The organism is Saccharopolyspora hirsuta, assembly GCF_008630535.1.
In the GTDB taxonomy this organism is placed as follows: domain Bacteria; phylum Actinomycetota; class Actinomycetes; order Mycobacteriales; family Pseudonocardiaceae; genus Saccharopolyspora; species Saccharopolyspora hirsuta.
Map to the genome: position 1 here is coordinate 287,365 of NZ_VWPH01000004.1, position 115,343 is coordinate 402,707.

Annotated in this window: 84 protein-coding genes and 2 pseudogenes (2 of these 86 only partly in view); 31 read left to right on the forward strand and 55 right to left on the reverse strand. The window is 72.1% G+C overall.

Features of this window, described 5'->3' with window-relative positions; genetic code table 11:
- Positions 1–12,960, reverse strand: partial view of a type I polyketide synthase gene (locus tag F1721_RS34970; protein WP_150066295.1) — the 5' portion only. It extends 516 nt beyond the left edge of the window; the window shows 12,960 of its 13,476 coding nt (coding positions 1–12,960); the start codon lies at positions 12,958–12,960; its stop codon lies off the left edge, out of view.
- A gap of 386 nt (positions 12,961–13,346) precedes the next feature.
- Here F1721_RS34970 and F1721_RS09895 point away from each other — a divergent pair, with 386 nt between their 5' ends.
- A complete protein-coding gene (locus F1721_RS09895; RefSeq protein WP_150066296.1) occupies positions 13,347–14,138 on the forward strand; it encodes a hypothetical protein in 792 nt (263 codons plus the stop codon).
- Entirely contained in the window at positions 14,135–15,169 is a 1,035-nt protein-coding gene (locus F1721_RS09900; protein ID WP_150066297.1) for a 3-dehydroquinate synthase family protein, read from the forward strand. Before F1721_RS09895 ends, F1721_RS09900 begins: the two co-directional genes overlap by 4 nt.
- Positions 15,170–15,228: 59 nt before the next feature.
- Here the strand turns inward: F1721_RS09900 and F1721_RS09905 are convergent, their stop codons facing one another.
- Genes F1721_RS09905 through F1721_RS09915 form a run of 3 tightly spaced genes read right to left on the reverse strand, consistent with a single transcriptional unit; the run spans position 15,229 to position 18,214 of the window.
- Positions 15,229–15,915 (reverse strand): HAD-IA family hydrolase, encoded by a 687-nt coding sequence (locus tag F1721_RS09905; protein WP_211840401.1) that lies wholly within the window; start codon positions 15,913–15,915, stop codon positions 15,229–15,231.
- Positions 15,916–15,947: 32 nt separating this feature from the next.
- Positions 15,948–17,054, reverse strand: coding sequence for a Gfo/Idh/MocA family protein (locus F1721_RS09910; protein WP_246154601.1), 1,107 nt, complete (start codon positions 17,052–17,054; stop codon positions 15,948–15,950).
- Positions 17,051–18,214, reverse strand: a complete 1,164-nt coding sequence (locus F1721_RS09915) for a DegT/DnrJ/EryC1/StrS family aminotransferase (protein ID WP_150066298.1) — start codon at positions 18,212–18,214, stop codon at positions 17,051–17,053. The genes F1721_RS09910 and F1721_RS09915 overlap by 4 nt, the downstream gene beginning before the upstream one ends.
- 329 nt (positions 18,215–18,543) lie before the next feature.
- Between F1721_RS09915 and F1721_RS09920 the strand changes: the two genes are divergently transcribed.
- The gene (locus tag F1721_RS09920) at positions 18,544–18,978 is read left to right on the forward strand and encodes a type II 3-dehydroquinate dehydratase (protein ID WP_150066299.1); all 435 of its coding nucleotides are present in this window, start codon (positions 18,544–18,546) and stop codon (positions 18,976–18,978) included.
- Positions 18,979–19,044: 66 nt separating this feature from the next.
- Here F1721_RS09920 and F1721_RS09925 read toward each other — a convergent pair whose 3' ends face one another.
- Positions 19,045–19,926, reverse strand: coding sequence for an ROK family protein (locus F1721_RS09925; RefSeq protein ID WP_150066300.1), 882 nt, complete (start codon positions 19,924–19,926; stop codon positions 19,045–19,047).
- Between the two features lie 9 nt (positions 19,927–19,935).
- Positions 19,936–20,313 carry a DoxX family protein gene (locus F1721_RS09930; protein WP_150066301.1) on the reverse strand — a complete coding sequence of 126 codons (378 nt, stop codon included), beginning with the start codon at positions 20,311–20,313 and terminating at the stop codon, positions 19,936–19,938.
- A 292-nt stretch (positions 20,314–20,605) separates the two neighbouring features.
- Between F1721_RS09930 and F1721_RS09935 the strand changes: the two genes are divergently transcribed.
- Positions 20,606–23,368, forward strand: a complete 2,763-nt coding sequence (locus F1721_RS09935; RefSeq protein ID WP_150066302.1) for a helix-turn-helix transcriptional regulator — start codon at positions 20,606–20,608, stop codon at positions 23,366–23,368.
- Between the two features lie 199 nt (positions 23,369–23,567).
- Positions 23,568–25,013 carry an MFS transporter gene (locus F1721_RS09940; protein ID WP_150066303.1) on the forward strand — a complete coding sequence of 482 codons (1,446 nt, stop codon included), beginning with the start codon at positions 23,568–23,570 and terminating at the stop codon, positions 25,011–25,013.
- 56 nt (positions 25,014–25,069) lie between these two features.
- Here the strand turns inward: F1721_RS09940 and F1721_RS09945 are convergent, their stop codons facing one another.
- The 6 genes from F1721_RS09945 to F1721_RS09970 are packed head-to-tail and all read right to left on the reverse strand — an operon-like array spanning position 25,070 to position 32,293.
- Entirely contained in the window at positions 25,070–26,077 is a 1,008-nt protein-coding gene (locus F1721_RS09945; protein WP_150066304.1) for an LLM class flavin-dependent oxidoreductase, read from the reverse strand.
- Positions 26,070–27,281: an acyl-CoA dehydrogenase family protein gene (locus F1721_RS09950; RefSeq protein WP_150066305.1), complete on the reverse strand. Its 1,212-nt coding sequence runs from the start codon at positions 27,279–27,281 to the stop codon at positions 26,070–26,072. The genes F1721_RS09945 and F1721_RS09950 overlap by 8 nt, the downstream gene beginning before the upstream one ends.
- Before the next feature lie 32 nt (positions 27,282–27,313).
- On the reverse strand, positions 27,314–28,894 hold the full coding sequence (locus F1721_RS09955; RefSeq protein WP_150066306.1) for a dipeptide ABC transporter ATP-binding protein: 1,581 nt from the start codon (positions 28,892–28,894) through the stop codon (positions 27,314–27,316).
- Positions 28,891–29,718: an ABC transporter permease gene (locus F1721_RS09960; RefSeq protein ID WP_150066307.1), complete on the reverse strand. Its 828-nt coding sequence runs from the start codon at positions 29,716–29,718 to the stop codon at positions 28,891–28,893. The genes F1721_RS09955 and F1721_RS09960 overlap by 4 nt, the downstream gene beginning before the upstream one ends.
- Entirely contained in the window at positions 29,715–30,656 is a 942-nt protein-coding gene (locus F1721_RS09965; protein WP_170301433.1) for an ABC transporter permease, read from the reverse strand. The genes F1721_RS09960 and F1721_RS09965 overlap by 4 nt, the downstream gene beginning before the upstream one ends.
- Entirely contained in the window at positions 30,656–32,293 is a 1,638-nt protein-coding gene (locus F1721_RS09970) for an ABC transporter substrate-binding protein (protein WP_150066308.1), read from the reverse strand. Before F1721_RS09970 ends, F1721_RS09965 begins: the two co-directional genes overlap by 1 nt.
- A 613-nt stretch (positions 32,294–32,906) precedes the next feature.
- On the opposite strand from F1721_RS09970, the gene F1721_RS09975 reads away from it, so the two are divergent.
- Complete coding sequence (locus tag F1721_RS09975) at positions 32,907–35,627, forward strand: ATP-binding protein (protein ID WP_170301434.1); 2,721 nt, start codon at positions 32,907–32,909, stop codon at positions 35,625–35,627.
- A gap of 18 nt (positions 35,628–35,645) precedes the next feature.
- Here the strand turns inward: F1721_RS09975 and F1721_RS09980 are convergent, their stop codons facing one another.
- The 5 genes from F1721_RS09980 to F1721_RS10000 all read right to left on the reverse strand — a co-directional run bounded on the left by F1721_RS09980 (position 35,646) and on the right by F1721_RS10000 (position 39,124).
- Entirely contained in the window at positions 35,646–36,047 is a 402-nt protein-coding gene (locus F1721_RS09980; RefSeq protein WP_150066310.1) for a winged helix-turn-helix transcriptional regulator, read from the reverse strand.
- A gap of 163 nt (positions 36,048–36,210) precedes the next feature.
- Positions 36,211–36,855, reverse strand: coding sequence for an alpha/beta fold hydrolase (locus tag F1721_RS09985; protein ID WP_150066311.1), 645 nt, complete (start codon positions 36,853–36,855; stop codon positions 36,211–36,213).
- 2 nt (positions 36,856–36,857) lie between these two features.
- Positions 36,858–37,181, reverse strand: a complete 324-nt coding sequence (locus F1721_RS09990; protein ID WP_150066312.1) for a biotin/lipoyl-containing protein — start codon at positions 37,179–37,181, stop codon at positions 36,858–36,860.
- Positions 37,174–38,160, reverse strand: coding sequence for an alpha-ketoacid dehydrogenase subunit beta (locus F1721_RS09995; RefSeq protein ID WP_150066313.1), 987 nt, complete (start codon positions 38,158–38,160; stop codon positions 37,174–37,176). Before F1721_RS09995 ends, F1721_RS09990 begins: the two co-directional genes overlap by 8 nt.
- Positions 38,153–39,124 carry a thiamine pyrophosphate-dependent enzyme gene (locus F1721_RS10000; RefSeq protein ID WP_150066314.1) on the reverse strand — a complete coding sequence of 324 codons (972 nt, stop codon included), beginning with the start codon at positions 39,122–39,124 and terminating at the stop codon, positions 38,153–38,155. The genes F1721_RS09995 and F1721_RS10000 overlap by 8 nt, the downstream gene beginning before the upstream one ends.
- Positions 39,125–39,519: 395 nt before the next feature.
- Between F1721_RS10000 and F1721_RS10005 the strand changes: the two genes are divergently transcribed.
- From F1721_RS10005 to F1721_RS10015, 3 genes are all read left to right on the forward strand, one after another.
- Positions 39,520–40,887: an MFS transporter gene (locus F1721_RS10005; protein ID WP_150066315.1), complete on the forward strand. Its 1,368-nt coding sequence runs from the start codon at positions 39,520–39,522 to the stop codon at positions 40,885–40,887.
- 90 nt (positions 40,888–40,977) lie between these two features.
- A complete protein-coding gene (locus F1721_RS10010; protein ID WP_150066316.1) occupies positions 40,978–41,655 on the forward strand; it encodes a GntR family transcriptional regulator in 678 nt (225 codons plus the stop codon).
- Between the two features lie 91 nt (positions 41,656–41,746).
- Positions 41,747–42,451 carry an IclR family transcriptional regulator gene (locus tag F1721_RS10015; protein WP_150066317.1) on the forward strand — a complete coding sequence of 235 codons (705 nt, stop codon included), beginning with the start codon at positions 41,747–41,749 and terminating at the stop codon, positions 42,449–42,451.
- A gap of 7 nt (positions 42,452–42,458) precedes the next feature.
- On the opposite strand, the gene F1721_RS10020 is transcribed toward F1721_RS10015, so the two are convergent.
- The 5 genes from F1721_RS10020 to F1721_RS10040 form a co-directional block, all read right to left on the reverse strand.
- The gene (locus tag F1721_RS10020; RefSeq protein ID WP_150066318.1) at positions 42,459–44,366 is read right to left on the reverse strand and encodes an FAD-binding monooxygenase; all 1,908 of its coding nucleotides are present in this window, start codon (positions 44,364–44,366) and stop codon (positions 42,459–42,461) included.
- 394 nt (positions 44,367–44,760) lie between these two features.
- Positions 44,761–45,822 carry a 3,4-dihydroxyphenylacetate 2,3-dioxygenase gene (gene hpaD, locus F1721_RS10025; RefSeq protein ID WP_150066319.1) on the reverse strand — a complete coding sequence of 354 codons (1,062 nt, stop codon included), beginning with the start codon at positions 45,820–45,822 and terminating at the stop codon, positions 44,761–44,763.
- Between the two features lie 31 nt (positions 45,823–45,853).
- A complete protein-coding gene (gene hpaE, locus F1721_RS10030) occupies positions 45,854–47,347 on the reverse strand; it encodes a 5-carboxymethyl-2-hydroxymuconate semialdehyde dehydrogenase (RefSeq protein ID WP_150066320.1) in 1,494 nt (497 codons plus the stop codon).
- Between the two features lie 2 nt (positions 47,348–47,349).
- The gene (dapA, locus tag F1721_RS10035; protein WP_150066321.1) at positions 47,350–48,333 is read right to left on the reverse strand and encodes a 4-hydroxy-tetrahydrodipicolinate synthase; all 984 of its coding nucleotides are present in this window, start codon (positions 48,331–48,333) and stop codon (positions 47,350–47,352) included.
- Positions 48,334–48,350: 17 nt separating this feature from the next.
- On the reverse strand, positions 48,351–49,853 hold the full coding sequence (locus F1721_RS10040; protein ID WP_150066322.1) for a fumarylacetoacetate hydrolase family protein: 1,503 nt from the start codon (positions 49,851–49,853) through the stop codon (positions 48,351–48,353).
- 110 nt (positions 49,854–49,963) lie between these two features.
- Between F1721_RS10040 and F1721_RS10045 the strand changes: the two genes are divergently transcribed.
- On the forward strand, positions 49,964–50,641 hold the full coding sequence (locus tag F1721_RS10045; RefSeq protein WP_150066323.1) for a GntR family transcriptional regulator: 678 nt from the start codon (positions 49,964–49,966) through the stop codon (positions 50,639–50,641).
- A 36-nt stretch (positions 50,642–50,677) separates the two neighbouring features.
- On the opposite strand, the gene F1721_RS10050 is transcribed toward F1721_RS10045, so the two are convergent.
- The 4 genes from F1721_RS10050 to F1721_RS10065 all read right to left on the reverse strand — a co-directional run bounded on the left by F1721_RS10050 (position 50,678) and on the right by F1721_RS10065 (position 54,664).
- The gene (locus F1721_RS10050; protein WP_246154603.1) at positions 50,678–52,009 is read right to left on the reverse strand and encodes an MFS transporter; all 1,332 of its coding nucleotides are present in this window, start codon (positions 52,007–52,009) and stop codon (positions 50,678–50,680) included.
- Positions 52,006–53,064, reverse strand: a complete 1,059-nt coding sequence (locus tag F1721_RS10055; protein WP_150066324.1) for an MBL fold metallo-hydrolase — start codon at positions 53,062–53,064, stop codon at positions 52,006–52,008. The genes F1721_RS10050 and F1721_RS10055 overlap by 4 nt, the downstream gene beginning before the upstream one ends.
- A gap of 69 nt (positions 53,065–53,133) precedes the next feature.
- Complete coding sequence (locus F1721_RS10060) at positions 53,134–54,003, reverse strand: LysR family transcriptional regulator (RefSeq protein WP_170301435.1); 870 nt, start codon at positions 54,001–54,003, stop codon at positions 53,134–53,136.
- A gap of 46 nt (positions 54,004–54,049) precedes the next feature.
- Complete coding sequence (locus F1721_RS10065; RefSeq protein ID WP_150066326.1) at positions 54,050–54,664, reverse strand: hypothetical protein; 615 nt, start codon at positions 54,662–54,664, stop codon at positions 54,050–54,052.
- Between the two features lie 419 nt (positions 54,665–55,083).
- On the opposite strand from F1721_RS10065, the gene F1721_RS10070 reads away from it, so the two are divergent.
- A complete protein-coding gene (locus F1721_RS10070) occupies positions 55,084–56,055 on the forward strand; it encodes an aldo/keto reductase (protein WP_150066327.1) in 972 nt (323 codons plus the stop codon).
- Positions 56,056–56,094: 39 nt separating this feature from the next.
- Here the strand turns inward: F1721_RS10070 and F1721_RS10075 are convergent, their stop codons facing one another.
- Genes F1721_RS10075 through F1721_RS10090 form a run of 4 tightly spaced genes read right to left on the reverse strand, consistent with a single transcriptional unit; the run spans position 56,095 to position 60,163 of the window.
- Entirely contained in the window at positions 56,095–57,396 is a 1,302-nt protein-coding gene (locus F1721_RS10075; protein WP_150066328.1) for an MFS transporter, read from the reverse strand.
- Positions 57,397–57,401: 5 nt separating this feature from the next.
- Positions 57,402–58,550, reverse strand: coding sequence for a galactonate dehydratase (gene dgoD, locus F1721_RS10080; protein ID WP_150066329.1), 1,149 nt, complete (start codon positions 58,548–58,550; stop codon positions 57,402–57,404).
- A 15-nt stretch (positions 58,551–58,565) separates the two neighbouring features.
- The gene (locus tag F1721_RS10085; RefSeq protein WP_150066330.1) at positions 58,566–59,186 is read right to left on the reverse strand and encodes a 2-dehydro-3-deoxy-6-phosphogalactonate aldolase; all 621 of its coding nucleotides are present in this window, start codon (positions 59,184–59,186) and stop codon (positions 58,566–58,568) included.
- Entirely contained in the window at positions 59,177–60,163 is a 987-nt protein-coding gene (locus F1721_RS10090; RefSeq protein WP_150066331.1) for a 2-dehydro-3-deoxygalactonokinase, read from the reverse strand. Before F1721_RS10090 ends, F1721_RS10085 begins: the two co-directional genes overlap by 10 nt.
- A gap of 66 nt (positions 60,164–60,229) precedes the next feature.
- Between F1721_RS10090 and F1721_RS10095 the strand changes: the two genes are divergently transcribed.
- Positions 60,230–60,997 carry an IclR family transcriptional regulator gene (locus F1721_RS10095; protein ID WP_150066332.1) on the forward strand — a complete coding sequence of 256 codons (768 nt, stop codon included), beginning with the start codon at positions 60,230–60,232 and terminating at the stop codon, positions 60,995–60,997.
- A gap of 372 nt (positions 60,998–61,369) precedes the next feature.
- A complete protein-coding gene (locus tag F1721_RS10100) occupies positions 61,370–62,008 on the forward strand; it encodes a hydrolase (protein ID WP_150066333.1) in 639 nt (212 codons plus the stop codon).
- 221 nt (positions 62,009–62,229) lie between these two features.
- Here the strand turns inward: F1721_RS10100 and F1721_RS10105 are convergent, their stop codons facing one another.
- Genes F1721_RS10105 through benA form a run of 4 tightly spaced genes read right to left on the reverse strand, consistent with a single transcriptional unit; the run spans position 62,230 to position 69,622 of the window.
- On the reverse strand, positions 62,230–64,983 hold the full coding sequence (locus F1721_RS10105) for a helix-turn-helix transcriptional regulator (RefSeq protein WP_211840402.1): 2,754 nt from the start codon (positions 64,981–64,983) through the stop codon (positions 62,230–62,232).
- Positions 64,984–65,031: 48 nt separating this feature from the next.
- A complete protein-coding gene (gene benC, locus F1721_RS10110) occupies positions 65,032–67,695 on the reverse strand; it encodes a benzoate 1,2-dioxygenase electron transfer component BenC (RefSeq protein WP_150066334.1) in 2,664 nt (887 codons plus the stop codon).
- A gap of 18 nt (positions 67,696–67,713) precedes the next feature.
- On the reverse strand, positions 67,714–68,229 hold the full coding sequence (benB, locus tag F1721_RS10115) for a benzoate 1,2-dioxygenase small subunit (RefSeq protein WP_150066335.1): 516 nt from the start codon (positions 68,227–68,229) through the stop codon (positions 67,714–67,716).
- Between the two features lies 1 nt (position 68,230).
- On the reverse strand, positions 68,231–69,622 hold the full coding sequence (benA, locus tag F1721_RS10120) for a benzoate 1,2-dioxygenase large subunit (RefSeq protein WP_150066336.1): 1,392 nt from the start codon (positions 69,620–69,622) through the stop codon (positions 68,231–68,233).
- Positions 69,623–69,810: 188 nt separating this feature from the next.
- Here benA and F1721_RS10125 point away from each other — a divergent pair, with 188 nt between their 5' ends.
- Genes F1721_RS10125 through catC form a run of 4 tightly spaced genes read left to right on the forward strand, consistent with a single transcriptional unit; the run spans position 69,811 to position 73,051 of the window.
- Positions 69,811–70,764 carry a LysR family transcriptional regulator gene (locus F1721_RS10125; RefSeq protein WP_246154642.1) on the forward strand — a complete coding sequence of 318 codons (954 nt, stop codon included), beginning with the start codon at positions 69,811–69,813 and terminating at the stop codon, positions 70,762–70,764.
- 8 nt (positions 70,765–70,772) lie between these two features.
- Positions 70,773–71,876: a mandelate racemase/muconate lactonizing enzyme family protein gene (locus F1721_RS10130; protein ID WP_150066337.1), complete on the forward strand. Its 1,104-nt coding sequence runs from the start codon at positions 70,773–70,775 to the stop codon at positions 71,874–71,876.
- 28 nt (positions 71,877–71,904) lie between these two features.
- The gene (gene catA / locus F1721_RS10135) at positions 71,905–72,765 is read left to right on the forward strand and encodes a catechol 1,2-dioxygenase (protein WP_150066338.1); all 861 of its coding nucleotides are present in this window, start codon (positions 71,905–71,907) and stop codon (positions 72,763–72,765) included.
- Positions 72,766–72,775: 10 nt separating this feature from the next.
- Entirely contained in the window at positions 72,776–73,051 is a 276-nt protein-coding gene (catC, locus tag F1721_RS10140) for a muconolactone Delta-isomerase (protein ID WP_150066339.1), read from the forward strand.
- 51 nt (positions 73,052–73,102) lie between these two features.
- On the opposite strand, the gene F1721_RS10145 is transcribed toward catC, so the two are convergent.
- Positions 73,103–73,702, reverse strand: coding sequence for a short chain dehydrogenase (locus F1721_RS10145; RefSeq protein WP_150066340.1), 600 nt, complete (start codon positions 73,700–73,702; stop codon positions 73,103–73,105).
- A 71-nt stretch (positions 73,703–73,773) separates the two neighbouring features.
- Here F1721_RS10145 and F1721_RS10150 point away from each other — a divergent pair, with 71 nt between their 5' ends.
- The 7 genes from F1721_RS10150 to F1721_RS10180 all read left to right on the forward strand — a co-directional run bounded on the left by F1721_RS10150 (position 73,774) and on the right by F1721_RS10180 (position 80,022).
- Positions 73,774–74,691: a LysR family transcriptional regulator gene (locus F1721_RS10150; protein WP_150066341.1), complete on the forward strand. Its 918-nt coding sequence runs from the start codon at positions 73,774–73,776 to the stop codon at positions 74,689–74,691.
- A 466-nt stretch (positions 74,692–75,157) separates the two neighbouring features.
- Positions 75,158–75,523 carry a Vgb family protein gene (locus F1721_RS10155; RefSeq protein WP_150066342.1) on the forward strand — a complete coding sequence of 122 codons (366 nt, stop codon included), beginning with the start codon at positions 75,158–75,160 and terminating at the stop codon, positions 75,521–75,523.
- Between the two features lie 11 nt (positions 75,524–75,534).
- Positions 75,535–75,912 carry a VOC family protein gene (locus F1721_RS10160; RefSeq protein WP_150066343.1) on the forward strand — a complete coding sequence of 126 codons (378 nt, stop codon included), beginning with the start codon at positions 75,535–75,537 and terminating at the stop codon, positions 75,910–75,912.
- Between the two features lie 207 nt (positions 75,913–76,119).
- Positions 76,120–76,407 carry a hypothetical protein gene (locus F1721_RS10165; RefSeq protein WP_150066344.1) on the forward strand — a complete coding sequence of 96 codons (288 nt, stop codon included), beginning with the start codon at positions 76,120–76,122 and terminating at the stop codon, positions 76,405–76,407.
- A gap of 152 nt (positions 76,408–76,559) precedes the next feature.
- The gene (locus F1721_RS10170; protein ID WP_150066345.1) at positions 76,560–77,930 is read left to right on the forward strand and encodes a spinster family MFS transporter; all 1,371 of its coding nucleotides are present in this window, start codon (positions 76,560–76,562) and stop codon (positions 77,928–77,930) included.
- A gap of 29 nt (positions 77,931–77,959) precedes the next feature.
- Positions 77,960–79,057, forward strand: coding sequence for an NAD/NADP-dependent octopine/nopaline dehydrogenase family protein (locus F1721_RS10175; RefSeq protein WP_150066346.1), 1,098 nt, complete (start codon positions 77,960–77,962; stop codon positions 79,055–79,057).
- Positions 79,054–80,022: a 3-hydroxyacyl-CoA dehydrogenase NAD-binding domain-containing protein gene (locus F1721_RS10180; RefSeq protein WP_150066347.1), complete on the forward strand. Its 969-nt coding sequence runs from the start codon at positions 79,054–79,056 to the stop codon at positions 80,020–80,022. Before F1721_RS10175 ends, F1721_RS10180 begins: the two co-directional genes overlap by 4 nt.
- Before the next feature lie 3 nt (positions 80,023–80,025).
- On the opposite strand, the gene F1721_RS10185 is transcribed toward F1721_RS10180, so the two are convergent.
- From F1721_RS10185 to F1721_RS10210, 6 genes are all read right to left on the reverse strand, one after another.
- Positions 80,026–81,168, reverse strand: a complete 1,143-nt coding sequence (locus F1721_RS10185; RefSeq protein WP_150066348.1) for a M20 family metallopeptidase — start codon at positions 81,166–81,168, stop codon at positions 80,026–80,028.
- A gap of 8 nt (positions 81,169–81,176) precedes the next feature.
- Positions 81,177–81,842: a DUF1028 domain-containing protein gene (locus F1721_RS10190; RefSeq protein WP_150066349.1), complete on the reverse strand. Its 666-nt coding sequence runs from the start codon at positions 81,840–81,842 to the stop codon at positions 81,177–81,179.
- Positions 81,839–82,261 carry a RidA family protein gene (locus tag F1721_RS10195; RefSeq protein ID WP_150066350.1) on the reverse strand — a complete coding sequence of 141 codons (423 nt, stop codon included), beginning with the start codon at positions 82,259–82,261 and terminating at the stop codon, positions 81,839–81,841. The genes F1721_RS10190 and F1721_RS10195 overlap by 4 nt, the downstream gene beginning before the upstream one ends.
- Positions 82,261–83,535, reverse strand: coding sequence for a flavin-containing monooxygenase (locus tag F1721_RS10200; RefSeq protein ID WP_150066351.1), 1,275 nt, complete (start codon positions 83,533–83,535; stop codon positions 82,261–82,263). Before F1721_RS10200 ends, F1721_RS10195 begins: the two co-directional genes overlap by 1 nt.
- Positions 83,536–83,555: 20 nt before the next feature.
- On the reverse strand, positions 83,556–84,941 hold the full coding sequence (locus F1721_RS10205; RefSeq protein WP_150066352.1) for an MFS transporter: 1,386 nt from the start codon (positions 84,939–84,941) through the stop codon (positions 83,556–83,558).
- Positions 84,942–85,157: 216 nt separating this feature from the next.
- Entirely contained in the window at positions 85,158–86,114 is a 957-nt protein-coding gene (locus tag F1721_RS10210; RefSeq protein ID WP_150066353.1) for a LysR family transcriptional regulator, read from the reverse strand.
- A 210-nt stretch (positions 86,115–86,324) separates the two neighbouring features.
- Here F1721_RS10210 and F1721_RS35610 point away from each other — a divergent pair.
- Both F1721_RS35610 and F1721_RS10215 read left to right on the forward strand, forming a co-directional pair.
- Positions 86,325–86,429: pseudogene (locus F1721_RS35610) on the forward strand (hypothetical protein); the annotation flags it as partial.
- A gap of 19 nt (positions 86,430–86,448) precedes the next feature.
- Positions 86,449–86,922: pseudogene (locus tag F1721_RS10215) on the forward strand (MFS transporter); the annotation flags it as partial.
- 272 nt (positions 86,923–87,194) lie between these two features.
- On the opposite strand, the gene F1721_RS10220 reads toward F1721_RS10215, so the two are convergent.
- From F1721_RS10220 to F1721_RS10265, 9 genes are all read right to left on the reverse strand, one after another.
- On the reverse strand, positions 87,195–88,079 hold the full coding sequence (locus tag F1721_RS10220) for an MBL fold metallo-hydrolase (RefSeq protein WP_246154645.1): 885 nt from the start codon (positions 88,077–88,079) through the stop codon (positions 87,195–87,197).
- 434 nt (positions 88,080–88,513) lie between these two features.
- Positions 88,514–88,894 carry a hypothetical protein gene (locus tag F1721_RS10225; RefSeq protein ID WP_150066355.1) on the reverse strand — a complete coding sequence of 127 codons (381 nt, stop codon included), beginning with the start codon at positions 88,892–88,894 and terminating at the stop codon, positions 88,514–88,516.
- A 114-nt stretch (positions 88,895–89,008) separates the two neighbouring features.
- Positions 89,009–89,680, reverse strand: a complete 672-nt coding sequence (locus F1721_RS10230; RefSeq protein ID WP_246154604.1) for an IclR family transcriptional regulator — start codon at positions 89,678–89,680, stop codon at positions 89,009–89,011.
- Positions 89,681–89,753: 73 nt separating this feature from the next.
- Complete coding sequence (locus tag F1721_RS10235; RefSeq protein WP_150066356.1) at positions 89,754–91,133, reverse strand: 2-hydroxycarboxylate transporter family protein; 1,380 nt, start codon at positions 91,131–91,133, stop codon at positions 89,754–89,756.
- A 98-nt stretch (positions 91,134–91,231) separates the two neighbouring features.
- On the reverse strand, positions 91,232–92,089 hold the full coding sequence (locus F1721_RS10240; protein ID WP_150066357.1) for a hydroxymethylglutaryl-CoA lyase: 858 nt from the start codon (positions 92,087–92,089) through the stop codon (positions 91,232–91,234).
- Entirely contained in the window at positions 92,089–93,324 is a 1,236-nt protein-coding gene (locus F1721_RS10245) for a CaiB/BaiF CoA transferase family protein (protein ID WP_150066358.1), read from the reverse strand. Before F1721_RS10245 ends, F1721_RS10240 begins: the two co-directional genes overlap by 1 nt.
- A 421-nt stretch (positions 93,325–93,745) precedes the next feature.
- A complete protein-coding gene (locus tag F1721_RS10255; RefSeq protein ID WP_211840404.1) occupies positions 93,746–94,462 on the reverse strand; it encodes a thioesterase II family protein in 717 nt (238 codons plus the stop codon).
- A 37-nt stretch (positions 94,463–94,499) separates the two neighbouring features.
- Positions 94,500–95,483: an ABC transporter permease gene (locus F1721_RS10260; RefSeq protein ID WP_246154612.1), complete on the reverse strand. Its 984-nt coding sequence runs from the start codon at positions 95,481–95,483 to the stop codon at positions 94,500–94,502.
- A complete protein-coding gene (locus F1721_RS10265; RefSeq protein WP_150066359.1) occupies positions 95,483–96,460 on the reverse strand; it encodes an ATP-binding cassette domain-containing protein in 978 nt (325 codons plus the stop codon). The genes F1721_RS10260 and F1721_RS10265 overlap by 1 nt, the downstream gene beginning before the upstream one ends.
- A gap of 244 nt (positions 96,461–96,704) precedes the next feature.
- Between F1721_RS10265 and F1721_RS10270 the strand changes: the two genes are divergently transcribed.
- The 5 genes from F1721_RS10270 to sbnA all read left to right on the forward strand — a co-directional run bounded on the left by F1721_RS10270 (position 96,705) and on the right by sbnA (position 104,138).
- Positions 96,705–97,688: a clavaminate synthase family protein gene (locus F1721_RS10270; protein WP_150066360.1), complete on the forward strand. Its 984-nt coding sequence runs from the start codon at positions 96,705–96,707 to the stop codon at positions 97,686–97,688.
- An 86-nt stretch (positions 97,689–97,774) separates the two neighbouring features.
- Positions 97,775–100,942 (forward strand): non-ribosomal peptide synthetase, encoded by a 3,168-nt coding sequence (locus F1721_RS10275; RefSeq protein ID WP_150066361.1) that lies wholly within the window; start codon positions 97,775–97,777, stop codon positions 100,940–100,942.
- Between the two features lie 29 nt (positions 100,943–100,971).
- On the forward strand, positions 100,972–101,952 hold the full coding sequence (locus F1721_RS10280) for a TauD/TfdA family dioxygenase (RefSeq protein WP_150066362.1): 981 nt from the start codon (positions 100,972–100,974) through the stop codon (positions 101,950–101,952).
- Between the two features lie 26 nt (positions 101,953–101,978).
- Entirely contained in the window at positions 101,979–103,013 is a 1,035-nt protein-coding gene (gene sbnB / locus F1721_RS10285; RefSeq protein WP_150066363.1) for a 2,3-diaminopropionate biosynthesis protein SbnB, read from the forward strand.
- 150 nt (positions 103,014–103,163) lie between these two features.
- Complete coding sequence (gene sbnA / locus F1721_RS10290) at positions 103,164–104,138, forward strand: 2,3-diaminopropionate biosynthesis protein SbnA (RefSeq protein ID WP_150066364.1); 975 nt, start codon at positions 103,164–103,166, stop codon at positions 104,136–104,138.
- 509 nt (positions 104,139–104,647) lie between these two features.
- On the opposite strand, the gene F1721_RS10295 is transcribed toward sbnA, so the two are convergent.
- From F1721_RS10295 to F1721_RS10315, 5 genes are all read right to left on the reverse strand, one after another.
- A complete protein-coding gene (locus F1721_RS10295; RefSeq protein WP_150066365.1) occupies positions 104,648–105,889 on the reverse strand; it encodes an integrase core domain-containing protein in 1,242 nt (413 codons plus the stop codon).
- Positions 105,890–106,211: 322 nt separating this feature from the next.
- The gene (locus F1721_RS10300) at positions 106,212–106,421 is read right to left on the reverse strand and encodes an MbtH family protein (protein WP_150066366.1); all 210 of its coding nucleotides are present in this window, start codon (positions 106,419–106,421) and stop codon (positions 106,212–106,214) included.
- Between the two features lie 32 nt (positions 106,422–106,453).
- Complete coding sequence (locus F1721_RS10305) at positions 106,454–110,215, reverse strand: SDR family NAD(P)-dependent oxidoreductase (RefSeq protein ID WP_150066367.1); 3,762 nt, start codon at positions 110,213–110,215, stop codon at positions 106,454–106,456.
- 14 nt (positions 110,216–110,229) lie between these two features.
- Positions 110,230–110,991, reverse strand: coding sequence for a thioesterase II family protein (locus F1721_RS10310; RefSeq protein WP_150066368.1), 762 nt, complete (start codon positions 110,989–110,991; stop codon positions 110,230–110,232).
- A gap of 109 nt (positions 110,992–111,100) precedes the next feature.
- Positions 111,101–115,343: the final stretch of an amino acid adenylation domain-containing protein gene (locus tag F1721_RS10315; protein ID WP_150066369.1), read on the reverse strand. The gene runs 5,777 nt beyond the window's last position; the window shows 4,243 of its 10,020 coding nt (coding positions 5,778–10,020); its start codon lies beyond the right edge, outside the window — the gene reads right to left on this strand; its stop codon occupies positions 111,101–111,103.

The window sequence follows — 115,343 nt, forward strand, 5'->3', positions numbered from 1 at the left end:
CGTGCCCGCCGCCTGCTTCCTGGTGTGGCGCACCAACCCGCGGAGCATCGGCGGGAGGTCCCCGGCGGCAGCGCTGCTGCGCAGGCCCGCGTGGTTGAGCTTCACCGCCGCCAGCACGGGTTCGCCGACCTCGATGCCCCGGTCGAACAGCTCCAGCCCCTCAGCCGCCGACAGGCCCAGGACCCCGCCGTCGGCCATCCGGTCGTGCTCGGCCGCGTCGAGGTGCCCGGTCATGGCGCTGGCCTGGCTCCACAGCCCCCAGGCCAGCGACACGGCGGGCAGGCCGAGCTGCTGCCGGTGCGCGGCGAGACCGTCCAAGTACCCGTTGGCCGCCGCGTAGTTGCCCTGGCCCTTGCCGCCGAACGCCGCCGACGCGGAGGAGAACAGCACGAACGCGCCCAGGTCGGTGTCCCTGGTGAGCTCGTGGAGGTGCCACGCCGCGTCCACCTTCGGCCGGAAGACCGCGTCCAGCCGCTCCGCCGTCAGCGCGGACACCACGCCGTCGTCGAGGACACCGGCGGTGTGCACGACCGCGGTCAGCGGGCGGTCCTGCGGAATGGTGTCCAGGACCGCGGCGAGCGCCTGCCGGTCGGCGGCGTCGCAAGCGACCACGCGCACCTCCGCGCCTGCCTTCCGCAGGTCGGCTTCCAGCTCCCCGGCGCCGGGCGCGTCCGGACCGCTCCGGCTCAGCAGCACCAGGTTCCGCACGCCGTGCGCCTCCACCAGGTGCCGGGCCACGAACCCGCCGAGAACCCCGGTACCGCCGGTGATCAGCGCAGTGCCGCGCGGGTCCAGCGCTGCGGGGACCCGGTCCTGCGCACCGGCCTTGGCCAGGCGCGGCGCGGCGGCCGTGCCCGCTCGGATCACCAGCTGCGGTTCCCCGCTGGCCACCGCCCGGGCCAGCAGTCCGCGATCCGACCGCGCGTCGCCGAGGCCGACCAGCACCACGCTGCCCGGGTTCTCCGCCTGCGCGGAGCGCAGCAGTCCCCACACCGCAGCCGCCGCCGGGTCGCCCGCGGGGTCCGAGGTGAGCACCACCAGCGGGGATTCCTCCGCCGCGCCAAGCCATTCCTGCACGCGGGCCAGTGCCGCGGCGGTCAGCTCGCGGGCCGCCTCCGGCTGCGGACCGGCTCGGTGGGCGGTCAGGTCGAGGATCGTCTCCTCGCGCACGGTCTCCGCCGCAGCGGGCAGCTCCACCTGCACCCAGTCGACGCGCAGCAAACCATCGCCCGCCGTCGCCGACGACACGTCCAGCTGAGCGACCGGGATCGGCCGCAGCACGAGCGATCCCAGCGATCCGACCGGGGCACCGGCCGGATCGGTCAGCTCGACCGAGACCTCGTCGTCCTGGGTCCACACGGCGTGCACGCGCAGCGCGGTCGCCCCGGACGCGGTGAGCGCGAACTTGTTCCACGCGAACGGCAGCAGCACGTGCCCCGGTTCGGCGCTGGGAGCCGCACCGAGGTTCGCCGCCTGCATGGCGGCGTCGAACAGCGCCGGGTGCAGGCCGAACTCCGCCGCACCGGAGCGCTGCTCCTCGGGCAGCGACACCTCGGCGAAGACCTCGCGGCCCCGCGTCCACGCCGCGACGACGCCGCGGAACGCCGGGCCGTACTCGTAGCCGGACTCCGCCATCCGCTCGTAGAACCCGTCGACCGGCGCCTGCTCGGCCCCAGCTGGCGGCCACTGCACCGCAGCCCGGTTCGGGGGCGCTGCGGCGGCCGTCAACGTGCCGCTCGCGTGGCGCACCCAGCTCGCGCCCTCGCCCTGCCGCGAGTGCACGCGGACCGCGCGGCGCCCGGTCTCGTCCGCGTCGGCCACTCCGACCTGGACCTGCACCGAACCGTGCTCGGGCAGCACCAGCGGCGCTTCGATCACCAGCTCGTCCACGACCGGTGTCCCGACCTCGTCACCGGCTCGGACCGCCAGCTCCAGCAGCGCCGTCCCCGGTGCCAGCACGGTGCCGTGCACCGCGTGGTCGGCGAGCCAGGGGTGCGTGCGCAGGGACAGCTGGCCGGTGAACACGACCTCACCGGATTCCGGGAGGCTCAACGTCGCGGCCAGCAGGGGGTGCTCGGCGACGGACAACCCGGTTCCGCCGACGTCACCGACGCGCAGTTGCGGCTCCAGCCAGTAGCGCTGGTGCTGGAAGGCGTAGGTGGGCAGGTCCACCCAGCGGGGGTTCAGGCCCTCGAAGAACCGCGTCCAGTCGACCTCGACACCGCGCACGAACAGCTCGGCCAGCGACGCGGCGAACCGGACCAGGCCACCCTCGTCCCGACGCAGCGTGCCCGTCACGACGGCGTCGGCGTCGTGCTGCTCCAGCGTCTCCTGAACCGCCACCGCCAGCACCGGATGCGCACTGACCTCGACGAACACTCGATAACCCGACTCCACCAACACAGCGGTGGCCTCGGCGAAGCGGACCTGCTGACGCAGGTTCCGGTACCAGTAGTCCCCGGAAAGCGAGTCCAGCCATTCGCAGTCCACAGTGGAGAAGAACGGGATATCGGGAGAATTGGGCACCACGTCCGCGACGACGGCGCGGAGCTCGTCCTCGATGCGTTCGACGTGGCTGGAGTGCGAGGCGTAGTCCACCGGAACCCGACGCGCCCGAATCTCTCGGCTTTCAGCCTCAGCGATCAGCTCATCGCACTCCACCGGATCACCCGCCACCACGACAGCCCCAGGTCCGTTGACCACCGCGACCTCAAGCCCCGGCCACCGCTCGATCAGCTCGACCGCCTCCGACTCCGGAAGCGAAACCGACACCATCCCACCGCGACCGGCCAGCTCGGCCGCGATCAACTGGCTCCGCAGCGCCACGATCCGCGCCGCATCACGCAGACTCAACGCGCCCGCAACATGCGCGGCAGCGATCTCGCCTTGGGAGTGCCCCACCACCGCATCAGGGCGAACACCGTAGGACTGCCACAGCTTCGCCAACGACACCATCACCGCGAACGACGCAGGCTGCACCACGTCAACACGATCCAACGAGCCACGCCCGCGAATCACCTCGACCAGCGACCAGTCCACGAACTCCGACAACGCCTCATCGCACTCGGCCATCGCCTCCGCGAACACCCGGGACGCGCCCAGCAACCCCGCACCCATCCCGACCCACTGCGCCCCCTGACCCGGGAAGACGAACACCCGACGACCGCCCGCACCAGCCACGCCGGTCACCAGGTCGGCAGCGGGCTCGCCCGCGGCGGCCGAGGCGAGACCGGACAGCGCCCCGTCCCGGCCGGTGGTCAGGAGCACCGCGCGGTGGGTGAGCTTCGCGCGGGACAGCAACGATCGCGCCACGTCGCCGCGATCCAGGTCCGGCCGCTCGGCGAGGTGGGCGCGCACCCGCTCGGCCTGCGCCTGGAGGGCCGCCCGCGTGTGCCCGGTGACCACCCAGGGAAGCACGAGCCCGTCGGGCGTTGCGCCCTCCGGGGCGGGGGTCGGGTCGTCCGGCGCCTGCTCGACGATCACGTGGGCGTTCGTCCCGCTCACCCCGAACGAGGACACCCCCGCGCGGCGCGCGCGACCGGTTTCCGGCCACACCCGCTGCTCGGCGAGCACCTCGACGGCACCCGAGTCCCAGTCCACGTGCGAGGACGGGCTGCCCACGTGCAGCGAGGCGGGCAGCACGCCGTGCTGGAGCGCCTGCACCACCTTGATCACACCGGCCGCCCCGGCGGCGGCCTGGGTGTGCCCGATGTTGGACTTCACCGAGCCGATCCAGAGCGGGTCGCCGGAGCGGCGCTGACCGTAGGTCGCCAGCAGCGCTTCCGCCTCGATCGGGTCACCCAGCGCGGTACCCGTGCCGTGCGCCTCGACGAGGTCCACATCGGACTCGGTGAGACCGGCGCTGGCCAGCGCGGACCGGATCACCCGCTCCTGGGACGGGCCGTTCGGCGCGGTCAGGCCGTTCGACGCGCCGTCCTGGTTGATCGCCGAACCGGCCAGCACGCCCAGCACCCGCCGACCCGCGCGCCGCGCATCCGACAGCCGCTCCAGCAGGATCAGTCCGATGCCCTCGGACATGCCGAACCCGTCGGCGTCGTCGGAGAACGCCTTGCACCGGCCGTCGGCGGCGAGCCCCCGCTGCCTGCTGAACCCGACCACACCGTCCAACGTGGACATGATGGAGACCCCGCCCGCCACCGCGAGCGAGCACTCCCCGGTCCGCAGCGCTTGGGCCGCCAGGTGCAGGGCGACCAGCGACGACGAGCACGCCGTGTCCACCGTCACCGCCGGTCCCTCCAGCCCCAGCGTGTAGGACACCCGGCCGGACAGGACGCTGGCGGCGGTGCCGATGACCAGGTATCCCTCGTCGGCCCCGCCCCCTCCTGCTCCGTAGTCCTGGCCGTGCGTCCCGACGAAGACGCCGGTGGGGGTGCCGCGCAGCGCCGACGGGTCCAGGCCCGCCCGTTCGAACGTCTCCCAGGTGACCTCCAGCAGCAACCGCTGCTGCGGGTCCATCGCCAGCGCCTCGCGCGGGTTGATCCCGAAGAACTCGGCGTCGAAATCGGCCACGCCGTCGAGGAACCCGCCGCGCCGCACGTAGGTCTTGCCCGTCGCGTCCGGGTCGGCGTCGAAGATCCCGTCCAGGTCCCACCCGCGGTCGGCCGGGAACTCGGAGATCGCGTCGCCCCCGTCGAGCACGAAGCGCCACAGGTCGTCCGGGGAGGTGATCCCGCCGGGGAAGCGGCAGCCCATCGCGACGATGGCGATCGGGTCGTCGTCGGGGTCGGTGCGCGTCGTGGCGGTCGCGGTCACCTCCGCCGCGGACACGCCCAGCTGGCGCTGCAGGTGGTCGGCCAGCTCCTGCGGGGTCGGGTGGTTGAAGATCAGCGTGGCCGGGAGCCGGAGCCCGGTGCTCCCGTTGACCCGGTTGCGCAGCTCGACGGCGGTCAACGAGTCGAAACCCAGCTCCTTGAACGGCCGGGCCGGGTCGACGCTGTCCGGCCCTGCGTGGCCGAGGACCGCGGCCGAGGCCGCGCGCACCAGGTCGAGCAGGACCCGGTTCTGGTCGGCTTCGCCGAGCGCGGCCAACCGCTGCCGCAGCTCGGACTCGTCGGCCGCGCCGTCCTGCCGATCGGCTGCGCGGCGGGCCCGCTGGGGGACCAGGCCGCGCAGCAGCGGGGGCACCTCGCCGCTGCTGCGCACCGCGGCCAGGTCCAGCCGGATCGGCACGAGAGCCGGTTGCTCGGCGTGCAGCGCGACGTCGAACAGCGCGAGCCCCTGGTCCGGCGACAGCGGGCGGGTGCCGCCGCGCGCCATGCGCGCCAGGTCGGTCTCGCTGAGCCGGCTGCCCATGCCGTGCTCCTCGCCCCACAGTCCCCAGGCCAGCGCCACCGCGGGCAGCCCCAGGGTCCGGCGGTGGCGGGCGAAGCCCTCCAGGAACGCGTTGGCGGCCGCGTAGTTGCCCTGGCCCGCACCGCCGAACGTCGCGGAAGCCGACGAGAACAGCACGAACGCCCGCAGGTCGAGGCCCTCGGTCAGCTCATGCAGGTGCCACGCGCCGTGCACCTTCGTCCGGATGACCGCGTCCCACTGCTCGGGCCGCAGGTCGGCGACGATGCTGTCGTCGACGATCCCGGCCGCGTGCACCACGCCGACCAGCCGGTCCGCCACCGGTTCGACGACCCGCGCCAGCTGCTCGCGATCCGCGACGTCGGCTGCGACCGGGCGCACCCGCACCCCGGCAGCGGCGAGCTCGTCGACCCAGTCGCCGCCGCTGCCCGAGCGGGAGACCAGCACCAGTTCGCCCACCCCGTGCGCCTCCGCGAGGTGCTTGGCCACCAGCCGACCGATCCCGCCCGTCGCACCCGTGATCAGCACGGTGCCACCGCGCAGCGGCGATTCCCCGCCCTCGGCCGACACCTCGGCGCGCTTGAGGCGGGCGACGTGCGCTCGGCCGTCCCGCACGGTGATCTGCGGTTCGTCCCCGGCGACCGCGAGCCCGGCCCGGACGCTGTCGGCGTCCAGCCGGTCCAGGTCGAGGAGGGTGAAGCGGTCGGGGTTCTCCGACTGCGCGGTGCGGATCAGCCCGGCGAGCGGTTGCTGCACGGGGTCGGTCCCGTCCACGGCGACCACCAGCCGCGAGGCGGCCTTGGCCGGGTCGGACAGCCACGCCTGGATCGCCGCCAGCACCCGCAGCCCGGTCACCCGCACCCGTTCCGGGAGGGAACCGCCGGACTCCACCTCCGGCGCGAGCACCACGACCGGATCGACCGGTCCGGCGGGGACCTCCGAGGTCCACGTCGGCTCCGCCACCTCGGTGGACGCGGCGGGAACGGGCACCTGCTCGACCTCGAAGAGCATGTCCCGGACCGCGTTCGAGGCGGCCCTGATCTGCTCGAACTCGACCGGCCGGACGACCAGTCCGCCGACGTCGACGACCGGCGCGCCGGTCGCGTCGACACCGCTGATCGACACCGACTCGGGCCCGGCGGGGGTGACGCGCACGCGCATCGACCGCGCTCCCGACGCGTACCAGCGAACCCCGGACCAGGAGAAGGCCAGCCGGGCGCGCTGCGGGTCGTCGAGGAGCCCGGACGCGCCGAGCGGGTGCAGCGCGGCGTCGAGCACCGCCGGGTGCACGGCGTAGCCGTCCGCATCGGCCACCCCGTCCGGAAGCTCGACCTCGGCGTAGACGTGGGAGTCCGCGACCCAGACGTCCCGGACCGCCCGGAACGACGGGCCGTAGTCGACCGCGAGGGAGTCGTAGAGGTCCTCGACCTCGATCCGCCGCGCACCGGCCGGGGGCCAGGAGGAGATCGGCGGCGCCGGGTTCGCCTGATCGCCCTGCGCGGCGACCGCGCCGGACGCGTGCTCCGCCCAGACCCCGTCCGCGCCGGTGCGGACGTACACCCGCACCTGGCGGTAGGAGTCGCCGTCGGCTTCGCCGACCCGGAACTGGAGGTCGGTCGCCCCGTCGTCGGGGACGACGACCGGCTTCGCGATCGTCAGCTCGGCCACCACCGGTGCCGACAGCTGCCCGCCGACGAACCCGGTCGCATCCAGCAGCGCCGTGCCGGGCACCAGCACGGTGCCGCCGACCCGGTGGTCGTCGAGCCAGGGGTGCGTCCGCAGGGACAGCCGACCGGTGAACACCACCTCGCCGGAATCCGGGGCGCTGACCAGGGCCCCGAGCAGCGGGTGGTCCACGGTGTCCAAACCTGCCGAGGACACGTCCGCCGTCGTCGGTCCGCCGGATTCCAGCCAGTAGCGCTGGTGCTGGAAGGCGTAGGTGGGCAGGTCCACCCGGCGGGGGTTCAGACCGTCGAAGAACGGCGTCCAGTCGACCTCGACACCGCGCACGAACGCCTCGGCCAGCGACGTGGCGAACCGGACCAGGCCACCCTCGTCCCGGCGCAGCGTGCCGGTCACGACGGCGTCGACATCATGCTGCTCCAGCGTCTCCTGAACCGCCACCGTCAGCACCGGATGCGCGCTGACCTCGACGAACGCGCGGAAGCCAGCCTCGACGAGAGCCGTGGTGGCCTCGGCGAAGCGGACCCGCTGACGCAGGTTCCGGTACCAGTAGTCCCCGGACAACGACTCCAACCACGCGCAGTCCACAGTGGAGAAGAACGGGATATCGAGTGAATTGGGCACCACATCCGCGACGACGGCGCGGAGCTCGTCCTCGATACGTTCGACGTGGCCGGAGTGCGAAGCGTAATCCACCGGAACCCGACGCACCCGGATCTCCCGGCTCTCCGCCTCGGCGATCAACTCCTCGCACGCAACCGGATCGCCCGCCACGACCACCGAACTCGGCCCGTTGACCACCGCGACGTCCAGCCCCGGCCATCGGCTGATCAACTCAGCGGTTTCCGGCTCGGGCAAGGACAACGAGACCATTCCGCCGCGACCAGCCAGTTCGCCAGCGATCAACTGGCTCCGCAACGCCACGATCCGCGCCGCATCACGCAAGCTCAACGCGCCCGCGACGTGCGCGGCAGCGATTTCGCCCTGGGAATGGCCCACCACCGCATCCGGAACAACGCCGTGCGCCTGCCACAACCGCGCCAGGGACACCATCACCGCAAACGACGCAGGCTGCACCACGTCGACGCGATCCAGCGAGGCGCGCTCGCGAATCACCTCGACCAACGACCAGTCCACGAACTCCGACAACGCCTCATCGCACTCGGCCATTGCCTCCGCGAACACCGGGGATGCGTTCAGCAACTCCGCGCCCATGCCGACCCATTGCGCACCTTGACCCGGGAAGACGAAGGCGAGCTGGCCATCTGCTGCGGCGGAGCCGATGACGACGCCCGCGGGTGCGTCGGACGTGGCCGACGCAAGGCCCGAAGCAGCTTCCGCGCTGCTGGCCGAGATGATCACTGCGCGGTGGTCGAGCTTCGCGCGGGACAGCAGCGAGTGGCCCACGTCAACGCGACCGGGGCCGGAGGCCGCCACTGCCGCGCCGAGCCGCTGCGCCTGGGCGCGAAGCGCTTCCGGCGTGTGCCCGGAAAGGATCCACGGCACCACGACGTCGGGATCGGCACCGGACTCACCCCCGGTGGAATCCGGTGCTTCGAGAGCTGGTGCCTGTTCGAGGATGACGTGGGCATTCGTGCCGCTGACGCCGAACGAGGAAACCCCGGCCCGACGCACACGTCCCGTTTCCGGCCAGTCCCGCTGCTCGGCGAGCACCTCGACCGCGCCCGCATCCCAATCAACCTTCGACGACGGACGATCCACATGCAGCGACGCGGGCAACACACCGTGGCGCATCGCCTGAACCATCTTGATCACACCCGCCACACCAGCAGCAGCCTGAGCATGACCGATGTTCGACTTCAACGAACCAACCCACAAAGGCTCACCCGAACCACGCTGGCCATACGTCGCCAACAACGCACCAGCCTCAATCGGATCACCCAGCGAGGTTCCCGTACCGTGCGCTTCAACCGCGTCCACATCGGACACACCCAGCCCGGCATTCGCCAACGCAGCACGGATAACCCGTTCCTGCGACGGACCATTCGGCGCAGTCAGGCCGTTCGACGCACCGTCCTGGTTCACCGCCGAACCCGACACCACCGCCAACACACGGTGCCCCGCGCGCCGCGCATCCGACAACCGCTCCAACACGACCACGCCCACCCCCTCGGACCAGCTGGTGCCGTCGGCATCGTCGGAGAAGGCCTTGCAGCGGCCATCGGTGGCGAGCGCGCGCTGGCGGGAGAACTCGATGAAATCGCTCGGGGTCGCCATGACGGCGACGCCACCGGCGAGGGCCATCGAGCACTCCCCCGCCCGGATCGCCTGGGCAGCCAAGTGCAACGCCACCAGCGACGACGAGCACGCCGTGTCCACCGTCAGCGCCGGTCCCTCCAGACCCAAGGTGTAGGACACCCGCCCCGAAGCCACGCTCCCGGCCGCACCCGTGCTCCGGTAGCCCTGGATCTCCGCCGGAACCTCGCTCAGGCCGGTTCCGTAGTCGTGGCGCATGACGCCGGAGTAGACGCCGATGTCGCGCCCCCGCAGCGAAAGCGGGTCCAGCCCCGCATCCTCCAGCGCCTCCCACGACGACTCCAGCAACAACCGCTGCTGCGGGTCCATCGCCAGCGCCTCACGAGGACTGATCCCGAACAACCCCGGGTCGAAATCCCCAACACCACTCAAGAACCCGCCGCTGCGCACGTACGACTTGCCGGCGGCCTCCGGGTCCGGGTCGAAGACCCGGTCCAGGTCCCATCCGCGGTCCTCCGGGAACCCGGAGATCGCATCGCCGCCCGAGGACACCAGGTCCCACAGCTCGTCCGGCGAGCCCACCCCGCCCGGCAGGCGGCACGCCATCCCCACGATCGCGATCGGCTCGTCGGCTGCCCGTGCGGCGGGCCGCGGGGCGGGCGAGTCCTCCGACACCCCGAGCAGCAGGGCTCGCAGGTGGTCGGCCAGCGCAGTCGGGTTCGGGTGGTCGAAGGCGATGGCCGCGGGCAACCGCAGCCCCGTTCCAGCGCTGAGACCGTTGCGGAGCTTCACCGCCATCAGCGAGTTGAACCCCAGGTCCTTGAACGCGCGATCCGACCGCACCGCCGAGACGTCCGCGCCGAGCACGTTCGCCACCTCGGACCTGACCAGGTCGAGGAGCATCCGGCGACGAGCCGGTTCCGGGCGAGCACGGAGGCGCTCGCGGAGCAGTTCGGCCTTCTCCTCGTCCGCACCGCCCTGTTCGCCGACCGCCACGTCGAACAGCCCGCTCAGCACCGACGGCACCGGCGCGCCGACGGTCTCGGCATCCGGTTTGGCCGCGGCGACCACGACTTCCGGCTGCTGCAGGGCCGCGTCGAACATGGCGAGGCCGTCCTGGACGGACAGCCGGGCCAGTCCCGGGACGTCGGCGTCGTCGGACAGGTCCCAGCCGAACACCAGCGCCGGTCGGCCGCTCTCCGCGCGGTGGCGCGCGACCGACTCCAGCCCGGCGGAGGTGGTGGCCGCTTCGCGCGCCACCGGCAGGCCCGGCGCGGCGACCGAGCTGACCAGGACGAACGCTCCCAGTTCGAGATCTTCGGTCAGCGCTGCGAGAGTGCGCGCACCCGCCACCGAGGCACCTCGGTCGCGGCGTCCCGCGGTGTGCACGACGCCGCCCAGCGCAGGCGACACCCCGCGCAGCGCGGCGGCGACGGCGTCGCGGTCCGCGAGGTCGCAGGCCAGGAGCGTGACGACGACCCCGTCGTCGGCCAGTTCGGCGGCCAGCTCGCGCGCCGCGTCGTCGCCCTCGCCGTGCCCGCTGACCAGCAGCAGGTTCCGGACGCCGTGCCCGGACACCAGGTGGTGCGCGATGGCGGCCGCCTCCGCGCCGTCGGCACCGGTGATCAGCACCGTGCTGCGCGGGTCGAACGGGTCACCCGCGCTCGCCTCCGGCACCACCACCCGGGACAGCCTCGGCACCAGCGGCACCCCGGAGCGCACCGCGATGCAGCCCTCCCCGGACGTCGCGGCCGAGGTCAGGGCGTGCTGGTCGATGTCGCCGTCCTCGTCGAGGTCCACCAGCACGACCCGCCCCGGGTGCTCCTGCTGCACCTGCGCGGCCAGCGCCCACAGCGCCTGCTGCGGCGCATCGCGATCCACCCCGCCGACAGCGGCGCAACCGCGGGTCACCAGCACGATCCTGGTCCCGGCCAGCCGATCGTCGGCGCACCAGCGGCGAACCTCACCCAGCACACCGTCCACTTCGGAGTCCGACGGGAGCGCGAGCACGACCGCGCTGTCCGCGGCCACCGCACTCGCCGCCGCGGCGAGATCGGGGAACCGCTCGACCGCTTCACCGGGCAGCGCCACATCTCCGACCGCGGTCCAGCGCACGGCCGACGCCGGGGCCGTCGACACCGAGGGCAGCGGAGTCCAGTCGACCTTCAGCAGGTTCCCGTAGTGCGTGCTCCCGGCCACGCGCAACCGCGCGGGGCGGTCCAGGAGCACGTGGCGGGTGATCTTCCCGGACGCGGTGCGCGGGATCCGGTCGATCTCGTAGAACTCCTCGGGCACCTTGAAGTAGGCCAGGTGCTCGCGGCACGCCTCGACCAACCGCTGCGGGTCCAGCCCACCGGGGGCCGGGACCAGGAACGCCACCGGCACCTCGCCGAGCAGGTCGTGCGGCTTCCCGGCCACCGCGACGTCGACCACGCCCGGAACGTCCCGCAGCACGGCCTCGATCTCCCCGGGGTGGATGTTCTCGCCACCGCGGATGATGAGCTCCTTGATCCGCCCGGTGATGGTGAAGAACCCGGCCTCGTCGCGGCGCGCCAGGTCGCCCGTGCGGTACCACCCGTCGCGCAGCACCGAGGCGGTGACCTCGGGCTGGTTGTGGTAGCCGACCATCACGCTCGGTCCGCTGACCCACACCTCGCCCTCCTGGCCGTTCGCCACGTCCTGGCCGGTGTCCGGGTCGACCAACCGCACGTTGACGCCGGGCACCGGCAGCCCGCAGGAGCCCTCGACCCGGGTGCCGTGCGGCCAGTTGATGGTGATCGAACCGCAGGTCTCGGTGCTGCCGTAGGCGTCGACGAGCGGAGCGCCGAACGCCTCCTCGAAGTCGTTGCGCAGCGACGCCGTGGTCACCGCCCCGCCGACCAGGCACATCCGCAGCGCAGGTGCCTCGAAGCCGTCGCGACGCGCGGCCTGCACCAGGTAGTGGTACATCGTCGGCACGCCCGCGAGGAACGTCGACCGCTCCTCGCGCAGCGCCGACAGCACCTCGTCCGGGGCGAAACCGTCGACGATGCGGGCAGAAGCGCCGACCGCGGTCACCGCCAGCACGCAGGCGATGTGCGACAGGCTGTGGAACAGCGGCAGCGGCCACAGCACCCGGTCCTCGGCGGACAGCTCGGGCACCGGCACGTAGCAGGCCGCCACCGACCACAGGCAGTTGCGCTGGGTCGACAGCACGCCCTTCGGCTTGCCGGTGGTGCCGGAGGTGTAGAGCATCCACGCCAGATCGTCGAGGCCGAGGTCGTCGCGCGCGGGCTCCGGGGGTTCGGTGGTGGCCAGCACCTCGAACGCGGCAGCGCCCGCGGGCGCGTCGAACGGCCGGTCCTGGTCGGCCACCACGAGCCGGACGTTCTCCCGGTCGGCGAGCACCCGCTGCACCTGCTCGGCCCGGGCGCCGTCGGTGATGACGACCCGGGCTCCGCTGTCGTCGAGGAAGAAGGCCAGCTCGCCGTCGGAGGAACGCGGGTTCAGCGGCACCCCGATCGCGCTCGCGCGCACGATCGCGAGGTAGCTCTCCACCACCTCGACCCGGTTGCCGAGGTAGATCACCGCCCGGTCGCCGGGCTGGAGCCGCAGCCGCGCCAGGTTCCCGGCGAGCCGACCAGTGCGCCGCTCCAGCTCCGCGTAGCCGACTTCGCGCCGGGCATCCCGGAAGGCGACCTTGTCCCCGAATCGAACGGCGTTGTCCCGGATCAGCTCAGGCAACGGCCGAACCAGCTCGGTTCGCAGCATGTTTCACCATATCCTCGGTCAACACCGGAAACGGGCGCGTTCCGAAGCTCTCGGCACGGTTCACCCGCCGGTTCGCGGAACAACGGTGCGGGGCGCGTTCACGCGCCCCGCTGCGCTCAGAACACCCCAGCTGCCACAATTCCTACCGCACCGAAGCGCCCAGCAGCCCCCTGCACACCCCCCTACGACGTCCCTAAGTTGCTGCTGCGACGGGATTTCCGCTTCAGTTCATCGCGCCGGAACCCGGCTCGGACCTACCCTCGGAGATGCGCGGGCCCCGCTCTTCCACCGGGTCGCCCCGGTCGGCCGCCCCGACGCGTCCCACCGTCCCGACCGCACATTCGCCGAGGTGCTTTGCGTTGACGCGCGACTGGTCAGTACTTCTCGTGCACGAAACCCAGACCCCCGAACAGGAATCCACCACCGAGGAACTCGTCCCGGCGTTGCACGGGCTCGTGACGCGCATCCGAGCAGCGGATGCGCGCAGCCGCTGGTTCTTCGAACGGCACGACCGCATCGAACCCGTTCTCGCCCTGTGGTCGCGCACCACCGGGGACGCGCGCGCCGAAGCCGCGCGCGAGGTCGCGGCCGAGCACCAGCGGATCCGCATCCACCCCGGCGATTTCGACGCCGATCCCGCGGCGTTGTCCGGAACCGCCCTGGGCCTCGCCGAAGCGGCCAGCGAACTCGCGCTGCAGGTCCTGCGCGACGGCGGGCTGCCCGCCACCCGGCAGGTGCCGTTCGCCGCCCTGCACCTGCACCGCCTGATCGGCCACGTCGCCGCGCCGAAGCGCGCGGCGTTCCTGTTCCAGTGCTGGCAGAGCTGGTCCGCCGCGCTCGAACCGGACCAGCGCGTCGCACTGCTGCAGCAGGCCGACCGGCACCTCGACGACGTGCTCGCCGCGGTGCCCGCCGAGGAGGCCGGGTCCGCCTGGTCGCAGTACCTCAAGTCGGTGGACGCGCTCGTCGCGGCCACCACCGCTTCGGAATCCCCGCCGTTGAACTACCTGCTGTTCGACCACGCCCGCCGCACCCACCTGCGGCTCGGCGTCCCGGAACCGGTCCAGGCGCTCGCCGCCCGGACGCTGCGGACCGCGCTGCGGGCCGGGCTCGACGACCGGGCACCCGCTCCGGAACCCGGCCGCACCGAACTGGCACTGGAAGGAGCCCGACCATGACCGCGCACGCCGAGCTGGCAGCCACCCGGATCGAGGTGGAGCTGGGCGAACGCAGCTACACCGTGCACATCGGTTCCGGGGTGCGGAACACCCTGCCCGACCTGGTGGCCGCGCTGGGGGCGAAGCGCGCCGCGATCGTGACCGCCCGGCCACCGGAACTCCTGCCGGACCTCGGGATCCCCGCGCTGGTGCTGCGGGCCCAGGACGGCGAGCACGACAAGACCCTGGCCACGGTCGAGTCGACGTGCCGCCAGTTCGCCGAGTTCGGCCTGACCCGCTCCGACGTGGTGATCTCCTGCGGCGGCGGGACCGTCACCGACTCGGTCGGCCTGGCGGCGGCGCTGTACCACCGGGGCGTGCCGGTCGTGCACCTGCCGAGTTCGCTGCTGGCCCAGGTCGACGCGAGCGTCGGCGGCAAGACCGCCGTCAACCTCCCGGAGGGCAAGAACCTGGTCGGCGCGTACTGGCAGCCCAAGGCGGTGCTCTGCGACACCGACCTGCTCAGCACGCTGCCCGCCCGGGAGTGGACCAACGGCTACGGCGAGATCGCCCGCTGCCACTTCATCGGCGCCGGCGACCTGCGCGGTCTGCCGCTGCCGGAGCAGATCGCCGCCAGCGTGGCGCTCAAGGCGTCGGTGGTGATGTCCGACGAACGAGACAACGGGCGCCGCCACCTGCTCAACTACGGCCACACGCTGGGGCACGCCTTGGAGCGCGCGACGGATTACGCGCTGCGCCACGGCGAAGGGGTCGCCATCGGCACGGTGTTCGCAGGTCGCCTGGCCGCCGCGCTCGGCAGGGTGTCCGAGCAGCGCGCGGCCGAGCACCTCGACGTCGTCCGGCACTACGACCTGCCGTGGCGGCTGCCCGCCGAGGTCGGCACCGAGCAGCTGATCGACCTGATGCGCCTGGACAAGAAGGCCACCTCCGGCCTGGCGTTCGTGCTCGACGGCACCGGCGGGCCGGACCTGGTGCAGGACGTGCCGGAACAGCTGGTCGCCGAAACCCTCGCCGCGATGCCGCGCGGCTGAACCGCCACGCAGAAGGCCCCGGACCTGGAACTTGGTCCGGGGCCTTCCGCGTGATCGCGTCAGCTCGACGCGGCAACCAGCGCCAGCACCTCGCCGGGGGCGTTCACCACCGCATCCGGGTTCTCCGCCAGCAGGAGGTCCACTTCGGCCTCCCCCCACGTGGCGGCGACCGCGGCGACGCCCGCACCGCGGGCCGCGGCCAGGTCGGTGGTCGCGTCACCGATCATCACCGCCCGCTGCGCCGGGGTGCCCAGCAGGTCCAGCGCGCGAAACACGATGTCCGGGGCCGGTTTCGCCCGCGGCACCTCATCGGACCCGATGACGTGCTCGAAGTGCCGCAGGACGCCGAGCCCGTCCAGCAGCGAGCGGGCCCGGGGGCCGCTCTTGCCCGTCGCCACCGCCATCCGGACGCCGAGCGCGCTCAGGTCCGACAGCAGCTCGCGGACCCCGTCGAACAGCTGCACCCGCCCGGCCAGCCGGTAGCTCTCGCGGACGAACGGCTCCTCCATCTCCAGCGGCAGGCCCATGATCCGCATGATGTCCGGGAAGTAGCGGCCCAGGTGCTTGCGGTACTCCTCGAACGGTGCCTCGCCGTCGCCGACGACCTCGGCGTACGCCGCGGCGAACGCCTCCTGCATGACGGCGAAGCTGTCCACGAGCACGCCGTCCAGGTCGAACACCACGGCCGAGATGCGCTCCTGGGCGAGCAACGGGCTCGCCCGCAGGATCGTCGTGTTCCGGTCCACTCGCGATTCCTCCAGGTAGCTCCGCTGCGGGATCACGACCGGGCGCGACCGGCCGAGGTGTAGACCCGGTCGATCACGCCGATCGTGCTTCTGGCCTCGGCGATCGCGCGGCCGCGCGCCGCGGGATCGGCCAGCGACGACGCCAGCTCGTCCAGCTGGTGGTGGTACTCGACCCCGATCGCCTCGTGCCGCACGTCGATCCGCTCCGGTTCGCCGTCGCGGACCAGCGTCAGCACCGGCCCGCCGTCCCGGTTCGGGCTGAACCCGAACGTGCAGCGCAGTTCGGCGGTACCGGCACTGCCCTCGACGCGGATGGCGGTGACGTCCCGGGGTTCGTGCGAGGCCCAGCTCGCCCGCAGCGACACCGCCGTCCCGCGGTCGGTCACCAGGAAGGCCCGCGCGGTGTCCTCGACGTCACCGCCCGCGGCGACCGGATCGTCCTTGCGCCACACCGCCCGCCACGCGCCGTCGTGCAGGAAGTCGTCGCTGACAACGCCGACGACCTGATCGACCTCGACCGGCCCGAGCAGCGCGGTCAGCACGTCCAGCAGGTGCCAGCCCAGGTCCACCAGGGCACCACCACCGGCCGTGCGCTGATCGGTGAACCAGCCGCCGGCGCTGGGAACTCCGCGGGAGCGCACCCAGGACAGCCCGACGTGCCGGACGGTGCCGAGCTTGGGCACCAGCTCGGCCAGGGCCCGCACGTCGGCCCGGCAGCGGGCGGCGCTGCCCGCCAGCAGGACCGCACCGCCGGACCGCTCGGCCGCGGCGAGCTCGTCCGCCTCGACCGCGTTGAGGCACACGGGCTTCTCCAGGAACACCGGGATCCCCCGGGTGAGCAGGTCGCACGCCACCGCGCTGTGCAGGTGGTTGGGCACCGCGACGACCGCCAGGTCGACGTCCGCCGCGCTCAATTCGTCCACAGTGGACATGACGGTCAGGTCCGGGTGCTCGCGCCGGACCGACGCCCGCACCACCGCGTCGGGATCGACCGCCGCGGTGGTGGTGAACGCCGGGTGCTGCTCCAGCCGCGGCAACCAGATGTTGCGCGCGGCCCACCCCATCCCCACCACCGCGGTCCGGATGCCGGGCGCACCCGGACCGCGGGTGGTGCCGGGCCGTGCTGCCCCGCCGCTCACGACGTCGCCACGGCGTCGGCGATGATCCCGGCGATCTCGTGCATCTGCTGCTCGGTGCCCAGCAGCGTGCGGTGGTGCAGCCAGATGCAGTCCTGGTTGATCGCTTCGGTGTTCGGGCAGCGCCGCGCGATGTCGTCGACAGTCTCGTCCGGGGCACCGGTCTCCCAGAAACCGTCGCACCGGTAGATGGCGCGGAACGCCGCGAACGCCGGAACGCCGCGTTCCACCAGGACGTCGACCAGCTCGTTGCGCCGCTGCTCGCTGATCCCCGGAATGCGGAACATCGCCATGTAGTGCGGGTTCCGGTCGCAGCGCTTGTCCCGGCCCTGCGGCACCACACCGGAGATCTCGGCCAGCAGGCTGGCCAGCAGCGGCCAGCGCTGCTCGCGCGTCTCGATCTGCTCCTCCAGGCGGCCCAGCTGAGCGCGCAGCACGCTCGCGGAGAACTCGTTGAGCCGGAAGTTGGAGCCGGACGTCTTGTGGAAGTAGTGCCGATCCGTCGGCGGGCGCCCGCAGCTGTGCCGCAGGAACGCCAGCTCGTGCAGCTCGGCGTTCGGGAACAGCACCGCCCCGCCCTCGCCGGCGGTCATCAGCTTGCCGTTCTGGAAGCTGAACGCGGCGACCGAGCCGAGCTCGCCGACCCGCTTGCCCTCCCACCGGGCGCCGTGCGCGTGCGCGGCGTCCTGCACGATCGCCACGCCCGCGTCGTCGGCGAGCTGCTGCAGGGCCGTCATGTCGGCGAAGTGACCGGCCATGTGCACCGGCATGATCGCCTTGGTGCGGTCGGTGATCGCGCGCCCGGTGGCCACGACGTCGATGCAGTACGTCTCCGGGTCGACGTCCACCGGGACGGCGACCGCGCCGAGCCGTTGCGCCGCCTGGGACGAGGAGATGAAGGTGAACGCCGGGACGATCACCTCGGTGCCGGGGCCGACGCCCAGCACCTGCAGCGCCAGCTCCAGCGCGTGGGTTCCGTTGGTCACCGCCAGGGCGTGCGAGGAACCGTGGTGCGCCGCGAACTCGCGCTCGAAGGCGTCGACCTCGCCGCCGCCCATGCGCCACCACTGGCCCTGGTCCAGCGCGCGGATCAACCCCGCGCGTTCCGCTTCGTCGTACTGGGGCCACGCCGGGAGTTCCGATGCCTGCCGTGCACCGCTCATGGTTCTCCAATTCGAATCTGCAAGACCCGGGAAATGAACAAGAGGCGATTTGCCGATCGCGGTTCAGCGACAAAACCGATCGCGGCAGCAGAACCGGTGACGACGATCCTGGAGGGCGTCGGTGACGAGTCATCCGCGAACGCCCAGCACGCTACCGCAGGCCCGCTACCACGTCATCTCCCCTAGCACCCCCCTAGAATCCCCTTATTCCGGGGAGCCGGGTCGCGCGCGTTCTCCAGTAGCGCGACCGGTGCTATAACGAGGAGGTCCGAGCACTCCGCGCACCATTCCTCGCGCGCGGAAATCCGTCCCGACCACCGAGGTGGACGTTGCGAGAACTGCTTCTCCTGAACGGACCGAACCTGGGAATTCTGGGCAAGCGGGAACCCGAGGTGTACGGCACCGAAACGCTGGCCGACATCGAAGCCGCGGTTTCCGAGGAGGTCGCCCCGCGGGGCTGGCGGGTGCGCTCCGTGCAGCACGACTGCGAAGGGGCCCTCGTCAGCACCATCCACGAGAGCTACGAAACCGCGGGGGCCATCGTGAACCCCGGCGCGCTGATGATCGCGGGGTGGAGCCTGCGCGACGCGCTGGCCAACTACCCGAACCCGTGGATCGAGGTGCACCTGTCCAACGTGTGGGCGCGGGAGAGCTTCCGGCACGAGTCGGTCATCGCGCCGCTGGCCACCGGGCTGATCGCGGGACTGGGCGCAGCTGGCTACCGCCTCGCGGCCCGGGCGCTGCTGGGCGTGGTCGAGGACTAGACGGCGGAGGTGGTGGGGGCACCCGGGGTTCCCCCACCACCTCTTGAAATCCCGCTCAGAGCGGGCTCAGCCCTGGCGCCCCAGGAGGAGCGCTCCGTGCAGGGAGGACAGCCCGCCGAGCGCCGCCTGGCGGACCTCCGGCAGCGGGTGTCCCGGACGGGCCAGCGCGGCGACGTGCTGGGCCACCGAATCGGTGAACCCCGGCAGTCCCGCGGCGAACCCGCCGCCGATCAGGACGAGCTCGGGGTGCAGCAGTTCGGCCGTGCTGACGGCGACCGAGGCCAGTGCGGCGCATCCCGCTCCGACCGCCGCCGTCGCCCAGTCCTGCCTGTCGAGCCAACCCCGGCGCAACTCGTCGAAACCGGTGTCCTCGCCGCGCGCTCGACCAGCGCGGCGCAGGATCGCGGGCCCGGACGCCACCGCCTGCAGGCAGCCGCGGCGACCGCAGACGCACGGCGGCCCCGCCGGGTCGGCGATCACGTGGCCGAGCTCGCAGGAACCGCGCTCCGGGCCGGGCACCGGACGCCCGCCGAGCACGACGCCGCCGCCGACCCCGGTGCCCACGCCGAAGTAGACCACGTCGGGGCTGCCCGCCCGGTCGGCCTCCGCCAGCGCCGCGAGATCACCGTCGTCGGCCGTGCGCGCGGGCACCCCGGGGAACAGCTCGGCGAGCACACGGGCCCAGTCCAGACCGGTCCAATGTGGCCGGTTCGGCCAGCTCGTCACCCGGCCCGCGCCGTCCACCGCGGCCGGGAGCGCGATCCCGACCCGCTGCGGTGCACCGGCCGCCTCCCTGGCGGTGGCCACGCCCGCGCGCAGGACGTCGAGGTCCTCCCGCACATCGCCGGACGCCGACCAGGTCACCGCGGTCTCGTACGGCTCGGGCGCGCCGCCCTCGACCCGGAAGGCGATCTTGGTGCCGCCGATGTCGATGCCCCAGCTGCTCATGCGACCGCGTCAGTCCGCGACCGCCGCCGCCGACCCGCCGCGCACGCCCTGGCGGAAGTGCAACACCGCGGTGGCCGCGGCGAGCACCAGCAGGACGACCGGCAGCAGCCCGTTCACCAGCAGGTCGCCCTGCAGCACGTGGAATCCGACGGCGCCGACCAGCAGCACCGCCAGGCCGAGCGCGGCCAGCGCACCGAGGATCCGGATCCGGAACCCGGCCAGCAGCCCCAGCGCCCCCGCCACTTCGAGCACGCCGATGACCACCACCATCGCGGACGGCAGGCCGAGCTGGGCGACGAACACCTGCGTGTTGAAGATCTTCATCCCGCCGATCGCCAGGAAGGCCAGGGCCAGCACCACCGAGAGGACGCCGAGCACGATTCGCATCGCAGTACTCCTGAATTCGCGTATTTCGTCCCGCGCAGATTATCCGCCCCACCAGCGCGCCCCGGGGAACCATTTCCACCCGACGCCCACCGACCGGTAATCGGGCACCCACTCCTCGGTAGTGTGTAGTGATCGTCACCCCAGCACGGGTAACACCACCGGACACCGATTCGGCAATGGGCGCGCAGTTCTCCGGGAGTGGGCGCGAAGACCGGGAACCCGCTCGGCGCGTTGCTAACGTCGGGTCCCGGATGTTTCCGGTTGACAACTGAAGTGGCGGGGTACGGCACCTATGAGCCTGAACGGAGTTGAAGCGAAAGAAGTCGCACAACCGAAATCCCCTCTCGCGGAGCGCGACGCGCAGCTCGACATTCTGCGGCGAGCGCAGGAGGACTGCCTGCGGAGCCGGGGATCGGTGGTGCTCGTCGAAGGTCCGCTCGGGAGCGGGAAGACCGAATTGCTGCGCATCGCCGCGCAGCAGGCGGAGGCCGTCGGCTTCCGGGTGCTGCGCGCGGTGTGCGACGAGGACGAGCGCGATCTGCCGTGCGGTGCGGTCGCGCAACTGGTGCGCGGGATCGGCGAACGGTCCGCCGACCGGGCGGGCGCCCGCCTCGTCGACGGGATGGCGGACGCGGAACCCCGGCTGGCCAGGGTCTTCCAGCAGTTGTGCGCGACGGTGCTGAACGAGTCCGCGCACACCCCCTTGCTGATGTCCGTCGACGACGTGCAGCACCTGGACGAGGAGTCCGCGAGCTGGCTGCTCCAGCTGATCCGCCGGTCGGCGTCCTCGCGCGTGATGGTGGTGCTCACCGGAGAGCTCGGGCGCGCACCCCAGCGGTTGCGGGCCGAACTGCGCCGCCACGCGCACTTCCGGCGGACCAGCCTCGCGCCGCTGTCCCCCGGCGGCGTCACGACCGTGCTGCAACGCCGGGTCGACGATGTGACCGCCCAGCGGCTCAGCACGGTCTTCCACTCCCTCACCGGGGGAAACCCGCTGCTGCTCAACGCGGTCATCGATGACCACGAGCAGGCGACCGCACCTCGCAACCACGACCTCGCGCTGCTGAGCTGCCTGCACCGCGGCGGCGAGCTGATGCGCGACGTCGCACGCGCGCTCGCCGTGCTCGACAGCGATGCCGACCCCGCCGACCTCGCGCGCCTCGTCCGAGCCAGCACCGCTGACGTGCGCGACGTCCTCGAAGCCATGTCCGCCTCGGGGTTGCTCGACGAGGGACGGCTGCGCAGCACGCAGGCCGTCGCCGCGGTGCTGGACGAGGTCGGCCCCGACGACCTGCGGGGGCTGCACTGGCGGACGGCCGAGCTGCTGCACGACCGCGGTGCGGAAGCGGCGCTGATCGCCGCGCAGCTGGTCGAGTCCGGCTCGGCCGACGCGCCTTGGGCGCAGCGGGCGCTGCGGGAGGCCGCCGAGCTCGCGCTGCTGGAGGGTTCGGCGGAATGCGCGGCGCGATACCTGGAACTGGCCCACGATTCCACGGACAGCCCCCAGGAACGCGCCGCGATCCGGGCCCGGCTTGCCGAGGCCGAGTGGCGGCTCAAGCCGTCGTCGGTGCTGCGGCACCTGGCGCCGCTGACGGCGGCTGCCTCGGCCGGTCGGCTGGATCGGGTCGACCACGTCGTGCTCGTCCGCCAGCTGCTCTGGCACGGCAAGAACGACGAGGCCCAGCAGGTGCTGCGCCGCCTCCGCAACGCCGAGGACGAGCACGCCTGCGGGCAGCTGCACGACGTCGAGTCGTGGCTGGCCTACTCGCACCCGGCGCTGGCCCACCAGCGACAGGAGCGGACCCCCTGCGCGCAACCGGAAGTTCCGCACTCCGCAGGCGACGACCCCTGGCTGCACTCCACCGCCGTGCTGGCCGACGTGCTGGCGCGCGGACGCAGCCACGAAGCCGTCGAGCACGCCGAACGGGTCCTCCGCGACGTCCACCCCACACGCACCGCAGTTTGGTCGGAGGAGGCCACCACGTTCGCCCTCATGGCCCTGCTGCACGCCGAGCGCGCCGACACCGCGGCCGAGTGGTGCCGACGGCTGGAGTCCGGGGAGCAGCGCGGCAGACCGCCGTGGAAGGCGCTGATCTCCGGTGTCCGCGCGGAAATCGCGGCCCGGCGCGGCGAGAGCGCCACCGCGGTCGAGCACGCCGAGGCCGCGCTGCAGCACATGCCGCCGCAGGCGTGGGGGGTGGCGATCGGGTTGCCCCTGAGCACCCTCGTGCTGGCCAACACCCGGCTCGGCCGGTTCGACGAAGCAGCCCGGCACCTGGCCCGCCCGGTATCCGACGCCGTGTTCCGCAGCCGGTACGGGTTGCACTACCTGCAGGCCCGGGGCCAGTACTACCTCGCGACCCGGCACGGGCACGCCGCCCTGGCGGACTTCCTGGCCTGCCGGGACCTGACGCGCGACTGGGGGCTGGCGCAGTCCGGCCTGGTCCCCTGGCGCATCAACGCGGCGGAGGCGTGGTTGCTGCTGGGCAACACCGACGAAGCCAAACGGCTGCTGTACGACGAACTCGCGCAGGCGGGCACCGAGCAGCGGCGCAGCCGCGGCACGGCGCTGCGGTTGGTCGCCGCCACCAACCCGCCGCGGCGCCGCCCGCAGCTGCTCGGTGAGGCGCTGGACCTGCTGGAGCAGGTCGGCGACCGGTACGAGCAGGCCCGGGTGCTCGCCGATCTGGGCCGCGCCCACCACGAGCTGAAGGACAACCGCCGCGCCCGGCGGATGTTCAGCCGCGCCTGGCACCTGGCCAACGCGTGCGGAGCGGCGGCGTTGTGCGACGAGCTGCTGTCGGCCGGTGGTCAGGTGGCGTCGGCGACCGCGGTGTCCGATGCCGACGACCGGGCGGCGCTGCTGACGGAGTCGGAGCGCAGGGTTGCTTCGCTGGCGGTCATGGGCTACACCAACCGGGAGATCGCGGAGAAGTTGTTCGTCACGGCGAGCACGGTGGAGCAGCACCTCACCCGGGTCTTCCGCAAGCTCGGCGTGAAGCGGCGCGAGAACCTGCCGGTGGACCTGTGGGGCACCGCGGTCCGCACCGCATGACCCGCTCCCCCCGACGTGTGATCGTCGTCGCCGCCCGCGCGGTGCCCGGCGCTCCTCCCCGGACGGACACATCGATGTTCCCGGGACACAAGAAAGTGCCTTCTTCCTCAGGTCCGCGCCGCGCCGCACACTGGCGGTCGACCGGCATCCAGTTCCCCCGCATCCACCGGAAGATCCGTTCCACCGAGGAAAGGACATCGTGAACGAGACAGCCGCCCGGTCGGTTCCCCGGCCCGGCCTCATCCTCGCGCTGCTGGCCTTCGGCCAGTTCATGACCGCCATCGACTTCGACATCGTGTTCGTCGCGCTCCCGGAGATCGGTCGCCAGCTGGACTTCTCCGAGCAGTCCCTGCAAGCGGTGGTCAGCGCCTACACCGTGGTGTTCGGCGGTTTCCTGCTGCTCGGCGGGCGAGCCGCCGACCGGCTGGGCGCGCGGCGCATGTTCGCGCTCGGCCTGCTGCTGTTCGGCGCTTCCTCGCTCGCCGCGGGGCTGGCGGTCAACCCCGCGATGCTCGTCATCTCCCGCGCCGTGCAGGGATTCGGCGCCGCCCTGCTCACCCCGTCGACGCTGAAGCTGATCACCACCAGCTTCGCGGAAGGGCCGAGCCGCAACAAGGCGATGGCCATCTGGGGCGCCGCCGGTGCTTCCGGCGCCGCGGTGGGCGCGCTCGGCGGCGGCGTGCTCACCAGCCTGCTCGGCTGGGAGTGGGTCTTCTTCGTCAACGTCCCGCTGGTCGTGCTGGCGCTGGCCGCCACCCCGTGGCTGCTGTCCGCGGACGCCTCCCCCGCCGGGGCGAGCGGTTTCGACCTGCCGGGCGCGCTGGTGGCCACCGCGGGCGCGACGCTCGTGGTCTTCGGCCTGGTCAGCGGGCCGGACACCGGGTGGTTCACGCTGCAGGGCGGCGGCGCGGTGCTCGTCGGCGCGGTGCTGCTGGGCCTGTTCCTGCTGATCGAGTCCCGCACCCGGGACCCGCTGGTCCCGCTGCGGCTGTTCGCCAACCGCAACGTGGTCGCCGCCATCGCCGTGATCTTCGTGTTCATGGGCACGGTCGGCACCCAGTACTACCTGTTCACCACCTACCTGCAGACCGTCCTCGGCTACACCCCGCTGCAGGCCGGGTTCGCCTTCCTGCCGCTGAGCCTGTTCAGCATGACCGCGTCGGCCAAGGTGGTCCCGTTCATGCTCAACCGGTTCGGCATCCGCACCACGCTGGCCACCGGCATGATCGGCGTGGCCGCCTCGATGGTCGCGCTGGCCCTGGGCATGTCGACCACGGGCACCTACTGGGCGGTGCTGCCCGGCGTGGTGCTGTGGGGCCTGTTCGCGGGTCTGTCGTTCCCGCCCATCTTCGTGGCCGTCTCGACCGGGGTCGCCCCGGAGCAGCAGGGCGTGGCCTCCGCGCTGGCCTCCACCTCGCAGTACATCGGTTCCGCGGTGGGCCTGGCGGCGCTGGTCGCGGTGGCCACCGCCGGTGTGGCGCCCGAGGCGGGCGCGGCGGAGGTCGTCGGCGGCCTGCAGCTGGCCGGGTGGGCCGCTGCGGCGGTCACCCTGCTCGGTGCCGTGATCGGCGTGCTGATCCTGCGCAAGCCGTCGGCGCCGGTTCCCGAGCCGTCGGCCAACGAGCAGGTCGCCGCGGAGAGCTGACCGACCGGGAGAGCAGTGGTGCGGAGGGTTTCGCCTTCCGCACCACCGCTTTTCGCTCACCGCTTCGCGAAGATCTCCAGCACGCGCGCGTAGGAGCGAATCCGCTCGTCGACGTCGGTCACGTTGTTGGTCAGCATCAGCTCGTCGGCCCCGGTCTCGGCCAGCAGCTCGTCGAGACGCCCCGAGACCTTCTCCGAGCCGCCGATGGCCTGCGCGGCGAAGAGCTGCTCGGCCCGCTGGCGCTCGTCGTCGGTCCACTCCTGCGCGGCAGCTTCCTTCGGCCCGGCGAACGGATCCGTGCGCGCGCCGCCGCCCACGCCCAGCGCCGACATGACGGCCGGTGCCGCGAGCCAGCGGGCGTGCTCGTCGTCCTCGCCGCAGACCACGTGCACCGTGATCATCGCGTACGGACTGCTGAGCGCTGGGCTGGGGCGGAACTCCTTGCGGTACGCGCTCAGCGCGGCTGCGGCGCCGCGCGCGCCGAAGAAGTGGTGGGCGAACGCGTAGGGCAGGCCCAGCAGTGCGGCCAGCTGCGCGCTCTGGACGCTGGAACCCAGCATCCACAGCTGAGGCGGCCGGGTGGGCTCGGGCACCGCCCGGATGTGCTCGTAGCGGTGCCCCGACGGGAAGGTCCCGCTCAGGAACCCGAGCAGATCGTCCACTTCGGAGTCGAACCGGTCCGCCGGGACGCGGCGCAGCGCTTCGGCGGTGGCCGGATCGGTGCCCGGCGCTCGGCCGACGCCCAGGTCGACCCGGCCCGGGAACAGCGCGGCGAGGGTGCCGAAGGACTCGGCCACCACCAGCGGCGGGTGGTTGGGCAGCATCACCCCGCCCGACCCGAGCCGGATCCGCTCGGTCGCCGCACCGATCGCGGACAGCAGCACCGCGGGCGCCGAGCTCGCGATGTTGCCCGTGTTGTGGTGCTCGGCCACCCAGAACCGGTGCAGGCCCGCGCCGTCGGCCCACCGCGCCACCTCGCGGGCAGCGGCGACCGAAGCCGCTTCGGAGGCACCGCGCTCCACAGGTGCCAGCTCCAGCAGGGAGAGCGCAACGCTGTCAGTCATCTTCGGGCTCCTCGATGTCGGTGCGACATGTTCCGTCCAAGAAGGACCGTCCGACCTCGGCGGCGTCGGGCGCGACGCGCGCGGAAAGCGCCCGCACATCGCGCCACAGCCGGGAGACCTCGGCCATGACGGCGTCATCGCCGCTGGTCACGTCGAAGACCCGGCTGGTGATCCCGGCGGCAGCGGCGGACGCGCGGTCCAGGGCCGCGGTCACCCGCGCGCGGTGCGCGCGCAGATCCCGCTCGGTCACGCTCGTGCGGCGGGCGTGCAGCACGTCGCCCTCCGCCGCGACCTCGTCGGCGAACGCCTCGGCCTGCCACAACCAGGCCACCAGCGAACCGAACGCGCCGTCCGTGCGACCGGCGTCGGCCCGCAGGTGCGCGGCGCTCACGTCCAGCGCTCCCCGGGCCAGCCCCAGGAAGACGTTGGCCAGCGCCAGATCCAGCGTCGGGTGCAGGAACTCGTTGTAGGGACGGGGCTGGAACTGCTTGTCCACGTGGCCGAGCGCACCGGTCCAGGGGATCGCCACGTCGTCCACCGCGACCCGCGCGGACACCGACCGCCGCAGGCCGAAGCCGTCCCGCTCCGCGGCCAGGCCGAAGCCCGGCTCGGTGGCCATCGCCAGCGCGCTGATCGGCACCTCGCGACCGGGAATGCGCCCTTCCAGCATCACGATGTCGCAGACCCGGCAGCCGACCGGGTCGGCGATCTCGCCGTTGAACACCATGTCCACCCCGGCGTCGCCGATCTCCAGCGTCGCCTCCCGCACCCGCGAGGGACCGCCGAACAACCACTTGGCCCGCACCGCGACCTCGCCGATGTGCTCGATCTTCTCCTCGGTGCCGATGAACTCGGCCAGCCACACCCACGCGTAGTGGTGCGCCAGCAGGTGGCCGATCGACCCGTCGGCGGCCGAGATCACGCGCACCGCGGCGTGCGCGACCGACCAGGACTGCCCGCCCCCGCCGTGCACGGCCGGCCCCAGCAGGGTCACCAGCCCGGCTTCCTTGAGCAGCTCGACCTCGGCGTGCGGCGGCTCCCCGGACCGGTCCCGCTCGGCGGCCCCGACGGCGAGCACCGCCGCCGCCTCCGCGGCCCGGGCCCGCCACTGCTCGCCGCAGGGGCCGACGGGCAGGGGCGGCCACTGCCGCGTCCGGAACGAGCCGTCGCCCAGCGGGCCGACGGCATCAGTGCTGTCAATCATGCCAACCTCGTCTGCTTGTGGAACACACTCGATCACCTCGCCCGATCGCCGTCGAGCAGGCCGGTGGACGGCGTCGCCTCGAGCAGCGAACGCGTGTACTCGTGCGCCGGAGCGGTGAACAGCTCCTCGGTGCCGCCCTGCTCGACGATCCGGCCGCCGCGCATCACCACCACCCGATCGCTGATCCGCCGCACCACGGCGAGATCGTGGGTGATGAACACCATCGCCACGCCCGTCTCGGCGCGCAGCCGGTCCAGCAGCTCCAGAACTTGCTGCTGCACCGAGACGTCCAGCGCCGAAACGGGTTCGTCGCAGACCAGCACCCGGGGTTGCGGGGCGAGCGCGCGGGCGATGGCCACCCGCTGCCGCTGCCCGCCCGACATGGCGTGCGGCCTGGCCCGCGCGAACTCCGGCCCCAGCCCCACCTGGTCGAGCAGCTGCCCGACCCGCTCGGCGCGGGCGGCGCGTGGCATCCGGCGCAGCGGTTCCCCGATGATCCGGGCGACCGTGTACCGGGGGTCGAAGGCGGACAGCGGATCCTGGTGCACCAGCTGGATCGCGCTGCGGCGCGGGCGGCGCGCCCGCTCGGACAGCCCCGACCAGTCCTCGCCGTCCAGCGACACCTCACCGGAGTCCGGGCGCAGCAGTCCCATCGCGATGCGGGCCAAGGTGCTCTTGCCGGAGCCGGACTCGCCGACCACGCCGAGCACTTCGCCCTCCCGCAGGGAGAACGAGACGTCGTCCACCGCGCGGACCGCGCCCTGCGGGCTCCGGTACGACTTGACGAGGTCGCGGCCGCTCAGCACGGTCCGCGCGGTCTCGGGGACCTTCCTCGGCGCGCGATCGCGGCCCCCGGACACCGCCTCCACCAGGCTCCGGGTCGTGGGGTGCGAGGGGTTGCGGAGCAGCTCGCCGGGCGTCCCGCTGTCGACGACCCGGCCGCCGCTCATGACCAGCACCCGGTCGGCCAGCCGGGCCACCACGCCCATGTCGTGGCTGACCAGCAGCAGCCCGCGGTCCTCCCGGGTGACGTCGGCGAGCAGCCGCAGCACCTGGTCCTGCACCACGACGTCGAGGGCGGTGGTGGGCTCGTCGGCGATGAGCAGCTGCGGTTCGCCCGCCAGCGCGGAGGCGATCAGCGCGCGCTGGCGCAGGCCTCCGGAGAGCTGGTGCGGGTAGCGGTGGCGCTGGGACTCCGGCTCGGGCACGCCCACCCGGGCGAGCAGGTCGACCACGCGCTCCCCGACCGCCGCACCGCGCACCCCGTTGCGGCGCAACACCTCGGCGATCTCGGCGCCCACTGTCCGCAGTGGATCCAGCGAGACCAGCGCGTCCTGCGACACCAGCGCGACCTGCCGCCCGCGCACCGAGCGCCACCGGCTCTCGGTGAAGCCGGTCGCGTCCACCCCGGCCACCTCCAGCCGCCGCGCGGTGACCCGGGCGCCGCGGCCCGCCAACCCGAGCAGCGAACGCACCGTGACGCTCTTGCCCGACCCGGACTCGCCGACCAGGGCGACGCACTCGCCCGGTCGCACCGACAGCGACACCCCGGACACCACGGCCGCACCGCGGCCGAAGCCCACCCTCAGGTCCTCCACGTTCAGCAGGCTCATCGCAGCACCCTCGCCTGGAGTCCCCGGCCGACCAACGTCACCACCACGACCAGCAGCACGATCGCCGCCCCGGGGGCCGCGGAGATCCACCACGCCAGTTGCAGGAAGTCCTTGCCGTCGGCGACCATCGCGCCCCAGTCGGCCTGCGGCGGCCTGGGGCCCAAGCCCAGCAGGCTCAGCCCCGACGCGGTGATGAGCGCGGTGCCCGCACCGATCGAGGCCAGCACCACGACCGGGCCGCTGACGTTCGGCAGCACGTGCCGCACCAGGTAGCGGGCCGGGTGCACGCCCAGCATCCGCGCCGCTTCGACGTACTCCGAGCGCAGCACCAGCAGTGCTTGGCCGCGCACCAGCCGGGCGTAGTTCGGGATCGCCGCGATCCCGATGGCGACCGCGGTGTTCACCACCCCGCCGCCGATCACGGCGACCACCAGCAGCGCCAGCAGCAGCTCGGGAAATGCCAGCAGCACGTCGACACCGCGCATCAGCACCGAGTCCGCGCGGGACCCGGCGATGGCCGACAGCAGCCCGATCAGCGCACCGCCCAGCACGCCGACGGCGGTGGCGAACACCGCGATCGCCACCGACAGCCGCGTGCCGTCCAGCAGCCGGGAGAGCACGTCGCGGCCCAGCTGGTCGGTGCCGAGCAGGTGCGCGGGGCTCGGCGCCTGCAGCACGTTGCGCAGGTCGGTGCGCTCCGGCGGGTAAGGGGTGAACCAGCCGGGGAACAGCACGACGAGCACGACCAGCAGCAGCGCCAGCCCGGCCAGCACGCCCAGCACCGCCGTCGTCCGGGAACCGCCGCTCGGTCGACCTCGGGTCATCGGGGCGCACCTCCTCGCAGCCGGGGATCGATGATCGGGTGCAGCAGGTCCACCACGATGTTGATCACGACGAACGCCGCCGCCGCGAGCACCACCAGGGCCAGCACCACCGGGATGTCGCGGGAGGACACCGCGTCGACCAGGACCCGCCCCAACCCGGGGCGGGCGAAGATGTTCTCCACCAGCACGGCACCGCCGAACAGGCTGCCCAGCACCCAGCCGGACAGCGTGGTCACCGGGAGCAGCGCGTGCCGCAACGTGTGCCGCAGCAGCAGCGCGGTCTCGGAGAGCCCCCGGGCCCGCGCGGTGAGCGCGAACGGCTTCACCTCGGCGGCTTCGAGCTCCTGCCGGATGACCTGCGCCAGCACACCGGCGAGCGGTACCGCCAGCGCCACCGCGGGCAGCACCAGCCCTTCGACGCCCTGCGCACCGACGGCCGGGAACCAGCTCAGCCCGAAGGAGAACACCGCGACCAGCACCATGCCCAGCCAGAACGGCGGGGTGGAGACCGCGACGAGCTCCACTGTGGACGCCGCAGCCCGGCCGAACCGGCCGCGACCGGCGGTCAGCACGGCGGCCAGCACCGCCAGCACGAGCGCGGTGCCCAGCGCGGCCAGCGCGAGTTCGACGGTCGGCCACACCTGCCCGGACAGCAGCCGGGACACCGGCTGGCTCTGCTGGTAGGAGTGCCCGAGGTCGCCGGTGAGCAGGTCGCCCGCGTACCGCAGGTACTGCACGAGAACCGGTTGGTCCAGCCCCGTTTCGGCGAGGATCTGCTGGCGCAGCTGCGGGGTGGCGGCCGTGCCCGGCCCCAGCACCGCGTCCACCGCGCTGCCCGGCACCAGCCGGATCGCCAGGAACGCCAGGGTCGCCGCCGCCCAGATCACCACCGCTCCGGCGAGCACTCGCCGCAGCACGAACCGGAGTACCGCACCCATCAGTCGCTCACCCACGTGTCGTAGAAGTTCGGCCAGGAGTGCGCGTCGAAGGTCAGCCCGCCCACCCGCTGGCTCACCGCCGTGTCGCGCGGCGCCACGTAGATCGGCACGGTGTAGGCCTGCTCGACGACCCGCCGCTGGACCAACCGCTGCAGCTCGGCGATCCGGGCCCGGTCCGAGGTCGCGTCGATCTGGTCGAGCCAGCCGTCCAGCACCGGGTCGTGCACCCGGCCGCCGTTGGCGCCGCCGTCGGCGAACTGCTTGTCGGTGTGGAAGAGGTTGCGGAGCGCGCCGAGATCACCGCCGCCCCAGGAGAAGGCGAACATCCCGTAGTCGCCGGTGCGGGTGCGCCGCATGCTCGCCGCCGAGTCCAGCGGCACGAGCACCAGCTCCACGCCGACCCGGCGCAGCTCGTCCTGCACCCCGATGTTCACCGTCTGGTTCTTGGTCGACACGAAGGACTGCACGAAGGGCATCTCGGCGGACAACCGCTGCCCGTTCCGGGTCCGGTAGCCCTGCTCGTCGCGCCCGGTGAACCCGGCCTCGTCCAACAACTTCCCGGCCAGCACCGGGTCGTAGCGCCAGCTGGACTCGACGCCCGGGTCGTACCCCGGTGTCGCCGGTGTCAGCGGTGACCAGGCGCGCTGGTACTCGCCCAGGAACACGCCCCGGGTGACCGCTTCGACGTCGATCGCGGCCTGCACCGCTCGGCGCACCCCCAGCTCGTCGAACGGCGGACGTTCGGTGTTCAGGTAGAAGGCGTACGGCGAACCCGGCGCGATCGACCGGACCAGCTCCACGGTCTGGTGGGCGCGGACCGCGGGGAGCCGTTCCGCCGGGACCTGGTCGGCCACGTCCACCTGCCCGGACAGCACCGCGCCGGTGCGCGAGGAGTCCTCGGTGACGATCTCGACGACCAGCTGCTCCAGGTACGCCGGGCCGCGGTGCGCGGCCGTCTCGGGCCCCCACCGGTAGTCGTCCCGGCGGCGGAAGGTGGCGCGCTGACCCGCTCGCAGCGCGCTGAAGGTGAACGGGCCGGTGCTGACCGTGAACGGTCCGCCGGAGGCCAGGTCGTCGGGGTGCTCCTGCAGCATCCGCGGCGAGTGGAACCCGAGGAACGTGGTGCTCGCGGCGCCCAGGAACGACGAGTACGGGCGCTCGAAGTGCACCGCCACCGAGTGCCGCCCCAGCACCTCGGTGCCCGCGTAGGGCCCGATCAGCCCCGCGGCGCGGCGGGAAGCCGTCTCCGGGGCGGTGATGCGGTCGAAGTTCAGCCGCACCGCCTCCGCGTCGAACGGGGTCCCGTCGCTGAACGTGACGTCCTCGCGCAGTTCGAAGGTGTACCGGCGCCCGTCCGGCGAGACCTGCCACGACCGGGCCAGCCAGGGCGCGAACGTCCCGTCCTCGCGCTGCACCACCAGCGAGTCGAACACGCCGCGCAGGATCAGCCCGGTCACGTCGGTCGAGGCGACGTGCGGATCCCAGCTCTCGCTGTCGACCGCGGCGGCGTAGGTCAGGGTGCCGCCGCGGCGCGGCGGTCCGCCGGCCGCGATCGGCGCCGGCCTCGAACACGCCGACACCACCGCCGCGGACATCCCGAGCGCCGCCAGGCGCAGCACTGAACGCCGGTCGTGCATCGACCTACTTCCCTCGCTGATCGGTGACTTTCGCCGGACCCCGCCGTCGGGCGGCGCATTCCGCCCGCCGCGGGCGGTCGTCGGCGCATCCGCCGCCCCAGTCTGGCCCGATCAGCCCGCACCCGACCCCCTTGTTCCGCCCCCTACTCCCCCCAGTCCGCGCACCGCACGATCGGCGCGCCGAGCTGGCAAATGAGGAAATCTCCTTTTCACGGAAATGTCACGTCCTCTTCCCCGCGACGAGTGCGGGTACCGCCGATCAGCGGCGCGGCGAACTCCGGAGAAAGTGGGCCGAATGCGCCAACCGCCGCTGGACGGGGCAATTTCCGTCCCAGGAAATGGAACTCACCCGAATCTCCGCGCGTTTTGATACGCCGAACGAGTAGTTTTTGCGCTGGTGCAATTGGAGGGGGACCGGCCCGGCGGGGCGGACGCGGGGACGAACAGCGGGAGGAAGCGCGGCACGATGTCGACGAGGACGAGTTCCCACGGCACTTCGCGGAACAGGCGTGGGCCGCACCGGTCCGGCCAACGCCCTGGGGGGCACCTGCGCACGACGAACGCCACCGCAACGGCCAATCGGTTGATCCAGTCGACGTCCTGGGGAGATCCCATGCAGTTCAACGTGCTCGGCCCGCTGGAATTGCGCGTGGCGGGCGAACCGGTGCCGCTGGGCGGTCTCAAACAGCGCTCCACTCTCGGCTACCTGCTGCTGAACGCGAACAAGGCCGTGGCGACGAGCCAATTGCTGCGCGCGCTGTGGGGCGACCGCACCCCGCCGACCGCCCGCAAGATGCTGCAGAACGCCGTCTCCGGCCTGCGCACCATGCTCGCCAGCCACGGCACCGGCGACGCGGAGGTGCTCACCCACGCCCCCGGTTACCTGCTGCGGGTGGGCGACGACCGGGTGGACCTCTCGCGCTTCCACGCGATCGTCGAGGAGGGGCGCACCGAACTCGCGTCCGGTTCCTGGAACTCCGCCGCGCGGACGCTGCGCCGGGCCCTCGAGCTGTGGCGGGGGCCCGCGCTGGCCGACCTGGTCGAAACCGGGATCGACTGGCCGGAGCTGACCGCGCTGCAGAACTCGCGGCTGGCCGCCCTGGAGGACTACGTCGAGGCCGAGCTGGCCGCCGGACGTCATCACGAGGTGGTCGCCGAGCTGGAGACCGCGGTCGAGACCGAGCCGCCGCGCGAGAAGCTGTGCGGGCAGCTGATGCTCGCGCTGTACCGGTGCGGTCGCCAGGCCGACGCGTTGAGCGTCTACCGCCGGACCCGCACCAGGCTGATCAGCGAGTTCGGGCTCGACCCCGGTCACCAGCTGCAGCAGCTCGAACGCGCGATCCTCAACCAGGACCCGAGCCTCACCCGGGGTCCGGCCGGTCCGGTGCGCAGCGCTCCGCACGTCCCGCGCCCGCGCGAGGAGATCACCGCGCTGCCCGCCCGCCCCAGCGCCGAGCGCCCGCCCGCCCCGCCGATCACCGAGCGCAAATGGGTCAGCGCGCTGCTGGTGCAGACCGAACCCACCCGCACCGCCAGCGGCGGGCACGACCCGGAGGACGTCGACCAGACGTTCCGGCAGCTCACCTCGATCCTCCGCGAGGAGGTGAGCCGGTTCGGCGGAACCCTGCACAGCGCGTTCGGCGCGGTGTGGTTAGCCGCGTTCGGCGTCCGCCGCACCTACGAGGACGACGCGGAACGGGCCATCCGCGCCGGTTTCGCGATCCGCCGCCGCCTGGAATCGCAGCCGGGCGTGGCCGCGCGGGTGGCGGTGGCGACCGGGGAAGCGCTGGTGACCAACCCGCCGGGTGGTGCTCAGGCCGAGGTCTCCGGCGACGTGCTGGAGTCCTGCATGCGGTTGCTGGGCTCGGTGCGCCCCGGGGAGATGCGGGTCTGCGACACCACCCGGCTGGCCAGCCGCGGCGCCGTCACCTACGCCGATTCCGGTCCCTCCGCCGGTGATGTCATCGCGGTGCGCCCGGAGCACGAGGCGGCCACGATCAGCCTGCCGTTCGTGGCCCGGGAGCGGGAGCAGGCCACGCTCGACCGGCTGCTCGACGACGTCCGGGAACGGCGGTCGCCGCAGCTGGTCACCCTGCTCGGCGAACCGGGCATCGGCAAGAGCCGCCTGATCAACGAGTTCCGCCTGGCCGCCGAGGCGTCCGGCCGGGCGCGCTGCCTGGTCGGCCGCACGCCGCGGTTCGGCTGGAACGCGCCGCTGACCGCGCTGGCGGACGTGGTGAAGTCCTACTGCGGCATCTCCCCCGGCGACAGCACCGCGACCGCGGTGCGGAAGCTGAGCCACCACGTGCAGCAGCTCTCCGACGACGCGGAGACCACCGAGTGGCTGCTGACCCACCTGCGCCCGCTCGCCGGTCTGCAGGACGACTCGCGCGGACCGGACGAGGTCGGCGAGGCCTTCGAGGCGTGGCGCCGCTTCCTGGAGGAGATGGCCGCCCGCGAACCGCTGGTCGTGGTGCTGGAGGACCTGCAGTCGGCCGACGAGACGTTGCTGAACTTCGCGGCCGACCTGGACGAGCGGCTCGGGCCGGTGCCGCTGCTGGTGATCGCGACCGCCCGCCCGGAGCTGCTGCGCCGCCGCCCGTCCTGGGGGTGCGGCAAGCGCGACGTCACCACGCTCACCGTCGGCCCGCTGTCGCGGGACGCGACCTGGCGCCTGCTGGAGTCCCTGCTGGCCCGGCACGGCCTGTGCCACCGGCTGACCAGCGGTGCGCCGCACATCGACGAGAGCCGCCTCCGCCGGGAGCTGATCGACCGGGTGGGCGGGAACCCGCTGTTCGCCGCGGAGCACGTGCGGATGCTGCGCAACGAGCTCCTGCCCGGCCGCGAACTGGCGATCCCCTCCCTGGCCATCTCGGGCGCCGCCCCGTCACCGAGCACGTCCCCGGACTGCCCGGTGCGGCTGCCGCAGTCGGTCTACAACATCATCGCCGCCCGGTTGGACACGCTGTCGCGCACGGAGAAGTCGGTGCTGCAGAACGCGGCGGTGTTCGACCGCGTCGGCTGGGCCGAACCGATCGCCGCGATCAGCGGGCTCGGCCGCGGCGAGGTCACCGACCACCTGCACTACCTGGAGCAGCGCGGGTTCCTGGCGCGCACCCGGGAGCGCTCCCGGCAGGGCGAGGTCAAGTACGAGTTCCGCCACAGCCTGGTCCGCGACGTCGCCTACTCCCAGCTGCCCCGCCCCGACCGCGCCGAGAAGCACCAGCGCTGCGCCGCCTGGCTCGACGGGTCGGCCACCGAGAACGCCGAACTGCTGGAGCACCACAGCCAGCGCGGCGAGCTGACCTTCCGCACCAGCAGCACGCGGGACTGAGGGCGCGCGGACGAGGCGCTAGCCAGCCTTCTGCGCTGCGCTCTCGTCCGCGCCGTCGTACGCCTGCCGCGCGAGCTCGATGGCCGTCTCGTGCCGCTGCGCCCAGTCGGTGAGCGCGGTCAGCGCCTCGCACAGCTCCGCAGCGATGTCGGTGAGGGCGTACTCGACCTTCGGCGGCACGGTGGAGTACACGGTCCGGGCCAGCAACCCGTCCCGCTCCAGGTTCCGCAGCGTCAGGGTGAGCATGCGACGGCTGATGCCGGGGACCGCCCGCTCCAGCTCGGTGTAGCGGATGGGTCCGTGCGACGCGGCGAGCAGCACCCCGATGCTCCACTTGCCGCTCACCCGCTCGACCACCTCGCTCAGCCGGCAGGCGTGATCGCCCGAGCGCTGATTCCGGTCCCTGCTGTCCGCGGTCATGGCCTGCAACCTCCGGTCTGGCACCAGCTCCTCCACCACCACCCTAAGCCGGCGCGCGGCGGCGTGGGGACTGGCCCGCGAGGGTGCCCGACCTGTGAGATCCCCGCCGCGAACGCGCACCGCGGCGGCCACCTGCGTCGAGGCGGACGCCGCGGTGCACGCATCAGCGGTCGAAGAACTCGGTCGCGGCTTCCTTGAAGCGTCGGCTGGACACCGCGTTGAGGTGGTTGCGGCGGCCGAGGGAGACGAACGGCGCGTCGAACCCGGCGGCGACCTCCGGTGCGTCCGCGGCGATCTCGTCCTGATCCCCGGCGGCGAAGAGCACGGGGACGGGCGGTGGGCCCTCGAGCCGGTGGCCCGCCACCTCCTCGATGCACGCGTCCAGGCCGCCTGCGGACAGCGCCTCCGCCACGCCCCGCATCGAGTCGCGGTCGGCGGCTCGGCCGCCGATGCCGCCGAGGGCGAGCCGCCGGACCCGGCCGGGCGCCAGCTTCGCCAGCTCCCAGCCGACCAGTCCGCCCATCGAGTAGGTCACCGCATCCACAGTGGACACACCAGTTTCGTCCAGCGCGGCCAGGACGTCGCGGGCCAGCGCCTCCGGGGAGTACCCGGAACCGGGCCGGTCGCTCCGGCCGTGCCCGCGCAGGTCGACCAGGACGTGACCGCGGTCGGCGAGGGCGCGCACCCAGCCGGTGCGCACCCAGGTGCTCTCGCCGTCCGACGCGAAGCCGTGGATCAGCAGCACCGGCGCCGGGCCGGGCGCGGAGTCGCACCAGATCTTCGTGCCGTCCCCGGTGGTGGCGAACACGGTCAGTCCTCCGGCGGGGTCAGGCGGACCCGCCGCTGCGGCTTCTTCTCCTCGGGGACGGTCCCCACGATGCCCGCCTGCTCGTCGGAGACGGTGAAGGTCACCAGCGACTCGCCGACCGCCAGCTCCTCGTCCGCGCCGACGTGCAGCCGCGCGACCCAGCCGGACTGCGGCGACGGGATCTCCACCGCCGACTTGGTCGTCTCCAGCTCGACCAGCGGGGCGTTGCGCTCCACCCAGTCGCCCTCCTCGACCAGCCACTCCAGCACGCGGGCGCTGATCAGGCCCTCACCCAGGTCGGGCAGCGGAAAGGTCACTTCAGCCACGGCGGTACTCCAATGTGGTCTGGACGGCGGTCAGGATGCGGTCGGCGCTGGGCAGGTACTCGTCCTCCAGCGCGCCCGACGGGTAGGGCACGTCGAAGCCGGTGACCCGCTGCACCGGCGCGCGCAGGTCGCCGAAGCAGCGCTCGGTGACCAGCGCGGAGACCTCGGCGCCGAGCCCGGCGGTCAGCGGGGCCTCGTGGACCACGACCGCGCGGCGGGTCTTCGCCACGGACGCGGCCAGGCCGTCGACGTCGATCGGCTTGAGCCAGCGCAGGTCCACGACCTCCAGCTCGACGCCGTCCTCCGCGGCGAGCTCGGCGACCTGCAGGCACCGGGCCACCATCGCGCCCCAGGCGACGAGCGTGGCGTGCTTGCCCGCGCGCACCACCCGGCTGGTGCCCGGCGGCACCGGCGGGACCGGTTCGGACGGGTCGAAGAACTCCCGCTGCCAGTAGCGGGGTTTGGGCTCCATGAAGATCACCGGGTCGGGGTCGGCGATCGCCTGCCGCAGCAGGTGGTAGCCCTCCGACGGCGTGGACGGCGACACCACCTTCAGGCCGGGCACGTGCGCGAACAGCGCCTCCAGGCTCTCCCCGTGGTGCTCCGGCGCGCGGATGCCGCCGAAGCTGGGCAGCCGCAGCGTGATCGGCATGTTCAGCACGCCCCGGCTGCGGTAGTGCATGCGCGCCACCTGGTTCACGATCTGGTCGAGCGCCGGGTAGCTGAAACCGTCGAACTGGATCTCCGGGACCGGGCGCCAGCCGTGCATCGCCAGCCCGACCGCCGTGCCCATGATCGCCGATTCGGCCAGCGGCGTGTCGAAGACCCGGTCGCCGAACTTGGCCTTCAGCCCGTCGGTCACCCGGAACACGCCGCCGAGCGTGCCGACGTCCTGCCCGAACACCAGCACCCGGTCGTCGTCCTCGCACGCGTGCTGCAGGGCCAGGTTGAGCGCCTGCTGCAGGGACAGCTCAGGCATCGAGGGACTCCTTCCACGCCCGCTGCTGCTCCAGCAGGGCCTTCGTGGGCTCGCGGTAGACGAACGAGAACAGCTCCGCCGCGTCCGGCGCGGCGGAGGCCTGCAGGCCCTCGCGGATCTCGCGCACCACGGCGGCGGCGTGCTCCTCTGCCGCGGCGACGTCGTCGGCGGAGAGCTGCTTCGCGGCCACCGCCAGCGGGTCGCGGTCGGTCCACGCCTGCTCGTCCTCCAGCGTCCGGTAGCGACCGGGATCGTCCGAAGTGGAGTGCGGGCCCACCCGGTAGGTCATCGCCTCGATCACCGTCGGGCCGCCGCCGTCGCGCGCCCGGTCCAGCGCGGCGCGGGTCGCCTCGAACACCGCGACCACGTCGTTGCCGTCGACGCGGTGCCCCTCGATGCCGTACCCGGCGGCGCGGGCGGCGACCGAACCACCGGCCACCTGCCGCTCGGTGGGCACCGAGATCGCCCAGCCGTTGTTCTGGCAGAAGAACACCACCGGCAGCTGGTAGACCCCGGCGAAGTTCATCGCCTCGTGCACATCGCCCTGCGAGCTGGCGCCGTCGCCGAAGTAGGAGATCGCCGCGCCGCCGGTCTGGTCCAGCTTCGCGCCCATCGCCCAGCCCACGGCGTGCGTCACGGGCCCGCCGACGACCGCGTTGATCGGCGCCAGGCGCGACGTCCGCGGGTCGTAGAGCCCGCCGTGCCAGGTGTTGAGGTGCGTGGCCAGGTAGGCGACGAGATCGACGCCCATCGCGACCGCGGCGCCGATGTCGCGGTAGCCGGGGAACGCGAAGTCCCGGTTCAGGTCGAGGGCGGCAGCGCTGCCCACCTGCGCGGCCTCCTGCCCCTTCGCCGGCGCGTAGGCGGGGAAGACGCCTTGGCGCTGCAGCGCGATTGCCTCCTCGTCGAGGCGCCGCGCCACCAGCATCAGTCGGTGCAGCGCGCGGAGATCAGCTGTGTGCATGCCCGGAAGAGTGCGCAACCACCGCCGGACCGTGCAAGAGTCACCCCTCAGGCTGATCACTGTGCTCGATCTGACCGGCGATATGCCGTTTTCACTGGACAAATTGCCCTGTGAACAGCCTCGGCGGCAGCGTTGACCAGCTGACCCACCTCGCCTCGGCAGCGCGGGCCAACGTATATGACGCTCCGCCGGACACCCGCGCCTCCCGCGCCACCGACCGGGAGCGGGCCGCGAGTGGTTTTCCCCGCGAAGCAACCCGGTCCGGGGCTTCCGGTGCCCGGTCGGCCGACCATTGACAACCGCGGTCCGCGCCCCGCAAGATTCCAGATCGTATTTGATTTCGTAGTTGATGTTGCCCAACGCAGCACCGCATCGGACACAGCAAAGGAGCTGCCATGCCCGAACCCGACCTCACCCGGGAGAGAACTCGGCGCGAGCACCGCCGAGTCGCGTTGGGCACGCTCGTCGGCACCACCATCGAGTGGTACGACTTCTTCATCTACGCCAACGCCGCCGCCCTGGTGCTGACGCCGATGTTCTTCGAGCCGTTCGTGGCCTCCTACGGCGAGCTCGCCGGGCGGTTGATCTCGTTCGCCACCGTCGGGGTCAGCTTCTTCTTCCGCCCGCTCGGCGCGATGGTCGCGGGGCACTTCGGCGACAAGCTCGGGCGCAAGGCCATGCTGGTCCTGACCCTGATGCTCATGGGCGCGTCCACGACGCTGATCGGCCTGGTGCCCGGCTACGCGTCCATCGGGATCTGGGCGCCGATCCTGCTCATCGTGCTGCGCATCCTGCAGGGCTTCTCCGCGGGTGGCGAGTGGGGCGGGGCCGCGCTCATGGCCGTCGAGCACGCCCCGGCGAACCGGCGCGGGCGCTACGGCGGATTCCCGCAGATCGGGGTTCCGGTCGGCATGCTGATCGCCACCGCGGTGCTCAGCGTCGTCACCGCGACGACCACCGAGCAGCAGTTCCTCGACTGGGGGTGGCGGGTCCCGTTCCTGCTGTCCGTGGTGCTCATCGCGGTGGGCATGGTGATCCGGCTGGGCGTCGCCGAGTCGCCGGTGTTCGCCGGGGCCGAGGGCGAGCAGGGCCGCGTCAAGCTGCCGCTGGTGCAGATGTTCCGGTTCAACGGGCCGCAGGTGCTGCAGGGGACGCTCACGTTCGCCGCGAACAACGCGGCCGGGTACATGGTGACCGGCGGCTACCTGCTCTCCTACACCACGACGGTCCTGGAGATGGACCGCTCGACGGTGCTCAACCTGGTCAGCTTCACCAGCGCCGCCTGGGTCGTCACGACGATGGCCAGCGCGATGCTGTCGGACCGGATCGGGCGGACCGCGGTGTACAAGATCGGGTTCGCCGCGCTGATCGTCTGGGTGTTCCCGATGTTCTGGCTGATCGACACCGAGAACGTGCTGCTGATCGGCCTGGCGATGCTGGTCTTCAGCATCGGCATCGGCTTCACCTACGGCCCGCAGGCGGCCATGCTCGCCGAGATGTTCCCCGCCCAGGTCCGCTACTCCGGGGCCGGGCTGTCCTACGCCTTCGGCGCGATCCTGGGCGGCGCCTTCGCCCCGATGATCGCGACCTGGCTGCAGGCCGCGTTCGGCAGCTCCATGGCGGTGTCCGGCTACCTGCTCGCCCTCGCGGTGGTCGGCCTGATCGCCACGTACACGATCAAGGACCGCACCGGCAAGTCCCTCGGCGCGGACGCGTTCGACATCCCGGGAGCCGCCGAGCTCTCCGCGGCGGCCAACCGGTAGCCGCCCGGCGCGGGGGGGCGGTCCGGGAAGCCGCACCGCCCCCGCCGTATACGATCGCAGGTGTCGCCAGCCGAGGACGGAACGAGGGAGATGCCGAGTACAGCCGGTGCGCAGGCGCTGTCGAAGTCGGAGAAGGTCTACCGGGAACTCCACTCCCGCATCCTGTCGGGGCGCTACGCCAGCGGATACCGGCTGGTCCTGGACCAGATCGCCCGCGAGTTCGGCACCAGCCCGGTGCCGGTGCGCGAGGCGGTGCGGCGGCTCGAGGCCGAGGGCCTGGTGACGTTCACCCGCAACGTGGGGGCCCAGGTCGCGGGCATCAACACCTCCGACTACGCCAACGCGATGCAGACCCTCGCCTACCTCGAAGGCGCGGCCACCAGCCTCGCCGCCGCGCGCATCACCCCGGAGCAGCTGGCGGAGGCCGCGTCGCTCAACGCGGAGATGCGCCAGCTGTGCGAGGGGACGCTGGACCCGGTGCGGTTCACCGAGCTCAACCACCGCTTCCACTGGGTGCTGTGCGAGAGCTGCCCGAACCAGCATCTGCTCGACCTGGTGCACCGGGAGTGGCAGCGGATGTCCGGCATCCGGCGCTCCAGCTTCACCTTCGTCCCGAGCCGCACCCTGTCCTCAGTGGACGAGCACGACCGGATCATCGCGCTCATCCGGGCCGGTGCCTCGCAGGAGGAGATCGAGCGCGTCGCGCGCGACCACAAGCTCCGGACGATGACCGAGTACGTGACCTCCCGCCCCGATTCCGCGTCCTGACGCCGCAGCCCGGCTCGTGCTGCGGGCGCTTAGGATTCGGGTGCCCCAGACCGAACGTTCGCCCGCGCACCGGGCAGGAAGGCACGACTCCATGCCCGACCGGCAGGCCGGCTCGCAGACCTTGAGCCGCGGCATCAGGTTGCTCGAGATCCTCGCCGCCGCCGACCGCAACCTGTCGATCGACGAGCTCGCCGCCGAGCTCGAGGTGCACCGCTCGGTCGCCTACCGGCTGCTGCGCACCCTGGAGGACCACGGGCTGGTCGTCCGCGACGGCGCCGGGCGGATCGCGCTCGGGGCGGGCTTGGCGGCGCTCGCCGCGGGCGTCTCGCGGGACCTGCAGTCCGCCGCGCTCCCCGAACTCGCCGACGTCGCCGACGAGTTCGGGATGACCTGCCTGCTCGCGGTGCAGCACGACGGCGACGAGGCCGTCACCCTGGTCAGCAGCGCGCCCCGGCAGACGGTGGCCGTGGTGTCCTACCGGCCCGGCCACCGCCACCCGATCACCCGCGGCGGGCCGGGCAAGGCGATCCTGCTGGAGCTCCCCGAGAGCGCCTGGCCCGCGGACATGACCGACGAGCTGCGCGCCGAGATCGCGGAGAGCCGCGCGCTGGGGTTCGCGCGCAGCAGCGACGAGGTAGTCCCGTCGCTGCGCTCCGTCGCGGTGCCCCTGGTCCTGCCCGACCAGCCGCTGGCCTCCATCGCGGTCATCCACGTCTCGCTCCCCCGCCCCGAGGCGGAGATCGCCGCACGCCTCAAGACCGCCGCGGAACGCGTGCAGCGGGCGTACGGCGCCTGACCCCGCGTCAGCTGCCGACGGGTCGCTTCGCGGCGCTGAAGATTCCCGCGAAGAACGCGGCCAGCTCGTCCACGGCGTCCAGCGGGAGCACGTCGGCCACGTAGTGGTCGGGCCGCACCACGACGAGCGCGCCGCCGCGGTCGATGCCGCGCGCCTCGAAGATGTCGTCCGCCGGGTCGGCGGCGTAGACCTTCTCGTAGTCCACGAGGGAGAACGGGCCGACCTTCGGCAGGAACGCCCGGGGCACCGCGCCGAGGTCGACGCCGTGGTGATCCTGCTGGTAGATGACCTTGACGTCGAACCACGCGTCGATGTCGCCGTCCTCCGGCGCGTACGCGACCACCGGTGAGTTCGGCGAGCTGACGATCCACTCGGCGAAGTCGGTGGTCTTCGACGGCTCCCCCGCGGCGGGCCGGTCGGCGAACGCGTAGATCCGCCAGCGCCCGTCCGCGCGGTGGTGGTGGCCCAGGTGCACCGGGTTGGCGTCGCAGACCCGGGTGACGCGGTTGGACTTGAAGCGCTTGCCGACCGGGAAGCCGGTGGCCAGGTCCTGGTGGGTGCCCGCGCCGATGATCATCGACGGCTGGTACTGGGTCATCAGCCCGGCGGGGAACTCCGCGGTCTTGACGTAGAAGTCCTCCAGCTCGGTGGGGTCGGACAGCTCCTCGGGCTTGGCGGCCATCAGGCTCGACCACTGCCGGTCGAAGTCGATCAGGTTCTGCGCGATCACCTGGCGCTCCGCGGAGTAGGTGTCCAGCAGCGCCTCGGGGGCGCGGCCGTCGAGCACGTGCGCGACCTTCCAGGCGATGTTCCAGCCGTCCTGGATCGACACGTTCATGCCCTGCCCCGCCTTCGCGCTGTGCGTGTGGCAGGCGTCGCCGGTGATGAACACCCGGGGGCTGCGGATGCCCACGAGCTCCTCCGGCACGTCGTCGAACTTCGCGGCCAGCCGGTGCCCCACCTCGTACACGCTGCGCCAGCAGACGTGCTTCACGTCCAGCTTGTACGGGTGCATGATCCGGTTGGCGCGGGCCTCGACCTCCTCCTGCGTCGTGTTGCGCACCGCGCCGTTGTCGTCCTCGGAGACCTCGCCCAGGTCGACGTACATCCGGAACAGGTGGTTGCCCTCCCGCGGGATGTGCAGGATGCTGCCGCCGTCGTGCGACTGGATGGCGCACTTGGTGCGGATGTCGGGGAAGTCGGTCTCGGCCAGCACGTCCATCACGCCCCACGCGTGGTTGGCCTGGTCGCCCACGAGTTCGAGGCCGATCGACTCGCGCACCTTGCTGCGCGCGCCGTCGCACCCGATCACGTACTTGGCCCGGACCGTCCGCTGCGCGCCCTCGTCCTCGCCCGCGCTGCGGCGCAGCGTGACCGCGACCGGGTACTCCCCCTCCTCGGCGACCTCGAGGGTGATGAACTCGTAGCCGTAGTCCGGGACCAGGCGCGCCGGGGCGTTGCGCGCCGCCTCGGCGAAGTAGTCGAGCACCCGCGCCTGGTTGACGATCAGGTGCGGGAACTCGCTGATCCCGGACGGGTCGTCAGGGGCGCGCGCGGCGCGGACGATGTTCTCCGGGTTCTCCGGGTCCGGCTTCCAGAAGGCCATCTCGGTGATCCGGTAGGCCTCCTCGGTGATCCGCCCGGCGAAGCCGAACGCCTGGAACGTCTCGACGCTGCGGGCCTGGATGCCGTCGGCCTGCCCCACCTCGAGGCGGCCCGGGCGGCGGTCGATGATGCGCGTGACGATGCCGGGGAACTGCGCCAGTTGCGCGGCAGCGATCATCCCGGCCGGGCCGCTGCCCACGATGAGGACGTCGACCTCCTCCGGGAGCTCCTCGGGACGATCGACACCGACCCCCGCGGGCGGCTGGATCCGCGGATCGCCGGAGACGTACCCGTGGTGGTGAAACTGCACGGTTCCTCCTCACATCGTTGTGGGTTCTACGCGTGACCCGCGCTTGTTCTATAAACGAACATGAAGTTCTAATATCGAACGGCCGTATCGTATAGTTCGGCCGCAGCCCCGCACAAGGGCGAAATGCGGGACGACGACAGCGGTTGTGCCGAGTTCCGGCGGAAGATCAGTTGTGCGCCAACCACTTTGCCCGTTCGGTTCGCGAATCCCGCCGAACGGAGCGGAAACCGCCGCGCCAACGACCGCTGGGGCCTGCCCGGTCCAGCTGGGCAGGCCCCGTCGGTCAGCGCGCGCCGACGGGCGGAGCCCCGGCCAGGGCTCCGCCGCCGGAAATCACCTGTGCAGGCCGGGAATCAGCACAGCAGCCGAAACCCGGGCGGCGCAAGTCGTTCGATCACAACGAGTTCCCGAGCTTGAAGCCCTCCGCGACGTCGTCCTTGCGGGTGTAGGAGAACCCGTCGGCGCCGATCGTCACGGCCATCTCGCTGGCGTCGGTGCGCTCCTGCACCGGCTGCGGGTTGCCGTCCAGGTCGAGGACCGGCGAGGCCTCGGTGTACCAGGACGGGACGACCGGGTTGCCCCACCAGTCGCGGCGCTGGTTGTCGTGCACGTCCCAGGTCACCACCGGGTTGTCCGGGTCGCCGGTGTAGTAGTCCTGGGTGTAGATCTCCACCCGGTGCCCGTCGGGGTCGCGGATGTAGAGGTAGAAGGCGTTGGACACGCCGTGCCGCCCGGGACCGCGCTCGATGACGTCGGACTTGCGCAGCGCGCCGAGCTTGTCGCAGATGGCCAGGATGTTGTGCTTCTCGTGGGTGGCGAAGGCGATGTGGTGCAACCGCGGCCCGTCGCCACCGGTGAGCGCGGTGTCGTGCACGGTCGCCTTGCGCCGCAACCACGCCGCGTAGGTGGTGCCCTCCTCGTCCTTGATGTCCTCGGTGACCCGGAACCCGAGCTCCTCCAGGTACTTCCGCCCCTTCGGCACGTCCGGGGTCACCTGGTTGAAGTGGTCCAGGCGCACCAGCGCTCCCGGGGTGTAGAGGTCGTAGCGCCAGGCCAGCCGCTCGACGTGCTCGACCTCGTAGAAGAACTCGTACGGGAAGCCCAGCGGGTCGGTGACCCGGACCGAGTCGCCGATCCCCTTGGTGAAACCGCCCTTCCGGCGCTCCGTGCGGCACCCGCGGGCGGCGAACCACCGCTCGGCCCGGTCCACGTCCTCCGGGGTGCGGACGCGGTAGGCGAACGCCGCCGCGGCGGCGACCGGGCCCTTGCGCAGCACCAGGTTGTGGTGGATGAACTCCTCGAAGGAGCGGAGGTAGATCGCCTCGTCGTCCTCCTCGGTGACCACCAGGCCGAGGGTGTCCACGTAGAACTCCCGGGAGGCGGCCAGGTCGGTGACCACCAGGTCCAGGTAGGCGCAGCGGACGATGTCGGGCGGGGTCAGCTCCGAGACACTCATCGTTGAACGTTCCTTCGCTTGCGTGACGCCCTCAGGCGCCGAACTTGGGGGTGTGGACGGGCGCCAGCGAGATGTGCACGGCCTGCTGGTCGGAGTAGAAGTCCAGCGACCGGTAGCCGCCCTCGTGGCCGAGCCCGGAGGCCTTCACCCCGCCGAACGGGGTGCGCAGGTCGCGGACGTTGTGCGAGTTCAGCCAGACCATGCCCGCGTCGATGCGCTGCCCGAAGTTGTGCGCGCGCTCGAGGTTCGAGGTCCACACGTAGGCCGCCAGGCCGTACTTGACGTCGTTGGCCAGCTGCAGCGCTTCCTCGTCGGTGTCGAACGGGGTGATCGCCACGACCGGGCCGAAGATCTCCTCCTGGAAGATCCGCGCGGTCGGCGGCACGTCCACGAACACCGTCGGCTGCACGTAGTTGCCCGACTCCAGGCCCTCCGGCCGACCGCCGCCGGCGGCCAGCTTGGCCTCGGTCTTGCCGATCTCGATGTAGCTGGTCACCTTCTGGTAGTGCTCGGGGTGCACCAGCGCGCCGACCTCGGTCGCCGGGTCGTGCGGGTCGCCCACCTTGATGTTCTTCGCCCGCTCGACGTAGCGCCGGACGAACTCGTCGTAGATCGGCCGCTCCACCAGGATCCGGCTGCCCGCCGTGCAGCGCTCGCCGTTGAGCGAGAACACGCCGAACACCGTCGAGTCGATCGCGGCGTCCAGGTCGGCGTCGGCGAACACCACGGCCGGGCTCTTGCCGCCGAGCTCCATGGACAGCGCCTTCAGCGTCGGCGCGGCGTTGGCGAAGATCAGCTTGCCGGTGGCCGATTCCCCGGTGAACGAGATCAGCTGCACGTCCTCGTGCTTGACCAGCGCGTCACCGGCCTCCTCGCCGATGCCGTTGACCAGGTTGAACACCCCGTCCGGCACCCCGGCCTCGCGGAAGATCTCCGGCCACAGGCTGGCCGACAGCGGGGTGAACTCGGCGGGCTTGAGCACCACGGTGCAGCCCGAGGCCAGCGCCGGGGCGAGCTTCCAGCTCTCCAGCATGAACGGCGTGTTCCACGGGGTGATCAGCCCGGCCACGCCCTTGGGCTTGCGGTTGACGTAGTTGACCTGCTTGCCCGGCACCTTGTAGGTGTCGTCGGCCTGCGCCACGATCAGGTCGGCGAAGAACCGGAAGTTCTCCGCGGCCCGCTTCGCCTGCCCGAGCGCCTGGGTGACGGGCAGCCCGGTGTCGAAGGTCTCGAGCTCGGCCAGCCGCTCGTTGCGGGTCTCCACGATGTCGGCGATCCGGTTGAGCACCCGGGCCCGCTCCCGCGGCAGCATCCGCGGCCAGGGGCCCTCGTCGAAGGCCTTGCGGGCGGCGGCGACGGCGCGGTCGACGTCGGCCTGCTTGCCCGCCGAGGCCTCGAGGTAGTTCTGGTTGGACACCGGGTCCAGGACGTCGAAGGTGGCGCCGTCCAGGCTGTCCACGAACTCGCCGTCGATGAAGTGCTGGATCCGCTTCGGGAGGTTCTGCGGCACGTGCTGGATCGTCATGGTCACTCTCCTCCGTTGGTGGCGGCACGGGCCGCGATGGTGTCGCCGTCGTCGACCGGCGAGAGGTGCTCGGCGCCTTCGGCCAGCAGCGCGCGGATCTTGTCCTTGCCCGCCTCGGTCGGCGCGATCAGCGGCGAGCGGACGTGGCCGGAGCTGATCAGGCCGCGCTGCTCCAGCACCCACTTGACCGGCGCCGGGTTGGTCTCCACGAAGATCAGGTCGACCAGCGGGTGCACGCCGTAGTGGATGTCCAGCGCCTCCTCCAGCCGCCCGGCGCGGAAGGCGTCGTACATCTTCTTCGTCGCGGCCGGGGCGATGTTGGCGGTGGCGCTGATGAAGCCGGTGCCGCCGAGGGCCAGCAGCGGCAGGCACAGCAGCTCGATGCCGGACCACACCAGCAGGTCCCGCCCGGCCGCCTTGATCACCCGGGAGAAGTGCTCGAAGTCCTTGGTGGTCTCCTTGATCCCGACGAAGTTCGGCACGTCGCGGTGCAGCCGGGCGACCGTCTCCGGCGCGATCTCCACCGCGGTCCGGCTCGGCACGTTGTAGGCGATGATCGGCAGGTCCGGGTACTCGGCGGCGACCGTCTTGTACCAGACGTAGAGCGCTTCCTGGGTGGGCCGCGCGTAGTACGGGGTGATGATCAGCGCGGCGTCGACGCCCGCGTCGTGCGCGGCACCGGTGAGCTCGATGGTCTCGTCGAGCTTGGCCGAACCGGTGCCGGGAACGACCGGCACCCGGCCGTCGACGGTCTTGATCACGGTGCGGATCGCCGCCGCCCGCTCGTCGATGGTCTGCGCGCTGGGCTCGCCGGTCGAACCGCCGATGGAGATCCCGTCCGAGCCCTGCTTGAGCTGCCAGTCGACGAGGTTGGCCAGCGACTCGTGGTCCACCGCGCCGTCGGCGGTGAACGGGGTGACCACCGGCGCGATCGATCCGGTCAGTTCCTCGGGGCGGGTGCGCCAGGCACCCGGGGTGTTGCTCATGTCGATCCTCCTGCGGGCTATGCGTCGGTGTTCGGTCGGTCGGTGCTGCGCTCGGCCTCGTACCGCTCCCGCCACTCGCCGGTCAGCGGGTAGAGGCCGTCGACGGCGGCGCCCTCGGCGACCCGGGCGGCGATCCACGCCTCCTCGGCCTCCTGCTCGATCGAGGCGTCGAGCACCTCGCCCAGCAGCGCCGGCGGGATGACCAGGACCCCGTCGTCGTCGCCGACGATCACGTCGCCGGGCTGCACGGTCGCGCCGCCGCAGGCGACGGTGATGTCGGAGTCCCACGGCACGTGGCGCCGCCCGAGGACGGCCGGGTGCGGGCCACCGGAGAAGGTGGGGATGTCGAGCTCGGCGACCGCGGTCCAGTCCCGCACGCCGCCGTCGGTGACGATCCCGGCCGCGCCCCGGACCTGGGCCCGCAGCGCGAGGATGTCGCCGACCGTGCCGCTGCCGCGCTCGCCGCGGGCCTCGACCACCAGCACGTCGCCGGGGCCGAGCGCGTCGAAGGCCCGCTTCTGCGCGTTGTAGCCGCCGCCGTGGCTGCGGAACAGGTCCTCACGAGCAGGCACGAAGCGCAGCGTCCGCGCCCGCCCGATCATCTTCCGGCCGGGGCTGTTGGTGCGCACGCCGTCGATGGAGAGCTGGTTGTAGCCGCGCTTGCGCAGCTGCGAGGACAGCGTCGCCACCGAGACCTGCTGCAGCTTCGCCACCAGCTCGTCGGTGAGCTCGAACGGCGCCGGGAGCCCGGCGGCCTCGCGGCTGCCCCACGCCTCGGTCCGCTGGTGGTCGTCGACCGCGGGCTGCGCGCTGAACTCCGGCAGCGGGGTCTCCCCCTCGACCACGGTGGTCCGCAGGCGGCCGGTGCGGTGCTCGGTGCCCGGGACGTCCACCTCGACCTCGACGACGTCGCCCGGGCCCACCACCGACGACCCGGCGGGGGTGCCGGTGAGCACCACGTCGCCCGGTTCCAGGGTGATCAGCTGGGAGAGGTCGGCGACCAGCTCGCCGAACGGGAAGACCACGGTGCCCGCGGAGTCCTCCTGGACGAGCTCGCCGTTCACCCAGGTCCGGACCCGCAGCGCGGCCGGGTCGAGCTCCGCGGCGGGCAGCGCGGCGGGCCCGAGCGGCGTGTAGCCGTCGCCGCCCTTGGAGCGCAGGTTCGAGCCCTTGTCCGCGGCGCGCAGGTCGTAGACGCCGAGGTCGTTGGCCGCGGTCACGGCGGACACGTGCGACCAGCCGTCCTCGCGGGCGACCCGGCGGGCGGTCTTGCCGATGACCAGCGCGATCTCGCCCTCGAAGGCCAGCAGCTCCGCCCCCGGCGGGCGCTCCACGGTCTGGTCGGAGGCGGCCAGCGAGGTCACCGGCTTGAGGAAGTACGACGGCTTGGCCGGGGCCCGGCCGCGCTGGGCGATCCGCGACGGGTAGTTCAGGTGCAGCGCGATCACCTTGCCCGGCCGCCCGACCAGCGGGTGCCGGGCGAGTCCATCGCTGGCAGAACGGACATCGTCGTGCGTCATGACGACGATCGTATATGATGACGTATCTGACATCAACGCCGAAGCGCGCGGAGGGAGCGGGACCAGGCGCCTCGGGCAAGATGGAGCGGACATCAGCGAAGCGAGGAACCATGACCACCGGCCGCGTCACCAGCAAGTCCCAATTGGCCTACGAGTGGCTCCACGAGCGGATCGTCACGCACCGCTTCACGCCCGGCTACCGGCTGGTGCTGAGCCAGATCGCCGGTGAGCTCGGCGTCAGCGTCGTCCCGGTCCGCGAGGCCATCCGCCGGTTGGAGGCCGAAGGCCTGGTCACCTTCGAGAAGAACATCGGCGCCCAGGTCGCCCTGGTGGACGAGGGCGAGTACGTGACCACGATGCAGACGCTGGCGGTCGTCGAAGGCGCCGCCACCGGCTTCTCCGCCCCGCTGCTGACCGCCGAGGACCTCGCCGAAGCGCGGGCGGTGAACCAGCGGATGCGGGAGTGCCTCGAGCACTTCGACCCGCGCCGCTTCACCGAGCTCAACGAGGAGTTCCACGCGGTCCTGTTCGCCCGCTGCCCGAACGAGCACATCACCGACCTGGTGCGCCGCGGCTGGAGCCGCCTGCGCCTGCTGCGCAACTCGACCTTCAGCTTCGTCCCGGGCCGCGCGGTCGAATCGGTGGCCGAGCACGACCGCCTGATCACCCTGATCGAGGACGGCGCCGACCCCCTCGACATCGAGCTGGCCGCCCGCCGCCACCGCACGGCCACCCTCGACGCCCTCCGCCAGTTCCAACGCGACCACGACCACCGCGAGCAGGCGTAGGAGGCCGCCCCGAGCTGGTCGCCCGGGGCGGCTCCGCTACTTGGTCTCGCCCGCCAGGTCGACGTCGCGGCCCTCCCGGACGGCCAGCACGCAGGACGCCGAGACCAGGAACGACAGCGCCCACACCAGGGCGACCAGCCACAGGTCGCCGCCCGCCGCCAGCACCAGGCCGGAGGCAATCACCGGGGTGAACCCGGCGCCGAGGGTGGAGGCCGTCTGGTAGGCCAGCGACGCGCCGGTGTAGCGCATCCTGGTCGGGAAGAGCTCGGCGGCGAACGCGCCGAACGGCCCGAAGATGACGCCCTGGACGATGCCGTTGGCCAGGAAGAGGCCGATCGCGAACCCCCACAGCGTGCCCGACTGCAGCAGCAGGGTGATCGGGTACGCCAGCACCGCCCCGGCGACCATCCCGGCGAGCATCACCGGCCTGCGGCCGAACCGGTCGGACAGGCGGGCGGCGAACCAGATCCCGACGACCGTCAGCGCCGCCCCGACCGCCTTGACGTTGAGCACCCCGGTCCGGTCCACGCCGAGCCCGATCACGTGCGCCACCGCCCACACCGTCATCAAGCCCTGCACGGTGTAGGAGCTCATCCCGGCGACGATGCCCAGCACCAGGTTGCGCGGGTACTGCCCGACGACCTCCAGCAGCGGGATCTTCCGGCGCTCGGCCTCGTCCTCCAGCTCCAGGAACAGCGGCGTCTCGGCCACCTTCACCCGGATCAGCAGGCCGATCCCGATCAGCACCGCGCTGAGCAGGAACGGCACCCGCCAGCCCCAGCTGAGGAAGTGCGCGTCCGGCAGCGCCGAGAACGCGGCCACCACCAGCGTGGCGAGCACGGCACCGGCGGGCCCGCCCATGTTGGCGAAGCTCGCCGCGAACCCGCGCCGCTCCGGCGGGGCGTGCTCGAGCGCCACGAGCATCGCGCCGCCCCACTCGCCGCCGACGGCCAGGCCCTGCACCAGCCGCAGCACGACCAGCAGAGTCGGTGCCACGACGCCGATCTGGGCGCTGGTCGGCAGCAGGCCGATGGCGGTGGTGGCCGCGCCCATCAGCACCATCGACAGGATCAGCACGCCCTTGCGGCCGAGGCGGTCGCCGAAGTGGCCGAAGATCGCGCCGCCGAGCGGGCGGGCGACGTAGCCGACGGCCAGCGTGCTGAACGAGGCGAACAGGCCCACCGCGGGCGGCATCCCGGCGAAGAACAGCTTGCCGAACACGAGGCTGGCGGCGGTCGCGTAGAGGATGAAGTCGTAGAACTCGATGGCGCTGCCGATGAAGCTGGACGCCAGGATGCGCCGCATCTCCGGGGTGTTCAGGCTGTCCGATGTGGACTCGCGCGTCGGGGCGGCGGTCTGCGGGTTCACGATGCGACCACCCCTTCGCGCGAGATGGCGCCGAAGGGCAGCACGTCGAGGTCGTCGGGGACGAGGAAGGCACCGCGGCACCGGGCGGCAGCGGCCTCCCACACCGATCGGGGCGCGGTGCCGGGCACCAGGTGGTGCAGGGCGAGCGCTCTCGCGCCCGCGGCGTTGGCGATGTCCACCGCCTGCTCCGGGCTGGTGTGCGACTTGGTGTGGTGGTCGATCGAGGCCTGCGCGGTCGGACCGCCGCCCGCGTAGGTGCGGTGCACCCAGTCGAAGTCGATCGCCTCGTGCAGCAGCAGATCGGTGTCGCGGGCGAGGCGGACCAGGTTCTCGCAGGGCGCGGTGTCGCCGGAGATCGTGGCGGAACCGTGCGCGGTGTCGAAGCGGAAGGCGAACGCCGGGGCGATCGGCGGGTGCCGCACGAGGGTGGCCGTGACGGTCACCAGCTCGTCGGCGTAGACCTCGAACGGCTGCACGCCGTCGGGCGTCGGGTTGTCGTTCGGGTGGTAGCCGATGCCCTCGGGGATGCGGATGTCCTCGGCGCGGAAGCGGTCGAGCGGACTGGGCCGCAGCGCATCGAGCACCCGGTCGTTCAGGTCGGTGGCGTGCGCGGCCATCAGGTGCTGGAACATCGCCGCCGTGCCCGGGGTCGGCTGCTCGGGGAACACCGGGGACGGCGGCACCACCGCGCGGGGCGCGACGGGCGGCAGCGCTCCCCGGTCGCCCGGTCCGACGATCCGGATCGCGGGCTGGTCCTCGGCCAGCGCGAACATGCCGAACAGCGCCAGGCTCGCCAGGTCGACGGTGTGGTCGGAGTGCAGGTGGGTCAGGAACACCGCGCGCAGCGAGCTGATCGGGATGCCCGCGAGGTTGAGCTGCCGCCCGGCACCGTGCCCGGCGTCGACGAGATAGGTGCGGTCGCCGACGAGGACGGCCGTGGCGATGCCCGCGCGCTTGCCCGCGTCCTCGCCGGACCACCAGCGGGGCCCTCCTGCGGTGCCGAGGGTGACGACCCTCGGGCGCGGATCGGCGGGGAGGCTTGTGGTGTGGGTCATGCCGACGATTGGAAACCACGCCACTCATCGACACCAATACCGAATTTCGCGCCTGTCGATAGAAGCGGGCTATGCCAGCATCTCCAGGAACGCCTGCGCTGCGGGCGACAGCTTCCCCGGGCGGCGGAACAGGTCGATGCGGCGGTTCAGCACCGGGTCCACCGAGCACAGCACCGCCCCTTCCAGCTCGGCGAGCCGCGCGAGCGGGCGCGGCAGCACCGCGCAACCGGCACCGGCCACCACCAGGTGCAGCGCCGATTCGCGGTGGCCCACCTCCACCACGACGTTGGGTTCGGTGCCGCGGCGCTCGGCTTCCGCGCGCAGGAGATCGCGCACCAGGGTGCCCTCGAACCCGGTCACCACCTCCCTGGTGAGCAGCTCCTCGACGGTCATCCGACCGCCCGGCGGCGGGGTGCTGCCCGGCGGCATCGTGATGACCAGTTCCTGCTCGCCGACCGGGATGCTCTCCAGGTCGTCGACCGGACGCGGCACCGCGTCGGCCAGGCCGAGCTCGGCCTCCCCGGTGCGCACGGCGGCGCGCACGTCGTCCTCGGACTCCGGCTGGTTCAGCCGCACCCGGACCCGCGGGTGGCGGGCGCGGAACCGGCCGATCACCCGGGCCAGCGGGTCCAGCGCGAGCGTGGGCAGCGTGACCAGGTCCAGCCTGCCCGCCATCAGCCCGGTCACCTCGCGCACCGCGGCCCGCCCGGTCTCCATCTCGCGCAGCGCCCGGCGGGCGAAGTCGATCAGCGCGGAACCGGCCGAGGTGAGCCGCACGCTGCGCGGCAACCGGTGGAACAGCTCCGCACCCAGCTCCCGCTCCAGCCCCTTGATCGAGTGCGAGAGCGACGGCTGCGCCACGTGCAGCGCGGCAGCCGCCGCGGTGAACCCGCCGTGGTCGACCACGGCGAGGAAGTACTCGAGCTGACGTCGTTCCACGCGCACACGTTAGGCGCGCGGGCGACGGTCGACCAGGAGCGGGCGGCTACTGCTGGCGGTCCGCGATGCCCTTCATGCACCACTCGCCGTTGGTGACGCCCAGGACGACGTCGATCGGGACGGTCTGGGTCTGCCCCTGCGCGGTGAGCGTGAGGTCCACGGGGGTCAGCGCCTCGCTGTCCAGCGAGCGGCGCGGCGGCCCCGACTGCTTGGCGGACTGGATGAGCTGCAGCGCCTGCGGCGGGAGTTGCGGGGCCAGCGCGCCGTCGGTGCCGCGGCAGGAGTTCTCCGCCAGACCGCTGGCGTTCTTGCTGGCCAGCGCCGCAGTGACCGCGGACGCCGTGTCGTCCGGTGCGCCCGGTCCGACGAGGAAGTCCGGCTTGGCCAGCCCGGCGATCGCCAGCCCGGCGACGGCTCCCACGACCAGACCGCTGCCGAGCCCGACGAGCAGCCCCTTCTTGCTCCCTCGGCTCGGAGCGGCTGGTGCCTCCTCGGCCGGTTCGTGCTGGGCCTCCTCAGCCGGTTCACGCTGGGATTCCCCGGCCGGTTCGCGCTGGGCCTCCTCGGCCTGGCCTTCAGCTTGCGCCGCAGCCTCCTGCTCGGGGTTCTCCCCGCGCACCGGGTCTTCGCCCGCCGACTCGTCCCGGCTCGGTTCGGCCATGCTGCGTACCTCCCGCGACGCCCTTGCCAGCGCCGACACGTCGAACGTGGTGCTCTTCCGCCCGCCACCCTGCCTGCGCCGGCAACGCACGTCCACGAACGCACCGCGGAGAGTGGCATTACTCATAGGTCGACGATCTGGCGCCCAGCCGCGGTTGGTCCACATCGGATGGATTCGAGAACGTCGTTCCGAGGCTCGACGTCTTCCGCCCGATTGGTCCATTTCGGACGCATCCGCGAGACCCATCCGCCCGAATCGCGCGGTATGCCCGCTGAGGGCACCGGCTCGTGCGCGCTGGAACCGGCGCAGGGCTCGCGGCCGAAGTCAACCCCTTGCCCGCGAGGTCGGGGAGCGAGTTGAACGGCGGCCCGCTCGGCGGTAGGCCTGGATCAGCACTTCTCGACAGCTGGAGGACGACCATGCGCTACACCCGACTCGGAACGACCGGGCTGGAGGTCTCGTCGGTCTGCGTGGGCTGCATGAGCTTCGGGGAGCCGGACCGCGGCACCCACGCCTGGACCCTCCCGGAGGAGCCCAGCCGGGAGATCATCCGGGCCGCGCTCGAGGCCGGGATCAACTTCTTCGACACCGCCAACGTGTACTCGAACGGTTCCAGCGAGGAGATCGTCGGCCGGGCGCTGAAGGACTTCGCCTCGCGCGAGGACGTCGTGATCGCCACCAAGGTGCGGATGCGGATGCGCCCGGGGCCCAACGGCGCCGGGTTGTCGCGCCGGGCGATCATGGCCGAGATCGACAACAGCCTGCGGCGGCTCGGGACCGACTACGTCGACCTCTACCAGATCCACCGGTGGGACCACGAGACGCCCATCGAGGAGACCATGGAGGCGCTGCACGACGTGGTGAAGGCGGGCAAGGCCCGCTACATCGGGGCGTCCTCGATGCACACCTGGCAGTTCGCCAAGGCCCAGTTCACCGCCGAGCGCAACGGCTGGACGCGGTTCGTCACCATGCAGAACCACTACAACCTGCTCTACCGCGAGGAGGAGCGGGAGATGCTGCCGTTCTGCGCGGACCAGGGCGTGGGGTCGATCCCGTGGAGCCCGCTGGCCCGGGGGCGGCTGACCCGCCCGTGGGACGCCGCGACGGCGCGGTCCGAGACCGACGAGTTCGGCAAGACCCTGTACCTGGACAGCGACCGGACGATCGTCGAGCGGGTCCAGGAGCTCGCGGGCAAGCGCGGCGTCTCCGCCGCGCAGATCGCGCTGGCGTGGGTGCTGCGCAACCCGGTGGTCTCCGCGCCGATCGTGGGCGCGACCAAGCTGACGCACCTGCAGGACGCGATCGCCGCGGTGGACGTGACCCTCGACGACGCCGAAGCGGCGTACCTGGAGGAGGCCTACGCCCCGCACAACACCGCAGGTTTCGCCTAAGCCCCGGTTCCGGGGCCCCGCGCGGCGGGGCCCCGGCGGTCAGCGCTCGGCGACGCGCTCGACCCGGCCGACCAGCAGGACGTAGGACAGGATGCCCGCGACGGTCACCGCGGTCATGTAGACGAAGGCCGGGGTGAAGCTGTCCTCCGTGACCAGGAAGCCGATCACGATCGGCGTCGCGATCGAGGACAGGTTGCCGATGAAGTTGAACATCCCGCCGGTGAGCCCGAGCAGCCGTTCCGGCGCCAGCGCCGAGACCAGCGACCAGGTGATCGAGGCCAGCCCATTGCCGAAGAACGCCACCGACAGGAACACGATCACCAGCGCCGTCGAGTCGGTGAAGCTCGCCCCCACCATCAGCGTGCTCAGCAGCAGGCCGATGATGATCGGCGCCTTGCGCGCCAGGCCCAGCGACGCACCCCGCCGCAGCAGGAAGTCCGAGACCAGGCCGGAGGCCAGCACGCCGACCAGCGCGGCCACGAACGGCAGCGAGGCCAGGAAGCCGGACTTGATGTAGTCCATCCCGCGGTAGTCCACCAGGTAGGTCGGGAACCAGGTGAGGAAGAACCACAGCGTCGAGGTCAGGCAGAACTGGCCGAGGTAGATGCCCCACAGCTTGCGCCGCCCGAGCACCGTGGCGAGGTCGCCGCGGGTGATCCGGGCCCGCCGCGGCTGCTCGTCGACCAGGTCGACCAGGCCGCCGCCGGAGCGGATCAGCTCGACCTCGGCGGCGTTGGCCCGCGACTCGCGCGGTTCCCGGTAGCCGAGGTACCAGACGACGCCCCAGACGATCCCGACCAGGCCGGTGAGGATGAAGACCCAGTGCCAGGACACCGCCGCCTGCAACCAGGACAGCACCGGGGTCAGCAGCGCCAGGCCGATGAACTGCCCGGAGGTGTAGAAGCCGATGGCGGTGGCGCGCTCCCGCTCGGGGAACCAGACCGTGGCGACCCGGCTGTTGATCGGGTACGCCGGTGCCTCGCACGCGCCGACCAGCAACCGCAGCACGATCAGCGCGACGAACCCGCCGACCACGCCCATGAACAGCGTCGCCAGCGACCACAGCACCAGGCACAGCGGGTAGAGCACGCGCGGCCGGATCCGGTCCACCAGCCAGCCGCCGGGGATCTGCATCGCCGCGTAGGTCCAGCCGAACGCCGAGAGCAGCAGCCCCTGCTGGGCGGTGGACAGCTCCAGCTCCTCGGTGATGGCGGGCAGCGCGATCGACAGGTTCGAGCGGTCCAGGTAGTTGATCACGACGGTGCCGAACAGCAGCACGGCGATGAGCACGCGGGCGCGGGAAGCGGTGGCCGCCCGCGCCGCCGTTGCGGTGTCGGTCATCGCGCTCACCACTCCGCCACGGAGCCGTCGGCGTGCCGCCAGACCGGGTTGCGCCAGCGGTGGCCCTCGGCGGCGCGCTCGACCACGTACTCCTCGTTGATCTCGATGCCCAGGCCCGGGCCGGTCGGGATCGCGACCTGCCCGTCGTCGTAGCGGAACACCGCCGGGTCGGCCAGGTAGTCGAGCAGGTCGTTGGAGGTGTTGTAGTGGATGCCCAGGCTCTGCTCCTGGATCGCGGCGTTGTAGCAGCCCGCGTCGATCTGCAGGCAGGCGGCGAGCGCGATCGGGCCCAGCGGGCAGTGCAGCGCCAGCGCCACGTCGTGGGCCTCGGCCATGTGCGCGATCTTGCGGGCCTCGGTGATGCCGCCGCAGTGCGACGGGTCGGGCTGGACGATGTCCACCGCCCCGGAGGCCAGCACCGACTTGAAGTCCCACCGCGAGTACAGCCGCTCCCCCAGGGCGATCGGGATCGGCGATCCCTTCAGCACGTCGGCGACGTCCTCCAGGTGCTCGGAGAGCACCGGCTCCTCGACGAACATCAGCCGGTAGGGCTCCAGCTCGCGCAGCAGCACCTTGGCCATCGGCCGGTGCACGCGGCCGTGGAAGTCCACGCCGATGCCGATGTCCGGGCCGACCGCCTCGCGCACCGCGGCGACGTTGGCCACGCACCGGTCGACCTTGGCCCAGGTGTCGAGGTACTGCAGCTCCTCGGTGCCGTTCATCTTCACCGCGGTGAAGCCGCGGTCGACCACGGCGCGGGCGGCCTGCGCGGTCTCGGCCGGGCGGTCGCCGCCGATCCAGGAGTAGACCTTGATCCGGTCCCGCACCCGGCCGCCGAGCAGGTCGTGCACGGGCAACCCGAGCGCCTTGCCCCGGATGTCCCACAGCGCCTGGTCGATCCCGGCGAGCGCGCTCATGTGGATGCCGCCGCCCCGGTAGAAACCACCGCGGTAGAGCACCGTCCAGATGTCCTCGATCCGGGACGGGTCCTGGCCGACGAGGTAGTCGGAGAGCTCGTCCACGGTGGCGGCCACCGCGTCGGCGCGCCCCTCCAGGACCGGCTCACCCCAGCCGACGACGCCCTCGTCGGTCTCGATCTTCAGGAACAGCCAGCGCGGCGGCACCTGGTATGTCGTCATTGACGTGATCTTCATCTGGTGCGTTTCCCTCTATCTCGTGCTGTCGGTGCCGGACCAGGCGCGGCGCATCGCGACCGCGCGGGCGCCGACCTGCGCCGGGGTGTCCCCGGGCCGGTAGAGCGCGGAGCCGAGCCCGGCCCCGCCCGCTCCGGCCGCCGCCCACGCGGCGAGGTTGGTCTCGTCGACCCCGCCGACCGGCAGCATCTCGACGTCCGGTGGCAGGACCGCCCGCCACGCCTTCATCCCGGCCATCCCCACCGCGTCGGCGGGGAACAACTTCAGGTGCCGCGCCCCGGCCGCGATCGCGGCGAACGCCTCGGTCGGGGTGGCCACCCCGGGGTAGGGCCGCATGCCCGCCTCCACCGCCGCGGCGATGACCGCGGGATCGGTGTTGGGCGCGACGACGATCCGCGCCCCGGCGGCGCGCGCTCGCGGCACGTCAGCGACGTCGACCACCGTGCCGACCCCCACCGCGCAGCGCTCCCCCACGGCCCCGGCCAGCCGCTCCACCGAGGTGAACGGGTCCGGGGAGTTCAGCGGCACCTCGATGGCGTCCACCCCGGCCTCGACGAGCGCCTCGCCGATGGCGAGCACCTCGTCCGGCGTGACGCCGCGCAGGATCGCGATCAGTCCGCTGCCGTTCACTGCCATTGCTCCTCCTGTGCTTCGGGCTGGTGGAGTCCGGTCGAGCTCGCGATCCGCCAGAGCCCGCGGGCCGCGACGTCCTCGGTCAGGACGGTCGGGGCGACGCCGTGCGCGGCCAGCGCCTGCTGGTAGCGGCGGCACAGGTCCTCGGTGCCGCACAGCAGCACCTGGCCCGGGCCGGTGCTCGGCAGCAGGTGCGCGACCTCGTCGGCGATGAGCACGCCGGAGACGTAGTCGGGCACCGACGCCGGGTCCAGGAGGCCGTCGAGCACCAGCGGGCGGGCTCCGAAGAGCTCGGCCGCCAGGCCGCGCGAGCGCCCGGCGATCAGGCCGCGGGCGAACGCCTCGTCGTCGCGGCGCGGTTCGGCGGCCGTGCGGGCGAGGATCCCGTCGGCGGTCAGCAGCCCGAACAGCTCGCCGGACATCGCCGTGGTGAACGAGCGCACCTCGCCGTCGTCGACCCGCACCCACTTCCCGTGCGTACCGGGCAGGACCAGGGTGACCGCTCCGGTGGGCTCCCCCAGCACTTCCAGCGCACCGATGATCTGCGCCTCCTCGCCGCGGATCACGTCGCCGGGCACGCCTTCGGCGGACGGAACCCGCAGGCCCGGCACGAGGTGGGCGAGGCCCCGCCGGTGCCGCACCGGCACGAGCGCGTCGGCGCCGAAGCGCAGGTCGGCGGGAACGGTGCGGTAACCGGCGTCGGCCCAGCCCTGCGCGCTGCCGACCATGCCGCAGGCGATCACCGGCAGGTCCGGGTGCGCGGTGACCCAGTCGCCGCAGGCCGACCAGAACGCCGCCTCGTAGGCGAGCTCCCGCGCGCGGACGTCGCGGACGTCGATGCCCGCCGTGGTGGCGAGCAGGCCCTGGTCGGGTCGGCGGACGTCGAGGATCCCGCCGGTGCGGTCGAGCAGCCAGGCGCGCTGTGCGGAGGTCCCCCAGTCGAGCGCGATCAGGCTCGGGGTGCGGCGGGCGTCGGTCATGGGCGCCAACTCTGCGAGATGGTTCCCGATAATGCGAACACGGTCCCCATATGTAGGATTCGGGCCATGCCTACCGAGGACTCCACCGCTCCCCCGGGCACCCAGACGCTGGCCAGAGGGCTCGCGGTGGTGCGCGCGGTCGCCGACGGCGCCACCGATCTGCGCGGCCTCGTCGAGCGGACCGGGCTGGGCCGCAGCACCGCGCACCGGCTGGTGCAGCTGCTGGTGCAGGAGGGGTACGTGCGGTCCGGTCGGGACGGCTACGCGCTCGGACCGACGCTCATCGAGCTCGGTTTCCAAGCGCTGCACGGCAACCCGCTGCCGGTGGTGGCCCGACCGGTCCTCGAAGAGCTGTCGGCGCAGCTGCAGGACACGGTCCACCTCGCGGTCCGCGACGGCTCGTCGGTGCTCTACCTGGACAAGCTGCCCGGTTCGCGCGGCGCGGAGATGCGCTCCCGGATCGGCCACCGGATGCCGCTCACCCGCACCGGGGTCGGCATGGCCCTGCTGCTGGACTCACCGCACGAGTGGGAGCAGCTCTACCAGGCCGAGACCCCGGTGGAGCCCGCGCTGGCCACCGGCGACGTCGAGGCGTTCACCGCCCGGATGCGCGAGTACGCGGCGTCGCAGGTGACGATGGACAACGAGGACAACGAGCCGGGCATCCGCTGCGTGGCCGCCCCGATCCGCGACGCCACCGGAGCCCTGGTGGGCGCGATCAGCGTCTCGGCCACCCGCCCGTACATGCCCGCGGCCCGGATGCGCGGCCTGGTCAAGGTGGTCTGCCGCGCGGCCCAGCGGATCTCCGCCGCCCTGGGCCACCGAAGCAGCTGAGCACTCGACCTCATCCGACCGTCCAATGAGGACCAGAGCGCTGGCGCAGACGTCGTCCCACAGCCCAGAACCCGGGCCCAGGGGTGCGAAAGAGTTTCGAGAGCGACGAACATGATCTCGTAGTCCCGAGCCCCGGTTTTCTCCTTTCACCACCGTGAAGGCGATGAATGCGGGAGCTTCTTCACCGGACCAGTTCTGCACGGCGAACAATCCAGGACGTGGAGGACGAACAGATCGAACATTTCCCCGCGCGACGGGCAAATTCGTCCAGCCCAGCAGGCCCTGGTCCTCCCTGTGCGCGCCTCCGCAGCGTGGCGCACACTGCCAGGTGAGCGTCCGAAGCGGAAAGCACGATCCACCTGGAGGCTCCAGATGACCAGCGAGAAGATTCGCGATCCGGAGACCGATGCCCTGTTGACGCCGAAGAACGCCGCGGTGGTCATCATCGATTACCAACCGGTGCAGGTGAATTCGATCAATTCGATGGACCGCCAGCTGCTCGTCAACAACATCGTCGGACTGGCCAAGATCGCGCGAACCTACGAACTGCCGATCGTCCACTCGACGGTCAACGTCGAAACCGGCCTCAACAAACCACCGATCCCGCAACTGCGGAAGGTCCTGGACGACCTGCCCACCTACGACCGCACCTCGATCAACGCCTGGGAAGACCGCGAGTTCGTCGACGCGGTCAAAGCCACCGGCCGCGGGAAACTGGTGATGACGGCCCTGTGGACGGAGGCGTGCTTGACCTTCCCCACGCTCGACGCGTTGCGCGAGGGCTACGAGGTCTACCCGGTCGTGGACGCTGTCGGCGGCACGTCGGTAGCCGCCCACGAAGCCGCGCTGCGACGCGTGGAACAGGCCGGAGCACGGCCCATCACCTGGGTGCAACTGCTGTGCGAGCTCCAGCGCGACTGGAACCGGAAGGAAACCGCCGACCAGTTCATGACCCTGTTCATCGAGACAGGCGGCACCGCAGGCCTGCAGTTCGCCTACGACCGCGGCTGACGCCGCCAAGCTCACCTTCCTGCCGAAGGCCCGGCGGGTCGCGCTCGCCGGGCCCTCGATGCGCGTTCCCAGCCATCCGAGGTCAGCTCGTGCTCGGGTAGTCGGTCACCACGAACCCGACCGCGAGCAGAACGCCGCCGATCAGCGTGAGCTGACCCCGACGAATCGGCGAGCACCTGCCGAGCTCCGGACCGGTCCGCCGAAGTTTCCATGCACGCGCATCAAGACGAGGTTCCGTCCTGCTGCGCGCGTCGGGCCGCCAGCTCCGCTCGGGAGCGGACGCCGATCTTCGCGTAGATGCGGGTCAGGTGGTACTGCACGGTCTTGACCGAGATGAAGAGCTCGGCGGCCACCGCCTTGTTGCTCCTGCCCTGCGCGACCAGCTCGGCGACGGCTTCCTCCTGGGGCGTGAGCTCGTCGAACTCCCGGTGTCCGCGCACGGCGTTCACCCCGCCCGCGGCGAGCTCCCGCTCGCACCGCGCGACGTAGGTGTCCGCACCGAGCGCCAGGTAGGCGTCCCGGGCGGTCGTGATCACCGCGTCCGCCTCGGCACGCCGCCCGGCGCGGCGCAGGGTCTGGCCGAAGGCGAAGTGCACGCGCGCCCGGTCGTAGCGGAGCGGAAGCGGTTCGAGCAGGCCGATCGCGCGCTCGAAGGAGGCCCGCGCGGCGTCGAGGTCGCCCCGCATGCCGTGCCACCGCCCGCGGGCGTAGGCGAGCCTTGCGCGGGCCGATGCGTGCTGTCGCGCGTCGGCCGCCTCCTCGTGGTGGGTCAGGAACGCGTCGGCTTCCTCCGACCGTCCGATGAGGACCAGCGCGTTGGCGTAGACGTCGGTCCACGGCCAGAACCCGGGCTGGCTCACCCACTCCCTGGCCCAGGGCTGCGAGAGCGGTTCGAGGGCGCGCACCACGGCGGCGTAGTCCGCGCGCGCCTCGCAGAGCGCGGCCCGGGCCAGGGCCGCCGGGACCCGCATGATCTCGTAGTCCCGGGCTCCGGCGTCACCGGCGCGCAACGAGCTCTCGGCCGCGTCCCAGTCGCCCCGCAGGGCGTGCACCTGGGTGCGGGTCCAGGCCAGCAGCGGCACGAGCAGGTTCATCCCGGAGCGCTCGGCGAGTTCCAGCCCGGCCGTCGCGGTCCGCAGCGCCTCCGCCCACTCCCCGATCGCGAACTGGACCCTCGCGAGCCACCCGTGCGCCCACAGGGAGATGCGCAGCGAGCCGCCGAGGAAGTCTGTCGGCAAAGCGCTTTCGAGTTCTTCCCGCGCGCGGTCGGGCGCGTCGGCGGCCAGGTGCAACCACCCGGCGGCCATCGTGACCCGCTGCAGGACGGGCCCTTCCGGAACCCGCTCCATCAGTGCGGGGTAACCGCGCAGCGCCACCTCGGCGCCGTCGACCGGTGCGACGCCGAGCCCGCGGATCGCGGCGGCCTCGACGGCCGTCGGCGCGTCCGGTTCCACCAGCCCGATGGCGCGGTCCGCCCACTCGACGAGGCTCCGCGGTCGGCAGCGCGCCAGGTGGTGGAGCACGTACCGCTGGGCGACGAGGGAAGCCGTGCTCGGGTCCCGGTGAGCGTTGACCAGCTCCCACGCACGGCCGAGGCGGTTCTCCGCCTCCGCCGGTCGCCCCCGCACGACGGCGAGGTAGCCGAGCACGGCGTTGCGCAGCGGGGTCTCGCGCAGCGATTCCAGCTGGGCGAGATAGCGGGAGGCTCTGGGCACTTCGCCCGCTCCGACGAGCGCGTCCACCGCCCGGAGCAGCCGGGCACCTCGGAGTTCGAGGTCTTCACCCGCCTGCGAAGCGAGCAGGAGCAGGTCGGCTGCGGCCGCCCAAGCGCCCTGGTGGGCGCGCTCGGCGGCGAGTTCTTCGAGGCGATCGCCGAGCTCGGCATCCGGCCGGGGTGCGGCGAACCACCGGTGCCGCAGCGCGAGCGCGGGGTCGGCGACCACCTCCGCCGCCTTCGAGTGCAGCTCTGACCGGCGCAGCGGACCGAGCTCGTCGAGCACGGCGCGCCGCGCCACCGGATCGGGCAGGCGCGCCCACGCACCGTGCTCGTCGAGCAGCGTCAGCAGCCCGGCCCGGTGGGCCCGGTCGACCGCGGCCACCACGTCCGCCACCCCGGCGACCCGACCGGCGTCCACGACGTCGGCGGCCCTGGACTGCCGATCGGCGGCTTCCAGCACCGCGACGGCCGCCACGACCTGACGTGCTTGCGCCGGAAGGGTTTCCAGCCGGGCGCGGATCGCGCGGGCCGCCGTCGCGGGCGCCGGGAGCGAGAAGTGCGGCGAGGACCAGTCGTCGGCGGGGACCTCGTCCAGGATCTCGACGACATCGCGGACCCGGCCGCCAGCGTGGCCGACGAGTCGTTCCACCTGGTGCGCGGGCAGGACGATGCCGCGCTGCTCGGCGAGCGCGGCGACGTCATCCGCGGTCAGCCCGCCCAGCCGCACCACGCGCCGGGCGGCGGCGAGGACCGCATCGCGGAGCGAGTCATCCGCGAGCTCACCCCGGGGAGCGGCGGACTCGCACCAGCCGAGCACGATCAGCACCCGATGCGCGCCCGGTCGCTGCGCCGCGCTGACGAGCGCCTGGACCGAGAACGCGTCCGCGTGCTGAGCGTCTTCGAGCACCACGACGGCGTCCCACACCGGCTGGCCATCGGAACTGGAACCGCCCAGCGAGTCCAGCCAGCGCCGCGCCGCGACCGGCGGCGAGTCCGCAGGCGCGGCCACCAGCCTCTCCAGCACGGTGCCCGGCTCGTGCTCCCACGGCAGGCCGAGCAGGTGGTGGGTCGAGGCGCTGACGACGTCGCCAGCGGCCCCGCACCGGTCCGCGAAGGCGCGCACGAACGTGCTCAGCCCACCGCCGACCGCGGCCGTCACCACGACCAGTTCCGACCTCGCGCGCGGTTTCGCCACCGCAGCGACGAGCTCGTCGAGCGCTCGTCGCCGGGACGGCACCAGTCGTGGTCCAAGGCTCATCTGCCCACCGTAGGCCTCGACCGGGCGTCTCCCGCGTCGCGCACGTCGTCAGCCCAGGTCCCCGCCTGCCACGGGCAGCACGGTTCCCGTGATGTAGGAGGCCTCGTCGGAGGCCAGGAACGCGATCGCCGCGGCCTGCTCGTCGAGCGTGCCGTAGCGGTGCATCGGCGAGGAGGCGATGGTCTGGTCGATGTGCGCCTGGAACCACGCCCGCTCCCGGTCGTCGCGCGGTTCGGGCGTTCCTCTCGGGATCCGGCGCGGGGGCGCCTCGGTGCCACCCGGCGCGGTCGCGACGACGCGGATCCCGCGGTCGGCGCACTCCAGGGCGAGCGAGGCGGTGATGGCGTTGATGCCGCCCTTGGCCGCCGAGTAGGGGATGCGGTGAATTCCCCTGGTCGCGGCCGACGACACGTTGACGATCACCCCAGATCCCGCCGCCACCATGCCGGGCAGCACCGCCCGGCAGGCGAAGAGCGTGGTGAGCAGGGAGCGGTCGAGCTCGGCGCGGATCTCGGCGTCGGTGAACTCGGTGAACGGCTTGAAGTTGATCGCGCCCCCGACGTTGTTGACCAGCACGTCGATCCGGCCGTGCTGCGCGATCGCCCGGTCGACCAGCGACGCGGCGCCGTCCCACGACTCCAGGTCGACGACGACCGGCGTTGCCGAGCCGCCGTGCCGGACCAGCTCCTCGGCCACCTCCCCGACCAGCTCGGACCGGTCGGCGAGCACCAGCTCCCCGCCTTCGGCGGCGATCCGGCGGGCGACCTGCGCGCCGATCCCCTGCGCGGAACCGGTCACGACGACGACCTTGCCGCTGAACCGCCCGGGGGTGACGAACCGCGGGCGCGCACCGGCGGCGGCGTCCGCCATGGCGCGGCGCATGGTCTGCTTCGAGCGCTCGGCGTGCGCGACGACGAGGGCCCGCGCGCCGTCCCGGTCACCGCGCTCGAACGCCTCGACGATCTCGACGTGGTCGGTGGCGCAGCGCGGGTGGCACCACGTCGCGTTGCGCAGGACCTCGGCCATCCGGCCCTTCACCCCGAGCGCCTGGTAGGCGTGCAGCAGGTGTTCGTTGCCGGTGAGCGTGAACAGGTAGTCGTGGAACGCCGCGTTGGTCTCGGTGTAGGCGGCGGCGTCGACGAACCGGTCCCCCTCCACGTGCGGCAGCGTCAGCTCGGCGAGCAGCCGGTACCCGGCGAGCTGCTGGGAGCTGAGCCGCCCGACGGTCAGCTCCAGCGCTCCCAGTTCCAGGGCTTGCCGCGCTTCGAAGAGCGCGTCGGAGGACTGGACGTCCGGGTGCTCCTCGCCGATCTGGTAGCCGTCCGGGGCCGTCGTCTCCGGCGCGGTGGCCGGGGCCTGCTCGAACGCCGGGAACATCTCCTGACCGGCGATGCCCCGCCCCTCGGCGGCGACCAGCAGGTCGCGGTCCGGGTCGAGCTCGGCCACCGGCCCGTCCGTGCCCGCCGCCGGAACGCCCATCAGCTGACCCGCGATCCGCCGCACGGCGTCGCCGGGGTCGCTGTGCTCCGCGGCGCCCGACCACGGTCCGATCTCGGCGTCGGGCAGCACGACCTGCCCCGCGATGTTCCGGGCCTCCGGGTTGCGGATCAGCTCCTCGACCGGAGGAGGTGCGGTGGCCGGTGCGTCCGGGACCTGCGGCGCGTCGGCGGCGGGCACGGCGAGGGCGAACTTCTCGTAGTAGAAGCCGGTCGGTTCGATGCCCTCGTCGGCGACGTGGCGGCGCACCGCTTCGACCATCGGCGGCGGTCCGCAGAGGTAGACGGCGACGTCCCCGCCGTTGAGGTGCTCGGGGCGGATCAGGCTCGTCACGTAGCCCTTGTTGGCAGCCGTGCTGTTCGGGTCGGCGACGCAGTGGTCCCAGGTCAAGCCGGGGAGGTCGGCCGCCACCTGCTCGATCTGGTCGAGCGCCACCAGGTCCTCGTCGGTGCTGACCCCGTAGACCAGGTGCACCCGCCGCTGGCTCCCCTCGGCGCGCAGCTTTCGGATCATGGACAGCACCGGGGCCAGGCCGGTGCCACCGGCCAGCAGCAGCGCCGGGCGATCGGTCTCGCGCAGGAAGAACGAGCCGTTCGGCCCGGTGAAGGTCAGCTCGTCGCCGACCGCCGCGCGCCCGGTCAGGTAGTCCGACATCACCCCGCCGGGGGTGATCTTGATGAGGAAGGTCAGCAGCTCCTCGTGCGGCGCGTTGCTGAAGGAGTAGGAGCGCGACACGTCGGTGCCCGGGACCGCGATGTTGACGTACTGCCCCGGCAGGAACGCCAGGTCGCCGCGGTTCGGGATCGCCACGGACAGCTGGACCGTCGTCGCCGAAAGCCGTTGCAGCTCCGCGACCTTCCCCGCGTAGGACTCGGCGCGGGTCTTGGCGACCTCCGAGGTGCTGGCGATCTGCAGCACCAGGTCCGAGCGCGGCCGCATGCTGCAGGGCAGCACGAAGCCGCGCTGCGCCTCGTCGACCGGCAGCGCGTCGTCGAGGTAGCTGCCGCCGTCGAACTCGCCCGACTCGCAGAACGCCTTGCACGTCCCGCACGCCCCGTCCCGGCAGTCCAGCGGGATGTTGATCCGCTGGCGGTACGACGCGTCCGCGACCGTCTGGTCGGCCCGGCAGGTGATGAACCGGGTGACGCCGTCCTCGAAGGACAGCGCGACCTGGTGGGCGGCCACCCCGGTGGTGGCCGCGGTGTCGGCGCTCATGTCCCCGCTCACCTCCCGTCAGAAGTGGTAGATGTCGACCACGTGGTGGATGTAGTCGTTCTTCGGCACCACGGTCTTGCGGCGGATCAGCGGGTGCTCGCCGGAGAAGTCGATGGTGTAGAACGACGTTCCGTAGTAGGGGTCGACGGTCTTGTAGCGGAAGTACATGGTGTGCCAGTTGAACCGCACGTCGACCACGTCGCCGCGGCGCTCGATCACCTCGACGTTGCTGATGTTGTGGCTGGTCCGCGGCTCCGGGATGGAGGTCGCCGAGGACCGCTCGGTGCGGATCCGGAAGACCCGGTCCTCCAGTCCGCCCTTGTTCGGGTAGTAGATCAGCGAGATGTCGGTCTGCGGGTCCTCCACCAGCAGGTCGTCGTCGCCCCACGCGGGCATCCAGTACACGACGTCGTCGGCGTAGCACTCGAGCCACTTCTCGAACTCGCGGTCGTCGAGGTAGCGGGCCTCGCGGTAGAGGAACTGCTCGATCGCGTTCTGGGTGATCTGCTTGGTTCCGGTAGCCGGGGTGCTCATCTCAGGCCTCCGTCCTGTTCTGCCGGGCGCGCTCAGCGGCGGCCGCCTCCTCCTTCGCGACGGCGGCGAGCATGGTGTCGCGCCAGTAGCCGTGCTGGACCGGGTACAGCCCCTCGTCCTCGTTCTTCAGCCCGGCGGAGATGACCCCGTGCATGCCGAGCGACTCGGCGACCTCGTCGGGGCCGCTGAGCCAGTGCTCGGCCCCTCGGGACATGTCGTTCCACGGCGCGGCGGTGGCCCGGAAGGTGAGCTGGCAGGAGCGGAACTCCTCCAGGTCGTCGGGGGTCGCCATGCCGGAGGCGTTGAAGAAGTCCTCGTACTGCCGGATCCGCCAGGCGCGCGATTCGGGGCTCTCCCCCTTCGGCGCGATGCAGTAGATGGTGACCTCGGTCTTGTCCGGCGCGATCGGCCGGAAGTGCCGGATCTGGGTGGAGAACTGGTCCATCAGGTAGACGTTCGGGTAGAGGCACAGGTTGCGCGAGCCCTTGACCATGAACTCGCCCTTGGCGGCGCCGAACTTCTCCTTCAGCTCGTCCATCCTGTTCCACAGCGGACGGTCCTGCGGGTTGCCCGCCCAGGTCCACAGGCACAGGTGGCCGTTGGGGTAGGACCAGTAGCCGCCGCCGGACTTGCCCCAGCTGCCCGCGTCGAGGGTCTTGGTCGAGTTGACCGACTCGCCGGTGTTGCGGCGCGAGGTGGTCGCGGCGTAGTTCCAGTGCGTCGCGGTGACGTGGTAGCCGTCCGCGCCGTTCTCCGCCTGGACCTTCCAGTTGCCGTCGTAGGTGTAGGTCGAGGAGCCGCGCAGCACCTCCAGCCCGTCCGGCGACTGGTCGACCAGCATGTCGATGATCTTGGTGGTGTCGCCGAGGTGCTCCCGCAGCGAGCTGACGTCCGGGTTGAGGCTGCCGAAGAGGAAGCCGCGGTAGCTGTCGAAGCGGGCCACCCTGACCATGTCGTGCGACCCGTTGGTGTTGAACGACGGCGGGTAACCGGCCCCGTCGGGGTCCTTGACCTTGAGCAGGGTGCCGTCGTTGCGGAACGTCCAGCCGTGGAACGGGCAGGTGAGGGTCATCCGGTTGTCGGTCCGGCGGCGGCAGATCATCGCGCCGCGGTGCGCGCAGGCGTTGATCAGGCAGTGCAGCTCGCCGTCCTTGTCCCGGGTGATCACGACGGGCTGGCGCCCGATGTGGGTGGTGTAGTAGTCGCCCGGGTTCGGCAGCTGGCTGTCGTGGGCCAGGTAGACCCAGTTGCCCTCGAAGATGTGCTTCATCTCGAGCTCGAAGATCTCCGCGTCGGTGAAGATCCGGCGGTTGGCCCGGTAGGTCCCGGTCTCCGGGTCCTCCACGACGGCGTCCGCGAGCGTGCGGCCGATGCGATCCAGCGTCTCGGTCATGGGTCCCTCCGGTCGTGACGTCGAGCAGCCCGGGCGTGCTTTTCCGGAACTGAAGCACGCGGTGGCGCCGGTCACACCGGGGTTGTTCCCAGGTCTGGCTCGGAGGTCGATTCATAAGCGCTCGTGATGAATCAACCGATTGTTCATCTTTGTGTTTCCGAATCGACGCGATTAGCGTCGAGCGGGTGATGCCGGACACGCCCGGCGACCGCTCGACGGGGCAGGTGACCGTGGACCTCAAGCAACTGCGCTACTTCGACGCCGTGGCCGAGACCTGCCACTTCGGCCGGGCCGCCGAGCGGCTGCACCTCGCGCAGCCCGCGCTCTCCCAAGCGGTTCGCCGCCTGGAGGCGGAGCTGGGGGTGCGGCTGCTGGCGCGGACGACCCGGCAGGTGCAGCTCACCCCGGCCGGGGAGTTCTTCCACCGGGAGGTCCGCCGGATCCTCGGCGAGCTGGACGCCTCGGTGCTCGGCGCGAAGAGCATCGCCGAGGGCAGCCGCGGGTTGCTGCGCGTGGGCTTCACCGGCACCAGCGCGTTCACGCAGCTCTCGCGGCTCTCGCGGATGGTGCGCTCGTCGCTGCCCGGGGTCGTGCTGGAGGTGCAGGCCGACCTGCTGACCCCGGCGCAGGTCGATCGGCTGCTGGACGGGCGGCTCGACCTCGGCGTCCTCCGCGGGCCGGTGGCCGAGGCGGGGATCGAGACGCGCACGCTGCTCCAGGAGCCGATGGTGCTCGCGCTCCCGGCCGACCACCGGCTGGTGCCGGAATCGGCGCTGGAGGTGGTCGACGTGTCGGCCGACGAGTTCGTGGCCTACGCCGACGAGCGCTCCGCGGTGAACGAGGCGGTCGTGTCGAGCTGCCGCCGCGCGGGGTTCTCCCCCGACATCACCCACCGGGCCCCGGGCACCGCTGCCCTGCTCGCGCTCGTCGCCGCGGGCCTCGGCGTGGCGCTGGTGCCGCAGTCGGTGCGCAGCATGCACCTGACCGGCGTCGTCTTCCGCGACGTGGCCGGTGCGAACAGCATCGACCTCTCGCTGGCCTGGCGGGCCGACGAGTCCTCGGCGCTGGTCTCCGGCGCGCTGGACGTGCTGGACCACCACGGCTTCTTCACCACCGCAAGCAACACCTCCGAGCTCGCCTGAGGACACCCATGAAGATCACCGCCATCGAGGCGATCCCGTTCCGGATCCCGTACCGGAAGCCGCTGAAGTTCGCCAGCGGCGAGGTGCACGTCGCCGAGCACGTCCTGGTCCGGGTGCGCACCGACGACGGCGTCGTCGGGGTCGCCGAGGCGCCGCCGCGACCGTTCACCTACGGCGAGACCCAGCGCGGCATCATCGCCGTGATCGAGACGATCTTCGCGCCGCAGCTCGTCGGTCTCGAGCTCACCAGCCGCGAGCAGATGGCAGCACTGCTGGGCCGCACCGTGGGGAACCCGACGGCGAAAGCGGCCATCGACATGGCGGTCTGGGACGCGCTCGGGCGCACGCTGGGCCTGCCTGTCTGCGAGCTGCTGGGCGGGTACACCGACCGGATGCGGGTCTCGCACATGCTCGGCTTCGACCGGCCCGAGGCGATGGTCGAGCAGGCCCAGCGGATGCGCGAGGTCCACGGCATCACCACCTTCAAGGTCAAGGTCGGCCGCCGACCGGCCTCGCTGGACGTGGCCGTGGTCCGCGCGCTGCGGGAGGGCCTGGGCCCCGACGTCGTGCTCTACGTCGACGGCAACCGCGGGTGGACCGCGTCGGAGTCGGCCCGGGCCATGCGCCAGCTGGCCGATCTGGACCTGGCCTTCGCCGAGGAGCTCTGCCCGGCCGACGACGTGCTCGGCCGTCGATGGCTCGTCGAGCAGCTCGACGTGCCGTTCATCGCCGACGAATCGGCCACCACCCCCGCCGAGGTCACCCGCGAGGTCCTCGGGGGGTCGGCCACCGCGGTGTCCATCAAGACCGCCCGGACCGGGTTCACCGGCTCGCAGCGCGTCCTGCACCTCGCCGAGGGGCTGGGGCTGGAAGTGGTGATGGGCAACCAGATCGACGGCCAGCTCGGCTCGATCTGCACCGTCGCCTTCGGCGCCGCGCACGAGCGCACCTGCCTGCACGCCGGTGAGCTCTCGAACTTCCTCGACATGTCCGACGACCTGCTCACCGAGCCGCTGCGCATCGAGGACGGCGCGCTCGCGGTCCGCCCCGGCCCGGGCCTCGGCGTCGAGATCGACGAGGACAAGCTCCGCCACTACCGCACCGACACCTGACCACCCACCACGCAGAGAGGACCGACGAATGTCCACCGACACCGAAGTCGCCACCGCAGCCGCCTCCGGCGCCAGCGCCACCGAGCGCTTCCACACCGACAAGTCGCCGTTCGCCGCCGTCGCGGACACCCCGCCCGCCCGGGTGGACCGGCTCGCCCGCCGCGTGCTGCAGGCCGTGCACGACACCATCCGCGAGGAGAAGGTCACCTACGACGAGTACAACGCGCTCAAGGCGTGGCTGATCCAGGTCGGCGAGGACGGCGAGTGGCCGCTGTTCCTCGACGTGTGGGTGGAGCACGTCGTCGAGGAGGTCGCGACCGAGCACCGGGAGGGCAGCAAGGGCACTATCGAGGGGCCCTACTACGTGCCCAACGCCCCCGAGCGCGGCGCGAAGGGCACCGTCCCGATGCGCGACGACGAGGCAGGCACGCCGATGGTGTGGCGCGGCCAGGTGACCTCCACCGACGGCCGTCCCCTGGGCGGCGCCGCGGTCGAGCTCTGGCACGCCGACGACGACGGCTTCTACAGCCAGTTCGCCCCCGGCATCCCCGAGTGGAACCTGCGCGGCACCTTCACCACCGACGCCGAGGGGCGCTTCGAGATCACCACGATCCGCCCGGCCCCGTACCAGATCCCGACCGACGGCTCGTGCGGTCGGCTGATCGCGGCGGCGGGCTGGCACGCCTGGCGCCCCGCGCACCTGCACGTGAAGGTCTCGGCCCCGGGCCACGAGCTGCTCACCGCGCAGCTCTACTTCCCCGGCGACGAGCACAACGACGACGACATCGCCAGCGCGGTGAAGCCCGAGCTCCTGCTCGCCCCGGTCGACCAGCCCGACGGCTCGGTCACCGTCGACTACGGCTTCGTGCTGGACCCCGTGCGGAACTGAGGGAACGCCGATGCTCTACGCAGTCCGGATGCAGGTCGACATCCCGCACGACCTCGACCCGACCGTGCGGGACGAGACGATCGCGCGCGAGAAGGCCTATTCCCAACAACTGCAGCGCGGCGGCGAGTGGGCCCACATCTGGCGCATCGCGGGCCAGTACTCCAACCTCAGCATCTTCGAGGTGGAGTCCCACGAGCGCCTGCACGAGATCCTCTGGAACCTGCCGCTGTTCCCCTACATGACGATCGAGGTCACCCCGCTGGCCACCCACCCGTCCGCCGTCTGAGAACCACGCGGCCGGGCCCGCCGAGAACCGACGGGCTCGGCCGCGAAGTGGTCATGGGAGGGCGATGACCTCCCCGGTGGCGGCTCCTTCGACCGCCTTCTGGAATCCGCGCGCGACGTCGGCCACGTCGACCGGGGCGAATCCGGGGAAGTAGTCGCCGAAGTCGTCCAGGCTCTCGGTGAACACCGACGGGCTGACCGCGTTGATCCGGCGCGGGGCGATCTCGATCGCTGCCGCCCGGACGAACGATTCGATCGCACCGTTGACCGTCGCCGCGGCGACGCCGGAGATGACCGGGTCGCGCGAGGGGATTCCGCTGATCAAGGTGAACGAACCCCGCGGTGGCACGTGGTCCAGCCCGGTGCGGACGAGGTTGATCTGCGCGAGGGCCTTCTGCTTCCAGGACGTGTCGAAGTCCGCGGCGCTGAGCTCGCCGATCGGCGCGTAGGTCACCTCCCCGGCCGCCGAGACCACGGCGTCGACCTGCCCGACCTGCTGCCACATCCGCGCCAGCTGCGCCTCGTCGGAGATGTCGCACCGGACGTCGCCGGAGGTGCGGCCGACGGTGACGATGTCGTGGCCGCGCTCCCGCATGAGCTGGTGTACGGCCTGGCCTGCTTTTCCTGCTGCGCCCACGATGATGATCCGCATGCCCCGACGCTAAGTTCCGCGGTGCGCCGGAGGGAAATACGCCGCCACGCCGCCTGTTATACGTTGGACGCATGGATGTGGAGCTGCGGCACCTGCGGGCCCTCGTCGCCCTGGCCGAGTCCGACACGTTCACCACCGCGGCCGCCGTCCTGGGAACCACTCAGCCCACGCTGTCGCGGACGATCACGCAGTTGGAGGAGATCGCCGGGGTGCGCCTGGTCGAGCGCACCACCCGGGAGATGTCGTTCACCCCGGCCGGGCGGCAGTTCTCCGCGACCGCGCTAGACCTCCTCGCCCAGCTCGACAGCGCGCTGGCCGGGCTGGGCCACGCCGAGGCCCCGCTCCGGCTCGGCTGGGCCTGGGCGGGCTTCGGCCGCCACACCGTTCCGCTGCTCCAGGAGTGGCGACGAGCCCACGCGAGTTCGATCGAGCTCAGCCGCCCGCACGACCCGGTGGCGGCGCTCCGGCGCGGCGACATCGATGCCGCCCTCGTCCGCAGGTCGCCGCCGCCCCCGGAACCGCTGCCCGGACTGGCGATGACCACCCTGTTCGCGGAGAAGCTCGTCGCGGCGCTCGCGGCGGACGATCCGCGAGCGGCGAAGAGCACCGTCACGCTGCCCGAGCTGGCCGCTGGCCCGGTCGCGGTCTGCGCCACCGCGCCGACCGCGACCAACCACCTCTGGGACCACACCGGCCGCGCACCGCGGACGATCACCGTGGCCAACACCGACGAGTGGCTGACCCGGATCTCCCTCGGCGACGCGGTCGGCGTGACCGCGGAAGCCACCACCTACAACCACCACGCCCCCGACGTCGCGTACCGCACCATCGAGGACTCCCCGCCCGTGGAGGTCGCACTCGCCTGGCCAGCGGCCGATCCGCACCCGCGAGCGCACGCCTTCGCGCAGTTCGCGCACGACTACTTCGCCCGGATCCTCGACACCAGCACCCCACCGCTGATCCTCAGCCACGACGGGAAACTCGACTGATCGACCGGTCCACTTCGGATCTGGTTCCGAAAGTCGTTTTACAGCAATCAATTGCGCCATGAATCACCACTGGCGCGCAGAAACGGCGCTGCTGCGACGGGTCGGCCATCTCCTGCCGAACAAGTCAGTTGATCGCCTCGGCGGGCTGTGGTAGACATTTCGGCAGTGTCGCGTGTCGGCGTCAGGTGGACGGCGTTGGCATGGAGGCACCGTGACCGAGGAGACCGCCATGCGTCCACGTCTCAAGACCACCTGAGCGACGCCGGGGCCGTTTCGGCCCCCAGAACGCGGTCCAGATCGGATTCCCCCTCCGCCCGCCCTGCTGCCGGGCGTTCACGGCTCTCGCCGTCCGCTGACCGGACTTCCGAGCTGATCGCGTCCTCCTCTCCCCCGAGCAACCCGTCGCCGCGCCCGGCTGTGCGCGTTCCGCAGCACGCCCGGTGCGTCGGCGCACGAAAGGAGCTGAATGCAGAACACCGCTCATCCGGGCATCCGCGAATTCGCCGTCGCCGAGGCGAACGAAGGTCCCTACAGCATCGCGGCCGGGCCCGACGACGCGCTGTGGCTCACCTTCGCGCACAGCGGCGAGGTCGCGCGGCTGGCGCTCGACGGGCAGCTCAGCCGGTATTCGGCGGGGCCGGAATCGTGCCGCCCCACGGTCATCACCCGCGGGCCCGACGAGCTGTGGTTCGCCCGGACCGACGGGCACATCGCAGAGTACGACCTGCCCACACCGGGATCGGAACCGCACGGCATCGCGATCGGACCGGACGGCGCTGCGTGGGCAGCGCTGGAGATCGGCTCCGCCGCACGCATCACCCACGACCGCTGAACAGGAGAAGCATGCCAGCGACCTTCAACCACACCATCATCGCGTCCAAGGACCGCACCGAATCCGCGGCGTTCTACCGGGAGATCCTGGAAGCCGCGGAAGCGCCGTCCTGGGGACCGTTCACCAACATCCAGCTCGACGGGGGCGTGCTGCTGCAGTTCGCCGAGCCTCCGGTGGAGGAGATCCAGATGCAGCACTACGCCTTCCTGGTCGACGACGAGCTGTTCGACCGGGCCTACGCGCGCCTGCAGCGCAAGGGGATCGAGCACTGGGCCGACCCCCAGCAGACCCGCCCCGGGGAGATCAACCACGAGCACGGCGGCCGCGGCGTCTACTTCCTGGACCCCGCCGGGCACGCCCTCGAACTGCTCACGAGGCCTTACCTGTAGAGGTCCGCGAAGCCGTGCGAGGGCCCGTCAGCGACGGCGCGCTGGCGGAGGCGGGCAACCCGCGTCCGGACGGAGACGGGTGCAGACGGCACCTGTTCGATGAGGAGCCTCTCATCGAGCGCTCACCTTGAGTTAACTGACGTCACCGAGAGTGGCTGGTGATGTTAGTCGGCTCGCCCGCGGCGAGCTCCGCTCTTGGAGGGTGACGTGCGCTGTTGTGTTCGAACGCTGGTGCGGCTCTGGGTGCTGGGCGGTGTGGTGTCGGCATTGCTCGTCTGGTCGCACTCGCACCCCCACCCGGTGTGGTCGCTGTGGACGCTCAGCGATGCGGCAGCGATCGGACTGCTGGTCGTCGGCTTGCGGCTCGCGCACCGCCGCTCCAGCGCACAACGACCCACGCCCCGGATGGCAGTGATCATCCCGGAACCTCGCCCGGCACCGGTGGACGAGGCGATCGCACCGAGGAGCTACGCCCGCCGCGGCGCGCAGGAGTAGGGGATTCCCTCAGCCGCATCGGGAAGTTCCCGACCGCCGCCAAGGGAAGCACCAGTTGTTGCCCAGGTCACCCGAAATTAGCGTTCCCGGCACACCGGCCCGCCGACCTCGGCGGGCCGGGCCGGATCGCCGAACTGCAGAGGGCGTGGCCGATGACCGACGAATTGCTGCCCGAGGCGCGGAAGTCGTACCGGTACCAGTGGTACGTGGTGGTGGTCTGCATGGTCGCCTACGTCTTCTCCTTCGTCGACCGGCAGATCCTGTCGCTGATGATCGAGCCGATCAAGCGCGACCTGAACCTGACCGACACCCAGTTCAGCCTGCTCAACGGGCTGGCCTTCTCGTTGCTGTACTCGTTCATGGGGTTGCCGATCGCGCTCCTCGCCGACAAGCGGTCCCGGCCGCTGATCATCTCGATCGGCATCGCGTTCTGGAGCATGGCCACCGCGCTCTCCGGGCTCAGCAAGGGATTCGCGCACATGTTCCTGGCCCGGATCGGCGTGGGCGTCGGGGAGGCCGCGCTGTCGCCCGCGGCGTACTCGATGTTCAGCGACATGTTCCCGAAGAACAAGCTCGGGCGCGCCTACGGCATCTACTCGCTGGGGTCGTTCATCGGCGGCGCAGCCGCGTTCATCATCGGCGGCTACGTCATCAACCTGCTCAAGTCGGTCGACGCCGTCGCGCTGCCGCTGGTCGGCGAGGTGCGCGCCTGGCAGCTGACGTTCCTGATCGTCGGCCTGCCCGGACTGCTGCTGGCACTGCTGGTGTTCCTGACCGTGCGCGATCCGGGCCGCAGGGGTCTCAAGCACAACTCCGACGGCGGTGTGCAGAAAGTCGCGCTGCGCAACGTGTTCGCGTTTCTGTGGAGCCACCGCAGGACGTTCGCGATGCACTACCTCGGGTTCTCGCTCTACGCCCTGGTGCTGCTGGGGATGATGGCCTGGACCCCGGCGTTCTACATCCGCGCCTTCGGGCTGACCTCCACCGAAGCCGGTTACCTGCTGGGCGTCGTCGTGCTGGCGGCCAACGGCAGCGGGGTGCTCTTCGGCGGCTGGCTGGTCGACCTGCTGGCCAAGCGCGGGCACTCGGACGCCGCGATGCGCGCCGGGGTGATCGGCGCGGTGGGCATGACGGTCCCGGTCATCGCGTTCACGCAGGTCGGGAACCTGTGGGCGTCGCTGGTGCTGCTGGCGGTGGCGATGTTCTTCGCCTCCTTCCCGATGCCCGCCTCCACCGCCGCCATGCAGGTGCTCAGCCCCAACCAGATGCGCGCCCAGGTGTCGGCGGTGTTCCTGCTGATCTCGAACCTGATCGGCCTCGCGCTGGGCACCACCCTCGTCGCGCTGGTCACCGACCGGGTCTTCGGGGACGAGCGGATGGTCGGCTCGTCGCTGTCGCTGGTCTACGGCCTCGCGTCGGTGGTGACCGTCCTGCTGCTGTGGCGCGGTTGCGGGCACTTCCGGCGCAGCCTCGCGCGTGAAAGGCTGCACGCCGAGCAGCGCGAAGCAGTCCCGGCCAGCTGAAGATCCGGACACGAGAAGGGTTCGACGAGTTGAGAATCGCAGTCCTCGGAGGCGGGCACGGTTGTTGGGCCGCAGCGGCGGAGCTCGCGGAGCACGGCCACGACGTGCGGTGGTGGCGGCGCGACGCGGAGGCGCACCAAGCGCTCCGCGCGGCAGGTGCCATCACCATCCGCGACCACCGCGGCACCCGGCAGGTGCCGGTGGGCGACACCCTCCGGCCGGTCACCGACCTCGCCGAGGCGGTGCGCGGGGCCGCGCTGGTCGTCATCCCGCTGCCCTCGACCACCCACCAGGACCTGGCCGCGCGGCTGGCACCGCTGCTCGCCGACGGCCAGGTGGTCTTCCTGCCGCCGGGCACGCTCGGCTCGGTGCTGTTCGCCAGGGCGATGGCCGACGCGGGCAACTCCGCCGAGGTCGCGTTCGCCGAAACCGGCACGCTGCCGTACCTGGCCCGCAAGCACGGCGGCACCGAGGTGGTGGTCAGCGGGTACGCGACCCGCCTGCCGACCGGGGTGTTCCCGAACCGCTTGGCGGACAACGCGTTCCGCGTGCTGCGCGAGGCCTACCCGAGCATCGAGACCGCCGAGGACGGGCTCAGCGGGGCGCTGATGAACGCCGGGCCGATCATCCACCCGCCGCTGATCCTGATGAACGCCGGGCCGCTGGAGCACTTCGACGCCTGGGACATCCACAACGAGGGCACCCAGCCGTCGATCCGCCGGGTCACCGACGCGCTGGACGCCGAGCGCATCGCGCTGCGGGAGGCGCTCGGCTACCGCGCCCCGCACTTCCCGCTGGCCGACCACTACGCCACCGACGGCGAGGAGTGGATGTACGGCCGCGCCGCGCACGAGAAGCTGACCGACAGCGGTGACTGGCGGGAGAAGATCGACCTGCTCGGCCACCGCTACATGCTGGAGGACACCCGGCTGGGCCTGTCCCTGCTGGTGTCGGTCGGCCGGTGGGCGGGGGTGCCGACGCCGGTCGCGCTCGGCCTGCTGAGCATCGCCTCGGCGGTGACCGGCCGCGACCTCTACGCCGAGGGGCGCACGTTGGAGGGCCTGGGACTGGCGGAGCTGTCCCGGGACGAGCTGGCGCAGCTGCTGCGGGAGGGGTTCGAGTCGTGACCGACGAGATCGCGGTGGTCGGCGCTGGCCGGATGGGCGAGGGAATCGCGCTGGCCTGCTTGGCGGCGGGCATGCCGGTGGTGCTGGCCGATGTCAAGGAACGCACCGATGAGGAGCGCCGCGCCTACTGCGACCGCGTCCGCGAGCGCTTGGCCGAGCAGCTGCGCGCCAAGCTCGGCGACGACGCGGCACTGGCGGGATTGACGGTGTGCGGCCGGGAAACGGCCCGCCTGGCCGACGCGGCCGTGGTGTTCGAGGCGGTGCCCGAGGTCATCGAGGTGAAGCGGGAGGTGCTGGCCTGGGTGTGCACCCAGGTCGGCGAGTCCGCGGTGATCGCCTCGACCACCTCGACGTTCCTGGTCACCGAGATCGCCGAGCTGGTCGACCGGCCGGGCCGGGTGGTCAACGCCCACTGGCTGAACCCCGCCGACCTGATGCCGCTGGTCGAGGTCAGCCGCAGCGAGGACACCGACCCGGACGCGGTGTCCCGGCTGACCGGGCTGCTCGAGCGCATCGGCAAGGTCCCGGTGGTGTGCGGGGCCTCGGCGGGCTACATCGTGCCGCGGTTGCAGGCGCTGGTGATGAACGAGGCCGCCCGCATGGTCGAGGAGGGCGTGGCCAGCGCCGCGGACATCGACCTGGCGGTGCGCGCCGGGCTCGGACCGCGGTTCGCGGTGCTCGGCCCGCTGGAGTTCATCGACTGGGGCGGCGGCGACATCCTCTACTACGCGTCCCGCTACCTGGCGGCGCAGCTCGGCGAGCGCTTCCAGCACCCGGACGTGATCGAGCAGAACATGTCGGCCCACCGCCGGGGTCTGCAGGACGGCACCGGCTTCTACCGCTACGACGCCGACGGCGTCGCGGCGTACCGGGCAGCGCGGATGCGCGAGTTCGAGGAGATCTTCCGCCTCCGCGAACCGGAGCTGCGCGACGGCACCCCGGTCCCGACCCGCCCGGAGGACTGACCCTCACGGCCGGGTCTCGTCGTGCGCCCGGTCGACCCCGGTCCAGGCCAGGGCGATCGCCCCGTCGAGGAGTGCTCGCTCGGCCTGCTGGCCGACGCAGTGCGCGGCGAACTCGCGCTGGTGGTTGGTGGCCGGGAGGGAGCCGATGCCGATGTAGGGGTGGATGGCCGGGACGACCTGGGACACGTTGCCCATGTCGGTGGACGCGCGGTTCATCCGCCCGGCGAGTCCGTCCGGGGCGAACTCGCGGCCCAGGTCCAGGGCGTTGGCCCGGTAGTGCTCCAGGGTGCGGGTGTCGGTGCGGAACTCCGCGTAGGGCTTGCTCTCCGCCTCGACCTCCAGCGTGCAGCCGGTGGCGAGGGCGCCCGCCTCGAAGCACCGCATCACCTTCGGTTCGATCTCGGCCAGCTCGGCGAGGCTCTCCGCGCGCACGTACCACCGCCCCGAGGAGGCCTCGGGGATCGCGTTGGGCGCCGAGCCCGCCGCGGTGACGACCCCGTGCACCCGCGAGCTCGGCGGGAGCTGCTGGCGCAGCAGGCCGATGGCGACCTGCGCGACGGTGAACGCGTCCGCCGCGTTCACCCCGTCCTCGGGGTACGCCGCCGCGTGCGCGGACCGGCCGCGGTAGGAGATCCGGGAGTGGCTGACCGCGAACGGCCGGGCCTCCGCGACGTCGACCGGCGCCGGGTGGACCATCATCGCCAGGTCGACGTCGCGGAACGCACCGCGGTCCAGCATCTCGATCTTGCCGCCACCGCCCTCCTCGGCCGGGGTGCCGTACACCTCGACGGTCAGGCCGAGCTCGTCGGCCACCTCCGCCAGACCGAGCGCGGCGCCCACCGACGACGCGGCGATCAGGTTGTGCCCGCAGGCGTGCCCGAGTCCCGGCAGCGCGTCGTACTCGGCGCACAGCGCGATCCGCAGCGGCCCCGAGCCGTACCGGGCCAGGAACGCGGTCTCCAGTCCCAGGTAGGCCGAGGTCACGGTGAACCCGCGACGGTCGAGCAGCTCCGGGACCGTCGCGGCGGCGTGGTGCTCCTCCCAAGCGGTCTCGGGCCGGGCGTGCAGCGCCGTGGACAGCTCGACCAGCTCGTCGGCCGCCCGGTCCACCGCGGCGCGAACTGCTGCCTTCTCGCGGGTGCGCATCCTTCCTCCTACTCGTCGCCGGGGACGCCGTACGACGGCGCGGTCGAGGGCTGCAGCCCGCGCCGGACGTAGTCGTCGCGCTGCGGCAGCCAGATCTCCAGCGCTCGGGTCAGGTCGTCGATCGGCGCCTCGGCCCAGTCGACCCGGAGGTCGGTCACCGGCCACTCCACATCGGACACCACGGCGAGCCCGGCCGAGTGCACCGGTCCCGCCTCACCTCCCGCGTCGAGCCCGGCCCGCAGCGCGGCGAGCAGCCGCTCCTCGAACTCGCCCGTCGCCGTCTCGAAGGCGTCGACCATGATCGTCGGCACCTCAGTGCTGGAGAGCAGGTTTCCGGCCGCCACGGAGTGCGCGCCGACCGCGGCGCCGTGCGTGCCGAGCGTGTGCTTCCCGCTGAACCACGCCGCCGGGCCGGTCGGCCCGATCGCGGTCAGCTGGCGGTAGTCCAGATCCGTGGCCCCCTCGCCGACCTCCGCCAGGGCACGTGCGGCGTCGCCGTGGACCGCCAGGCGGTCGAGGACGCGCCCGCCCAGCCGGGGGTCGGTCACGTTCTGCGAAGCGGCCGCGCCGATGCCCGGCCGCAGGTGCGTGCAGCGGGCCGCCACCGCCGGGCTGGAGGAGCTGACGGCCAGGCCGAACCGCCCGTCCTGCCGGGCTGCGATGGAGAAGGTCACCTGTCGTCCTCCGGGATCACGGCGATGGCGTCGATCTCGCACAACCACTCCGGGCGGGCCAGCGCGGAGACCACGACCCCGGTGGAGATCGGGTGCACGCCCCGGGTCCAGCGCCCCACTGTCCGGTAGACGACCTCGCGGTAGCGCGGGTCGACCAGGTAGATGGTCAGCTTGACCAGGTGCTCCATCCGGCTGCCCGCCTCGCGCAGCAGCAGGTCGATGTTGGCCATCGCCTGCTCGGCCTGCGCCCCGGCGTCGCCGATCCCGACCGATTCGCTGGTGTCCAGGTCCTGGCCGATCTGGCCGCGGACGTAGACGGTGTTCCCGGCGACGACGGCCTGGCACAGGTCGTTGTCGAGGTTCTGCTCCGGGTAGGTGTCCCGGGTGTTGAACGGGCGGATGCGGGTGTGGGTGGGCATCAGGCGGCTCCGGTGATCGTGGTGGATTCGGCGTGGTGGGCCAGGTAGCTGCGCTGGATCGAGATGTGCTCGGCCACGTACGCGGCGTCGTGCCAGACGCCCCAGATGAAGCTCGATCCGCGGCGCGACTGCCAGGGCAGCCCGAGGAAGTAGACCCCGGGTTCGGCGGACACGCCGCGCGCGTGCCGCGGTCGGCCGTCGTCGTCGAAGGCGTCGACCTGCAGCCAGCTGTAGTCGGTGGCGAAGCCGGTCGCCCAGACGATCGCGGTGACCCCGGCGCCGGCGAGGTCGAGCTCGACGAGCGGGTCGACCACGCAGTCCGGGTCCGGCCCGAAGGTGCGGGCCTCCGGTTCCTCGGGGAGGTCGAGCCCGTTGCGCGCGACGTAGGCGTCGGCTTCGTCGAGCATCGCCAGGTAGTTGGCGTCGCCGCGCGCGATGTTGTCGCGCAGGTCCGGGGCGAAGCGCATCCGGCCGTCCTCGAACGCGCGGGTCATGCCGACGAGGGTGATGCCTTCCGCCGCCAGCGCCCGGAAGTCCACCGTCCGGCCGCCGTTCGCCCCGCTCACCGCGATCGTGACGTGCTCGGCTCCGCGCGGTGGCGCTGCTGCGTCCCACTTGTTGAGCACGCCGAGCCACCAGCAGAAGTCCCGGCCCCGGTACCGGCGCGGCGGCCGGTCGTGCGGGCCGACCGACAGGTAGACCTCCCGGCCGGAGCGGCGCAGCTCGTCGGCGATCTGGACGCCCGACGACCCCGCCCCGACCACGAGGACCGCGCCCTCGGGCAGCTGCTGCGGGTTGCGGTACGAGCTGGAGTGGAGCTGGACCAGGTCCGCGCTCTCGGGAACGACCGGGGGGATGACCGGTTTCTGGAACGGCCCGGTCGCCGCCACGACGTGGCGCGCGTCGATCGTCCCCTCCGAGGTCACCACGTGGAAGCCGGGACGCCCGACGTTCTTCCGCACGCTCCGCACGTCCACGCCGCAGCGGATCGGCGCGCCGATCTTCTCCGCGTACGCGACGAAGTAGTCCGCGACCTGGTCCTTCGACGCGAAGCCGTCGGGGTCCACACCCGCGAACAGCATCCCCGGGAAGCGGTCGTGCCAGGCCGGTCCGTTCGCCACCAGCGAGTCCCAGCGCGCGGTGCGCCAGCGCTCGGCGATGCGATCGCGCTCCAGCACCAGGTGCGGGATCCCGCGCGCGCCCAGGTGCTCGCTCATCGCGACACCGGCCTGCCCGGCGCCGACCACGAGGACCTCGGTCTCCTCATGCGACATCTCACCCTCCGTTCCACGAATCACGACGTCCTCCCAACGGTTTTCGCCAGCCGGTCCGCCGGAGCGGCGCCCAGGTCCTGCGCCTGGAGCAGGCTGCTCCCGGCCGTCTCGCGCATGCTCAGGGCGGCCACCAGCCCGATCGCGGCGGCCACCATCAGGTAGGGGCCGGGGACCAGGAGGCTGCCGGTGGCGGAGATGAGCACCGTCATGAAGAACGGCACCGTGCCGGCGAACAGCGCGGCGGTGATGTTGTAGGCGATCGACAGCCCGCCCTGCCGGGTGCGCGTCGGGAAGATCTCGGCGGCCCACACCGCGTGGGTGCCGAGGATCGCCGAGAGGATCACGGCCAGCCCCAGCGCCGCGACGACGGTGCCGACCATCCCGGTCTGCATCAGCAGGTAAGCGGGTGTGGCGACTACCAGCAGGGCGAGGGCGGCCCCGACCATGACGGGTTTGCGGCCGACCCGGTCGGACAGGCGGCCGAACGCGGGAACCAGGACCAGCCCGAGCAGGGAGGCGAACGTCGACAGCAGCGCGGCGCTCTCGGCGGAGTGCCCCAGGTGCTCGGTCTGGTAGTTCACCAGGTAGGTGAGCACCGCGTAGAACAGCACGTGCATCATCGTCATCAGACCGGCGGCCTGCAGCAGCTGCCGCGCGTTCGCGCGGAAGAGCTCGGCGACCGGGCTGCGCGGCACCGAGCCGGTCGCCTCCAGCGCCCGGTACTCCGGCGTGTCCTCGATCTTCGTCCGGATCACGTAGCCGATGACGCCCATCGGCGCCGCGATCAGGAACGGGATCCGCCACCCCCACCCGGTGATCTGCTCGGGCGTGAGCAGGGCCGTGAGCAGGTAGAAGGCGAACGACCCGGCGAGGAAGCCGAGCAGCGACCCGACTTCGAGCCAGCTCACGCCGAAGCCGCGCCGCGCCCGGGGCGAGTGCTCGGCCAGGAAGCTGGCGGCGCTGCCGAACTCGCCACCGGCGGCGAAGCCCTGCACCAGGCGGACCGCCACCAGCAGGATCGGGGCGGCGATCCCGATCGTCCCGTAGCCGGGCAGCAGGCCGATCACCAGCGTCGCGAGCGACATGACGATGATGACGACGGACAGCGTGCGCCGCCGACCGATGCGGTCGCCGAGCGGCCCGAACACCAGCGCGCCGAGCGGGCGGATGCCGAACGAGACCGCGAACACGGCGAACACCGACAGCACGCCCGCGACCTCGTTCTCGGCCGGGAAGAACACCGTCGCGATGGTGGTGGCGAGGTAGGCGTAGACGGCCCAGTCGAACCAGTGGACGAAGACGCCGATCGCGCCGGCGGCCACGCTCCGGCGCAGCGAGGCGGGATCGGCCCGGACGACCGCGTCGAGCGCGGCGTCCGCGGCGGAGCGTGCGGTGGGATCGGACACGGGGACCTCCAGCGGGTCATCGCGAGAAGACGACAGGCCCGCGCTCCGGCGCCCCTGTCGGGAACGGCCCCCGAACCGTCGGCGGCTGTTCGTGGGGCGACGCTAAGCGGCCCGGGGCACATCGGGCAAACAGAGATAACTTGTCCAATGCATCGGATTTGCTGATGCAGCACGCCGAGCGCCCCGGAGGCCGAGAACTGTTGCGGCGCGCGAGAATCAGGACCGGGAGCGACGTCGCTGCGCCAAACGGCCGGTCGCCGAGCGGAGCCGGCTGACGACCTCGCGGGCGCTGTCGGTGACCGCTCGGGCCCGCGCGGTGCGCCGCACCGACTCCATCCACGCCACCACCACCGACAGCGACGGGACGTCGTCGGCGATGGGACGCCCCTCGACGGAACCCCCGCTGTAGGTCCCGTCCAGCACCGGCCGCTGGTTCAGCAGGGAGAAACCGAGGCCCCGCGCGACCATTCCGCGCACCGCCTCGACGTTGCCTGACCGGTAGGCGATCCGCGGCGGCGCCCCGGCCGTCGCCAGCAGCTCGCGGAAGTACTCGCGGCTGTGCGGGAGGTCCAGCAGCACCATCGGTTCGTCGGCGAGATCGCTCAACCGCACCTCCGGCTGGTCCGCGAGCCGGTGCCTCGACGGCAGGACCACGTACGGCGGGGCCTCGGCGATCACCTCGCGCGCCACCCCCGGCCCGAGGCCCAGGTCGTAGGTCACGGCGACCTCGGCCGCGCCGCTGCGCAGCGCGGCGCTGACCGCGGCGGCCTCGAGCTCGAGCACCTCGACCTCGAGTGCGGGGAACTTCCCGCTCAGCTCCGCGAGGAGGTCGGGCAGCACGAACGGCACGAGGGTGACCATGCAGGCCAGCTTGATCCGGCCCCGCACGTCGTCCCCGCGGCCGCGCGCCGCGTCCAGGACCTCGCCGACGTGCGCGAGCAGGCCGCGCACGTCGCGCAGCATCTCCTCGCCCGCGGCCGTCAGCACGAGCCCGCGGGCGTGCTGGCGGATGAACAGCGGCGTCCCCACCTGGCGTTCCAGCTGGGCGACCGCCGCCGACACCGCCGACTGGGCCACCCGGAGCTCCTCCGCCGCCTTGGTCATGCTCAGCGCCGACGCCGCCTCGACGAAGTAGCGCAGCTGCGCGAGCGTCACGTCCGGCTGCCTGCTCACGACAGCACCACCTCCTGCATCAGCTGTCGTGCGCTGTGAACACCGGAATGCTAGAGGCAACCCGGCGCCGTCGACCGGTGACGCTCGTCCTCGGCGCGCGATTCGTCACCGCGCTGGCCACCGGAGCCTTCTGGGCGGTCGCAGCGGTCGTCGGGGCGAAGGCGGCGGTCCCTGCGGCCTCGCGCGCTCGGCGGGGTGCTGGGCGGCGGCATGCTCGCCAACGTCATCGGTGTGCCGCTCGGCGCGTTCGCCGGTCAGGCCATCGGCTGGCGCGGCCCCTTCTGGGCTCTCGCCGCCATCGCGCTGCTCGGCGCGTTCCTCGTCCACCGCATGGTCGCTCGTCCTCGTCGGCTACGGCCTGGGCGCGTTCGTGGGCTCCAACCTCGGCGGCCGACTCGGCGGGCACCGCCCGTTCACGATGCTCTTCGTCTCGGCGACGATGACGTTCCTCGTTCTCGGATCCCTGTTCCTGTTGTCCCACGACCATTTCACGACGATCGTGCGCATCGTCCTCCTCGGACTGTTCGGCATGTCCACCAACCCGGTCCTGATCGGCGCGGCGGTCCGCTACGCCGACCAGGCGCCCACGCTAGCCTCGGCGCTGATCACGTCGTCGTTCAACCTGGGCACCGCCGTCGGGTCGTGGATCGCGGGGTTCGCGCTGGAGACCGCCCTGGGTGCGACCGGCCCGGTCCTGGTGGGTACCTGCGTCGCGGGGCTCTACTTCCTCCCTCTTGTGATCCTGCTGAAGAAGGAGCGTGCCGCTGCGAACCACGCCGGAGGCGTCCTCTCGACGACGGCGAGCTGATTCGAAGGCCGGTGGTTTCTGCGTTTGGGGATCGGTGGTGGTACTGGGTGGGGTTGGCGAGGAGAGGTGCCGTTGGGTGCTGGGCTGGGTTCGGGTTCAAAGCGGTGGGTGGTCGGCTTGGGTGTGCTGCAATTTCAATCGAAACTGCGTCGTTCTCGACGGAGCCTCCAGTGGCGACGTGGGCGGACGCCGAGCCGGGCTCCGCCGTGTACAGCAACCTCAGTCGTCGCGGAAGAAGGTCGTCAGCTCGTCGAATGGCTGGAGCCGACCTGCTACGTCGTGCGGAAGCGGCCCGGCTCGACCTCCGCTACCAGGCCCTTGGCGAGCAGGCGGTCCAGGTGGCGCTCCGCCGTTCTGCGCTCGACCGGTTCCACGTGCGCGCCCTCGACGTGCGGGCGGTAGACCAGGCGGTGGGCGACGATGTCCGCGACGGTCCGGGGTTCGTCGAGGAGCGCCAGGAGCGTCTCGTCCCGCCGCTGCACCACCCCGGCGTAGCCGTCGAGGCGCTTGCGGAACTCGTCGGCTCCCTCGATCACGCCCTTCTGGTGGGAGGTTCCGTACCAGCGGGCGTCGATCTCCCGGCACCGCCTCATGGACGACTCGAAGTCCGCGAGGCTGCTGCTGACGTCTCCGTAGTACGGGCCGAACGAGGTCAGGTCGACGTCCGCGATGAACAGGAAACCGTCCGGCTCGACCAGGAATCCGCAGTGGCCCGCCGTGTGCCCGGGCAGGTGCACGACGGTCGCGGTGCGCCCGCCGAGGTCGAACACGGCACCGTCGTCGAAGCTCACCGCGTCCGGACGCCCGTGGACGTGGAAGTGGTCCCGCAGCTTCTCGTCCGTGCTGGCAGCGGCGTCGGCCGGGAGCCCGAACCCGGCGACCAGGGCCTCGCGGGAGCGCAGGGCGGCGCTGTCCGCTTCGTGGACGTGGACGGGCACGTCGGCGTAGCTCCCGAGCCCGGCGATGTGGTCCTCGTGCGCGTGGCTGACCAGGACCACGTCCGCTGGTGGCGCCGCTTCGACCAGCGACAGCGACGGGTCGACGACCAGCGCGGCGTCGGTGCCGCGCACCAGCAGCGAATTGCCGAACGGGTAGGTGCCCCGGTTGGCCCCGACCAGCACGGAGACCTCGCCGTACACCGCTTCCGCGTACCCCACGTCGACCAACTCGGTGTCCTCCCACCGTTCTCCGCTCGGTGCAGGCACCGTATCCAGCACCGCACCTTTGCACAACACACGTTATGAAAATATGGAGGGCCTGCTCCCCCGGGAACCCCGGCGCCGCGACCACGCCGGATCCAGCACGTGCGCGAGGAAGTCGAGCTGGCCGGCCAGCGCCCGGCCAGCGCGGCGCACGCCTCCTCCGCGCCGGGAGTGCTCATCATCGCCGTCGAACCGGGCGGCCCGACGATGGGCACGTGGTGCGGCGTCCGCTTGGCGAGGGCGCGCGACGTCGCGCAGCCCGTGCCCGGCCGCGCGCGCGAGCCGACCGACCCCGGCCCGGCGCACGAGGCGCGCCAGCGTGGCGAGCCCGTCCACCGCGGGGGGTCAGCGCGGCGTGGCGGAGCCCGGGGACGTGCGAGCGCGGCGGGTCAGGCCGGTGCCACCGTGCCTTCGACGCCCGCCGCACTTCCCCCTGCGGGGGTCGGCTGGTGCGCGGGCGAGCGCAGGGCGTCGATGGTCGGCTGGTGGAGCTGGACGTAGGCGGAGATCTGGTCGAACAGGGCGACGACCTCGTGCAGTTCGCGGTGGGCCGCGCGCACCGCCGGGCTCCTCGCGTCCTGGGTCTGCTCGGTCAGAACGCTCACCAGCGTCCGGAACTCGTGCAGGATCGAGGTGTTCACCGCGGCGTAGCAGCCCAGGTCGTCGCCGATCTGGTCGGGCACCTGCTGCTGCACTCGGTGGACCGCGGCCTGGAGCGCGTCGCGGGCCTGGTACAAGGACTCGAGCGGGTGCTGTGCGGATGTGCTCATGACGACCCCCGTCCCGCGCCTGGAACCGTCCACTCTCCGACCAGCGGGCCACCGGGGCAAGAGCAGCCCGGCCTCATCCGTGTGGGTGACGCCAGAACCCGGGCGGTGCCGCCGTCAGGTGCGCTGGAGCGCGTCCGAGAGCTGTGCCGCGGCGGCCAGGACGTCCTCGCCGTAGCGCGCTCCCGGACCCTCCTCACCGACGCGGAACACCGGGGCCGACAGGCAGATGGCGGCCACGGTTTCGCCGGAGGAGCGGCGGATGGGCGCGCTGACGGAGCACAATCCCGGGGTGCGGTGGGAGATGCTCTCGACCCATCCCCGCGAGGCTGCGGCGTCGGTCAGGACTTGCGCGGCGGACCCGCCCACGTCCAGCGGCAGGAGCGTGCCGACCGGGACGGACGCCCTCAGCTCCGCGGCGGAGTCGACGCTGGCCAGGCAGAGGCGGTGCTCGCCCCGCCTGACCCAGATCTGCGTCGTCTCGCCGGTCTTGCGCTGCAGGTCGGTCAGCACCGGCGTGCAGAGCTGTTCGAGGTGGGGCGAGGAGAACCGCACCCCGAGCTGGAGGCGGCCGTCCCCGTCCCTGCTGAGCAGGCCGTGCGCCATCATGGAACCGACCAGCCGGTGCGCGGTCGGGACCGACAGGCCCAGGTGGCGCGCGAGCTCGGAGGCGGTCATCCGGCGGATCTCGACCGCGTCGAGGACGGCCATGACCCGGTCCAGGACGCCAACGCCGGTTGAGCGCGGGACCGGCCTGCGTTCGGCTCCCGCGAGCGGATCGGTCGTCACCGCCCCAGCGTAGAACGAGGTCCCGAGCGATCCCGCCGAGGTTCGGCGCACGGCCCCCTCCTCCGTCGTGCGGTCAGTGGAACAGCGGCAGCAGCGGCGCGACCATCGAGGTCGCGAAGAGCACCACCGCACCGCCGAGCCGGTTGGTCAGGGCGGCGAAGGGCATGAGGTGCATCCGGTTCGCCGCCGACAGCACCGAGACGTCGCCGCTGCCACCGGTGTCGGCCATGACCAGCCCCGGGGTGATGGCGGCCTCGACGAAGTAGAACTTGACCAGCCAGCCCAGCACCCCCGAGGTCAGCGTGGCGCTGAGCACGGTCGCTGCGGTCAGGACCAGGAACAGCGGGTCGCTGACCGCGGCGAGGACGTCGCCAATGTCGATGTAGGTGAGGCTGACCGAGACCAGCAGGGCGGGCACGAACAAGGTGGTGGCCATCCGCCCCCAGTCGGTGCTGGCCTCCTCGAGGTGCTCGGGCAGCAGGCCGCCGATCTTGACGACCGCCGCGGCGATGATGGTCCAGGCGTAGGGGTGCAGGAACGGCAGCAGGCCGCCGAGCAGCTCGCCCAGCACGAACAGCACGCCCGCGATGAGCAGGCCCTGGCCGAGCGCGACGTAGGTCGTGCCGTCCCGGGTCGGCGCGGTGTCGATCTCGACGTCGCGCCGCCGGATCCGCATGAGCTGCCCGTGCCCGTTGAACCCGGCGAACAGCTGCTTCTGCCGCCTGCCGAGTCCGTTGTAGACACCGGCGATGAGGATGCAGAGGATGTTGGCGACGACGACGGCGGACATCAGCTGGCCCATGAAGACGTCGGCGTTGCCGCCGGTGGCCCCGGCGTACATCTGCGACATCGGGATGGCGCCGATGCCCAGCCCACCGGCCATGATCGGGGCGGCCACCAGCAGGATTCCCGGCACGAAGCCGAATCCCAGCGCGGCGCCGAGCGCGCCGACGATCGCGAAGGTCAGCGCCAGGCAGCCCAGCAGCGGAACGGCGAAGCGCGGCCCGGCCTTGAGCAGCAGCGCGCGGGGCATCCCGAGGATGCTGCCCGCGATGATGGTGATGACGAGGAAGTCGACGAAGCCGCCGTCCTCGACGAAGCTCGTCACGACGTGCGCGGCTACCTGCGGGAACAGGCCGCCGAACAGGAGGATCGCGGGCACGAAGGTGCACAGGACGGTGGGCAGGCCGTAGTCGCGCAGCACCGGCACCTGCTGACCGGCCCACATCAGCGCGCCGCCGACCAGCATCGTGACCGCGAAGCCGGACAGCAGGGAGGTCGGCAGCGTGTCGGTCAGCGCTGCGGCCAGCACCGTCACCGCACCGACCAGGTAGACCAGCGGCGGCAGCCCGGCGAGGGGCGCGCCCCGGAGCAGGCGCGGGGTCCGGGCAGGAGGAGCGTCGGCGGGTGTGCCCGATCTCGGGGTCGCGTCGCTGTTGGGAATGGTGGACATCGTTGTCTCCCAGGGGAACCGGCCGCCGTCGGCCGGTGAAGAGGAATCGCAGCGGAGGTGTGGTGCGCCGCCCGGAGGCGGCCGGACGCGGATTCCCGTCAGCCGATGGGACTTCCGCGGCGCAGCGCTTCCCGCACGACGGCGACGGCCTCGCCGAGGCGGACGCGGTCGATGCCGGTGTCGACCCCGCGCGCGTGGAGGTGGTCGACGAGGGTTTCGGTGGCGATGTTCCCGTGCGCCCCCGGCGCGAACGGGCAACCGCCGTAACCGCCGACGGCGGCGTCGAAGCGGGTGATGCCCAGGTCCAGGGCGATGTCGACGGTGCGCAGCGCCTGGCCGAGGGCGTTGTGCAGGTGCAGGCCGACCACCGCCTCCGGCACGGCCTCGCGGACCGCCCCGATCGACCGGCCGACGTGCTGCGGTTCGGCCGTGCCGAGGGTGTCGGCGAGGCCGAGCCGCGTGACGCCGATGGCGGCGTAGGCGGTGGCGACCTCGGCCAGCCGTTCCGGGGAGATCTCACCGTCGAAGGGGCAGACGAACGCGGTCGCGATGCCGCCCGTGAAGCGGATCCGCGGGTTGTCGGCGACGACCCCGTCGAGGTCGGCCAGCGCCTCGTGCACGCCGCGACCGGCGTTGGCCCGGCTGTGGCCCTCCGCCGCGGAGACGACCAGGCACACGTCGGTCACCCCGGCGGCCACAGCACGCTCGACACCGCGCCGGTTGAGCGCCAGCGCGCTCCACCGGGCACCGGACGGCAGCGCGGCGACGAGCTCCTCCGCACCGGCCATCTGCGGCACTCGCGCGGGGTTGACGAACGACGCCGCCTCGATCCGGCGCAGCCCGGCGGCCACCAGCGCCTCAGCGATCCGCACGCGGTCGGCCACGGAAACCACCACCGGCTCGTCCTGCAACCCGTCGCGCAGCACGACGTCGGTGATCTGCACCTGCTGGGGCATCAGATGACACCTCTCCCGCGCAGCCCGGCGATCTCGCCCGGGCTCAGCCCGAGCACCCCCGCCAGCACTTCCTCGGTGTGCTCGCCGAGTTCCGGGCCCGCCCAGCGGACATCGCCCGGAGCACCGGGAATCCTCGGCACCACACCGGGGAATCGGATCTCCTCGGGCTCGTCCTCGACGGTGACCTTGAGCGGGCGGAGCATGTCCCGCGCGGCGAAATGCGGGTCCGCGGCGATGGCGGCGGCGTCGTGGACGGGACCGGTCGGGACTCCGGCGGCGCTCAGGACCTCCACCGCGTCCGGGGCGGTGTGCCGGGACGTCCAGTCGCTGATCGCCTCGTCCAGCTCGGTCGCGCGGGCGAACCGCGCATCACCGTCGGCCAGGGCGGGGTCCTCGGCCAGGTCCGCGCGACCGATCGCGGTCATCAGCCGGGCGAAGGTGCCGCTGGAGTTCCCGGCGATCACCACCGACTGGCCGTCGGAGGTCGGGTAGACCCCGCTCGGCACCACCCCGGGCAGGTTGCCCGCAGTGCGCCGCCGGACCGTGCCGTAGGCGTCCATGTCCGGGACCAGCGACTCCATCGCCATGAACACCGATTCGTAGAGCGCGACGTCGGCGACTCGCGGGCCCTCGCGCGGGCGACCGGTGACGCGGGCCAGCAGCAGCATCAACGCGCTGATCGCGCCGTAGAGCCCGGCCAGGGCGTCGCCGATCGGAGCGGCCGGGCGGACCGGGGCGCGATCGGCGTGCCCGGTGACCTGCCGCAGCCCGGCGAACGCCTCGGCCACCCCGCCGAACCCGGCGCGGTCCCGGTAGGGGCCGGTCTGGCCGTAGCCGGAGATGCGCACCACGACCACGTCGGGGTTGGCGCGCGCGAGCTGGTCGCAGCCGAGGCCCCAGCGCTCGAGGGTGCCCGGCCGGAAGTTCTCGATGACCACATCGGACTCCCGCACCAGGTCCAGGACCAGCTCGCGCCCCTCGTCGGTGCGCAGGTCCAGGGTGAGCGACTTCTTGTTGCGGGCGATGGTGCGGAACATCATCGAGGTCGCGCCGCGACTGCGCCGCCACCCCCGCAGCTCGTCACCGACCCCGGGCCGCTCGACCTTGACCACCTCGGCGCCGAAGTCGGCGAAGATCCGGCTCGCGAACGGCGCGGCGATGAAGTTGCCGAGCTCCAGGACGCGAAAGCCGGTCAACGGCGGGTCCGCCGACAGCGCGATCTCCTCAGCGTGCATCGTCGACTCCTGTTTCTCGTTATATGAGCAACGGTGCTCACGATGAAAGAGAAGGTATGCACGCCAACACCGGCGAACAAGGCCCGCGCAACAAGTATACGAGAATTGTTTATCGAATAATGAGAATCTACTGTTCGGTTTGGAGCGCGGGAACGTGGGAGTCGGCTTCGTGCCGAAGAACTGCCCGCACGCCTACCGGATCGAGCGCCACCACAGCCAGATCGTGGGTGTGGCCGCCGGGCCGGGCACCACCTTCGAGCGGTTCTTCGAGAACCCCGGCGCTCCCACCGACGAACTCGGGCTGCCGAGCCGGTGGTGCCCGAGCCGCACGAGTTCGCCACCGTGCCGCAGGAGTACGACGTGCGGTTCCTCCCGGGCCACCGGTGGCGCGCGGAAAGCGGCTGCTGATCCGGTCGCGGCGTCAGGGGTTGCGGATCAGGTTCGCGCGGTCGGCGAACTCCAGGACCGCTGCTCGCACCTCGGCGAGGACTTCGGGGGCTCCGCTCGCCAGGTAGAAGTGGCCTCCGGCGAACCAGCGGGACCGGAACGGTCCGGTCGTCGCGTCCTGCCAGGCCGCGAGCTCGTCGCTGTCCACTTCGGAATCGTCCTCGCCCGCCATCGCCACCAGCGGGCAGTGCAGCTTCACGCCCGCCGGGGCGCGGAACGTCTCGCTGAGCGCGAAGTCCGCCCGCAGGGTCGGCAGCAGCAGCTCCACCAGCTCCGGTTCGTCCAGCACCGCCTGGGGTGTTCCTTCGAGCTGGCGCAGCGTCGCGACGAACTGGTCGTCGGGCAGCTCCGACACCAGGCGGCGGCGGGTCGGCAGCTGCGGGGCGCGCCGGGCCGAGGCGATCACGCCCAGCGGCGCCGACCGGCGGGCGACCTCCCAGGCCAGCCCGGCGCCCATGCTGTGCCCGAAGAAGGCGTACGGCCGGTCGAAGGACGGCGCGAGCTCCCGGGTGACCTGCTCGGCCAAGGTGTCCATGCGCTCGTGCGCGGGCTCGGCGATGCGCGCCTCGCGCCCGGGCAGCGGCACGGGCACCACCTCGATCTCCGGGCCCAGCGCGCCCACCCACGGTCGGTACGCCGCCGTCCCGCCACCGGCGTGCGGGAAGCAGAACAGTCGGATGGCTGGCGCCACGTGGTCCTCCTCTTCTCAGTGCTGACAGACCTGGCGGTCAGGTGTAGCGCCGGTACTTCCACACCGACAGCGGCGCGAAGACCAGCAGGATGCCGCCGATCCACAGGAACGCGCCGAGCGCCGACGGGGCCACCGGGCCGCCCAGGAACAGGTTCCGGCAGGTGTCGGTGACCAGCGTCGTCGGGTTCACCTGGGCGAACGCGCGCAACCAGCCGGGCATCGTGTCCAGCGGCACGAACATGGAGCTGCCGAACTGCAGCGGGATCGTCCAGATGAAGCCCACCGACTGCACCGTCTCCGGGCTCTTGAGCGCCAGCCCGATGAACGCCGAGATCCAGCACAGCGCGAACCCGTAGGCCAGCAGCACCCCGATCGCGGCGAGCGCGGACAGCACGTCGGTCTGCACCCGGAACCCGATGATCAGCGCGAACCCGAACATCACCAGCTGGCCGAGCAGCATCCGGCACATGTCCGCGGAGATCCGCGCGGACAGCACCGCCGACCGCGCGATCGGCAGCGCGCGCAGGCGGTCCATCACCCCGCGGCTGGCGTCCACGTTCAGCGTCACCCCGGTGAGCCGGGAGGCGAACGACACCGTCTGCACCATGATCCCGGGCAGCAGGTACTGCTTGTAGTCGCCCTGGTCGTCGGCGATGGCGCCGCCGAAGACGTACACGAAGATCAGGGTGAAGATCATCGGCATCAGGGTGGCGTCCAGGATCGCGCCCCGGTCGTGCACCACCTGCAGCAGGTTCCGCCGGGCGATGGCGCCGGTGTGCCGGAGCGCGGCGCGCGGGCCGACGCGACCGGAGACCGCGCGCATCCGCGACGGCTTCTCCGGCGGGGGCGGGGGTTCCGGCGCCGCCCGGCGCGGCGGGCGCGGCTCGGGCCGCCGACGGGGCGGCTGGGCGTTCGCCGGTGGTGGGCCGGACCTGGGCGGCGGGCCGGGGCGGGGCGGCCCCGGGCGGCCGGGCGGCACCGGGGAGCGGCGGGGCGGCTGGCCTCCGACGGGTGCGGCCATCAGAACACCCTCCGCAGCACGACCGTCGCGTCCGGGTCGGATTCGCGCGGCTGGTCGGTCAGCGTCAGGAACACCTCGTCGAGGCTCGGCAGGTGGGTGTCCAGCCCGGCGATCGGCAGCCGGGACGCGGCCAGCACCTGGACCATCCCGGTCAGCTCGGCCTCGTTGACGATCGGCACCGACACCAGCCGGTTCTCCTGGTCCACCCGGAAGTTGCGGACGCGCATCCCGGACAGCCTGCGGACCAGCTCGTCCAGGTGCTCCCGCCGGGCGGTGCGGATGCGCAGCACCTGCCCGCCCACCCGGGAGCGGAGCTCACCGCTGGTGCCGGAGGCGATCACCCGCCCCTTGTCCATCACGATGATCGAATCCGCCAACGCCTCGGCTTCCTCCATGTACTGCGTGGTGAGCAGCACCGTGGTGCCCTCCTCCACCAGGTCGCGCACGGCGTCCCACAGGTTGTTGCGGCTGCGCGGGTCCAGGCCGGTGGTCGGCTCGTCCAGGTACAGCAGCGCCGGGTCGCCGACCATGCTCGCGGCCAGGTCCAGCCGCCGCCGCATCCCGCCGGAGTACTTGCCCGCGGGCCGCGCCGCCGCGTCGACCAGGTCGAACTGCTCCAGCAGCTCGTCGACCCGCTCGCGGGCGCGGCGGCGCGGGAAGTCCAGCAGCCGGGCGATCATGTACAGGTTCTCCCGCCCCGAGATGCCCTCGTCCACCGAGGCGTACTGACCGGTCAGGCCGATCAGCCTGCGCACCTGGGTGGCCTGCTTCACCAGGTCGTAGCCGCCGATGCGGACCCGGCCGCCGTCCGGCCGGATCAGCGTGGACAGCATCCGGACGGTGGTGGTCTTGCCCGCGCCGTTGGGGCCCAGCAGGCCGAGCACGGTGCCCTCCGGGATGGTCAGGTCCACGCCGTCGACCACCCGGCGGTCGCCGAACTCCTTGACCAGCCCCTCGACCTCGACCGCCGCCGTCATGACACCGGCCCGCCCGGTCGGCGGCGTGCGGCGCGGCGGGGCCTCGGAAGCCCTTGCTGATTCACGTCCAACACGACCACCCCCGGGGACACTGCGGTTTCCGCCGCCGGAGCGTAGGTGGCGGGCTTATCGGCTCAATATCGGAAAAGGATTCGATATCGACCCAAAACGCGGCCTGCCTAGGTTCGCTGGCGCGTCGCCGCGAAGTGCCGACCGGCGAGCGTTGCCGAACCGGAGGTGGATCATGTCGATGGCAGTCCGCGTGGAGGTCCCGCCGCAGACCGCGGAGATCGAACCGCCCGTCGCGCGGGAGATCGAGCGGGTCGCGCTCGACCTGCTCCCCGTCGCCGGCGGCAGGGTCGACGACGCCGCCTGGGTCTCGGCCGCGCGCGAGGCGTGGGAGCACCTGCCCGCCTCGGTGCGCACCACCATCCGCCGGTTCCGCCGCGACACCGGCACCACCGGCGCCCTCGTGGTCAGCGGGTTGCCGCTGGGACCCGACGGTGTGCCGGACACCCCGACCCGGGACGGCTCGGTGCAGCGCACCGCCACCGTGCCCGCCGCGGTGCTGATGATGTTCGCCGCCGGGCTCGGCGACCCGGCCTCGTTCCGGCCGGAGAAGTCCGGGGCGCTGGTGCAGGACGTGGTCCCGGTGCCGGGCAAGGAGGAGTTCCAGGGCAACGCCGGTTCGGTGCTGCTGTCGTTCCACACCGAGAACGCCTTCCACCCGCACCGGCCGGACTTCGTGATGCTGTCCTGCCTGCGCGCCGACCACGAGGGCATCGCCGGGCTCCGCACCGCGTGCATCCGGCAGGTGCTCGACCTGCTCACCGGCCCGGCGCGGGAAGCGCTGTTCAGCGCCGAGTTCGTCACCGCGCCGCCGCCGTCCTTCGGGGCCACCTCCGGCGACGCGGCGCCGCACGCCGCGCTGACCGGGGCGCCCGAGGACCCCGACCTGCAGATCGACTTCTCGGCGACCGAACCGCTGACCGAGCGGGCCCGCGCGGCCATGGACGAGCTGCAGAAGCTGTTCGCCGACAACGCGCACACCCACTACCTCACGCCGGGCTCGATGGCCATCGTGGACAACCGGGTCACGGTGCACGGCCGGACCGCGTTCGAGCCGCGCTACGACGGCCGCGACCGGTGGTTGCAGCGCAGCTTCTCGCTGGCCGACTTCCGCACGTCGCGGCGGCACCGCACCGCCGACGGCTACGTCCTCGACTGACCGGCCGCGAAACAGTTCCGATAAAGCGGCGAAAGGCTGCGCGGCTAGCGTCGGCTGGCCAGTCCTGAGTGGAGGGAGATCCTCGGTTGAACCGGTCGTCCGCGCAGCAGCGCGCATTCTGGTCCAGAACGCTGGAGAGCGGTGCCTGCACGCCGATCCCCCACTGGCACCACCTCGACGCCGAGCCGCGGTCGGGCGCCGAGGTGCACGAGCGCGAGCTGCCCGAGGCGGCGCTCCGGGCGACCGCCGATGCCTTGGGCGTGCCGGTCGGGACCGTCGTGCTCGCAGCGCACGTGAAGGTGCTGGCCGCGGTCACCGGTGAGGAGCACGTGGTCACCGGTTACCTCGCCGAGTCGCCGGTGCCGTGCTCGCTGGCGCTGCCCGCCGGTTCGTGGCGGGACCTGGTGCACCGCGCGCGGCGCACCGAGAACGAGATCCGCGCGAACCTCCCCGCCGAGCTGGACCAGGATCCCGCCGAGCTGTTCGACACCGTCCTCGACCTCACCGGAACCGCCGGTGAGGTCGGGGACTTCGCGCTGCGGGTGGGCTTCGACGCCGGTACGAACCGGCTGGCGCTGCGGTACCGCGCCGATCGCCTCAGCGCGGACCAGGTGCAGCGGATGGGCGGCTACTACCTGGCCGCGCTGGACCTGATGGCCGCCGACCTCGACGCGGCGCACGCCGAAAGCACGCTGCTGTCCGAAGAAGAACGCCGCTTCCAGCTCGACGACCTGGCGGGGCCGGAGCGCGAGCTGCCCGACAAGCGCGTGCACGAGCTGTTCGAGGAGCGCGTCCGCCGCCACCCCGACGCGATCGCCGCGGTGTACCAGGACCGGTCGTGGACCTACCGGCAGCTCAACGAGCGCGCCAACCAGATCGCGCACGCGCTGCTCGCGCGCGGCCTGCGGCGCGAGGACGTCGTCGCGGTGGTGACCGATCGAAACCTGGACTGGATGGCGTCCGTGCTGGGCGTGTTCAAGGCCGGTGGCTGCTACCTGCCGGTGGAGCCGGACTTCCCGGCCGAGCGGATCGCCCGGACCCTGCGCCGCAGCGAATGCCGTTACGTGCTGGCCGAACCCGGCCGCACCGCGAACCTCGACCTCGCCGAGGTCACCGCCGAGGTGCTGCAGCTGAGCGACGTCGACGGCGACACCACCGACCCGCAGGTCCCGGTCGACGCCGACCAGCTCGCCTACGTGTACTTCACCTCGGGCTCCACCGGGGAGCCCAAGGGCGCGATGTGCGAGCACGCCGGGATGCTCAACCACCTCTTCGCCAAGATCCACGACCTCGGGATCGCCGAGGGGGCCGTGGTCAGCGAGACCGCCCCGCAGTGCTTCGACATCTCGCTGTGGCAGCTGGTCAGCGCGCTGCTGGTCGGCGGCCGGACGGTGCTGGTCGAGCAGGACGTGATCCTGGACGTGCAGCGGTTCGTGGACAAGATCACCGAGCACCGCGTGCAGATCGCGCAGCTGGTGCCCTCCTACCTGGAGGCCGTGCTGACCTACCTGGAGGACTCGCCGCGGCCGCTGCCGGACCTGCAGTGCGTGTCGGTGACCGGGGAGGCGCTGAAGAAGGAGCTGACCCAGCGCTGGTTCGCCGCCTACCCCGGGCTGAAGCTGGCCAACGTCTACGGCCTCACCGAAACCTCCGACGACACCAACCACGAGGTGATGACCGAGGTCCCGGTCCGCGACCGGGTGCCGCTGGGCCCACCGGTGCACAACGCGCGGGTGTACGTCGTGGACCCGAACCTGCAGCCGGTCCCGCTCGGCGCACCGGGCGAGATCGTGTTCTCCGGGGTGTGCGTCGGCCGCGGCTACATCAACGACCCGGAGCGCACCGCCGCCGCGTTCGGCACCGACCCGCACCGGCCCGGCCAGCGGCTGTACCGGTCCGGCGACTTCGGCCGGTGGCTGCCGGAGGGCAAGGTCGAGTTCCTGGGCCGCCGCGACGCGCAGGTCAAGATCCGCGGGTTCCGCATCGAGATCGGCGAGATCGAGAACCAGCTGCTGCGCGCGCCCGGGGTGCGCGACGGCGCGGTGGTGGTCACCGAGGACGCTGGCGGCGGCAAGCACCTGGTCGCCTTCCACACCGGCGCCGACGAGCTCACCGCGGACGAGTTCAAGCAGTTCCTGCGGCGCAGCCTGCCGCACTACATGGTCCCCGAGCACTTCCACCACTGCGAGGCGCTGCCGCTGACCGGCAACGGCAAGACCGACAAGAAGGCGCTGACCGCGCTCGCCGCCGAGCGCGCGTCCGCGGCGACCGACCACCAGCCGCCGCGGACGCCGACCGAGCAGCACCTCGCGGCGAAGTGGGCGGAGGTGCTCGACCTGCCGGTCGGCGAGATCGGGCGCGACACCGACTTCTTCGAGCGCGGCGGCACCTCGCTGTCGGCGGTCAAGCTGATCCTCAAGCTGGGCCGCACGATCTCGCTCCGCGACGTGACCGGGTCGCCGGTGCTCGCCGACCTGGCCGCGATCATCGACGGGCGCACCGAGGAGCGCTCCGGCGTCCTGCAGCGGCTGGCGACCGCGGACGGTTCGCGGCACGGGCTGGTCCTGTTCCCCTACGCCGGTGGCGGGCCGGTCAACTTCCACGCGTTCGCGCAGGCGTTGCAGGCCACCGGGATCAGCGTGCACGCGGTGCAGCTGCCCGGGCACGACGTCGGCGCGGACGCGGGTTCGTTCGCCGGGCTGGAGCAGACCGTCAAGGAGGTCGTCGCCGAGATCGGCGAGCTCGGCCTGGAGACGATCTCGCTGTGGGGCCACTCCGCGGGGGCCGCGTTCGCGGTGCACGCCGCGCGGCAGCTGGAGGAGCAGGGCACCCGCGTGCACCAGGTGCTCGTCGGTGCTCGCGACCTCGATCCGGTCGACGTGCTGCAGGCCGACATCGCCGAGGTCAGCGGCCTGTCGACCGACGAGCTCAAGCAGCGGCTCAGCGCTCAAGCCGCGTTCCGCGAGCTCGACCGGCTGCGCCCGGAGCACGCCGCCAACGTCGCGGAGGTCTACCGGCACGACGTGCGCATCGCCGCGCAGTACCTGGTCGACCTTCAGACCGCTCCCCCGGCACGACGGCTCTCCGCCCCGCTGACCGTCGTCTCCGCGCGCGACGACGCCGGGTCGGCCGACCACCGCCGCTGGGAGGTGGTCGCCGAGCACGTCGACCGGCACGAGATCTCCGGCGGTGGCCACTACTTCCTGGCCACGCACGCCGCCGAAGCGGCGACCGCCGTCCACCCCGCCCGCTGACCGCACCGATCTCCCGAAAGGCACCGAGCATGTCCGAACTCGACGTCCACCTCGCCGCAGGCAAACCGGCCGTCCTGCGCGTCGACGGCGCTTCCGAGGCCGCGACCTGGGTGGCCGAGCACCGCGACCAGCTGCGGTCGCTCGTCGACCAGCACGGCGCGCTGCTGGTGCGCGGCCTGCCGCTGGCCGACGCCGCCGAATTCGGCCGGGTGGCCCGGGATCTGGCCGCCCCGCTGCTGCCGGAGCGCGAGGCGTTCGCCCGCCGCTGGACCTACGAGGACGGCATCTACTCGTCCTCCAAGTGGCCGCCGAACCAGCCGATGTGCATGCACCACGAGCTCAGCTACACGCTGGAGTTCCCGGGCCTGATGGTGTTCGCCTGCCTCGGCGCGCCGACCTCGGGCGGGGTGACCGGTGTCGCGGACGCCGCGGCGGTGCTGGACGCGCTGCCCGCGGACCTGGTCGAGCGCTTCGAGCGGGAGGGCTGGCAGCTGGTCCGCAACTACAACGAGATGGTCGGGGTGCCGTGGCAGGAGGCCTTCGGCACCGAGGACCGCGGCGAGGTGGAGCGCTACTGCCGGGACAACTCCATCGAGTTCGAGTGGGACGAGATGGACGGCCTGCGCACCAAGCAGCGCCGCTCGGCGATCATCACCCACCCGAAGACCGGCGCGCGGGTCTGGTTCAACCAGGTCGCGTTCCTCAACGAGTGGACGATCGACCCCGAGGTGCGCGACTACCTGCTGATGGAGTTCGGCCCGGACGGGCTGCCGTTCAACAGCCGCTACGGCAGCGGCGCACCGATCGGGGACGACGTGATCGCGCTGCTCAACAAGGTCTACGAGGAGCACACGCGGCGGGAGCCGTGGCAGACCGGGGACCTGATGCTGGTCGACAACATCGCGCAGGCGCACAGCCGCGAGCCGTACGAGGGCGCGCGCGAGGTGCTGGTGGCCATGGGTGAGCCGGTCCGCCTGGCGGACTGCTCGCCGACGGTGTCGTCGTTCTGATCCCAACTGGAACCGAGCGGAGCAACATGTCTGAATCAGCCAACGTCCCGGCGTTCACCGTCATCTCCGGGGCCCAGGTGCAGGACGCCCTCAAGGGGCGGCACGAGCAGGTCGTGGACATCGTCGAGCAGGCCTACCGGCTGCACGGCGCGGGCCGAACGGTCAATCCGCCGTCGTACTTCCTGCGCTTCCCCGACCGGCCCAACTCCCGGATCATCGCGCTGCCCGCCGCGCTCGGCGGCGACGCGGCGGTGGACGGGATCAAGTGGATCTCCAGCTTCCCGGACAACGTCGCGGCGGGCATCCCGCGCGCCTCAGCGGTGCTGGTGCTCAACGACCACGACACCGGCTACCCGTTCGCCTGCCTGGAGAGCTCGGTCATCAGCGCCACCCGCACCGCGGCGTCGGCCGCGCTGGCCGCCGACCACCTCAGCCGGGACCGGGGCCGCCCGCGCCGCATCGGATTCATCGGCGTCGGCCTCATCGCCCGCTACGTCCACGAGTACCTGCGGGCCACCGGCTGGAGCTTCGACGAGATCGGCGTGCACGACCTGTCCGCCGAGCACGCCGCGGGCTTCAAGTCCTATTTGGACCGGGTCGAGGACGGCCCGGCGATCTCGGTGCACGACAGCGCCGAATCGCTGATCCGCTCCTCCGACCTCGTGGTGTTCGCGACGATCGCGGGCACGCCGCACGTGCACGACCCGGCGTGGTTCGAGCACAACCCGCTGGTGCTGCACGTGTCCCTGCGCGACCTGTCGCCGGAGATCGTGCTGTCCTCGGTGAACGTGGTCGACGACGTGGAGCACTGCCTGAAGGCCGACACCTCGCCGCACCTGGCCGAGCAGCGGACCGGCAACCGGGACTTCCTGGACGGCACGATCAACGACGTGCTCAGCGGTGAGCTGAAGGTGCCCGGCGACCGGCCGGTGATCTTCTCCCCGTTCGGCCTCGGCGTGCTCGACCTGGCGGTGGGCAAGTACGTCTACGACCAGGTCACGGCCCACGGCGAGCCGACCGTGGTGCCCGACTTCTTCTCGGAGCTCCGCCGCTACGGCTGACGGCACCGGATGCCGGTCGTGCGGACCTCGCGGCCCCGCGCGACCGGTTCTCCCCCAGCTGGGAGAACGGCGTCCGGCCCGCACCGCCGACCACGCCGACCCCCGCGCACCCGCAAGAAGGTTCGTTTCGGACAAGACGGAGACAGCTCGGTGCCCATCATCTCGCAGCCGCACGAATTCAACGAGGACGACCTCTACGTCGACCTCCGGCCCTCCGTCGGCGTCCCGCTGTACCTGAAGTGCGAGGGGTTCAACTTCGCCGGTTCGATCAAGCTGAAGGCCGCCGAGTCGATGATCGCCGCCGCGGAGCGCTCCGGTGCGCTGCGACCGGGCTCGATCCTGGTCGAGTCCTCGTCCGGCAACCTCGGGGTGGCGCTGAGCGTGCTCGCGGCCAGCAAGGGCTACCAGTTCGTGTGCGTCACGGACTCGCGGTGCAACCTCGCGACCAAGCAGCTGATGGAGACCCTCGGCGCCCAGGTGCACACCATCACCGAGCCCGCCGCCGAGGGCGGCTACCTGGCGGCCCGCATCGCCCACGTGCGGGAGCTCTGCGCGGACGACGACCGCTACCTGTGGCTGAACCAGTACGCCAACCCGGACAACTGGTCGGCGCACTACCGCACCACCGCGCCCTCGATCGACCGGGCCTTCCCCACCCTCGACGTGCTGTTCGTGGGCGCGGGCACCACCGGCACGCTGATGGGCTGCGCCCGCTACTTCAAGCGGTTCCGCCCGGGCGTGCGCATCGTCGCGATCGACGCGGTCGGCTCGGTCACCTTCGGCGGCCCGGCGGCACCGCGGATGATCCCCGGCCTGGGCACCGGGGTCCGCCCGGCGCTGCTCGACGAGTCCTTCGTGGACGACGTGGTGCTGGTGGAGGAGATCGACACGGTGCGCACCTGCCACCGGCTGGCCCGCCGGGGCTTCCTGTTCGGCGGTTCCACCGGCACCGCGATCAGCGGCGCCACCCAGTGGCTGGCGGCCAACGGCGCCGGACCGGACATCACCGCGGTGACCATCGCCCCGGACCTCGGCGAGCGCTACCTCGACTCGCTCTACCAGCCCAGCTGGGTCCAGCAGGTCTACCAGATCGACCCCGCCGACGAACTGGCGGCACAGCGCTGACCTGGCCCTGTGCCGTAGGAACCGCTTGGTGTGCCGGAGGGCGCGGGGTTGCGTGGCGTGGAGGAGGCCTCGGACTGGTCCTTAGGTCGGACGGTGGCCGGACTTGTGCTTTGGCGGTAGGAACCGGTCACCTTGACGTGCCGAAGGATTCGGTTTTGGTGGTGACCGAGACTTGACCTTAGGAGCCTCGGTTCCCTGCGGAGGCGGATCCACCTTGTGGTGACGTCGCCGATCGGGCGCGATTTCTCACGAAATCGGCACCGTCATCGACGGAACCTCCAGCTGGCACCGCGGCCGATTTCGTGAGAAATCTCTGCACTCACCACCGGTACCACGGCCGTGCGATCAGGGTTCTAGCTACGTCCGTCGACCGCTGTCACGGCCGTCCGAGGGGTGGTGACGACTGCAATTTCAATTGAAATTGCCCACCTCGCCACCGCGGGCTCCGTTGTCTTGTCTCAGGACTTTGGTGACGGTTCTGTGTCAGGACATGGGTGACGGTTGGTGTGTCAGGACATGGGTGACGTTGTGGGTCGGCCGCGGGGGGTGCCGTTGCTGACGTAGGTGGTGCCGTGGGGTGGCCAGGGGTGTTCGGCGATGATTTCGCCGTTGAGGTCGGCGAAGGTGACGCCGTAGGGGTCCCAGGCGGCGTGGATGGTGTGGCCGGCCATGCGGCTGGTGATCTGGAATCTGATGTTGCGGAGTTGGATGCTGCCGTTGGAGAGGATGGTGATTTGCCGGTAGCCGTTTTCGTCTGGCCGGTAGGTGGTGGTGGGGTGGCTGGGGTGTTCGGCGGGTGTGGGCCGGGGTGGGTCGGCCACGGGGGTGGCCTGCCAGGCCTGGAGTGGGGTGATCCTGCCGGGCAGGCCCTGATGGGGGCGTTGGGTGTTGTAGATGTGGTCGAAGTGGTCGATCTGTTTCTGGAGTTCTTGGAGGGTGGCGGCGAGGGGTTGCTTGTTGAGCCATTGCATCAGGGTTTGGTGGAAGCGTTCGTTTTTGCCTTGCGTGGTGGGATGTCCGGGTTTGCCCGTGATCGCTTCCACGCCGAGAGAGGCGAGGTGGGTCACCAGCTTGCCGTTCCAGCCGCGTCGTGAGGGATTCAGGGCCGTCCCGTTGTCGGTCAGAAGTCGTTGCGGCACACCGTGAACCGCGATCGCTTGACGCACCACGGCCAGGGCTGCCTCGCTGGTCTCGGCGTCGGCGACGTGTGAGGCCAGCGCGAGCCGGGAATGGTCGTCCAGAAGCTGGAAGATCACACAGGTGCGCCCCTGAGTCAGGACGTACTCGGTGGCATCCAGCTGCCAGCACGCGTTGGGGGCCGGATACACAAACCGCCGGTAGGCCGCCCGGGGCTTCTTCTTCGGCTCGACCCGCGCGACGCCTTTCTCCCGGAAGATCCGCGCCAGCGACGCCGGCGAGGGCGGCGACGGCAAACCCATCGAGCGCATCCGCTCGAACACGCTGACCGGCCCGTGATCCAGCCCGGAACGCTCCAGCGCCGCCCGCACATCCAGGGCCTGCTGTTTGACCTCGTCGGTGATCCTGGTCGGACTCGTCTTCGGTCGGCGTGACTTCGGCTCCAACGCCGCCGCCGGACCTTCCTCCCGAACCCGCGCCCGGATCACATAGAACGTCTTACGAGAGATCCCGTGTTCAGCACAAAACGTGGTCACCGCACCACGCGGCGCGTCATCCGGCCACCGAACGATCGCAAGACGGACACGAGGATCAACAGACTCAGCACGCTTCACTCACCCATCTGAGCCCACGAAGTGTCACCACCAAGCACCCTCAAACCGTCACCCATGTCCTGACACAGAACCGTCACCAAAGTCCTGAGACATAACACACCGCAGGCTCCGTCGAGAACGACGCAATTTCAATTGAAATTGCATCACCCCAAGCCAGCCACCCACCGCTTTGAACCCCAAGTAACCCCGCACCAAACCGCACCTCTCCTCGCCGCCCCCGCCCCGGTATCACCACCAAACCCCAAGCCCCCAAGACATCCACAGATGCGCCGGGGCCCGGGGCTCAACGCCCCGGACCCCGGCTGGTCGCTTGGGTGGGTCGTCAGCGGCCCATCGCCTCGACGAGGCTCTTCGGGCGGAGGTCCGTCCAGTTCTGCTCGATGTAGCTCAGGCAGGCGTCCCGGGTGCCCTCGCCGTGGACCTTCGTCCAGCCCGCCGGGACCTCGACGAACGTCGGCCACAGCGAGTGCTGGCCCTCGTCGTTCACCAGGACCAGGTAGCGGCCTTCGGGGTCTTCGAACGGGTTCGTCATGTGCTTGCTCCCTCTCTGCCGAGATGTCCGTGCTAGTGCGTGCTCTCGAGGACCTTGGCCAGGCCGCCGACCGTGGGGTGGTCGTAGAGCTGGTGGACCGCCACCCGGGTCGGCAGCGATCCGTTGATCCGGGCGACCAGCTGCGCCGCGCGCAGCGAGTTGCCGCCGAGCTCGAAGAACGCGTCGTCCCGGCCGACCTTGTCCCGGCCCAGCACCTCGCCCCAGATCTCGGCCAGGCGGCGCTCCAGGTCGGTCTCCGGCTCGGCGTACCGGCGGCGTCCCCGCTCGGCCGCCGCCCGCGCCATCGCGAGCAGCGCGGACCGGTCGACCTCGCCCGCGGGGTCCCGCGGGATCTGCGCGACGTGGGTGAACCGCACCGGGACCGAGCAGCGCGCCAGCACCGGTGCCGCCTGCGCGCGCAGCGCCTGCTCGTCCAGCGGCTCGCCGGTGTGGGCGACCACGATCTCCGTGCTGCGCAGGTGTTCCGGGGCGAGTTCGGCGACGATGTGCTCGTTGCGGCGGTCCAGGCCGATCAGCAGGTTCACCCGGTCCTGGCCCAGCGCGGCCAGCAGCGAGGACAGGCCCGCGGCGTCGTCGATCGGCACGAAGCCGCGCGAGGCCGCCGCGGCCGAGGGGCTGCCCCGGTTCATCCCGCTGTCGGTCCACATGCTCCACGACAGGCAGCGGACCGGGCGGCCGCGTTCCCGGCCCCAGTGGTCGGCGAAGCCGTTGAGGAAGCTGTTCGCCGAGGAGTACGCGCCGAAGGAGCTGCCGCCGAACTCGCCGTTGACCGAGGAGAACAGCACCAGCAGCGCCTCCGGCCGGTCCTGCAGCACCTCGGCGATGGCCATCGTGCCGTGCACCTTCGCCCGGTAGGCCTCGGCGAACTCCCGGCGCGAGGCGCGGGCGATGGTGTGCTCCTCCAAGCGCTCCCACTGGTGCGAGACGTCGTTGCTGGCCAGGTGCAGGATGCCGGACAGCGGGCGCTCCCACCGCCGTTCGGCCTGGGCGACGGCGCTGTGCAGCGCGGCCGCGTCACCGACGTCGAACGCGCGGTACTCGACCTCGCCGAGGGTGCGCAGGTCGGCGAGCCGCTCGGCCTTCACCGAGCCCTCGGCGACCGGGCTGCGGCCGATCAGCAGCAGCCGCGCCTGGTAGGTGGCCAGCAGGTATTCGGCGATCTGGTGGGCGATTCCGCCGAGACCGCCGGTGATGGCGTACACGCCGCCCTGGACCAGCTCCGGGGCGGTGTCCAGGTCCAGCGGGACAGGGCTCAGCTTCGGCGCCAGCCGGGTCCCGGCGCGGTGCGCGACCACGTCGGCGTCCGGCACCGCAGTCAGCTCGGCCTGGACGATCCCGGCCCACTCCTCGGGCGCGTCCACCGGCAGGTCGACCTGCCGCAGCAGCGGCACCGCGCCTTCGGCGACGGCCGTGCGCACGAGCCCCGGCAGCGCCGCCTTGGGCACGTCGACGGTGTCGCCCTCCCTGGCCCGCACGCCGTTGGCGGTGAGCACCAGCACGTCCGGCCGGTGCTGCGCGGAGGCGAGTTCGGCGATCAGCCGCCGCACCGAGTGCACGCCGACGCGCAGCCCGGCGTCCAGGGACGCGCTCGGCTCCGCGGCCCACGCGTGCACGACGGCGTCGACCGGGCCGAAGTCGCGGGCCACCGCCGCGAAGAGCTCGTGGTAGTGCGCGGAGTTCTCCGGGTCGATGGAGAACCGCGCGCCGTCCCGGGCGAACCGCGTGCCCGGCACCACCACCGCGGCGTGCCGGCCGAACCGCTGCTCGTGCCCGGCGTCGGCGAACAGCACCCGAACGCCGTCGCCGCGCCCGGACCCGGCGGCGGGCTGCTCGGTCCAGACGCGTTCGAAGAACCACTCCGAGCTGGACACCGGTTCGTCGGGCGCGTCGGCCAGGTCGCGCAGCGCGTCGTCGAACTTGCCCGCGCGCAGGTCGCTGAGCAGCTGGGAGCGCTGGATCTTGCCGCTGTTGGTCTTCGGGAACCGGTCGCGCTCGACCGGCACCACCAGGTGCGGTTGCAGTCCGATCTCCCCGGCCAGCCGCGCCTTGATCTGCGCCGCCGTGGCCGCCACGTCCGGGGCGGTGGGCACGAAGAACACCACCAGCTTGTCGGTCTCGGCGCCGTCGGCCGAGTCGCCGCAGGCGGCCACGAAGGTGACCTCGGTGCCCGGCACCTGCTCGATGATCGACTCGATGTCGAAGTTCAGGTAGTTCACGCCCTGCACCACGATGAGGTCGCTGTCCCGGCCGGTCAGCGTCAACCGCCCGTCGTGCACGAACCCCAGGTCACCGCTGTTGAACCAGCCGTCCGCGGTGTAGGACTTCCGGTTGGCCTCCGGGTTGCGGTGGTAGCCGGTCATCATGGTGCTGCCGGAGAACTGGAGCCGCCCCACGTGGTCCTCGGGCAGCGGCCGGTCCTGGTCGTCGACGATCCGCAGCCGCAGCCCCGGCAGCGGGCGGCCGACCTCGGTGAAGGTGATCACCTCCGGCGAGTCCCGCGGCTCGACCACCCGCAACCGACCGCCCAGCGAGGTCTTCTCGACGCTGATGGTGCCCTGCGCCGGGTCGTCGCCGGACAGCGCCGAGTAGATGGTGCCCGAGGCGATCTCGGACATGCCGAAGGTCGGCAGCAGCGCGTCGGCGGGCAGCCCGAAGGGCCGCAGGAGGTCCAGGAACCGCTGGGCGGTCCGCGTCACCACGGCCTCGCCGCCGTTGCAGATGTGCCGCAGGCAGGACAGGTCCCAGTCGCGGTCCCCGATGCGCTCGGCGTTGTCGTTGAACAGCGAGAACGCGAAGTTCGGGGCCCAGGTGTTGGTGACCCGGAACCGGTGCACCCAGTCCATCCACGCCAGCGGATCCGCCAGGAAGGCGTCGGTCTCGACGTTGACGTGCTGGTTGCGCAGCACCACGTTGGCCACGTTGTGCATGATCACGCCGCCGACGTGGTCCAGCGGGATCCAGTTCAGCGACACGTCGTGCTCGTCGAAGCCGTTGGCCGCGGCGCTGGCCAGCGTGCGGGCCACGATGCTGGCGTTGGCGTGGCGGACGCACTTCGGCACGCCGGTGCTGCCCGAGGTGAGCAGCTGCACGGCCGGATCGTCGGGCTCGGCCGGGAAGAGGTCGGGCCGCGCTCCGGGTCGGCGGAGTTCTTCGTTGCTGCGCGCGGTGAAATCGGCGTCCCAGCCGAGCCCGGTGATCGCATCGAGGAGTTCGGCGTCGGTGAGGACCACCGGGTGCTCCAGGAGCTCCCAGGCGTTGCGCAGCTTGCGGATTCCCGCGTTCTCCCGGTCGAACCCGAGCGGCACGCCGCACGGGGTCGGCACGTAGCCGCCGAGCACGCACGCCCAGAACGCGGTGACGAAGTTGCGGCTGTCGGCGAACTGGAACAGCACCGAGTCGCCCGGCCGCAGGCCCTCCTCGCGCAGCCCGGCGAGCAGTTCGCGGGCCTCGGTGAACAGGTCCGCGTAGCTCTGGAAGGTCTCGGCGCCGTCCGCGGCGAGGTAGTGCACGCCCCGGTCGGGTGCGCGTTCGGCGGCCAGCCGCAGGGCCTCCGCCAGCGTCTTCGGCGCGGTCGGATCGTCCGGCAGCTCGCCGCCGTGCACCTCGGCGATCGGCAGGTCGTCGCTGCGCGTCTCGGGCACCACCTCGGGTTCTGCCTCGGTGCGCTCGGCGACCGCGCTCCGCGCTTCCCGGCGGACCGCGCAGGCCACGTCGGTGACGCCGGGCTGCGCCCGGACCACCTCGGCGAGCTCCGCCATCAACTCGCTGGACATCGAGCTGGACCTCCTCACTGCTCTCCGCCGAGCAGGACCCGCCCGATCTCCTCGGTCAGCGCGGCGGCCTGCTCGTTGAGGTAGAAGTGGCCGCCCGGGAACATCCGCACCCGGAACGCGCCGCTGGTCTGCTTCTGCCACGGCCGCATCGCGTGCTCCGGGGCTCGTTCGTCGTCGTAGCCGCCGAAGACCGTCATCGCGGTCTCCAGCGGCGGTTCGGGGCGGTGCTCGTAGCGCTCGCCGAGGGTGAAGTCCGCGCGCAGCGCGGGCAGCAGCACCCGCATCAGCTCGGGGTCCGCGACGATCGAGCTCTCGGTGCCGCCCAGTGCGCCCAGCGCGGCGACGAACTCCGCGTCGGGCAGTTCGTGGATCGGTTCGGCCACCGGCGGTTCGTCCGGTGCGACCTGCCCGCTGAGCAGCAGGTGCGCCGGTTGCGGACCGCCCCGGCGGCGCAGCGCCCTGGCCAGCTCGAAGGCGAGCAGAGCGCCCCCGCTGTGCCCGAAGAACGCGAACGGCCCCTGCAGGTAGGGGCGCATGGTGAGACCCAGCGTGCGCACGGCCACCGCGAGGTCGGTCAGCGGCGGCTCGCCGATGCGGTCCTCGCGGCCGGGCAGCTGGAGCGCGATCAGCTCGACCTCGGGAGGGAGCAGATCCGGCCAACCGGCGAACGCCGCGGCGCCCGCACCGGCGTGGGGGAAGCAGAACAACCGGAATCGCCTCTCGGCGCGCCGGGCGCGCCGCACGAACGGCGACTCGACGGTGAACGAGTCGAGCATGCCCCGAACCTAGGGAACCGCCTTATCACCGCGATATCGGGCCAATTCCGCCCTCGGACGCGCCGGAGGGCCCCGGTTCCGCGGAGCCGGGGCCCTCCCTCGTGCGCTGCTACCGGACGTCCAGGTGCTGGGCGAGCAGCTGGGCGAGGGTGGCCAGCGGGGCCGGGTCCAGCATCTCGTCGTGGGTGCACTCCAGGCGTTCGACCCGCACCTCGCCGGTGACGTGCGGCGTCCAGTCGGCGCGGAGGTCCGGGTTCGACCGGGAGGTCACCAGCAGGACGTCGCCGTCGAGCACCGCCGGGCGGTGGCCCGCCGAGATGCGGATGGCGTTGACGATGGCGTCCACCGCGGACGGCACGTGCTCGGGCGGGAGCACGTCGAGCACCCCGTCGCGCAGCGCGGCGGCGATGCGGGCCCGCTGGTGGTCGGCGTCGCCGCGTTCGGCATCGCCGACGACGTCGTCGAAGAGCCGCGCCAGCACCTCCTGCTCGTCCAGGCCTATGTCCGCCGTGGACGAGTCCAGCAGCGCCACCAGACCCACGCGCTCGCCGCGCGACTGGAGCTCGGCGGCCACCGCGTGCGCGATGTTGCCGCCCAGGGAGTAGCCGAGCAGGTGGTACGGGCCCTGCGGGCGGACCTTCTGCAGCTGGTCGGCGTAGTCCGAGGCGAGCTCCTCCAGGCTGTCCGGCAGGTCGCTCCCGCCGTCCGCACCGCGCAACTGCAAGCCGTAGAGCGGCATCTCGGTGTGCCGCAGCAGACCCGAGTAGCACCAGGACAGACCTGTCGCCGGGTGGACGCAGAAGAGCGGAACGCCTTCCCCACCGCGCAGTTCGAGCAGCACGTCGAAGCTGCTGCCACCCTCGTCGAGGTGTTCGGCGAGCTCGGCCACCGTGGACGAGCGGAACACCGCCTGGACGCCCAGGTCCGCGCCGAGCACCTCGCGGATCCGGCCGACCAGCTGCGTCGCCAGCAGCGAGTGCCCGCCCAGCTCGAAGAACCCGTCGTCGATGCCCACCTCGTCGACGCCGAGCACCTCGGCGAACAGGTCGCAGAGCAGCTCCTCGCGCGGCGACCGCGGCTTCCGGCCGCCGCCGACCGCGGTGAACGGGCGGGGCAGCCGGGCGTGGTCGAGCTTCCCGTTGCGGGTCAGCGGGATCTCGTCCAGCGCCACGACCGCCGACGGCACCATGTACTCGGGCAGCACGTCCCGCACGTGCTGCCGCAGGTCCGCCGGTGCGGCGGTGGAGACGACGTAGCCGACCAGGCGCCGGTCGCCGGGCCGGTCCTCGCGCAGCACCACGCGGGCCTGCTCGACGTCGGGGTGCGCGGCCAGCACCGCCTCGATCTCGCCCGGCTCGATCCGGAACCCGCGCACCTTGACCTGGTCGTCGGCCCGCCCCAGGTACTCCAGCTGGCCGTCCGCGCGCCACCGGGCCAGGTCGCCGGTCCGGTAAAGCCGCCCGCCGGGCGGGCCGAAGGGGTCGGCGACGAAGCGCTGCGCGGTGAGCCCGGGCCGGTCGCGGTAGCCCAGCGCGATGCCGGGTCCGGCGGCGTAGAGCTCGCCCGCGACGCCGACCGGCACCGGCCGCAGGTGCGCGTCGAGGACGTGGACCGCGACTCCCCGCAGCGGGCGGCCGATCGGCACCGGGTGGTCGTCGGCGGTGGCGTGCGCCCAGGTGATGTCGACGGTCGCCTCCGTCGGGCCGTAGGCGTTGATCATGGTCCGGTCGCGGCCGAAGAACTCCAGCAGCTCCACCGGGCAGGGCTCCGCGCCGGTGATGAGGTGGCGCAGGTGCGGCAGCGGCACCTTCGGCACCGTGGCCAGCACCGACGGCGGGATGTGCAGGTGGGTGATCCGCTCGCGGTCCAGCTCGGCGGCCAGCTCCGCGCCGGTCGTGGTGCGCTGCGGGACCACCAGGCACGCGCCGGAGAGCAGCGCCATGCACAGCTCGGCCACCGACACGTCGAAGCTCGGCGACACGAACTGGTACACCCGGCTGTCCTCGCGCACCCCGTAGTTGCGGAGCTGGTTCGCCGACAGGGTGGCGAACCCGGCGTGCGGGACCACCACGCCCTTGGGCAGCCCGGTCGAACCCGAGGTGTGGATGACGTACGCCGCCGAGGTGGCGAGCAGCGGGGCGCTGCGCTCGGCGTCGGTCGGGTTCTCCACCGGCTGGTCCGCGAAGCCCGGCTCGGCGAGGTAGCTGTCCAGCAGCAGCGGCGTTCCGGGCAGCTGCACCTTCGAGGTGGACACGACGAGCGTGGCCTCGGCCAGCAGCTGGTTGATCCGCTCGCTGGGGTACTCGACGTCCACCGGCTGGTAGGCCGCGCCCGCCTTGAGGACAGCGACGATCGCCAGCACCAGCTCCCCGGACTTCGGCAGCGCCAGCGCGACCACGTCGCCGGGCCCGACGCCCAGCGAGATCAGGTGGTGGGCGAACCGGTTGGCGCGCTCGTTGAGCTCCGCGTAGGTCCACGCACCGCCGTCGAACTCCACCGCGGTGTTGTCCGGTGTCAGGCCCACCTGCCGCTCGAACAGCTCGGGGAAGGTCGGCTGGCCCCACGGCTGCTCGGGCACCGCTGACATCATCCGGCGCTCACCGGCGGTCCGGACGTCTATCGTGGACAGTCGCTGCTCCGGGTTTGCGGCGATCTGGCGCAGCAGCGCGGTGAACCGGTCGGCGATCGACCGCGCGGTGGTCTCGTCGAACAGGTCGGTGCGGTAGGAGACCACGCCGTCGATCCCGGCGTTGGAGCCGTCGGCGGCCCGGTTCTCCCGCAGGCTCAGCGTGAGGTCGACCTTCGCCGCCCCCGCCCCGGCGCCTTCGAGCTCGACGTGCAGGCCGGGCCACTCCGGCCCGTCGCCCGCGTCCTCGCCCTGCAGCGCGAACGCGACCTGGAACAGCGGGTGGTGCGACAGCGATCGGGTCGGGTTGACCACCTCCACCAGCCGCTCGAACGGCACGTCCTGGTGCGCGTAGGCCGCCAGGTCCGCCCGCTTGACCCGGGCGAGGAGTTCGGCGAAGCCGGGATCGCCCGAGGTGTCGGTGCGCAGCACCAGGGTGTTGACGAAGAACCCGATCAGCTCGTCGAGCTCCGGCTCGCCGCGGCCGGTCACCGCGGTGCCGATCGGGATGTCCTCCCCCGCCCCGAGCTTGGTCAGCAGCGCCGCCAGCGCCGCGTGCAGGACCATGAACGGGGTGGCGTCGTGCGATGCGGCGAGCCGGGCCAGCGCGGCGTGCGTCGCCGCGTCGACGGCGAACTCCACGGCGTCCCCGCGGTAGGTCGCGACGGCCGGGCGGGGCCGGTCGGTGGGCAGCTCGATCCGCTCCGGCGCGTCGGCCAGCGCCTCCCGCCAGAACGCCAGCTGCCGCCCGGCCGGGGAGTTCGGGTCGTCCTCGTCACCGAGGACCTTCCGCTGCCACAGGGCGAAGTCCGCGTACTGGACGGGCAGGTCAGACCACTGTGGAGCGTTGCCGTCCAGGCGGGCGGCGTAGGCCGTCGCGAGGTCGCGCACGAGCGGGCCCTGCGACCCGCCGTCCGCGACGATGTGGTGCAGCAGCACCAGCACCACGTGCTCACCAGGACCGCCTTCGGCGACCGAGACCCGCAGCGGGATCTCGTGCGCCAGGTCGAAGGAGTGGCGCGCCGCCGCGTCCAGGTCGTCGACCTGGTGGATCACCACCGGAGCCGGGTCGTGGATCCGCTGGTGCGGCGTGCCGTCGACGGTCGGGAACGTGGTGCGCAGGCTCTCGTGCCGGGCCACCACGTCGGCGACCGCCTCGGCGAGCACCGCCAGGTCCAGCTCACCGGACATCCGCAGCAGCAGCGGGATGTTGTAGGTCGGGCTCGGCCCCTCCAGCTGGTGCAGGAACCACAGCCTGCGCTGGGCGAACGACAGCGGCACCAGGTCCGGCCGCGGCACCGGCGCGAGCTTCGCGCGGACCGGTTCGGCCGCGCCGAGCGCTTCGGCGATGCCCGCCACCGTGGGCGACTCGAACAGCTGGCGGATCCCCACCCCCGCGCCGAGCTCCGCGCGGATCCGGCTGATCAACCGGGTGGCGAGCAGCGAATGCCCGCCCAGCTCGAAGAACCCGTCGTCGATGCCGACCTGCTCCACCCCGAGCACCTCGGCGAACAGCCCGCACAGCAGCTCCTCGCGCGCATTCCGCGGCCCGCGCCCGCTGGCGTCGCCGGAGAACTCCGGGGCGGGCAGCGCCTTGCGGTCCAGCTTGCGGTTGCCGGTCAGCGGCAGCTCGGGCAGCAGCACGAACGCGACCGGGACCATGTACTCCGGCAGCCGCTCGGCGGCGTACTCCCGCAGCCCGTCCGCATCGCACCCGTCGGACGGC

Coding starts and splice junctions, on each gene's coding strand:
- F1721_RS10105 (WP_211840402.1), bottom strand. CDS start 64,983: ATGAGCCTTGGACCACGACTGGTGCCGTCCCGGCGACGAGCGCTCGAC.
- F1721_RS10260 (WP_246154612.1), bottom strand. CDS start 95,483: ATGGCCGCACCCGTCGGAGGCCAGCCGCCCCGCCGCTCCCCGGTGCCG.
- F1721_RS10000 (WP_150066314.1), bottom strand. CDS start 39,124: ATGCACACAGCTGATCTCCGCGCGCTGCACCGACTGATGCTGGTGGCG.
- F1721_RS10055 (WP_150066324.1), bottom strand. CDS start 53,064: ATGACCCACACCACAAGCCTCCCCGCCGATCCGCGCCCGAGGGTCGTC.
- F1721_RS10010 (WP_150066316.1), top strand. CDS start 40,978: ATGCCGAGTACAGCCGGTGCGCAGGCGCTGTCGAAGTCGGAGAAGGTC.
- F1721_RS09955 (WP_150066306.1), bottom strand. CDS start 28,894: ATGAGCCTGCTGAACGTGGAGGACCTGAGGGTGGGCTTCGGCCGCGGT.
- F1721_RS10095 (WP_150066332.1), top strand. CDS start 60,230: ATGCCTACCGAGGACTCCACCGCTCCCCCGGGCACCCAGACGCTGGCC.
- F1721_RS10240 (WP_150066357.1), bottom strand. CDS start 92,089: ATGCCCCAGCAGGTGCAGATCACCGACGTCGTGCTGCGCGACGGGTTG.
- F1721_RS10005 (WP_150066315.1), top strand. CDS start 39,520: ATGCCCGAACCCGACCTCACCCGGGAGAGAACTCGGCGCGAGCACCGC.
- catC (WP_150066339.1), top strand. CDS start 72,776: ATGCTCTACGCAGTCCGGATGCAGGTCGACATCCCGCACGACCTCGAC.
- benC (WP_150066334.1), bottom strand. CDS start 67,695: ATGAGCGCCGACACCGCGGCCACCACCGGGGTGGCCGCCCACCAGGTC.
- F1721_RS10130 (WP_150066337.1), top strand. CDS start 70,773: ATGAAGATCACCGCCATCGAGGCGATCCCGTTCCGGATCCCGTACCGG.
- F1721_RS09945 (WP_150066304.1), bottom strand. CDS start 26,077: ATGACTGACAGCGTTGCGCTCTCCCTGCTGGAGCTGGCACCTGTGGAG.
- F1721_RS10145 (WP_150066340.1), bottom strand. CDS start 73,702: ATGCGGATCATCATCGTGGGCGCAGCAGGAAAAGCAGGCCAGGCCGTA.
- F1721_RS09930 (WP_150066301.1), bottom strand. CDS start 20,313: ATGCGAATCGTGCTCGGCGTCCTCTCGGTGGTGCTGGCCCTGGCCTTC.
- hpaE (WP_150066320.1), bottom strand. CDS start 47,347: ATGACGATCCAGCACGTGCCGCAGAACCTCCCGAAGCGGATCCAGCAC.
- F1721_RS10265 (WP_150066359.1), bottom strand. CDS start 96,460: ATGACGGCGGCGGTCGAGGTCGAGGGGCTGGTCAAGGAGTTCGGCGAC.
- hpaD (WP_150066319.1), bottom strand. CDS start 45,822: ATGAGTGTCTCGGAGCTGACCCCGCCCGACATCGTCCGCTGCGCCTAC.
- benA (WP_150066336.1), bottom strand. CDS start 69,622: ATGACCGAGACGCTGGATCGCATCGGCCGCACGCTCGCGGACGCCGTC.
- F1721_RS10170 (WP_150066345.1), top strand. CDS start 76,560: ATGACCGACGAATTGCTGCCCGAGGCGCGGAAGTCGTACCGGTACCAG.
- F1721_RS10270 (WP_150066360.1), top strand. CDS start 96,705: ATGTCGATGGCAGTCCGCGTGGAGGTCCCGCCGCAGACCGCGGAGATC.
- F1721_RS10235 (WP_150066356.1), bottom strand. CDS start 91,133: ATGTCCACCATTCCCAACAGCGACGCGACCCCGAGATCGGGCACACCC.
- benB (WP_150066335.1), bottom strand. CDS start 68,229: ATGAGCACCCCGGCTACCGGAACCAAGCAGATCACCCAGAACGCGATC.
- F1721_RS09965 (WP_170301433.1), bottom strand. CDS start 30,656: ATGGGTGCGGTACTCCGGTTCGTGCTGCGGCGAGTGCTCGCCGGAGCG.
- sbnB (WP_150066363.1), top strand. CDS start 101,979: ATGTCTGAATCAGCCAACGTCCCGGCGTTCACCGTCATCTCCGGGGCC.
- F1721_RS10085 (WP_150066330.1), bottom strand. CDS start 59,186: ATGGCAGTGAACGGCAGCGGACTGATCGCGATCCTGCGCGGCGTCACG.
- F1721_RS10015 (WP_150066317.1), top strand. CDS start 41,747: ATGCCCGACCGGCAGGCCGGCTCGCAGACCTTGAGCCGCGGCATCAGG.
- dapA (WP_150066321.1), bottom strand. CDS start 48,333: ATGAGCAACACCCCGGGTGCCTGGCGCACCCGCCCCGAGGAACTGACC.
- F1721_RS09900 (WP_150066297.1), top strand. CDS start 14,135: ATGACCGCGCACGCCGAGCTGGCAGCCACCCGGATCGAGGTGGAGCTG.
- F1721_RS10150 (WP_150066341.1), top strand. CDS start 73,774: ATGGATGTGGAGCTGCGGCACCTGCGGGCCCTCGTCGCCCTGGCCGAG.
- F1721_RS10100 (WP_150066333.1), top strand. CDS start 61,370: ATGACCAGCGAGAAGATTCGCGATCCGGAGACCGATGCCCTGTTGACG.
- F1721_RS10195 (WP_150066350.1), bottom strand. CDS start 82,261: ATGCCCACCCACACCCGCATCCGCCCGTTCAACACCCGGGACACCTAC.
- F1721_RS09980 (WP_150066310.1), bottom strand. CDS start 36,047: ATGACCGCGGACAGCAGGGACCGGAATCAGCGCTCGGGCGATCACGCC.
- F1721_RS09970 (WP_150066308.1), bottom strand. CDS start 32,293: ATGCACGACCGGCGTTCAGTGCTGCGCCTGGCGGCGCTCGGGATGTCC.
- F1721_RS10045 (WP_150066323.1), top strand. CDS start 49,964: ATGACCACCGGCCGCGTCACCAGCAAGTCCCAATTGGCCTACGAGTGG.
- F1721_RS10040 (WP_150066322.1), bottom strand. CDS start 49,853: ATGACGCACGACGATGTCCGTTCTGCCAGCGATGGACTCGCCCGGCAC.
- catA (WP_150066338.1), top strand. CDS start 71,905: ATGTCCACCGACACCGAAGTCGCCACCGCAGCCGCCTCCGGCGCCAGC.
- F1721_RS10300 (WP_150066366.1), bottom strand. CDS start 106,421: ATGACGAACCCGTTCGAAGACCCCGAAGGCCGCTACCTGGTCCTGGTG.
- F1721_RS09995 (WP_150066313.1), bottom strand. CDS start 38,160: ATGCCTGAGCTGTCCCTGCAGCAGGCGCTCAACCTGGCCCTGCAGCAC.
- F1721_RS10305 (WP_150066367.1), bottom strand. CDS start 110,215: ATGTCCAGCGAGTTGATGGCGGAGCTCGCCGAGGTGGTCCGGGCGCAG.
- F1721_RS10125 (WP_246154642.1), top strand. CDS start 69,811: ATGCCGGACACGCCCGGCGACCGCTCGACGGGGCAGGTGACCGTGGAC.
- F1721_RS10245 (WP_150066358.1), bottom strand. CDS start 93,324: ATGCACGCTGAGGAGATCGCGCTGTCGGCGGACCCGCCGTTGACCGGC.
- F1721_RS10225 (WP_150066355.1), bottom strand. CDS start 88,894: ATGAGCACATCCGCACAGCACCCGCTCGAGTCCTTGTACCAGGCCCGC.
- F1721_RS10070 (WP_150066327.1), top strand. CDS start 55,084: ATGCGCTACACCCGACTCGGAACGACCGGGCTGGAGGTCTCGTCGGTC.
- F1721_RS10310 (WP_150066368.1), bottom strand. CDS start 110,991: ATGCTCGACTCGTTCACCGTCGAGTCGCCGTTCGTGCGGCGCGCCCGG.
- F1721_RS09935 (WP_150066302.1), top strand. CDS start 20,606: ATGAGCCTGAACGGAGTTGAAGCGAAAGAAGTCGCACAACCGAAATCC.
- F1721_RS10185 (WP_150066348.1), bottom strand. CDS start 81,168: ATGCGCACCCGCGAGAAGGCAGCAGTTCGCGCCGCGGTGGACCGGGCG.
- F1721_RS10075 (WP_150066328.1), bottom strand. CDS start 57,396: ATGACCGACACCGCAACGGCGGCGCGGGCGGCCACCGCTTCCCGCGCC.
- F1721_RS09950 (WP_150066305.1), bottom strand. CDS start 27,281: ATGATTGACAGCACTGATGCCGTCGGCCCGCTGGGCGACGGCTCGTTC.
- F1721_RS09975 (WP_170301434.1), top strand. CDS start 32,907: ATGCAGTTCAACGTGCTCGGCCCGCTGGAATTGCGCGTGGCGGGCGAA.
- F1721_RS10065 (WP_150066326.1), bottom strand. CDS start 54,664: ATGGCCGAACCGAGCCGGGACGAGTCGGCGGGCGAAGACCCGGTGCGC.
- F1721_RS10090 (WP_150066331.1), bottom strand. CDS start 60,163: ATGACCGACGCCCGCCGCACCCCGAGCCTGATCGCGCTCGACTGGGGG.
- F1721_RS09960 (WP_150066307.1), bottom strand. CDS start 29,718: ATGACCCGAGGTCGACCGAGCGGCGGTTCCCGGACGACGGCGGTGCTG.
- F1721_RS10155 (WP_150066342.1), top strand. CDS start 75,158: ATGCAGAACACCGCTCATCCGGGCATCCGCGAATTCGCCGTCGCCGAG.
- F1721_RS09925 (WP_150066300.1), bottom strand. CDS start 19,926: ATGAGCAGCTGGGGCATCGACATCGGCGGCACCAAGATCGCCTTCCGG.
- F1721_RS09915 (WP_150066298.1), bottom strand. CDS start 18,214: ATGAGCGGTGCACGGCAGGCATCGGAACTCCCGGCGTGGCCCCAGTAC.
- dgoD (WP_150066329.1), bottom strand. CDS start 58,550: ATGAAGATCACGTCAATGACGACATACCAGGTGCCGCCGCGCTGGCTG.
- F1721_RS10160 (WP_150066343.1), top strand. CDS start 75,535: ATGCCAGCGACCTTCAACCACACCATCATCGCGTCCAAGGACCGCACC.
- F1721_RS10200 (WP_150066351.1), bottom strand. CDS start 83,535: ATGTCGCATGAGGAGACCGAGGTCCTCGTGGTCGGCGCCGGGCAGGCC.
- F1721_RS10280 (WP_150066362.1), top strand. CDS start 100,972: ATGTCCGAACTCGACGTCCACCTCGCCGCAGGCAAACCGGCCGTCCTG.